This window comes from Pseudomonas arabinosi (assembly GCF_047758675.1).
Taxonomy (GTDB): Bacteria; Pseudomonadota; Gammaproteobacteria; order Pseudomonadales; family Pseudomonadaceae; genus Aquipseudomonas; species Aquipseudomonas arabinosi.
On sequence record NZ_CP180480.1, the window covers coordinates 5,056,676 to 5,168,109 of the forward strand.

Annotated in this window: 109 protein-coding genes, 3 tRNA genes and 1 pseudogene (1 of these 113 cut by a window edge); 57 read left to right on the forward strand and 56 right to left on the reverse strand. The window is 59.4% G+C overall.

Features of this window, described 5'->3' with window-relative positions:
• From ACMXYJ_RS23600 to ACMXYJ_RS23610, 3 genes are all read left to right on the forward strand, one after another.
• A protein-coding gene (locus ACMXYJ_RS23600; RefSeq protein WP_176471556.1) for a hypothetical protein crosses the window boundary here: on the forward strand, positions 1–123 show its 3' portion. 54 nt of this gene lie to the left of the window's left edge; only the last 123 of its 177 coding nucleotides appear in the window; its start codon lies off the left edge, out of view; the stop codon is at positions 121–123.
• Between the two features lie 78 nt (positions 124–201).
• Complete coding sequence (locus ACMXYJ_RS23605; RefSeq protein ID WP_415757142.1) at positions 202–2,355, forward strand: mechanosensitive ion channel family protein; 2,154 nt, start codon at positions 202–204, stop codon at positions 2,353–2,355.
• Between the two features lie 65 nt (positions 2,356–2,420).
• Positions 2,421–3,758 (forward strand): amidohydrolase, encoded by a 1,338-nt coding sequence (locus ACMXYJ_RS23610; protein WP_415757143.1) that lies wholly within the window; start codon positions 2,421–2,423, stop codon positions 3,756–3,758.
• 76 nt (positions 3,759–3,834) lie between these two features.
• On the opposite strand, the gene ACMXYJ_RS23615 is transcribed toward ACMXYJ_RS23610, so the two are convergent.
• Entirely contained in the window at positions 3,835–5,508 is a 1,674-nt protein-coding gene (locus tag ACMXYJ_RS23615) for a DEAD/DEAH box helicase (protein WP_415757144.1), read from the reverse strand.
• A 432-nt stretch (positions 5,509–5,940) separates the two neighbouring features.
• Between ACMXYJ_RS23615 and ACMXYJ_RS23620 the strand changes: the two genes are divergently transcribed.
• A complete protein-coding gene (locus ACMXYJ_RS23620; RefSeq protein ID WP_415757145.1) occupies positions 5,941–6,732 on the forward strand; it encodes a crotonase/enoyl-CoA hydratase family protein in 792 nt (263 codons plus the stop codon).
• 175 nt (positions 6,733–6,907) lie between these two features.
• On the opposite strand, the gene ACMXYJ_RS23625 is transcribed toward ACMXYJ_RS23620, so the two are convergent.
• Positions 6,908–7,663, reverse strand: a complete 756-nt coding sequence (locus ACMXYJ_RS23625; RefSeq protein ID WP_415757146.1) for a spermidine synthase — start codon at positions 7,661–7,663, stop codon at positions 6,908–6,910.
• Between the two features lie 149 nt (positions 7,664–7,812).
• Here ACMXYJ_RS23625 and ACMXYJ_RS23630 point away from each other — a divergent pair, with 149 nt between their 5' ends.
• On the forward strand, positions 7,813–9,159 hold the full coding sequence (locus ACMXYJ_RS23630; RefSeq protein WP_076027974.1) for a class II 3-deoxy-7-phosphoheptulonate synthase: 1,347 nt from the start codon (positions 7,813–7,815) through the stop codon (positions 9,157–9,159).
• Positions 9,160–9,277: 118 nt separating this feature from the next.
• On the opposite strand, the gene ACMXYJ_RS23635 is transcribed toward ACMXYJ_RS23630, so the two are convergent.
• The gene (locus ACMXYJ_RS23635) at positions 9,278–10,507 is read right to left on the reverse strand and encodes a winged helix-turn-helix domain-containing protein (protein ID WP_415757147.1); all 1,230 of its coding nucleotides are present in this window, start codon (positions 10,505–10,507) and stop codon (positions 9,278–9,280) included.
• A 64-nt stretch (positions 10,508–10,571) separates the two neighbouring features.
• A complete protein-coding gene (locus tag ACMXYJ_RS23640; RefSeq protein ID WP_008146193.1) occupies positions 10,572–10,787 on the reverse strand; it encodes a DUF1127 domain-containing protein in 216 nt (71 codons plus the stop codon).
• 95 nt (positions 10,788–10,882) lie between these two features.
• Between ACMXYJ_RS23640 and ACMXYJ_RS23645 the strand changes: the two genes are divergently transcribed.
• Positions 10,883–11,737: a LysR substrate-binding domain-containing protein gene (locus tag ACMXYJ_RS23645; protein WP_415757148.1), complete on the forward strand. Its 855-nt coding sequence runs from the start codon at positions 10,883–10,885 to the stop codon at positions 11,735–11,737.
• Here ACMXYJ_RS23645 and ACMXYJ_RS23650 read toward each other — a convergent pair.
• Complete coding sequence (locus ACMXYJ_RS23650) at positions 11,727–12,476, reverse strand: sulfite exporter TauE/SafE family protein (protein ID WP_415757149.1); 750 nt, start codon at positions 12,474–12,476, stop codon at positions 11,727–11,729. The genes ACMXYJ_RS23645 and ACMXYJ_RS23650 overlap by 11 nt on opposite strands.
• A gap of 112 nt (positions 12,477–12,588) precedes the next feature.
• Here ACMXYJ_RS23650 and ACMXYJ_RS23655 point away from each other — a divergent pair, with 112 nt between their 5' ends.
• The 4 genes from ACMXYJ_RS23655 to ACMXYJ_RS23670 all read left to right on the forward strand — a co-directional run bounded on the left by ACMXYJ_RS23655 (position 12,589) and on the right by ACMXYJ_RS23670 (position 15,896).
• Positions 12,589–13,545 carry a LysR family transcriptional regulator gene (locus ACMXYJ_RS23655; protein ID WP_415757150.1) on the forward strand — a complete coding sequence of 319 codons (957 nt, stop codon included), beginning with the start codon at positions 12,589–12,591 and terminating at the stop codon, positions 13,543–13,545.
• 69 nt (positions 13,546–13,614) lie between these two features.
• The gene (locus tag ACMXYJ_RS23660) at positions 13,615–14,076 is read left to right on the forward strand and encodes a MarR family winged helix-turn-helix transcriptional regulator (RefSeq protein WP_415760796.1); all 462 of its coding nucleotides are present in this window, start codon (positions 13,615–13,617) and stop codon (positions 14,074–14,076) included.
• A gap of 352 nt (positions 14,077–14,428) precedes the next feature.
• Entirely contained in the window at positions 14,429–14,848 is a 420-nt protein-coding gene (locus ACMXYJ_RS23665; protein WP_415757151.1) for an organic hydroperoxide resistance protein, read from the forward strand.
• A 34-nt stretch (positions 14,849–14,882) separates the two neighbouring features.
• Positions 14,883–15,896 carry an alpha/beta hydrolase fold domain-containing protein gene (locus tag ACMXYJ_RS23670; RefSeq protein WP_415757152.1) on the forward strand — a complete coding sequence of 338 codons (1,014 nt, stop codon included), beginning with the start codon at positions 14,883–14,885 and terminating at the stop codon, positions 15,894–15,896.
• 163 nt (positions 15,897–16,059) lie between these two features.
• On the opposite strand, the gene ACMXYJ_RS23675 is transcribed toward ACMXYJ_RS23670, so the two are convergent.
• Together ACMXYJ_RS23675 and earP are read right to left on the reverse strand one after the other, a co-directional pair.
• Positions 16,060–16,629: an elongation factor P gene (locus ACMXYJ_RS23675; RefSeq protein WP_028619992.1), complete on the reverse strand. Its 570-nt coding sequence runs from the start codon at positions 16,627–16,629 to the stop codon at positions 16,060–16,062.
• Between the two features lie 48 nt (positions 16,630–16,677).
• Positions 16,678–17,820, reverse strand: a complete 1,143-nt coding sequence (gene earP / locus ACMXYJ_RS23680) for an elongation factor P maturation arginine rhamnosyltransferase EarP (RefSeq protein ID WP_415757153.1) — start codon at positions 17,818–17,820, stop codon at positions 16,678–16,680.
• A gap of 124 nt (positions 17,821–17,944) precedes the next feature.
• Here earP and ACMXYJ_RS23685 point away from each other — a divergent pair, with 124 nt between their 5' ends.
• Both ACMXYJ_RS23685 and ACMXYJ_RS23690 read left to right on the forward strand, forming a co-directional pair.
• Positions 17,945–18,352 (forward strand): hypothetical protein, encoded by a 408-nt coding sequence (locus tag ACMXYJ_RS23685; protein ID WP_415757154.1) that lies wholly within the window; start codon positions 17,945–17,947, stop codon positions 18,350–18,352.
• Between the two features lie 14 nt (positions 18,353–18,366).
• A complete protein-coding gene (locus ACMXYJ_RS23690) occupies positions 18,367–18,849 on the forward strand; it encodes a GreA/GreB family elongation factor (RefSeq protein WP_415757155.1) in 483 nt (160 codons plus the stop codon).
• Between the two features lie 9 nt (positions 18,850–18,858).
• Here the strand turns inward: ACMXYJ_RS23690 and cysB are convergent, their stop codons facing one another.
• The 5 genes from cysB to ACMXYJ_RS23715 form a co-directional block, all read right to left on the reverse strand.
• A complete protein-coding gene (cysB, locus tag ACMXYJ_RS23695; protein ID WP_008148549.1) occupies positions 18,859–19,833 on the reverse strand; it encodes an HTH-type transcriptional regulator CysB in 975 nt (324 codons plus the stop codon).
• Between the two features lie 274 nt (positions 19,834–20,107).
• Positions 20,108–20,611, reverse strand: coding sequence for a universal stress protein (locus ACMXYJ_RS23700; RefSeq protein ID WP_415757156.1), 504 nt, complete (start codon positions 20,609–20,611; stop codon positions 20,108–20,110).
• Positions 20,612–20,705: 94 nt separating this feature from the next.
• Positions 20,706–21,611: a 5'-nucleotidase gene (locus ACMXYJ_RS23705; protein WP_415757157.1), complete on the reverse strand. Its 906-nt coding sequence runs from the start codon at positions 21,609–21,611 to the stop codon at positions 20,706–20,708.
• 25 nt (positions 21,612–21,636) lie between these two features.
• Complete coding sequence (locus ACMXYJ_RS23710; RefSeq protein WP_415757158.1) at positions 21,637–22,593, reverse strand: putative 2-dehydropantoate 2-reductase; 957 nt, start codon at positions 22,591–22,593, stop codon at positions 21,637–21,639.
• A complete protein-coding gene (locus ACMXYJ_RS23715) occupies positions 22,590–22,976 on the reverse strand; it encodes a thioredoxin family protein (protein ID WP_348123829.1) in 387 nt (128 codons plus the stop codon). Before ACMXYJ_RS23715 ends, ACMXYJ_RS23710 begins: the two co-directional genes overlap by 4 nt.
• Between ACMXYJ_RS23715 and ACMXYJ_RS23720 the strand changes: the two genes are divergently transcribed.
• Positions 22,975–23,418 carry a PilZ domain-containing protein gene (locus ACMXYJ_RS23720; RefSeq protein WP_415757159.1) on the forward strand — a complete coding sequence of 148 codons (444 nt, stop codon included), beginning with the start codon at positions 22,975–22,977 and terminating at the stop codon, positions 23,416–23,418. The two genes, ACMXYJ_RS23715 and ACMXYJ_RS23720, sit on opposite strands and share 2 nt — an antisense overlap.
• Before the next feature lie 128 nt (positions 23,419–23,546).
• Positions 23,547–24,623 (forward strand): 3-deoxy-7-phosphoheptulonate synthase, encoded by a 1,077-nt coding sequence (locus ACMXYJ_RS23725; protein WP_415757160.1) that lies wholly within the window; start codon positions 23,547–23,549, stop codon positions 24,621–24,623.
• Between the two features lie 71 nt (positions 24,624–24,694).
• Here the strand turns inward: ACMXYJ_RS23725 and ACMXYJ_RS23730 are convergent, their stop codons facing one another.
• Positions 24,695–24,982, reverse strand: a complete 288-nt coding sequence (locus ACMXYJ_RS23730; RefSeq protein WP_008057026.1) for a GNAT family N-acetyltransferase — start codon at positions 24,980–24,982, stop codon at positions 24,695–24,697.
• 640 nt (positions 24,983–25,622) lie between these two features.
• Here ACMXYJ_RS23730 and oprI point away from each other — a divergent pair.
• Positions 25,623–25,874 (forward strand): outer membrane lipoprotei OprI, encoded by a 252-nt coding sequence (oprI, locus tag ACMXYJ_RS23735; protein WP_002553018.1) that lies wholly within the window; start codon positions 25,623–25,625, stop codon positions 25,872–25,874.
• Positions 25,875–25,998: 124 nt separating this feature from the next.
• On the opposite strand, the gene ACMXYJ_RS23740 is transcribed toward oprI, so the two are convergent.
• From ACMXYJ_RS23740 to ACMXYJ_RS23750, 3 genes are all read right to left on the reverse strand, one after another.
• The gene (locus tag ACMXYJ_RS23740) at positions 25,999–26,970 is read right to left on the reverse strand and encodes a L,D-transpeptidase family protein (RefSeq protein ID WP_415757161.1); all 972 of its coding nucleotides are present in this window, start codon (positions 26,968–26,970) and stop codon (positions 25,999–26,001) included.
• Positions 26,971–27,072: 102 nt separating this feature from the next.
• The gene (locus ACMXYJ_RS23745) at positions 27,073–27,366 is read right to left on the reverse strand and encodes a hypothetical protein (RefSeq protein ID WP_003226812.1); all 294 of its coding nucleotides are present in this window, start codon (positions 27,364–27,366) and stop codon (positions 27,073–27,075) included.
• 56 nt (positions 27,367–27,422) lie between these two features.
• A complete protein-coding gene (locus ACMXYJ_RS23750) occupies positions 27,423–28,028 on the reverse strand; it encodes an arylesterase (RefSeq protein WP_415757162.1) in 606 nt (201 codons plus the stop codon).
• A gap of 10 nt (positions 28,029–28,038) precedes the next feature.
• Between ACMXYJ_RS23750 and ACMXYJ_RS23755 the strand changes: the two genes are divergently transcribed.
• The 3 genes from ACMXYJ_RS23755 to greB are packed head-to-tail and all read left to right on the forward strand — an operon-like array spanning position 28,039 to position 31,758.
• Positions 28,039–28,722: an ABC transporter ATP-binding protein gene (locus tag ACMXYJ_RS23755; RefSeq protein WP_008148510.1), complete on the forward strand. Its 684-nt coding sequence runs from the start codon at positions 28,039–28,041 to the stop codon at positions 28,720–28,722.
• Entirely contained in the window at positions 28,722–31,226 is a 2,505-nt protein-coding gene (locus tag ACMXYJ_RS23760; RefSeq protein WP_415757163.1) for an ABC transporter permease, read from the forward strand. Before ACMXYJ_RS23755 ends, ACMXYJ_RS23760 begins: the two co-directional genes overlap by 1 nt.
• Positions 31,227–31,260: 34 nt before the next feature.
• Complete coding sequence (gene greB, locus ACMXYJ_RS23765) at positions 31,261–31,758, forward strand: transcription elongation factor GreB (RefSeq protein WP_415757164.1); 498 nt, start codon at positions 31,261–31,263, stop codon at positions 31,756–31,758.
• A gap of 18 nt (positions 31,759–31,776) precedes the next feature.
• Here the strand turns inward: greB and ACMXYJ_RS23770 are convergent, their stop codons facing one another.
• The 3 genes from ACMXYJ_RS23770 to ACMXYJ_RS23780 all read right to left on the reverse strand — a co-directional run bounded on the left by ACMXYJ_RS23770 (position 31,777) and on the right by ACMXYJ_RS23780 (position 34,292).
• A complete protein-coding gene (locus ACMXYJ_RS23770) occupies positions 31,777–32,085 on the reverse strand; it encodes a hypothetical protein (RefSeq protein ID WP_008148504.1) in 309 nt (102 codons plus the stop codon).
• A 247-nt stretch (positions 32,086–32,332) separates the two neighbouring features.
• On the reverse strand, positions 32,333–32,767 hold the full coding sequence (locus ACMXYJ_RS23775) for a DoxX family protein (protein WP_033057209.1): 435 nt from the start codon (positions 32,765–32,767) through the stop codon (positions 32,333–32,335).
• A 103-nt stretch (positions 32,768–32,870) separates the two neighbouring features.
• Entirely contained in the window at positions 32,871–34,292 is a 1,422-nt protein-coding gene (locus tag ACMXYJ_RS23780) for a transglycosylase SLT domain-containing protein (RefSeq protein ID WP_415757165.1), read from the reverse strand.
• A gap of 235 nt (positions 34,293–34,527) precedes the next feature.
• Between ACMXYJ_RS23780 and ACMXYJ_RS23785 the strand changes: the two genes are divergently transcribed.
• Positions 34,528–35,334, forward strand: coding sequence for a TatD family hydrolase (locus tag ACMXYJ_RS23785; protein WP_111449043.1), 807 nt, complete (start codon positions 34,528–34,530; stop codon positions 35,332–35,334).
• A gap of 105 nt (positions 35,335–35,439) precedes the next feature.
• On the opposite strand, the gene ACMXYJ_RS23790 is transcribed toward ACMXYJ_RS23785, so the two are convergent.
• A complete protein-coding gene (locus ACMXYJ_RS23790) occupies positions 35,440–36,669 on the reverse strand; it encodes an acyl-CoA dehydrogenase (RefSeq protein WP_033057213.1) in 1,230 nt (409 codons plus the stop codon).
• A gap of 165 nt (positions 36,670–36,834) precedes the next feature.
• On the opposite strand from ACMXYJ_RS23790, the gene ACMXYJ_RS23795 reads away from it, so the two are divergent.
• The 3 genes from ACMXYJ_RS23795 to ACMXYJ_RS23805 all read left to right on the forward strand — a co-directional run bounded on the left by ACMXYJ_RS23795 (position 36,835) and on the right by ACMXYJ_RS23805 (position 39,399).
• Positions 36,835–37,764: a LysR family transcriptional regulator gene (locus tag ACMXYJ_RS23795; protein WP_046047541.1), complete on the forward strand. Its 930-nt coding sequence runs from the start codon at positions 36,835–36,837 to the stop codon at positions 37,762–37,764.
• A 187-nt stretch (positions 37,765–37,951) separates the two neighbouring features.
• Entirely contained in the window at positions 37,952–38,353 is a 402-nt protein-coding gene (locus ACMXYJ_RS23800; protein ID WP_415757166.1) for a MerR family transcriptional regulator, read from the forward strand.
• A 146-nt stretch (positions 38,354–38,499) separates the two neighbouring features.
• Positions 38,500–39,399: a hydroxymethylglutaryl-CoA lyase gene (locus ACMXYJ_RS23805; RefSeq protein WP_415757167.1), complete on the forward strand. Its 900-nt coding sequence runs from the start codon at positions 38,500–38,502 to the stop codon at positions 39,397–39,399.
• Between the two features lie 683 nt (positions 39,400–40,082).
• Here the strand turns inward: ACMXYJ_RS23805 and ACMXYJ_RS23810 are convergent.
• Complete coding sequence (locus ACMXYJ_RS23810; RefSeq protein ID WP_415757168.1) at positions 40,083–41,780, reverse strand: AMP-binding protein; 1,698 nt, start codon at positions 41,778–41,780, stop codon at positions 40,083–40,085.
• Positions 41,781–41,982: 202 nt separating this feature from the next.
• Between ACMXYJ_RS23810 and ACMXYJ_RS23815 the strand changes: the two genes are divergently transcribed.
• The 4 genes from ACMXYJ_RS23815 to ACMXYJ_RS23830 are packed head-to-tail and all read left to right on the forward strand — an operon-like array spanning position 41,983 to position 47,550.
• Positions 41,983–43,146: an isovaleryl-CoA dehydrogenase gene (locus tag ACMXYJ_RS23815; protein ID WP_415757169.1), complete on the forward strand. Its 1,164-nt coding sequence runs from the start codon at positions 41,983–41,985 to the stop codon at positions 43,144–43,146.
• 12 nt (positions 43,147–43,158) lie between these two features.
• On the forward strand, positions 43,159–44,766 hold the full coding sequence (locus ACMXYJ_RS23820; protein ID WP_415757170.1) for a carboxyl transferase domain-containing protein: 1,608 nt from the start codon (positions 43,159–43,161) through the stop codon (positions 44,764–44,766).
• Positions 44,767–44,779: 13 nt separating this feature from the next.
• Positions 44,780–45,595, forward strand: coding sequence for a gamma-carboxygeranoyl-CoA hydratase (locus ACMXYJ_RS23825; protein ID WP_056740299.1), 816 nt, complete (start codon positions 44,780–44,782; stop codon positions 45,593–45,595).
• Positions 45,595–47,550, forward strand: coding sequence for an acetyl/propionyl/methylcrotonyl-CoA carboxylase subunit alpha (locus ACMXYJ_RS23830; protein ID WP_415757171.1), 1,956 nt, complete (start codon positions 45,595–45,597; stop codon positions 47,548–47,550). The genes ACMXYJ_RS23825 and ACMXYJ_RS23830 overlap by 1 nt, the downstream gene beginning before the upstream one ends.
• A 39-nt stretch (positions 47,551–47,589) precedes the next feature.
• Here the strand turns inward: ACMXYJ_RS23830 and ACMXYJ_RS23835 are convergent, their stop codons facing one another.
• Complete coding sequence (locus tag ACMXYJ_RS23835) at positions 47,590–48,240, reverse strand: LexA family protein (RefSeq protein ID WP_111449051.1); 651 nt, start codon at positions 48,238–48,240, stop codon at positions 47,590–47,592.
• A gap of 129 nt (positions 48,241–48,369) precedes the next feature.
• On the opposite strand from ACMXYJ_RS23835, the gene ACMXYJ_RS23840 reads away from it, so the two are divergent.
• Together ACMXYJ_RS23840 and ACMXYJ_RS23845 are read left to right on the forward strand one after the other, a co-directional pair.
• Positions 48,370–48,711: a DUF6124 family protein gene (locus ACMXYJ_RS23840; RefSeq protein ID WP_415757172.1), complete on the forward strand. Its 342-nt coding sequence runs from the start codon at positions 48,370–48,372 to the stop codon at positions 48,709–48,711.
• 484 nt (positions 48,712–49,195) lie between these two features.
• Positions 49,196–50,347, forward strand: a complete 1,152-nt coding sequence (locus tag ACMXYJ_RS23845; RefSeq protein WP_415757173.1) for a M14 family metallopeptidase — start codon at positions 49,196–49,198, stop codon at positions 50,345–50,347.
• A gap of 96 nt (positions 50,348–50,443) precedes the next feature.
• On the opposite strand, the gene ACMXYJ_RS23850 is transcribed toward ACMXYJ_RS23845, so the two are convergent.
• Positions 50,444–50,989 carry a cytochrome b gene (locus ACMXYJ_RS23850; RefSeq protein ID WP_415757174.1) on the reverse strand — a complete coding sequence of 182 codons (546 nt, stop codon included), beginning with the start codon at positions 50,987–50,989 and terminating at the stop codon, positions 50,444–50,446.
• Positions 50,986–52,074, reverse strand: coding sequence for a catalase family peroxidase (locus ACMXYJ_RS23855; protein WP_415757175.1), 1,089 nt, complete (start codon positions 52,072–52,074; stop codon positions 50,986–50,988). Before ACMXYJ_RS23855 ends, ACMXYJ_RS23850 begins: the two co-directional genes overlap by 4 nt.
• 158 nt (positions 52,075–52,232) lie before the next feature.
• Here ACMXYJ_RS23855 and ACMXYJ_RS23860 point away from each other — a divergent pair, with 158 nt between their 5' ends.
• Positions 52,233–52,739, forward strand: a complete 507-nt coding sequence (locus ACMXYJ_RS23860; RefSeq protein WP_076028005.1) for an RNA polymerase sigma factor — start codon at positions 52,233–52,235, stop codon at positions 52,737–52,739.
• The gene (locus ACMXYJ_RS23865; RefSeq protein ID WP_415757176.1) at positions 52,736–53,488 is read left to right on the forward strand and encodes an anti-sigma factor family protein; all 753 of its coding nucleotides are present in this window, start codon (positions 52,736–52,738) and stop codon (positions 53,486–53,488) included. Before ACMXYJ_RS23860 ends, ACMXYJ_RS23865 begins: the two co-directional genes overlap by 4 nt.
• A 124-nt stretch (positions 53,489–53,612) precedes the next feature.
• On the opposite strand, the gene ACMXYJ_RS23870 is transcribed toward ACMXYJ_RS23865, so the two are convergent.
• On the reverse strand, positions 53,613–54,449 hold the full coding sequence (locus ACMXYJ_RS23870; protein WP_415757177.1) for an IclR family transcriptional regulator: 837 nt from the start codon (positions 54,447–54,449) through the stop codon (positions 53,613–53,615).
• Between the two features lie 244 nt (positions 54,450–54,693).
• On the opposite strand from ACMXYJ_RS23870, the gene ACMXYJ_RS23875 reads away from it, so the two are divergent.
• The 9 genes from ACMXYJ_RS23875 (at position 54,694) to ACMXYJ_RS23915 (ending at position 64,143) form a co-directional block, all read left to right on the forward strand.
• On the forward strand, positions 54,694–55,713 hold the full coding sequence (locus tag ACMXYJ_RS23875; protein WP_415757178.1) for an ABC transporter ATP-binding protein: 1,020 nt from the start codon (positions 54,694–54,696) through the stop codon (positions 55,711–55,713).
• Positions 55,710–56,579 (forward strand): ABC transporter permease, encoded by an 870-nt coding sequence (locus ACMXYJ_RS23880; RefSeq protein WP_415757179.1) that lies wholly within the window; start codon positions 55,710–55,712, stop codon positions 56,577–56,579. The genes ACMXYJ_RS23875 and ACMXYJ_RS23880 overlap by 4 nt, the downstream gene beginning before the upstream one ends.
• 6 nt (positions 56,580–56,585) lie before the next feature.
• On the forward strand, positions 56,586–57,380 hold the full coding sequence (locus tag ACMXYJ_RS23885) for an ABC transporter permease (RefSeq protein ID WP_033057243.1): 795 nt from the start codon (positions 56,586–56,588) through the stop codon (positions 57,378–57,380).
• Positions 57,381–57,387: 7 nt separating this feature from the next.
• Positions 57,388–57,678 (forward strand): (2Fe-2S)-binding protein, encoded by a 291-nt coding sequence (locus ACMXYJ_RS23890; protein WP_046047557.1) that lies wholly within the window; start codon positions 57,388–57,390, stop codon positions 57,676–57,678.
• Between the two features lie 133 nt (positions 57,679–57,811).
• The gene (locus ACMXYJ_RS23895; protein ID WP_415757180.1) at positions 57,812–59,167 is read left to right on the forward strand and encodes an NAD(P)/FAD-dependent oxidoreductase; all 1,356 of its coding nucleotides are present in this window, start codon (positions 57,812–57,814) and stop codon (positions 59,165–59,167) included.
• On the forward strand, positions 59,164–60,279 hold the full coding sequence (locus ACMXYJ_RS23900; RefSeq protein WP_415757181.1) for an NAD(P)/FAD-dependent oxidoreductase: 1,116 nt from the start codon (positions 59,164–59,166) through the stop codon (positions 60,277–60,279). Before ACMXYJ_RS23895 ends, ACMXYJ_RS23900 begins: the two co-directional genes overlap by 4 nt.
• An 18-nt stretch (positions 60,280–60,297) precedes the next feature.
• Positions 60,298–61,344, forward strand: coding sequence for an ABC transporter substrate-binding protein (locus tag ACMXYJ_RS23905; RefSeq protein ID WP_415757182.1), 1,047 nt, complete (start codon positions 60,298–60,300; stop codon positions 61,342–61,344).
• 274 nt (positions 61,345–61,618) lie between these two features.
• Positions 61,619–62,749: a cell division protein ZapE gene (zapE, locus tag ACMXYJ_RS23910; protein WP_415757183.1), complete on the forward strand. Its 1,131-nt coding sequence runs from the start codon at positions 61,619–61,621 to the stop codon at positions 62,747–62,749.
• Positions 62,750–62,829: 80 nt separating this feature from the next.
• The gene (locus tag ACMXYJ_RS23915) at positions 62,830–64,143 is read left to right on the forward strand and encodes a leucine-rich repeat-containing protein kinase family protein (RefSeq protein ID WP_415757184.1); all 1,314 of its coding nucleotides are present in this window, start codon (positions 62,830–62,832) and stop codon (positions 64,141–64,143) included.
• Positions 64,144–64,170: 27 nt separating this feature from the next.
• Here the strand turns inward: ACMXYJ_RS23915 and ACMXYJ_RS23920 are convergent, their stop codons facing one another.
• On the reverse strand, positions 64,171–64,878 hold the full coding sequence (locus tag ACMXYJ_RS23920; protein ID WP_046032546.1) for a YebC/PmpR family DNA-binding transcriptional regulator: 708 nt from the start codon (positions 64,876–64,878) through the stop codon (positions 64,171–64,173).
• Between the two features lie 232 nt (positions 64,879–65,110).
• Here ACMXYJ_RS23920 and ACMXYJ_RS23925 point away from each other — a divergent pair, with 232 nt between their 5' ends.
• Positions 65,111–66,535, forward strand: coding sequence for a type VI secretion system Vgr family protein (locus tag ACMXYJ_RS23925; protein WP_415757185.1), 1,425 nt, complete (start codon positions 65,111–65,113; stop codon positions 66,533–66,535).
• A 59-nt stretch (positions 66,536–66,594) separates the two neighbouring features.
• Here the strand turns inward: ACMXYJ_RS23925 and ACMXYJ_RS23930 are convergent, their stop codons facing one another.
• Positions 66,595–67,920 carry an MFS transporter gene (locus ACMXYJ_RS23930; RefSeq protein WP_415757186.1) on the reverse strand — a complete coding sequence of 442 codons (1,326 nt, stop codon included), beginning with the start codon at positions 67,918–67,920 and terminating at the stop codon, positions 66,595–66,597.
• Positions 67,921–68,189: 269 nt separating this feature from the next.
• Here ACMXYJ_RS23930 and ACMXYJ_RS23935 point away from each other — a divergent pair, with 269 nt between their 5' ends.
• Positions 68,190–69,062, forward strand: coding sequence for a LysR family transcriptional regulator (locus ACMXYJ_RS23935; RefSeq protein WP_415757187.1), 873 nt, complete (start codon positions 68,190–68,192; stop codon positions 69,060–69,062).
• Positions 69,063–69,180: 118 nt separating this feature from the next.
• Here ACMXYJ_RS23935 and ACMXYJ_RS23940 read toward each other — a convergent pair whose 3' ends face one another.
• Positions 69,181–70,044: a LysR substrate-binding domain-containing protein gene (locus tag ACMXYJ_RS23940; protein WP_415757188.1), complete on the reverse strand. Its 864-nt coding sequence runs from the start codon at positions 70,042–70,044 to the stop codon at positions 69,181–69,183.
• Positions 70,045–70,153: 109 nt separating this feature from the next.
• Here ACMXYJ_RS23940 and ACMXYJ_RS23945 point away from each other — a divergent pair, with 109 nt between their 5' ends.
• From ACMXYJ_RS23945 to ACMXYJ_RS23955, 3 genes are all read left to right on the forward strand, one after another.
• Positions 70,154–71,263 carry a 2-aminoethylphosphonate--pyruvate transaminase gene (locus ACMXYJ_RS23945; RefSeq protein ID WP_415757189.1) on the forward strand — a complete coding sequence of 370 codons (1,110 nt, stop codon included), beginning with the start codon at positions 70,154–70,156 and terminating at the stop codon, positions 71,261–71,263.
• 150 nt (positions 71,264–71,413) lie between these two features.
• Positions 71,414–72,241, forward strand: a complete 828-nt coding sequence (gene phnX, locus ACMXYJ_RS23950; RefSeq protein WP_415757190.1) for a phosphonoacetaldehyde hydrolase — start codon at positions 71,414–71,416, stop codon at positions 72,239–72,241.
• A gap of 186 nt (positions 72,242–72,427) precedes the next feature.
• Positions 72,428–72,976, forward strand: coding sequence for a cytochrome b (locus tag ACMXYJ_RS23955; RefSeq protein WP_415757191.1), 549 nt, complete (start codon positions 72,428–72,430; stop codon positions 72,974–72,976).
• A 10-nt stretch (positions 72,977–72,986) separates the two neighbouring features.
• Here the strand turns inward: ACMXYJ_RS23955 and ACMXYJ_RS23960 are convergent, their stop codons facing one another.
• Both ACMXYJ_RS23960 and ACMXYJ_RS23965 read right to left on the reverse strand, forming a co-directional pair.
• Positions 72,987–73,904, reverse strand: coding sequence for a 1-aminocyclopropane-1-carboxylate deaminase/D-cysteine desulfhydrase (locus ACMXYJ_RS23960; protein WP_415757192.1), 918 nt, complete (start codon positions 73,902–73,904; stop codon positions 72,987–72,989).
• A 155-nt stretch (positions 73,905–74,059) separates the two neighbouring features.
• A complete protein-coding gene (locus tag ACMXYJ_RS23965; RefSeq protein ID WP_415757193.1) occupies positions 74,060–76,099 on the reverse strand; it encodes an FAD-dependent oxidoreductase in 2,040 nt (679 codons plus the stop codon).
• A gap of 209 nt (positions 76,100–76,308) precedes the next feature.
• Here ACMXYJ_RS23965 and ACMXYJ_RS23970 point away from each other — a divergent pair, with 209 nt between their 5' ends.
• Together ACMXYJ_RS23970 and ACMXYJ_RS23975 are read left to right on the forward strand one after the other, a co-directional pair.
• On the forward strand, positions 76,309–77,439 hold the full coding sequence (locus tag ACMXYJ_RS23970; protein WP_415757194.1) for a nitrilase-related carbon-nitrogen hydrolase: 1,131 nt from the start codon (positions 76,309–76,311) through the stop codon (positions 77,437–77,439).
• Positions 77,440–77,442: 3 nt separating this feature from the next.
• Positions 77,443–78,483: an AraC family transcriptional regulator gene (locus ACMXYJ_RS23975; RefSeq protein WP_415757195.1), complete on the forward strand. Its 1,041-nt coding sequence runs from the start codon at positions 77,443–77,445 to the stop codon at positions 78,481–78,483.
• Between the two features lie 350 nt (positions 78,484–78,833).
• Here the strand turns inward: ACMXYJ_RS23975 and ACMXYJ_RS23980 are convergent, their stop codons facing one another.
• From ACMXYJ_RS23980 to ACMXYJ_RS24025, 10 genes are all read right to left on the reverse strand, one after another.
• Positions 78,834–79,661: a DUF2242 domain-containing protein gene (locus ACMXYJ_RS23980; protein WP_415757196.1), complete on the reverse strand. Its 828-nt coding sequence runs from the start codon at positions 79,659–79,661 to the stop codon at positions 78,834–78,836.
• A 229-nt stretch (positions 79,662–79,890) separates the two neighbouring features.
• On the reverse strand, positions 79,891–81,762 hold the full coding sequence (locus ACMXYJ_RS23985; RefSeq protein WP_415757197.1) for a SurA N-terminal domain-containing protein: 1,872 nt from the start codon (positions 81,760–81,762) through the stop codon (positions 79,891–79,893).
• Positions 81,763–81,995: 233 nt separating this feature from the next.
• Positions 81,996–82,268 (reverse strand): HU family DNA-binding protein, encoded by a 273-nt coding sequence (locus ACMXYJ_RS23990; RefSeq protein ID WP_002552737.1) that lies wholly within the window; start codon positions 82,266–82,268, stop codon positions 81,996–81,998.
• 147 nt (positions 82,269–82,415) lie between these two features.
• Positions 82,416–84,812: an endopeptidase La gene (gene lon / locus ACMXYJ_RS23995; protein ID WP_008148424.1), complete on the reverse strand. Its 2,397-nt coding sequence runs from the start codon at positions 84,810–84,812 to the stop codon at positions 82,416–82,418.
• A 161-nt stretch (positions 84,813–84,973) separates the two neighbouring features.
• Positions 84,974–86,257: an ATP-dependent Clp protease ATP-binding subunit ClpX gene (gene clpX, locus ACMXYJ_RS24000; protein ID WP_007946893.1), complete on the reverse strand. Its 1,284-nt coding sequence runs from the start codon at positions 86,255–86,257 to the stop codon at positions 84,974–84,976.
• A gap of 112 nt (positions 86,258–86,369) precedes the next feature.
• Positions 86,370–87,005 carry an ATP-dependent Clp endopeptidase proteolytic subunit ClpP gene (clpP, locus tag ACMXYJ_RS24005; RefSeq protein WP_033057292.1) on the reverse strand — a complete coding sequence of 212 codons (636 nt, stop codon included), beginning with the start codon at positions 87,003–87,005 and terminating at the stop codon, positions 86,370–86,372.
• Between the two features lie 93 nt (positions 87,006–87,098).
• Positions 87,099–88,409: a trigger factor gene (tig, locus tag ACMXYJ_RS24010; RefSeq protein WP_046047576.1), complete on the reverse strand. Its 1,311-nt coding sequence runs from the start codon at positions 88,407–88,409 to the stop codon at positions 87,099–87,101.
• Positions 88,410–88,831: 422 nt separating this feature from the next.
• Positions 88,832–88,916: transfer RNA gene (locus ACMXYJ_RS24015), tRNA-Leu, on the reverse strand.
• Positions 88,917–88,970: 54 nt separating this feature from the next.
• Positions 88,971–89,046, reverse strand: a tRNA-His gene (locus tag ACMXYJ_RS24020).
• Positions 89,047–89,086: 40 nt separating this feature from the next.
• A tRNA-Arg gene (locus tag ACMXYJ_RS24025) sits at positions 89,087–89,163 on the reverse strand.
• Between the two features lie 279 nt (positions 89,164–89,442).
• Between ACMXYJ_RS24025 and folD the strand changes: the two genes are divergently transcribed.
• Both folD and pbpG read left to right on the forward strand, forming a co-directional pair.
• Positions 89,443–90,297 carry a bifunctional methylenetetrahydrofolate dehydrogenase/methenyltetrahydrofolate cyclohydrolase FolD gene (gene folD / locus ACMXYJ_RS24030; RefSeq protein ID WP_415757198.1) on the forward strand — a complete coding sequence of 285 codons (855 nt, stop codon included), beginning with the start codon at positions 89,443–89,445 and terminating at the stop codon, positions 90,295–90,297.
• 238 nt (positions 90,298–90,535) lie between these two features.
• The gene (gene pbpG / locus ACMXYJ_RS24035) at positions 90,536–91,474 is read left to right on the forward strand and encodes a D-alanyl-D-alanine endopeptidase (protein WP_415757199.1); all 939 of its coding nucleotides are present in this window, start codon (positions 90,536–90,538) and stop codon (positions 91,472–91,474) included.
• Positions 91,475–91,529: 55 nt separating this feature from the next.
• Here the strand turns inward: pbpG and ACMXYJ_RS24040 are convergent, their stop codons facing one another.
• The 3 genes and pseudogenes from ACMXYJ_RS24040 to ACMXYJ_RS24050 form a co-directional block, all read right to left on the reverse strand.
• A complete protein-coding gene (locus ACMXYJ_RS24040) occupies positions 91,530–91,745 on the reverse strand; it encodes a hypothetical protein (RefSeq protein ID WP_415757200.1) in 216 nt (71 codons plus the stop codon).
• A gap of 17 nt (positions 91,746–91,762) precedes the next feature.
• On the reverse strand, positions 91,763–91,969 hold the full coding sequence (locus ACMXYJ_RS24045) for a DUF6021 family protein (RefSeq protein ID WP_008148414.1): 207 nt from the start codon (positions 91,967–91,969) through the stop codon (positions 91,763–91,765).
• A gap of 94 nt (positions 91,970–92,063) precedes the next feature.
• Positions 92,064–92,793, reverse strand: a pseudogene (locus ACMXYJ_RS24050) (peptidase C39 family protein).
• Positions 92,794–92,927: 134 nt separating this feature from the next.
• Between ACMXYJ_RS24050 and ACMXYJ_RS24055 the strand changes: the two are divergent.
• Complete coding sequence (locus ACMXYJ_RS24055; RefSeq protein WP_415757201.1) at positions 92,928–93,128, forward strand: hypothetical protein; 201 nt, start codon at positions 92,928–92,930, stop codon at positions 93,126–93,128.
• Positions 93,129–93,207: 79 nt separating this feature from the next.
• Here ACMXYJ_RS24055 and ACMXYJ_RS24060 read toward each other — a convergent pair whose 3' ends face one another.
• Positions 93,208–93,957 (reverse strand): TerC family protein, encoded by a 750-nt coding sequence (locus ACMXYJ_RS24060; protein WP_415757202.1) that lies wholly within the window; start codon positions 93,955–93,957, stop codon positions 93,208–93,210.
• Between the two features lie 28 nt (positions 93,958–93,985).
• Entirely contained in the window at positions 93,986–94,228 is a 243-nt protein-coding gene (locus ACMXYJ_RS24065; RefSeq protein WP_008148410.1) for a hypothetical protein, read from the reverse strand.
• A gap of 135 nt (positions 94,229–94,363) precedes the next feature.
• Here ACMXYJ_RS24065 and nhaR point away from each other — a divergent pair, with 135 nt between their 5' ends.
• Positions 94,364–95,263, forward strand: a complete 900-nt coding sequence (nhaR, locus tag ACMXYJ_RS24070; protein ID WP_008148408.1) for a transcriptional activator NhaR — start codon at positions 94,364–94,366, stop codon at positions 95,261–95,263.
• Positions 95,264–95,267: 4 nt separating this feature from the next.
• Here nhaR and ACMXYJ_RS24075 read toward each other — a convergent pair whose 3' ends face one another.
• Entirely contained in the window at positions 95,268–96,422 is a 1,155-nt protein-coding gene (locus tag ACMXYJ_RS24075) for an MFS transporter (protein ID WP_415757203.1), read from the reverse strand.
• 281 nt (positions 96,423–96,703) lie between these two features.
• Between ACMXYJ_RS24075 and sstT the strand changes: the two genes are divergently transcribed.
• Positions 96,704–97,936, forward strand: a complete 1,233-nt coding sequence (gene sstT / locus ACMXYJ_RS24080; RefSeq protein WP_415757204.1) for a serine/threonine transporter SstT — start codon at positions 96,704–96,706, stop codon at positions 97,934–97,936.
• Positions 97,937–98,038: 102 nt separating this feature from the next.
• On the opposite strand, the gene ACMXYJ_RS24085 is transcribed toward sstT, so the two are convergent.
• From ACMXYJ_RS24085 to ACMXYJ_RS24105, 5 genes are read right to left on the reverse strand one after another with little or no spacing between them, the layout of a single operon-like run.
• The gene (locus ACMXYJ_RS24085) at positions 98,039–98,548 is read right to left on the reverse strand and encodes a DUF1993 domain-containing protein (RefSeq protein WP_415757205.1); all 510 of its coding nucleotides are present in this window, start codon (positions 98,546–98,548) and stop codon (positions 98,039–98,041) included.
• A 39-nt stretch (positions 98,549–98,587) separates the two neighbouring features.
• Entirely contained in the window at positions 98,588–100,108 is a 1,521-nt protein-coding gene (locus tag ACMXYJ_RS24090; RefSeq protein WP_415757206.1) for an ArnT family glycosyltransferase, read from the reverse strand.
• Positions 100,109–100,111: 3 nt separating this feature from the next.
• Positions 100,112–100,390: a lipid-A-disaccharide synthase N-terminal domain-containing protein gene (locus ACMXYJ_RS24095; RefSeq protein ID WP_415757207.1), complete on the reverse strand. Its 279-nt coding sequence runs from the start codon at positions 100,388–100,390 to the stop codon at positions 100,112–100,114.
• On the reverse strand, positions 100,387–101,127 hold the full coding sequence (locus tag ACMXYJ_RS24100) for a glycosyltransferase family 2 protein (protein WP_415757208.1): 741 nt from the start codon (positions 101,125–101,127) through the stop codon (positions 100,387–100,389). Before ACMXYJ_RS24100 ends, ACMXYJ_RS24095 begins: the two co-directional genes overlap by 4 nt.
• 46 nt (positions 101,128–101,173) lie before the next feature.
• Complete coding sequence (locus tag ACMXYJ_RS24105; RefSeq protein WP_415757209.1) at positions 101,174–102,151, reverse strand: NAD-dependent epimerase; 978 nt, start codon at positions 102,149–102,151, stop codon at positions 101,174–101,176.
• A gap of 310 nt (positions 102,152–102,461) precedes the next feature.
• On the opposite strand from ACMXYJ_RS24105, the gene ACMXYJ_RS24110 reads away from it, so the two are divergent.
• The gene (locus tag ACMXYJ_RS24110) at positions 102,462–103,109 is read left to right on the forward strand and encodes a YceH family protein (RefSeq protein ID WP_074878482.1); all 648 of its coding nucleotides are present in this window, start codon (positions 102,462–102,464) and stop codon (positions 103,107–103,109) included.
• A gap of 11 nt (positions 103,110–103,120) precedes the next feature.
• Here ACMXYJ_RS24110 and ACMXYJ_RS24115 read toward each other — a convergent pair whose 3' ends face one another.
• Both ACMXYJ_RS24115 and ACMXYJ_RS24120 read right to left on the reverse strand, forming a co-directional pair.
• Entirely contained in the window at positions 103,121–103,639 is a 519-nt protein-coding gene (locus ACMXYJ_RS24115) for a cupin domain-containing protein (RefSeq protein ID WP_415757210.1), read from the reverse strand.
• A 12-nt stretch (positions 103,640–103,651) separates the two neighbouring features.
• Positions 103,652–104,503 carry a shikimate 5-dehydrogenase gene (locus ACMXYJ_RS24120; RefSeq protein ID WP_415757211.1) on the reverse strand — a complete coding sequence of 284 codons (852 nt, stop codon included), beginning with the start codon at positions 104,501–104,503 and terminating at the stop codon, positions 103,652–103,654.
• A gap of 245 nt (positions 104,504–104,748) precedes the next feature.
• On the opposite strand from ACMXYJ_RS24120, the gene ACMXYJ_RS24125 reads away from it, so the two are divergent.
• From ACMXYJ_RS24125 to ACMXYJ_RS24135, 3 genes are all read left to right on the forward strand, one after another.
• The gene (locus ACMXYJ_RS24125) at positions 104,749–105,120 is read left to right on the forward strand and encodes a hypothetical protein (RefSeq protein WP_415757213.1); all 372 of its coding nucleotides are present in this window, start codon (positions 104,749–104,751) and stop codon (positions 105,118–105,120) included.
• Between the two features lie 235 nt (positions 105,121–105,355).
• A complete protein-coding gene (locus ACMXYJ_RS24130; protein ID WP_003179723.1) occupies positions 105,356–105,550 on the forward strand; it encodes a hypothetical protein in 195 nt (64 codons plus the stop codon).
• 100 nt (positions 105,551–105,650) lie between these two features.
• The gene (locus ACMXYJ_RS24135) at positions 105,651–105,833 is read left to right on the forward strand and encodes a hypothetical protein (protein WP_056740211.1); all 183 of its coding nucleotides are present in this window, start codon (positions 105,651–105,653) and stop codon (positions 105,831–105,833) included.
• Here the strand turns inward: ACMXYJ_RS24135 and ACMXYJ_RS24140 are convergent.
• Entirely contained in the window at positions 105,830–106,891 is a 1,062-nt protein-coding gene (locus ACMXYJ_RS24140; RefSeq protein WP_415757214.1) for an AI-2E family transporter, read from the reverse strand. The genes ACMXYJ_RS24135 and ACMXYJ_RS24140 overlap by 4 nt on opposite strands.
• 163 nt (positions 106,892–107,054) lie before the next feature.
• Between ACMXYJ_RS24140 and yegQ the strand changes: the two genes are divergently transcribed.
• Complete coding sequence (yegQ, locus tag ACMXYJ_RS24145) at positions 107,055–108,377, forward strand: tRNA 5-hydroxyuridine modification protein YegQ (protein WP_415757215.1); 1,323 nt, start codon at positions 107,055–107,057, stop codon at positions 108,375–108,377.
• A gap of 137 nt (positions 108,378–108,514) precedes the next feature.
• Here yegQ and ACMXYJ_RS24150 read toward each other — a convergent pair whose 3' ends face one another.
• The gene (locus ACMXYJ_RS24150; protein ID WP_415757216.1) at positions 108,515–109,378 is read right to left on the reverse strand and encodes a LysR substrate-binding domain-containing protein; all 864 of its coding nucleotides are present in this window, start codon (positions 109,376–109,378) and stop codon (positions 108,515–108,517) included.
• A 96-nt stretch (positions 109,379–109,474) separates the two neighbouring features.
• On the opposite strand from ACMXYJ_RS24150, the gene ACMXYJ_RS24155 reads away from it, so the two are divergent.
• Positions 109,475–110,386, forward strand: a complete 912-nt coding sequence (locus ACMXYJ_RS24155; RefSeq protein WP_415757217.1) for a DMT family transporter — start codon at positions 109,475–109,477, stop codon at positions 110,384–110,386.
• A 69-nt stretch (positions 110,387–110,455) separates the two neighbouring features.
• Here the strand turns inward: ACMXYJ_RS24155 and ACMXYJ_RS24160 are convergent, their stop codons facing one another.
• A complete protein-coding gene (locus tag ACMXYJ_RS24160) occupies positions 110,456–111,169 on the reverse strand; it encodes a FadR/GntR family transcriptional regulator (RefSeq protein ID WP_046047599.1) in 714 nt (237 codons plus the stop codon).
• Between the last annotated feature and the right edge of the window lie 265 nt (positions 111,170–111,434).

Sequence of the window (111,434 nt, forward strand, 5' to 3'; positions counted from 1 at the left end):
ATCATGCTGGCAATCGGCTTCAATTTTCGCGACAAGAACATCGGCGTGTTCGCGATGTGGATCGGCATGTTGACGATCCTCGCCACCGTGATTTTCAAGATCCTCGCCAAACTCAACGAATAAATCCTCACCCCTGGCTCGCATTGATTTTGACGGGCTCGTACACTCGGTCGATCCGCTCATCCCGAGGTTGACCGCCTAGTGTTCGCTCGTCTTTTTGCCCTGCCGTGTTTATTCCTTGTCTGCCTCATGACGCTGCTGCCGATGGCGCCCGCCCAGGCGGTCGGCTTGCCTGGCCTGCTCAACAGCTCGGCAAAACAGCCAGAGGCGCAAGAGCCCCTGGGGCAATCCCTGGACGAAGTCATCAAGTCGCTGGAGAACGATCAGCAACGCACCAAATTGCTGGCGGATTTGAAGAAGCTGCGCGATGTCACCAAAAAGGCCCAGCCGGTCACCGAAGTAGGCGTCCTGGGACTGATCGGTGGCACCCTGGCCAGTTTCGAAAAACAGTTTTCAGGCGCCGACAGCCCTCTCACTCGCTGGTCCGAAGAGTTCAAACTGGCCGAAGATGAACTGACCGCACTGGTGTTGCCGGCCAATGAATGGCTGCCGATCATCTTTGCCTTTGCCATGATCCTGATGCTCTGGAGTTTGCTGGCCGCCGCGCTGATCTGGGTCAGCCACCGGGTGCGGATGCGCTTTGGCCTGACCGAAGAACTGCCGCAGCACCCCAAGGCCCTGGACATGTTGCGCTTCGCCCTGCGCAAACTCGGGCCATGGCTGATTGCCTTGGTGATGACGGTCTACATGAGCTACGCCCTGCCCTCGTCACTGGGCAAAAGCCTGGCGATGGTGCTGGCTTATGCGCTGGTGGTCGGCACCTGTTTTTCGGCGATCTGCGTGATCGCCTTTTCGGTACTCGACGGCCCACACCGCCACCGCGCCCTATACATCCTGCGGCATCAAGCCTTTCGGCCGCTGTGGCTGATCGGCAGTTTTGCCGCGTTCGGTGAAGCCCTGAGCGATCCGCGACTGGTCGAAAGCCTTGGCAGTCATCTGGCGCACACCGCCGCGACGGTCGCCAATGTACTGGCGGCGCTGTCCACCGGGCTGTTCATCCTGCGGTTCCGTCGCCCCATCGCCCACTTGATCCGCAACCAGCCGCTGTCCCGGCGACTGACCCGCCGCGCCCTCAGCGACACGATCGAAATTCTCGGCACTTTCTGGTACATGCCGGCGCTGGTGCTGGTGGGGATATCCCTGTTCGCCACGTTCGTCTCGGCCGGCGATACCAGCACCGCGCTGCGCCAGTCGCTGATCTGCACCGTGTTGTTGGTGTTGTGCATGGTCATCAACGGCCTCGTGCGCCGCCATTCACTCAAACCACAGCGCGGCGTGAAGCGTCATGCGCTGTATTCGGAGCGCCTGAAAAGCTTCTTCTACACACTCGCCCACTTGGTGGTGTGGCTGGCGTTCATCGAACTCGGCCTGCGGGTCTGGGGCATGTCACTGATCCGCTTCACCGAAGGCGAAGGCCATGAAGTCAGCGTCAAACTGTTCAGCCTCGGCGGCACGCTGATTTTTGCCTGGCTGATCTGGATTCTCAGCGACACCGCCGTGCACCACGCCCTCACCCGCTCGCGCAAAGGCCTGGCGAATGCTCGCGCACAGACGATGATGCCGCTGATCCGCAACGTGCTGTTCGTGGCGATTTTCATCATTGCGCTGATCGTCGCCCTGGCGAACATGGGCATGAACGTCACGCCATTGCTGGCCGGTGCCGGTGTGATCGGTCTGGCGATCGGTTTCGGTGCACAGTCACTGGTAGCGGACCTGATCACCGGGCTGTTCATCATCATCGAAGACTCGCTGGCCATCGACGACTACGTCGACGTCGGCGGTCACCTGGGCACCGTCGAAGGGCTGACGATTCGTACCGTGCGCCTGCGGGACATCGACGGCATCGTCCACACCATTCCGTTCAGCGAAATCAAAAGCATCAAGAACTACTCCCGGGAATTCGGCTACGCGATTTTCCGGGTGGCGATCCCCTCCGGCATGGACATCGATAACGCGATCAAACTGATGCGCGACGTCGGCCAGAAGATGCGCACCGATCCGCTGCAACGGCGCAACATCTGGTCGCCACTGGAGATTCAGGGCGTCGAGAGCTTCGAGTCGGGCAACGCGATTCTTCGTGCCCGGTTCAAGACCGCGCCGATCAAGCAGTGGGAAGTGTCCCGAGCATTCAACCTGTCACTCAAGCGACACATGGACGAAGCCGGGCTCGATCTGGCGACGCCACGCATGAGCGTGCAAGTGATTACGGCGGGTGGCGGCCAGGTGCAGGAATAGCACTTAACTGCGGCGCTCAAGTCATAGGCACTGAAGCCAAAAAACAATAGTCATGGAGAATCCCGATGCAGCTGACCCGCATTGCACAAACATGTTTGCTGACCCTGTTCGGCGCACTGGCCGGCCACGCCAGCGCCGACACACTGGAAGGCGCCCGCACGCACATCGCCGAACAGGCCAAGGCCCTGGAACCCGAGCTGCTGGAAACCCGCCGCGACATCCACGCCCATCCGGAACTGGGCAACACCGAAAAACGCACGTCGGAGCTGGTCGCCAAACAACTCCGCGCCATGGGCCTGGAAGTGAAAACCGGTGTAGCTCGCACTGGCGTTGTCGCCATCCTCAAAGGCGCGCTGCCCGGACCGACCGTAGCGTTACGCGCCGACATGGATGCGTTGCCGGTCAAGGAAGTCTCGGACTTGCCTTTCGCCTCGAAAGCCAAAGGCACCTACCTCGGTAAAGAAGTCGACGTGATGCACGCTTGCGGTCACGACGCTCATACCGCAATCCTGCTCAGCACTGCGAAAATTCTTACCGGCATGCGCGACACCTTGCCCGGCACGGTGGTGTTCTATTTCCAACCGGCAGAAGAAGGCCCTAGCGATTTTATCCCCGATGGCAAAAACACCTGGGGAGCGAAAATGATGATTGAGGAAGGCGTGATGAAATCGCCGAAACCGGACGCAGTCTTCGGCCTGCACGTCTGGGCCGGCGTCCCCGCCGGTCGGATCGCCTATCGCCCTGGCCCGACCCTGGCCAGCTCCGATGATCTGCGCATTAAAATTCTCGGCAAACAGACCCACGCCGGGCGCCCATGGGACGGTATCGACCCGATCACCGTCGGCGCGCAAACCATCGTCGGCCTGCAAACCGTGGTCAGCCGCCGGACAGACATCTCGTCTTATCCGTCGGTGGTCAGCATCGGCACGATTAACGGCGGCACGCGTTACAACATCATTCCCGAGTCCGTGGACATGAGCGGCACTATCCGCTCCTACGACTACGCCATCCGCCAGAAACTGCACGCAGATGTACGCCAGACCGTCGAGAAAATCGCCGAAAGCGGCGGTGCCAAAGCTGAGGTGACGATCATCGAGAAGTATGACCCGACGATCAACAACCCCGCGCTGACCGAGAAAATGCTGCCGACCTTGCGCTGGGCGGCCAAGGACGACGTGGTGCAGGGACCGTTGGTGGGTGGAGCGGAAGACTTTTCCTTCTATGCCAAAGAGGCGCCGGGCCTGTTTGTATTTTTGGGTGTCACACCCAAAGATCAGGACATGAGCAAGGCTGCGCCGAACCATAATCCGGGGTTCTTTGTGGATGAGGCGGCGCTGGTGGTGGGCGTGCGGACGTTGGCTTCATTGGCCACGGACTATCTCTACGCTAACGCCAAACCCTGAGTCAAAAAACGCAGACAAAAAAATCCCCGAACCAGTCGGGGATTTTTTATGTTCGATCAATCAGCCCGAGAGCGGATCAATCTTCGCGATAGCGACGCAGCTTCAACTGCTTACCGGCAACGCGAGTGTCCTTCAGCTTGGTCAGCAGACGCTCCAGACCATCTTCCGGCAGCTCAACGAGGCTGAAGCTGTCACGCACCTGGATGCGACCGATTGCTTCGCGAGCCAGACCACCCTCATTGAGGATAGCGCCCAGCAGGTTCTTGGCAGCGATACCATCACGCGCACCCAGCGCGGTACGGCAACGAGCACGACCTTCGGCCAATGGAACCGGAGCACGACGCTCACGATCACCACGGTCCGGACGATCACCGGTACGCTCTGGACGATCGCCACGCGGTGCGTTGTTCGGCACCAGTGGACGTTCTTTCTCGATGGCAGCCAGGGTCAACGCCTGAGCGTTGGTTGCCTTGCGCAGCAGAGCAGCGGCCAGTGCACGCGGGGTGCAACCGATGTCGGCAGTCAGGCGATCCAGCAGATCACCGTGAGTCGATTCGGCATCAGCCACCAGCGGCGACAGGCTGTTGGTCAGTTTCTTGATGCGGGCATCGAGAACGGCCTGAGCATCCGGCAGGCGAACTTCGGCAACTTTCTGACCGGTTACACGCTCGATCACTTGCAGCATGCGGCGCTCACGTGGAGTCACCAGCAGCAGTGCACGACCTTCGCGACCAGCACGGCCGGTACGGCCGATACGGTGAACGTAGGACTCTGGATCGTACGGCATGTCAACGTTGAACACGTGAGTGATGCGCGGAACGTCCAGACCACGAGCAGCAACGTCGGTCGCCACAACGATGTCCAGACGGCCATCCTTGAGGGATTCGATCACGCGCTCACGTTGGTTCTGAGCAATGTCACCGTTCAGCGCAGCGGCTTTGTAGCCTTTGGCTTCCAGGGCACTGGCCAGGTCCAGGGTCGCTTGCTTGGTGCGCACGAACATGATCAGGGCATCGAAGTCTTCAACTTCCAGCAGGCTCAATACAGCCGAGGTCTTCTGGTCAGCGTGAACCAACAGGTGAGCCTGTTCGATCGCGGTAACGGTCTGAGTCTTGGTCTGGATCTTCACGTGTTGCGGGTCGCGCAGATGGCGTTCGGCAATGGCACGGATCGACTGTGGCAAGGTGGCCGAGAACAATACGGTCTGACGGGTTGGTGGCAGAGCCTTGAAGATAACTTCGAGGTCGTCCATGAAACCCAGTTTGAGCATTTCGTCAGCTTCGTCGAGAACCAGGTGGTTCACGGTCGACAGAACTTTTTCGTCGCGACGCAGGTGGTCGCACAGACGGCCCGGAGTGGCGACAACAACCTGTGCGCCATTACGGATTGCTTTCAGTTGTGGACCCATAGGGGCGCCGCCGTAAACGGCCACAACGGTAACGCCCGGCATTTGCTTGGCGTAGGTTTCGAAAGCGGTTGCTACTTGCAGCGCCAACTCACGGGTTGGCGCCAGGATCAGGGCTTGCGGCTCGCGCTTAGCAGGATCGATGCGATGCAGGATCGGCAGGGCGAACGCAGCGGTTTTACCCGTACCGGTTTGCGCCTGACCAATCATGTCGTGACCGGCCATGATGATCGGGATCGATTGCTGCTGAATAGCCGAAGGCTCTTCGTAGCCAGTCGCGATGACGGCTGCAAGAATATTCGGATTAAGATTAAAAGCGGCGAAGCCGCCGGTTTCCTGGGTCATGGGTCTGCCTCTAAGTGCATCCGCAAAGACCCATGCTCCAAAGCTGCGCATGCCGTGTAAGACTCAAGAGTCGCCCTGGCTGCTTTGTCGGCGGGGATTTGCGAAAACGAATGAATGAAAAAGATTCGTCAAGGGAGAGTCCGCTGTGCGGACGTGCAGCCGAAGCTGACTTCGGGGAATTGCGCTACCTAAACGCGGCCCGGTTAAAGGCCGGCGCGCACTATACCGGAATTAGCCCAAAAAGGGAGCATTATTTGTCGGAAAACTGACGGATACACCGTTGTGTCACAGGCTTTGCGGATAATCGTGCAACGGTCTATTTTTCAAAGGCCCGGCCCTGCTGGCGATGGCGCTAAAACGGTTCATCGTTATCAGGCAGACCTGCTGTCTCACAGACCCCTACCCACCCCTTCCCACCCGAGGAAATGCTCCATGAATCAGACCTGTTCCAGCCGTGTGAGCCGTGAACGGCACGGTCATGTCCTGATGATCGGCCTGGATCGGGTGGCCAAACGCAACGCCTTCGATCTCGAGCTGCTCAACGAGCTGAGCCTGGCCTATGGCGAGTTCGAGGCCGACAGCGAGGCGCGGGTGGCGGTGGTATTCGGCCATGGCGAGCATTTCACCGCAGGGCTGGACCTGGTCAGTGCCAGCGGGGCCCTGGCCGAAGGCTGGCAGGCACCGCCCGGCGGCTGTGATCCGTGGGGCGTTTTCGCCGGCCCCAGAGTCAGCAAACCGGTGATCGTCGCCGCGCAAGGCTACTGCCTGACCATCGGTATCGAATTGATGCTGGCCGCTGATCTCAACCTGTGCGCCAGCAACACCCGTTTCGCCCAGAAAGAAGTGCAACGCGGAGTCTTCCCGTTCGGCGGCGCCACGTTGCGCCTGCATCAGGTCGCTGGCTGGGGCAATGCCATGCGCTGGCTGCTGACCGGCGATGAATTCGATGCCCATGAGGCGTTGCACCTGGGGTTGGTGCAGGAAGTCATGGCCAGCGAGGACCTGCTGCCACGGGCGATTGAGTTGGCTGAGCGGATTGCCCGGCAGGCGCCGCTGGGGGTTCAGGCGACGTTGATGTCTGCAAGGCAGGCGCGTTATGAAGGGGAAACAGCGGCGGCGCGGGGTTTGCAGCCGCTGGCGAAGAAGTTGTTGACCAGTGAGGATGCCAGGGAAGGCGTGCGATCGATGATCGAGAAGCGGCCGGGTGTGTTCAAAGGCTGCTGACGTTCAACCGGTGGTGAGGGGGGTCTGTGGCGAGGGGATTTATCCCCGTTGGGTTGCGAAGCAGCCCCAAAACCATTCAACCCGGTGCCATCAGGTAAATCGCACCGACCGACTTTTACGACTGCTCCGCAGCCCTACGGGGATAAATCCCCTCGCCACAGGTAACCTCATCGCATCAAGTCGCCGGGCGGATTGCCTTGATCAACGACTGCAACGAGTACCCCAACCGCGGCGCCAACCCTTCGGCGCGGGCGATCAAGCCGTCCAAGTCCAGTTCCTGATCCAGCTCCGAAGGCACGAGCAGAATCACATTGCCCTCCTTCACCGGCAGTTCCCAGTAATGCCGGTGATAGAGCCCGCGAAACAATGCGGCACCCAACGGTTTGCCGTCGTCGGTGGCCCACTGATTGATCACTAGCCAGCCACCCGGGTTCAGGCGTTTTTGACAGTTTTCCAGGAAATTCCACGCCAGATGCCCGACACCCGGCCCGACATCGGTATAGAGGTCGACGAAAATCAGGTCCGCCGGCTCAGCGGTATCGAGCAGTTCCAGCGCATCGCCCACCCGGATATACAGCCGCGGATCGTCATCCAGCCCAAGGTATTCAATGGCCAGGCGCGGTACGTCGGGGCGCAGTTCGATGGCTTCGACGTCTTCCAGCGGCAGAAACTTGAGGCATGCCTGGGTCAGCGTGCCAGCACCGAGACCGAGGAACAGCGCGCTTTCCGGCTGCTCGTGGCACAACGCGCCAATCAGCATCGCCCGGGTGTAATCGTATTCGAGCCAGCTCGGGTCAGCCGTGAACACGCAACTCTGCTCGATGGCATCACCGAACTCGAGAAAACGGTAATCAGCCACTTCCAGCACGCGAATCACGCCGAACTCATCCTGTACCTCGGCGAGCAGATGCTCGACGCGCTCCTCAGTCATTTCGTCTCCTGATCGTCACCGGGCCCGGTAACGCAATAAAACCGCAGGGTGGCGCGGCAAAAGCGCGATTGTCCGCGAAGCGACGGGAACAGGTCACGCACTAATTGCTGATAACATGACCGTCCGAGCGTAAAACACTAGAGACCGTGATGAGCCAACCCTGGAGCCCTGACAGCTGGCGCGCCCTGCCGATCCAGCAACAACCCCATTACCCCGACGCAGCGCATTTGCTGCACGTCGAGCAAACGCTGGCCAGTTATCCGCCGCTGGTGTTTGCCGGTGAAGCCCGGGAGTTGCGCCGTCAGTTTGCCGAAGTGACCCAGGGCCGCGCGTTTCTGCTGCAGGGCGGCGACTGCGCCGAAAGCTTCGCCGAGTTCTCCGCCGCGAAAATTCGCGACACCTTTAAAGTCCTGCTGCAAATGGCCATCGTCATGACCTTCGCTGCCGGTTGCCCGGTGGTCAAGGTCGGGCGCATGGCCGGGCAGTTCGCCAAACCGCGTTCGGCCAACGATGAAACCATCGACGGCGTGACCCTGCCGGCTTACCGTGGCGACATCGTCAACGGCATCGGTTTCGACGAAAAAAGTCGCGTGCCGGACCCGGAGCGCTTGCTCCAGTCCTACCACCAGTCCACCGCGACCCTGAACCTGTTGCGCGCCTTCGCCCAGGGCGGTTTTGCCGACCTGCATCAGGTGCACAAGTGGAACCTGGACTTCATCGCCAACTCGGCGCTGGCCGAGAAGTACAGCCACCTGGCCGATCGCATCGATGAGACCCTCGCGTTCATGCGCGCCTGCGGCATGGACAGCTCGCCGCAACTACGCGAAACCAGTTTCTTCACCGCCCACGAAGCGCTGCTGCTGAACTACGAAGAAGCCTTCGTACGTCGCGACAGCCTGACCAACGATTACTACGATTGCTCGGCGCACATGCTGTGGATCGGCGACCGCACCCGTCAGCTCGACGGTGCTCACGTCGAGTTCCTGCGTGGCGTGAACAATCCGATCGGGGTGAAAGTCGGCCCGAGCATGAACCCCGAAGACCTGATTCGCCTGATCGATGTGCTCAACCCGGACAACGATCCGGGTCGTCTGAACCTGATTGCGCGGATGGGTGCGAACAAGGTCGGCGATCACCTGCCGCAACTGATCCGTGCCGTGCAGCGCGAAGGCAAGCAAGTGCTGTGGAGTTGCGACCCGATGCACGGCAACACCATCAAGGCCAGCAGCGGCTATAAGACCCGCGACTTTGCGCAGATCCTTGGCGAAGTGAAGCAGTTTTTCCAGGTTCACGAAGCGGAAGGCACGTATGCCGGCGGTATCCACATCGAGATGACCGGGCAGAATGTCACCGAGTGCATTGGTGGCGCGCGGCCGATTACCGAAGACGGGTTGTCGGACCGGTATCACACCCATTGCGACCCGCGGATGAATGCCGATCAGTCGCTGGAGTTGGCGTTTTTGATTGCTGAAACCCTGAAGCAAGTCCGGCGTTAAATCGCGGCGCTCCCTTCGCGAGCAAGCCCGCTCCCACATTAGACCGCGTCCGTTTGGACAGCTCGGTCAACTGTGGGAGCGGGCTTGCTCCGGGCGGCGTTCCGACGAAGGCGCCAGCTCAGTCACTATCAATCTGTGCCAATGCCACCCGCAACCGCGCCGCACTCGCCCGCGGGCAATTCAATTGAACCCGCTCAAGCCCCAGCCAATCCGCCATTCGCCGCAGATTGACCGCCAACGCCAGCATCCCCTCCTCATCCAGCCCCGGCTCTTCCTCATGCACAGCGTGCACCGCCAACCTGCCCAACGCCCGCTCGGCGCGTAGATCCACTCGCGCGGCAATCCGTTCATTGTGTAAAAACGGCAACACGTAATAGCCGTAGACCCGCTTGTCCTGCGGCGTATAAATCTCCAGCCGATAGCGGAAATCGAACAGACGCTCGGTGCGACTGCGCTCCCAGATCAGTGAGTCGAAGGGTGAAAGCAAAGCGCTAGATTCAACCTTGCGCGGCACTTTCGGCTCCGGCAGACAAAAAGCCGGCTGCCGCCAGCCCTGGACTTCACAGCTCAGCAACTCACCCGCCTCCACCAGTTCCGCCAAACGCGGCCGGGCATCACCGGGACTCAGGCGAAAATAATCCCGCAGGTCCTTTTCTGTTCCGACGCCCAACGCTGTCGCGGCATGCAGCAACAACCCGCGCTGGGCCTCGGCTTCACTCAGCAGCGGCTGCGCAAGAATCGCCGAAGGAATCACCCGCTCCGGCAGATCATAAAGCCGCTCGAACCCGCGCCGCCCGGCCACGGTCACTTCACCGGCGGCGAACAACCATTCCAGCGCATGCTTTTCCGCGCTCCAGTCCCACCAGGGCCCTGCCCGTTCCTGACGGGTCGACAGGCTTCCGGCACCCAGCGCGCCCAGCTCCTCAACCGAGGCCAGCACCCGGCGAATCGTGTCCTGCCGCTCACGCCCGAAACGTGCCAGTTGCTGGTAGATATCTTCACCACGCGTCGCGCGCAGCATGCGCCAGCGCATCAACGGGTACATCGACAAGGGCAGCAACGAGGCTTCATGCCCCCAATACTTGAAGAGCGTGCGCCGCCGGCCCGAACTCCAGGCAGCCTGGTCGAGCAAGTCGGATGAGTAATTGCCGAGGCGGGAAAACAAGGGAAGGTAGTGCGAACGCACCAACGCATTGACCGAATCGATCTGCAGAATGCCCAGCCGCTCGATCAGACGATTGAGCTGAACCGGTTTGATCGCCGCTGGCGGCTGCCGCCCGTTGAACCCTTGGGCGGCCAGCGCCAGACGCCGAGCCTGTTTGATGGAAAAGGACAGTGTTGCGTGCATGAGCATCTCCTTGTCTGCTCGCAACCTACCTCACCGGGAGACGGTTTGTGTAGTTGTGTAGGACTCATTTGTGCATCGGGTCATCCCAGAATGGACGGATGGTTTCGTGCTCGACATCCGCACGACTGAGCCCGATGTCCTTCAACGCTTCATCACTCATACCCGCCAACATTTCACGTTCACGGTGCAGTTCGTACCAGCGATTGAATTTGTGCAGCAAATCAGAGATCAAGTGCACCGAGTGTTTTTCTACGTCGACATAACCTTTTTGACCTTTCATCTTGTTGCCCTCCGTTTGGATGGCTCAAGTGTCGCGCCGGGGCTAAGATCAATCCAACGAATGTTTCTTATGTAATACATCTCGGAGATTGATGAATGTCTGCCTACCCGAGTATCGACACCGAAGTGCTGCGCACCTTTGTCGCCATCGCCGACCAGGGCGGCTTTACCCGCGCTGGCGAGTTGGTCAACCGCACTCAATCCGCCGTGAGCATGCAGATGAAGCGGCTGGAAGAGGATGTGGTGCAGCGTCAATTGTTCCAGCGCGACGGGCGGCAGGTGCGGCTGACGGCCGAGGGCCAGGTGTTGCTCGGCTATGCCCGGCGCATCCTCAAGCTGCACAGTGAGGTGTTCAATACGCTGCGCGAACCGCACATGGTCGGCATGGTGCGCATTGGCACGCCCGACGATTACGTGATGCGTTTTTTGCCGGGGATTTTGCGGCGATTTGCCCAGTCGTATCCGCTGATCCAGATTGAGGTGCATTGCGAATCATCAAAACAATTGCTGCTGCGCCAGGACCTGGACTTGACCATCGTCACCCGCGAACCGGGCAACGAAATCGGCCAGTTACTGCGCAAGGAGCATTTTGTCTGGGCCGAGGCGCAATGTTTCAGCGCCCATGAGCAAACACCGCTGCCACTGGCGATGTTCAACAGTGATTGCTTCTGCAGGCTGTGGGCCTGCAATGCGCTGGACGCCATGGGTCGCGATTACCGCGTGGCGTACAACAGCGACAGCCTGTCGGCGATCATGGCGGTGGTCAGCGCCGGACTGGCCGTCACTGCGCAACTCGAAAGCCTGATCACGCCCGACATGCGCATTCTCGGTGAAGCTGAAGACCTGCCGATTCTGCCCGAGGCCAGCATCATGCTGGTGCGCAATCTGCACAACCCGTCGCCGATCACCGAGTGCCTGGCCGAACACATCGTCGAAGGCTTCAAACTTTAAGGGCGAGCATCACCGCACAGAACACCAGAAAGCCACAGAACAACCCGCGCAGCAGTCGCTCCGGCAGTGCGTGGGCGATCCGCACGCCCCAACTGATGCTCATCAGGCCGCCGACCGCCAAGGGCAGGCCGATCATCCAGTCCACCTGATGGTGCACCGCGTAAGTCACCAGCGTGACGCCAGTACTCGGCAACGCCAGCGCCAGTGACAACCCCTGCGCAACCACCTGACTGGTGCCGAACAGGCTGGTCAGCACCGGCGTTGCCACCACCGCCCCGCCCACGCCAAATAACCCGCCCATGGTGCCGGAGGCGGCGCCGAGTACGCCCAGCCATGGCCATGAGTAATTCATCTGCGCAGATGCCGGCGCGTTGGCGCAGAACATTCGCACCAGGTTGTAGACCGACAGGGCAATCAGGAACGCGACAAATCCGACGCGCATGGTTTGCGCATCAATGCCCACCGCCCAGATCGAACCGATCCAGGCGAAACAGAACCCCATCGAAGCCAATGGCAGCGCGTGGCGCAATTCAATCCGGTTGCGCTGGTGATAACGCCACAGCGCCAGCATCACGTTGGGCACCACCATCACCAGCGCCGTGCCTTGGGCGATCTGCTGATCGAGGCCGAACAACACGCCCAGCAGCGGGATCGCGATCAAACCGCCGCCAATGCCGAACAACCCACCGAGGGTTCCGAGGGCGGCGCCAAACACCAGGTACATCAAAAACTCAATCACAGGCGATTTTCCCTTCACGTCAGGCTATCCATCCTACGCAGTCGACGCTGGCGGGGAAACGCACAGCAACGCACAATGGCTGTGCCAACTTCGCACAAGCGCTGACAACACCATGAACCCCAATCAATTGACCGAACAACTGGGTCTGTTCCTCGACGTGCTGGAAACCGGCAGTTTTTCCGCCGCGTCCCGTCGCCACCCGCTGACCCCTTCGGCGGTGGCCCGGCGCATCGACAGCCTGGAAAACGCCGTCGGCAGCCAGTTGTTCATTCGCAGCACCCACGCCGTGCGCGCTACCTCGGCGGGTTTGGCGTTTGCCGAGCGCGCGCGGCGGATCGTGGCTGAACTGCGGCTGGCTCGGGCTGAGGCGGTATCCTTGAGCAGCGCACCGGAAGGCTTGATTCGGATCGATGCACCGGCAGCATTCGGGCGGCGACATCTGGCGCCGGTGATTGCCGACTTTCTAATGCTCTACCCCGGCCTCGATGTGCAACTGCACTTGATCGACAGTTTCGTCGACATGCAGGGTTTGAATTTGGGCAAGGTCGATCTGGTGCTGCGCGCCGGGCAAATGGCCGATACCCGGCTGGTGGCCACGCCGCTGGCGAGCATGGTGCGCATTGCCTGTGCCAGCCCGGAGTATTTGCAACGGCGTGGTGTGCCGACCGATCCGGCGCAGCTGATTGAACACGACGGGCTCGACTGGGATGGCCTGGCCCCGCCGTTCGCCTGGCGTTTCGAGCGGGACGGGCAGATGCACTTGCACCGCCCGGCGCGCATCCGCATGAGTGCCAACAATGCCGAGGCTTTGGTCTGTGGCGCATTGGCCGGGCTGGGTATCGCGCACTTGCCAACCTGGTTGACCAGCGAATACCTGTTACGCGGTGAACTGCTTCCGCTGTTCTGCGAACACGGCCTGCCACCACCGGAAACGACCGGCATTTATGCCTTGCGCCTTGAGCAACAACCCAATCCCCGCAGCCGCTTATTGCTGGAATACCTGAAAACCCGCTTCAGCCCGATCCCGCCGTGGGATCTGGCGCTGCAAAGTACCCTCGACCGGCACTAGGCTAGAATTGTCTGGTGCATTAAAGATTCGCCCGCTAGATTTATGACGATCACTGATCAAGGCTTCGAAATGACCACCGAGCGCAACACCCCGGATAACTACGAAGAGCTGCTGCTGGACAACCAGATCTGCTTTGCCCTGCATTCCACTTCGCTGCTGATGACCAAGGTCTACAAGCCGCTCTTGCAAGCACTGGGCCTGACCTATCCGCAATACCTGGCGATGATGGTGTTGTGGGAACAGGACGGTTTGACCGTAGGCGAAATCAGCACGCGCCTGTTGACCGATCCTGGCTCATTGACGCCGTTGCTCAAGCGCCTGGAAGTCGAAGGTTTACTTAGCCGCACCCGCAGCCGTGAAGACGAGCGGGTGGTGATTGTCGAACTCACCGAACAGGGTCGTGCATTGCGGGAGCGGGCGCGCGGTATTCCCCAGTGCATCCTCGGCGCCAGCGGGATGACGCTGGAGAGATTGCAGAAGCTGCAAGCGGAACTGCAAACGCTGCGCAGCAATCTGCAAGACAGCCTCTGATATTCAAATCAACCTAGATACCCTGTGGGAGCGAGCCTGCTCGCGATAGCGGTCTTACATTCAAACATTGATGTCGACTGATACACCGCTATCGCGAGCAGGCTCGCTCCCACATTGGTTTTGGGGTGCCCCTTCCAGCCACGTTCGCCCCTCTCCGAAAAAATTTTCAGTCCTGAAAATCCCACCTCGAACGCTCTAGTTCAGCCCTCCTCATCGTCGGCCCCAATCCTGACCAAAACTTTTTCAAAAATTTATCTTGCGCGCAAAATATTAGCGAGCTACATTCATCTCGCACTTACTTAGCGCGCAAACATTTAGCGCAAAACACCCAATTCCGAATGAGGCTCACACCATGCAAACTCTCTACACCGCTATCGCAACCTCCACTGGCGGCCGTGACGGTCGTGCGGTTTCCAGCGACAACATTCTCGACGTCAAACTCGCCACCCCAAAAGAACTCGGTGGTGCCGGCGGCGCAGCGACCAACCCTGAGCAACTGTTCGCAGCCGGCTACTCCGCCTGCTTCATCGGCGCGCTGAAATTCGTCGCCAGCCAAACCAAGCGCAAAATCCCGGACGACGCCTCGATCACCGCCCATGTCGGCATCGGCCAGATCCCTGGTGGTTTCGGCCTGGACATCGACCTGCACGTCAGCTTGCCGGGTCTTGAACACGCCGATGCGCAAAGCCTGGTCGATGCTGCACACCAGGTCTGCCCGTACTCCAACGCCACCCGTGGCAACGTCGATGTACGCCTGCACGTTACCGTCTAACCGCTGATTCCCAGGCCCGAACCAGGAAACGAACATGCGCACTTTCAGTAAAGTCTTGACCGGCACCCTTCTCGCCTTGTCCATCCACAGCGCGTTTGCAGGTGAGGGTGTTGAACACAACACTCAGGCGTTCCTCGACGTTCTGAATGCCGGCACCGGCAAACCGATGGAACAACTCACGCCTAAAGAAGCCCGCGCCGTGCTGATCGGCGCGCAGGCCGGGGTGAAACTGACGCTGCCAAAAGCCGATGTCAGCGAGAAGACCATTCAAGTCGACGGCCAACCGCTCAACCTGACCATCGTCCGGCCGGCCGGAGCCAAAGGACCGCTGCCGGTGTTCATGTTCTTCCACGGTGGCGGCTGGGTGTTAGGGGATTTCCCGACCCACGAGCGTCTGGTTCGGGACTTGGTTACCGGTTCGGGGGCGGCGGCGGTGTTCGTCAATTACACCCCGTCACCGGAAGCGCATTACCCGGTGGCGATCAACCAGGCTTACGCCGCAACCCAATGGGTGGCCGAGCACGGTAAAGAGATCAACGTCGACGGCAAACGTCTGGCCGTGGCCGGCAACAGCGTCGGCGGCAACATGGCGGCCGTGGTTGCGCTCATGGCCAAAGACAAAGGCACGCCAGCGATCAGGTTCCAGGTGCTACTGTGGCCGGTGACTGACGCCAGCTTCGAGACGGCGTCCTACAACCAGTTTGCCGAGGGGCACTTCCTCACCAAAAACATGATGAAGTGGTTCTGGGACAACTACACCACCGACGCCAAACAGCGTAACGAGATCTACGCCTCGCCGCTGCGGGCGACCACTGCGCAACTCAAGGGCCTGCCACCTGCCTTGGTGCAAACCGCCGGCGTCGACGTGTTGCGTGATGAAGGCGAAGCCTACGCCCGCAAACTCGACGAGGCTGGCGTGCCGGTCACGGCTGTGCGCTACAACGGCATGATCCACGACTACGGTTTGCTGAATGTGGTGAGCCAGGTGCCTGCGGTGCGTTCGGCGATGTTGCAAGCCTCTGAAGAACTGAAGCAACACCTGAAATAAAGCAAAAGATCGCAGCCTCGTTCCACTCGACAGCTCCTACATGGGTTTTGTATTCCCCTGTAGGAGCTGTCGAGTGGAACGAGGCTGCGATCTTTTGATCTTGATCTTCGGCCACAAAAAAGCCCGACTCAATGGTCGGGCTTTTTCATTCCTGAAGCAGTGCTTATTTAGCACGGCCTTTGTAGGAACCGCCTTCGCGGGTGTCGATCTCGATCTTGTCACCGATTTCGATGAAGTCAGCAACTTGCAGCTCAGTACCGTTGCTCAGCTTGGCAGGCTTCATCACCTTGCCGGAAGTGTCGCCGCGAGCCGAACCTTCGGTGTAGTCAACTACGCGCACGATGGTGGTCGGCAGTTCTACGGAAACCAGACGCTCTTCGAAGAAGATCGCTTCGCAAACATCGGTCATGCCTTCTTCAACGAAAGGCAGAACGGCTTCGATGTCTTCAGCGTTCAGCTCGTACATGGTGTAGTCAGTGGTGTCCATGAACGTGTAGGTGTCGCCGCTGATGAAGGACAGGGTCGCTTCTTTGCGGTCGAGGATTACGTCGTCCAGCTTGTCGTCGGCGCTGTAAACGATCTCGGTCTTGTAACCGGTCAGCAGGTTTTTCAGCTTGGTCTTCATGATTGCGCTGTTACGACCAGACTTGGTGAATTCAGCTTTCTGAACCAGCCAAGGATCGTTTTCGAGACGGATCACGGTACCGGGTTTCAGTTCTTTACCAGTTTTCATTGCGAATATCCGAATTTGGATGGGATTTACAAAAATCTAGGCCGCGTATCATATCCAATTTACATAAAACTGTACCAGCGCTGCGGCAAGATCTGCCTGCAAAGCCTGTTCCAGACACCACGCTTCGGCGTGTTTTTGCAGTTCTGGCCAGTGTTTTCGGGTCGATTGCCAGTGCCCGGTCATATTGTCACCCGCATTCCACGCGCGCCAAAGACCGCTGATCGCCTCGCGGGCAGGCTCGGACAGGCCTTTGGTGTACAGCGCGAGGAAGGCGTCGAGCTTGTCCAGATGGATGTCTTCGTCCTGCTGATAGATGTGCCAGAGCAGCGGCCGGCCCGCCCATTGGGCGCGGACAAAGGAATCTTCACCGCGCACGGCATTGAAATCGCAGCACCAGAGCAGGTGATCGTATTGATCCTGTCGGACGAACGGCAGCACTTGCACGGTCAGTTCACCGCGCACATGCAGCGCGCCGGCCACCAGGCCATCCACACTGAGCCAACGCTCAACATCCCCAAGAATCCTGCCTTCGGGCACCAGCAGATGAGTGGGCGTCGAATCGGCAGCCATTGCGTCGAGCCAACTGGCCAGCCCGTTATTTTCGTAGGCAAACAGCGAGACCAACTGCGCATCTTGCGCGCGATCAATCCCTAAACTTTGCAGGAATTCTCGCTGAGCCTCGGGGTTTTGCTGAAACTGCTGACGACGCTCCAGCAATCCGCTTTCACGCAGCAAGCCTCCGGTGCCCTTCTGAAACCCCGGGAAGAAGAAGAATTTTTGTACGCTCTTGTATTTCACCGACGGCAAGCCGTGGCAGCCGACGATCCAGTCCTCGGCACTCAGATAGTCGAGATTCATCCACAGCGGCGGTTTTTCCCGCTCGGCCATGGCCTCCATGTAAGCACTCGGCAATTGGCAGGCGAACGCGGCGATCACCACATCAGCGGCTTCAGTGGGCTGCCAGTCGGCCATCCACTGGCGCACTTCGACGCCCTGCTGCCATTGCTGTGAGGCGTTGATGTCGATTTCCGGGCACAAGCGCTCGAAGGCCCGAAGATCATCGACCCACAAACGCACCGTCACCGAATGTTCGGCCACCAGTTGTCGGGCCAGACGCCAGGTCACGCCGATGTCGCCAAAGTTGTCGACCACCGCGCAGAAAATATCCCAGCGGGCTTTCATATCAGGCATTCCAGGCTCCCGTTGGCAAAGGCGCCGATTGTCCTCATAAATTACCCCGTGCAGAAGAGCCGACGGCGATTAATCTTCATGCGACAATCGCCACTCGCCCGCGACCACCCGCCAGGAGGCAGCCATGCCCTATCGTCCCAACCCGCGCCGCCCGTTGCCGATCCAGCTCAACGCCTTGCAACTGACCGGCAGCATTGCCCTGGGTGTGTGGCTGGGGTTTATCGCGATCGCGCTGACGTGCTGGCTTGCCTCCCGACTGTTCAGCGAGCAGCTGGCGCCCGTGGCAGAGGCCGTGCAGCAACTGGCCAAACCACCGGTGGTGGTGCAACCGGTGCCGGATATTCCGCCGCAAAGCCCGTTGTTCGAACAGTACGAAGAGAACCTGCGTAAAAACGAGCAGCAGCAACGAATGGATCAGGCCCGCAGCACCGGCCGCAATCTGTCCAACCCGAAATGCCAGTTCTGGCTGCAACAGGACCAGACTGCGCCGAACGAAAAAAGCCGCGCCAACGTCCTGCAATTCTGCGATTGATCAAGAAGCTCTCTATGCACAAGCCGACCGTCCACCAACTGATTCTCGACAAGCTGCGGATCGACCTCGACATCGCCGAGCGTGCCGCACAAACCGCTTACGAAACCGCGACCCACGAAGAAAACATCGCCGAGAACAAGTACGACACGCTGGGGTTGGAGGCGTCTTATCTGGCAGCCGGGCAAGCCAGACGGGTGGAGGAAATCAGGCAGTCACTGATGCTTTGCCAGAACCTGACACTGCGGCCTTACGACGATCAGCGCGGTATTGAAGTCGGTGCCCTGCTCGGTCTGGAAGACGAAAAGGGTCGTGAGCAATGGTTGTTCCTGGCCCCCGACGCGGCGGGTTTGAAGGTCGACCTGGTGGGGCAATGGATTACCGTCATCACCCCTCGCTCACCGCTGGGCAAGAGTCTGCTGGGCAAGTTCGAAGGGGACGAGGTGGAGATTCTGGTGGCGGGTGCTCGGCAACAGTTTTCTGTTACCGAGGTGGTATAGAAAGGGAGATTAATGCACCGGCAGTTCGACGCCGTCGAACAGCTCTTCCAGTTCCTGCTTGTTGTGGCACTGGATGGCCTTGGCCATGACTTCGCGGGTCAGGTGCGGGGCGAACTTCTCGATGAAGTCGCACATGAAGCCACGCAGGAACGTGCCGCGACGGAAACCGATTTTAGTAATGCTGGATTCGAACAAGTCGCTGGCATCGAGCATGACCAGGTCGCTATCGAGTTTGGCATCGACCGCCATTTTCGCCACGATGCCTACGCCCAGGCCCAGGCGAACGTACGTCTTGATCACGTCGGCGTCGGCGGCGGTGAACACCACTTTCGGTGTCAGGCCGCGATGGCTGAACGCTTCGTCGAGTTTCGAACGGCCGGTGAAACCGAACACGTACGTCACGATCGGGTATTCGGCCAGGGCTTCGAGGGTCAACTTCGACAGCTTGGTCAGCGGGTGGCCCTGAGGCACGACCACGCAGCGGTTCCAGCGATAGCACGGCATCATCACCAGATCACCGAACAGTTCCAGCGCTTCGGTGGCGATAGCGAAATCCACGGTGCCGTCAGCGGCCATTTCAGCGATCTGCATCGGCGAACCCTGGTGCATGTGCAGGGCCACGTCCGGGTATTGCTTGATGAAATTGCTGATCACCGGTGGCAACGCATAACGCGCCTGGGTGTGCGTGGTGGCGATCGACAGGGTGCCTTTCTTCTCGTTGGAGAATTCCTGGGCGATCTGCTTGATGCTTTCAACTTTGCGCAGGATCTCGCCGGCGGTGGTGATAATTCGCTCGCCGGCCGGAGTGACACGGGTCAGGTGCTTGCCGCTGCGAGCGAAAACCTCAACCCCCAATTCGTCTTCCAGCAGACGGATCTGCTTACTGATGCCCGGTTGCGACGTGTAAAGGCTTTGGGCTGTAGCGGAAACGTTGAGGTCGTGGTGCGCCACTTCCCAGATGTAGCGCAATTGTTGAAGCTTCATATGAATCCCTCAAAGCAGGTAGACGCCACGGGCATCAGCGACGGTATATAACTATATTAATGGTTTGAAGAATAAATCTAGAACTTTTTTGTCAAACTGACACTATTCGTGTTCTGGTGTCCTGCCTCGTGAATACGTTCCTCTTTTGACGAGTGGCTGTTGCTGCCAGGCAAGGCGCCGCGACGAGTCATAGCCCGCTATGGCGAGGAGCGGCAACGCAGCATGGCAGAAACAGACGCCGTCAAAAGAGGAACCGTATTTGCGAGGCAGGACACTATCGATCCCCTTGGCGACGACGCTCCACCAAGGGCACCAGATAGACCGGCACCCGAGACAGTTGCAGCACCCGCGCCGCAGTCCGGCCCAAAGGCGTTTCCGCGCCAGCACCATGGCTATGACTACCTACGATCAACAAATCCACGGAGAGTTTCTGCGCCTGGTCGAGAATCACCTGCGACGGATCGCCCTGAAGCACCCGTACTGCTTTGATCCGCTCCAGGTCCTGCGACCCGTCATCCCCCAATTCTTCACGAAAGCTGTCGAGTACCCGCTGCTCGATATTGGCAATCACCGTGTTCAAGCCTTGGCTGTGAAACTCATTCAACGCCTGCTCATCGAGATAACTCTGAAGCACCGACTCGGCAAACAGCCCCATCGGTTCAACGGCGTGCACCACGTAGAGATCGGCATTGAATGTTCGCGCCAGCGCCAAGGCATGCTGCATCACCAAAGGTGCGTACAGGCCGAGGTCAGTGGCATACAGCATCGAATGAATCATATGACCTCCTTGAGTGCCAACATGGCGGAGATTGATTCAGCTTAGCAGTGCCTTGGCGAGTGCGACGTTTCGCGTAACGCGTTGAACCGTGGGCTTAAACCTTTTGCTCGTTGCTTATGCCGTGCGGCACGTGGCCGGTGGCGACCACCTCGCGGGCCAACTCGCAATGACCGGCCTGATCGTCGAAAAACACGTCGGCGGCAAAGGCTTCAAGAAACGCCGACTTGGTCAGGCCGCCGAGAAACAGCGACTCGTCCAGACGAATGTCCCATTCGCGCAAGGTACGGATCACTCGCTCATGGGCGGGCGCGGATCGCGCGGTCACCAGCGCGGTGCGGATCGGACAGGCGTCTTCCGGGAACTCGCGCTGCAACAGATTGAGGGCGGCGAGGAAGCCTTTGAACGGCCCACCGCGCAATGGCTCGCGGGCGGCTTCACGCTCGCTGGCCTGAAACGCTTCCAGACCACCGGACTGATAGACGCGCTCCGATTCGTCGGAAAACAGCACCGCGTCACCATCGAAGGCAATGCGCAATTCATCACTGGCCGCACGGCTGGCGCCACCCGACAGAATGGTCGCTGCGGCGAATCCGGCATCCAGTGCACTGCGCACGTCTTCAGCATGCGTCGAGAGAAACAGGTCGCAGCCAAACGCCTTCAGGTACGGATAAGGACTGCGTCCGCCAACAAACGCCGCGCGGGAAATCGCCAGGCCATAGTGGTGGATCGAATTGAATACCCGCAGACCGGTGTCGGCACTGTTGCGCGACACCAGGATCACCTCGACCCTGGCGCGGCCAAGGCTGGAATTGAGGTTGAGGAGTTTCTGCACCAACGGGAATGCATCACCGGGCTCGAGGATTTCGTCTTCGTGTTCGATCTGATATTGCCGATAGGCTTCGACGCCGCTCGACTCATAAACCTTATGGCTTTCGCTCAGGTCGAACAGCGCACGCGAAGAAATCGCCAGCACCAGTTTGTCGTCGATAGTCTTTGCCATGCCCTTCCCCCTCAGGATGATCGACTCAGGTGTTACGTCGATCGATAAAACTCAAACTGCGATACAAGGCTTCGATTCGCGGCAACTCGCACCCTGCGGCCTTGGCTGCCGCCAGTGGCCGGGCGTAAATCGCATCCAGCTCAAGTGGTCGTTTGTGCAGAAAATCGTGGTACATGCTCGGCCAATAGTCCGGCATTTTCTCGGTCACCATGAACAGGTGATCGGCATAACCGGCCGGTACGTCGTGACCGCAGGCGATTGCTCCCTGAACCACTTCAGCCATCAGAGCCTTGACCAGCTCCCGACTGTCGGCATCAGCCATCAACGGCGTGGTGCTTGCCCCGAGCAGCACCGACAGACCGTTGTAGGGGATATTCCAGACCAGTTTTTGCCAGCGCGCCTGATGCAGGTTCGCCATGGCCTGGGAGTCGATGCCGGCGGCGCGGAACAGCCCGGCGCCCTCCTCGACAATCGCCATGCGCGCCTGCTCATCGGTCGCCGGGCCACTGTGATAGCCAACATTCACCGCGCCGAGCGCCTGATGGGTGATGACGCAGGGGCCGTCACGATGAACGCAGATATAGCAGAGCCCACCGAGCACGTGCAGCGAATCGGGGAGCAACGCTCGCAGACTGACTTCAACGTCCAGGCCATTTTGTAGCAACAACACTTTGGCATTCGGTGCCGCGGCTTGAATGATCGTCGGTGCCAGCTGCGCGTTACTGGTGGTTTTCGCGCCCACCAACAACCAGTCACAGGGCGGCATGTCTTCGGCATTCGAATAGGCCTGAACCGGATTCAACGTCAGCGCGCCATGCGTCGCACTGTCGAGCTGCAACCCGCGCTCGGCCACCGCAGAGAATTCACTGCGCAACAGAAAATGCACATCGAAGCCGGCACGCGCCAGCATCAACCCGTAGAAACCGCCGATCGCACCGGTTCCGATAATACCGATTGTCGGTTTGGTCACTGCCCCCATCATGGCAACTCCTCTGCAATTCGACTCAACGCCTGACCCACGGCTGCATTGAGCTCGGTGCGGGTCAGACGCGATTTTAGTGCCCCGAAGAATTCACCGTCGCGCACCACAAACAGCGCCGGCAAATAAAAAACCTGATAACGCTCGACCACCCCGCCATTGTTCCCGGCATCGATCCAGCACAGCCGATCGACGTCCAGATCGAGTCGTGGCAATTGCTCACGGGCAAAACGGCAACTGGCGCAGCCGACGCTGGTGAAAATAACCAGCGATACACCGCTCATCGCCAGCAGCCGTTGGTCGGCGTCGAAATCAGTCAGTTCCAATTCGACCACTATACTGGGTGGAACAATGTCAGATGGCCGACACATGGAGTCCGTGTTCATGGGACGTTTTATTCCTCACCCTGACGATGTGCCCGTCGAATTAACGTTGCTCAAACCTGAGTGTATTTCACGGCAACAGCTGCACACTATCAGCCTCGGGGGCATGGCTTGCAATTATCACCGGGCGTGGCGCCACGGTACGGCGCTGGAAGTGCGCATGCCGACCTTGAGCCCCGACATGCGTTTTCTGGGCTATGTAGCCTGGTGCCTGCGACGCAAGCGCGGCTATCTGGTAGGCATTGCCTTTGTTGACGAACAGATGATGTTCAGTGCCCGGATGGGCGAGCAGGTGTGTCAGATCGAACATTATTGCCGCCTGCATGACGCACATGACGGTCTACAGGAAACTCAGGCACTGGCCCTCGAATGGGTCCAGGAGCATGCCGACGAGTTCTCTCACGAGACGGTTCGCAAGGCATTTGCACAGGTTGTACTGGATTAAACCGGTGTCTGCCCATTGTCGAGCCACGGTGTAACGCGCTAAGGTTCTGCTCCCCGACGCGCTTAATTTGCTGTGCTCCGCCGCGCGGGTTCGCTGGCGGCCGGCACCCGTGACCTGACGAGTAAACGATGGCTGATTTACCGATCAACGACCTAAACGTCGCTTCCAACGAGACGCTGATCACTCCCGATCAGCTCAAGCGTGATCTCCCTCTGAGCGACGCTGCCCTGCGCACCGTCACCAAGGGCCGCGAAGTCATTCGCAACATTCTTGATGGCACCGACCACCGCCTGTTTGTTGTCATCGGGCCTTGCTCGATCCACGACATCAAGGCTGCCCACGAATACGCCGAGCGCCTGAAGGCGCTTGCGGCCGAAGTGTCCGATACCCTGTATCTGGTCATGCGCGTGTATTTCGAGAAGCCACGCACCACCGTCGGCTGGAAAGGTTTGATCAACGATCCGTACCTGGACGACTCCTTCAAGATTCAGGACGGTCTGCACATCGGTCGTAAATTGCTGCTGGACCTGGCCGAGATGGGCCTGCCGACCGCAACTGAAGCCCTCGACCCGATCTCCCCGCAGTACTTGCAGGACCTGATCAGCTGGTCGGCCATCGGTGCGCGCACCACCGAATCCCAGACTCACCGTGAAATGGCCTCCGGCCTGTCCTCGGCAGTCGGTTTCAAGAACGGCACCGATGGTGGCCTGACGGTCGCTATCAACGCCCTGCAGTCGGTTTCCAGCCCTCACCGCTTCCTGGGTATCAACCAGGAAGGTGGCGTGTCGATCGTCACCACCAAGGGCAATGCCTACGGTCACGTGGTACTGCGCGGTGGCAACGGCAAGCCGAACTACGATTCGGTCAGCGTCGCGCTCTGCGAGCAGGCGCTGAACAAAGCGAAGATCAAGCCGAACATCATGGTCGATTGCAGCCACGCCAACTCCAACAAGGACCCGGCCCTGCAACCGCTGGTGATGGAGAACGTCGCCAACCAGATCCTCGAAGGCAACCAGTCGATCATCGGCCTGATGGTCGAAAGTCACCTGAACTGGGGTTGCCAGGCGATCCCGAAAGACCTCGCCGACCTGCAATACGGCGTGTCGATCACCGATGCCTGCATCGACTGGACCGCCACCGAAAACACCTTGCGCAGCATGCATGCCAAGCTCAAGGACGTGCTGCCGAAACGCGATCGCAGCTGATCACTTTTCGCCGCACAAAAAAACGCCGGGCTTGACCCGGCGTTTTTTTATGCGTTCGATTCTTTGAAAGGTTACTGGCTCAGCTTGGCTGCATGCCGCTGGTGGCGTTCCATGTAGCGTTCCACGTAGGAACACGACGGAATGACGGTGTAACCCATTTCTTCAGCGTACTCCAACGCCTTCTCGGTCAAGGCTGCCGCAATACCGCGACCACGCAGCGCGTTGGGCACAAAGGTGCGATAGATATCCAGGGTCTGTTTCCCCAGATCCATATAGGTCAGGTAGGCACGATGACCGTCCACATTGGTCTCGAACTGATGACCAGCCTGGTCATGGTGGATGGACAACGCCTCGCTCATCACTACTCCTCGCGGGTCTGGAATTTCTGACCCCTACCTTACCGATGTTTTTCCGGCGAAGGAACATCTACGCCACCCCGTGCCTGAATGGACACCGAGAAGAACTGCACCCATCTCGCGCAACCGAGCACGTATCAAATAGTAGGCACCATTGGCAGAAATGCTCAAGGTACGCTCGTCATCACGCTGGGGGCGGGGGTGCTGCTCCGGGTTACGCAGAGACGGCTCGACCAAGATATCTGAAGGTCGACAGCCTGAACATTGCCGGATGTTGAGACTTAAGACGAGCGCCCTTTGTTAAAGTCACCTGAACATGGAGAAAGATATGAGAGGCGCCACGCAAAATCCGAACAAAAGTGTGGACGAATCCATCTAGACAGACTTTAGCCAAGACTCGGAAAAGAGCTGTGAGCGCGCGGAACTTTTCTTCGGCGGCTCGCTCAGCTCGGGCCTCCCAGCTGGATATTTTTTAAACAATGCAGTTAAAAGTTGCTCGAAAAAGAATCAACGCCTACAATTTTTTTGGCTTCTTGCTTTACGTCAGTTTACTTACGACAAGTAATGGGTAGTATGTACGCCGGCTATTTCCTCAATCTGAGGAGACAGCTAACTTAATAGAAAGTCCTTGAAGGGGAACACGATGAACAACGTTCTGAAATTCTCTGCTCTGGCTCTGGCCGCAGTTCTGGCTACCGGTTGCAGCAGCGTATCGAAAGAAACCGAAGCACGTCTGACCGCTACTGAAGACGCAGCTGCTCGCTCCCAGGCTCGTGCAGACGAAGCTTACCGTAAAGCTGATGAAGCTCTGGCTGCTGCTCAAAAAGCACAACAGACTGCTGACGAAGCTAACGAGCGTGCTCTGCGCATGCTGGACAAAGCTAGCCGCAAGTAATAATCCCTCGGGATTGTTATCAAGCCGACCCATTTTTTGGGTCGGCTTTTTTATTGCCCGCTATTTCGTACAGGCAATAAAAAACCCGCCGCTGCGGTCAGCATCGGCGGGTTCCTTTCAAGCATTACTGCAACGGGTCGATCGGCGCACTCGTCACCATCGCCGCCGAGGAATTCGGCACTCCGATTTCCACCGGCAGACCATCTTCGGCGGCAACCACGTCGCGGACCACATCCCAGTTCATGCGCAGGTTGTTGGTGATGTCCTCACGCTTGAGCATCGCGTTGATCACCGCGGTGTGTTTGTCGACCACAGAAGGGTTGCCCTTGTCGTCCAGCGGCGTGTGCGCTTCCAGATACACCTTGCCGCCACTGACACCGAACTTGTACGGGTCGCTGATAATGCGCACCGACGTGCCTACCGGCACCATGCCGGCCATTTCCAGCACGTTGTTGTTGAACATGCGGAAGCAACCGTGGCTGGTGCGCATGCCGATGCCGAACTTCTTGTTCGAACCGTGGATCAGGTAGCCCGGCGTGCCCAGCGTGAACTTGAAAGGCCCCAGCGGGTTGTCTGGGCCGGCTGGCACCACGTTCGGCAGTGGATCGCCATCGGCGGCGTGCTCGGCCTTGATCGACGCAGGAGGGGTCCAGGTCGGGTTCGGTGTCTTGGCGATGATGCTGGTATGGGCAATCGGCGAGCCCCAGCCTTCACGGCCGATACCCAGCGGGAAGGTGTACACCACGTTCCGGCCTTTGGGGAAGTAATAGAGGCGGTACTCGGCCAGGTTGATGACGATGCCTTCACGCGGGCCTGGCGGCAGGATGAAACGCGTCGGCAGCACCACTTCGGTGCCAGCGCCCGGCAGCCATGGATCGACGCCAGGATTGGCCGCGACCATTTCCGAATAGCCCAGGTCGTAGGTGGTGCCAAGGTCGGCGAAGGTATCTTCGTACTTGGCCTTGATCACCTGGACCTGACCGATGATGTCTTCACCGGGCGGTGGCAGGGGCAGCTCCAATGCTGCTACGGGACCCGCCACACAGAGGGCGGCGAGAGACAGGTAGCGGGTGACGGCAGGAAAGCGCGGCAACATCCGGAAAATCCTTCGCATGATCGACAAGGGTATAAAAACGGGATTGTACACCGGCATCTGGAAAATCGGGGAGTTGACCGATAGCAAGCAATCTATCGGCTTCTAAAGCTCGAAACGCAGTTCCGGCCAGATCGGCGATGTGCCGCGCTTTTGCGACTCAAGAATGGCCCGGCACAGCGAACACAGGCGCTGATCCTGGAACACACGGCGATCGACGCTCGACCAGCGCGGTTGTGCTGGCAACAGGCTGCCGCACAAGGTCCGGTCCGCCGAGCCGCCCAACTCGAGTTGACGGGTCACCAGATGTACCCGCACTTCCTGGCAGGCGAACAGATCCAGCTGTTCGTCAGGCTCGATCAGTTGGTAGGCAAAAAGTGACCAGGCGGGACGCGGCATCGGGGGCTCCAAATCGGGGGCGCCACCTTAGCCGAAACACCGCCGCTAGAAAAGCGTCAAAGCAGCGGTTTCAGCGTAGGCCAGACATTTTCCAGCAACTTGTCCTGAGCCCCGGCAGTCGGGTGCAGGCCGTCGGCTTGCATCAACTCTGGATGACCGCCTACGCCGTCGAGAAAAAACGGCACCAGGGGGATCTTTTTCTCGTCGGCCAGGGTGCTGTAGACCTTCGCGAAGGCCTCGGTATAACGAACACCGTAGTTGGGTGGCAATTGCATGCCGAGCAGCAGCACCTTGGCGCCACTGGCGCGGGAGCTGTCGATCATGGCTGCAAGGTTTTGTTGCAATTGCGTTGGCAGCAATCCGCGCAGGCCATCGTTACCGCCCAACTCGAGGATTACCAGCTCAGGCTTATGCTCTGCAAGCAGCGCGGGCAGGCGCGCCCGGCCTCCGGCACTGGTGTCGCCGCCAATGGACGCATTGACTACCTTATCGTCGAAACCTTCGCGCTTGAGCCGGTCCTCAAGCAGAGAGACCCATCCCAACCGGGTATCCAGCCCGAAACCCGCGCTGATACTATCGCCAACGATCAGGACTGTACCCGCCGCTGCGTTCTGGGCCATGCACATCAAGGCCAGGCCAGCACTCAAAAACCACACACGCATCGGATTCTCCATGGGCGCAAGTATTCTCACCGCGAAGAACCTCAGCAAAGTGGTTCCCAGCGCGGAAGGTGAACTGACCATCCTGCACGAACTGAGCCTGAAACTGAACAAGGGCGACAGTCTGGCCATCGTCGGGGCCTCCGGTTCCGGCAAATCCACCCTTCTGGGCCTCCTCGCCGGTCTCGATCTGCCGAGCAGCGGTGAAGTCACGCTCGCCGGTCAAGCCCTGAGCAATCTCGATGAAGACCAACGGGCGCGCATCCGCGCCGAGCATGTGGGTTTTGTCTTTCAATCATTCCAGCTACTGGACAGCCTCAACGCCCTGGAAAACGTCATGCTTCCGCTGGAACTCGATGGGCGCAAGGACGCCCGTGAGCGCGCCACCGAACTGCTGCAACGCGTCGGGCTGGGTCAACGCCTGACCCATTCGCCCCGCCAGCTCTCCGGCGGAGAACAGCAGCGCGTGGCGATTGCCCGAGCCTTTGCCGCCGAGCCCGATGTGCTGTTTGCCGACGAACCCACCGGCAACCTCGACAGCCATACCGGCGAGCGCATCAGCGATCTGCTGTTCGAACTCAATCAGGAACGCGGCACGACCCTGGTGCTGGTAACCCACGATGAACGCCTGGCACATCGCTGCCGACGCCTGATCCGCCTCGACGCCGGCCTGCTCGTCCCGCCTCTGGAGGTTTAATGGCACGCCTGCCGCTGTTGCGCCTGTTCAGTCTTGCCTTCCGCCAACTAATGCGCGACGCCCGCGCCGGTGAGTTGCGCGTGTTGTTCTTTGCCTTGCTGGTGGCCGTGGCGGCGAGTACCGCCATCGGCTACTTCGGCGCCCGCCTGAACGGCGCCATGATGCTGCGCGCCACCGAGTTTCTAGGTGCCGACCTGTTGCTCGAAGGCAGCTCTCCCGCGCGACCCGAACAGATTAAAAGCGGCATGGAACTGGGCCTCGAACACGCTCAAGTGGTGGAGTTTTCCAGCGTCATCGCCACTGACAATGGCATTCAGCTGTCCAGCATAAAGGCTGCCGATGACGTCTACCCACTGCGCGGCGAACTGAAAAGTGCTCCGGCGCCCTACGCCCCGGAAGAGACGGGTGGCGGACCGAAACCCGGTGAAGCCTGGGTCGAAGCGCGACTGTTGACTGCGCTGGACCTGAAGATCGGCGACAGCATCGACGTCGGCATGCGAACCCTGAAACTGGCGCGAGTACTGACCTACGAACCGGACCGCGCCGGCAATTTCTACAGCCTGACACCGAGGGTGCTGATCAACCTCAGCGACCTCGCCGCGACCGGCGTGGTGCAACCCGGCAGTCGGGTCAGTTACCGCGAACTCTGGCGCGGTAAAGCCGAGGCGCTGGAAACCTATCGTCAATTGATCAAACCCGGCCTGGCCCCCAACCAGCGCTTGCAGGATGCCCGTGATGGCAACCGACAGATTGGCGGCGCCTTGGGCAAGGCCGAGCGTTACTTGAACATGGCCAGTCTGGTGGCGGTTCTGCTGTCCGGTGTGGCAGTGGCGCTGTCGGCCACGCGATTCGCCACCCGCCGATTCGATGCCAGTGCATTGCTGCGTTGCCTGGGGCTGTCCCGACGGGAAACCATGGTGCTGTTCAGTTTGCAGCTGACGGTGCTCGGACTGCTCGCCAGCATCAGCGGCGCGCTGATCGGCTGGTTCGCGCAGCTGGGTCTGTTCGCGCTGCTGCATGATTTGTTACCGACCGACGTTCCACCGGGCGGCCTGTTTCCTGCCATCGCCGGGATCGGCACCGGGCTGGTGGCGCTGGCCGGTTTTGCCTTGCCACCACTGGCGGCACTGGGCCGGGTTCCGCCATTGCGGGTATTGCGTCGGGACATGCTGCCAATTCCCTCTAGCACCTGGATGGTTTACGGCGCGGCATTGGGCGCCCTCGGGCTGATCATGTGGCGCCTGAGCCTGGACCTGGTGTTGACCTTCGCCCTGCTCGGTGGCGGTGTGATCGCAGCGTTGGTGCTTGGCGGCTTGCTGTTGCTGCTTCTGAAGAGCCTGCGTCGAATGCTGGCGCGTGCCTCTTTGCCATGGCGCCTCGGGCTGGGCCAATTGCTGCGTCATCCGCTGGCGGCCGCGGGGCAATCCCTGGCCTTCGGTTTGATTCTGCTGTCCATGGCGCTGATCGCATTGCTGCGCGGCGAGTTGCTGGACACCTGGCAGAACCAGCTACCGAAAAATGCGCCCAACTATTTCGCGCTGAACATTCTGCCGGCGGACAAACAGGCCTTCACCGATCGCTTGATCGAGCTGTCGGCGCAATCCGCGCCGCTGTACCCGGTGGTGCCTGGACGGCTGATCAGCATCAACGGCGAGCCGGTGCGGGAAATCGTCAGTAAGGATTCGGCTGGTGATCGAGCGATCCAGCGCGACCTGAGCCTGACCTGGGCGGCGGATTTGCCGACGGGCAACAAACTCACGGCGGGCAACTGGTGGGCTGAACAGGCGCCGGACGAGATTCCCGGCGTATCGGTAGAAGGCAAAGTCGCCGAAAGCCTGAAACTCAAGCTCGGCGATCACATGGTGTTTACGGTGGGCGGAGTCAATCGCGAAGCGAAAGTCACCAGCCTGCGGGAGATCAACTGGGACAACTTCCAGCCTAACTTCTTCATGATCTTCCAGCCCGGCACACTGAAGGATCTGCCAGCGACCTACCTGACCAGTTTTTATCTGGCGGCCGGTCATGATCAGCAGATCGTGGATCTGTCACGAGCCTTCCCGGCAGTGACCATCTTGCAAGTCGAAGCCTTGCTCGAGCAGCTGCGCAGCATTCTCGCCCAGGTCACCCTGGCGGTGGAATACGTGCTGTTGTTCGTGTTGGCGGCGGGGATGGCGGTGTTGTTTTCAGGCTTGCAGGCGACGCTCGATGAACGCATTCGTCAAGGCGCCTTGTTGCGAGCGCTGGGGGCCGAGCGGCAATTGTTGGTCAAGGCCCGACGGATCGAGTTCGGTTTGCTTGGGGCGGTCAGCGGATTGTTGGCAGCGCTGGGTTCGGAACTGGTGAGTCTGGTGCTCTACCGCTACGCCTTCGACCTGCCGTGGCACCCGCATCCGTGGTTGCTGGTGTTGCCACTGATCGGCGCGGTGCTGATCGGCGGTGCCGGCGTGTTCGGCACACGTCGCGCGCTGAACGCCAGCCCCCTGACAGTCTTGCGCGAGGGTTGATAGACTCAAGTTCTCTCTACCACAAGAAGTTGCCATGAGCCGTTATCGCCCTCCCCGCACCGCAGGCACCGCGCTGATCACCCCCGAAGGTGAAGCGCGGATGCGGGCCGAGTTTCATGAGCTCTGGCATGTTCGGCGGCCGCAGGTGACACAGTCAGTCAGCGAGGCTGCGGCACAGGGCGATCGCTCGGAAAACGCCGAATACACTTACGGCAAAAAGATGCTGCGCGAGATCGACAGTCGTGTGCGCTTTCTCACCAAGCGGCTGGAAGCGCTCAAAATCGTCAGCGAAAAACCGAGCGATCCGAACAAGGTCTATTTTGGCGCCTGGGTCACGATTGAAGACGAGGATGGCAAAGAGTCGCGCTATCGCATCGTCGGGCCGGATGAACTGGATTTGAAACTGGGCCTGATCAGCATCGATTCGCCGTTGGCCCGTGCCCTGATCGGCAAGGCGCTGGACGCCGAGGTTCGGGTCCAGACACCAACCGGTGAGCAGTGCGTGTATATCGTGGCGATCGATTATCTTTGAACTGCAGCGTTCAAAGCCTCAACGGCGGGTAATCAGCCCCTGTCGGGCAACGCGAATCAATTGCTTGATCACTTCGGGGGCGTCCTCGAGGCTGGGCGATTGAATCACCGCCAGATCGAAACTGTCGCTGGCAAATCGAGCCAGCGATTCACCCTCTTCGACAAACTGGATCAGGAAGGCCGCAGGCCCACCGGTGCGACGTGGCCAGCCATCGAGATAACGCAAAAGTGTCGGCTGATGTTTGCCGCCAAGCAGGATTTTTGGATTGCGCTGGGTGAGATGTGCCGTGATCGGCGCGGGGCGTATAACGGGGCTTAGTGCATTCATTGTGTCGTGTCTCTGCCTCAAAAGTCTGCATGGCAGGTGAGAGGCAACACCGAACCAGCGCTTTAGCGGTATTTCGAAGCCTGTTTCAAGCTTCTATCGGCAACTGAATGAGTCACCTGGCGCCCCGCAAGTAGCTGTTTAAATCGGCGCATGGAGAGCATCCTAGAGAAGCTGACCGGACAGTGTCAAGAATGACGAGAACAAAAAAGGCCCGCGCAATGCGGGCCTTTTCATTGAACCAGAGCGGTCAGCCGGCGATAGCGCGGTCAGCCGAGAGTTTGCCGGCGCCTTCGATCAGCACCGCGATGCTGCCACCGAGCAGCGCCAGGGCGAACTCATAACCGTTGTTGGCCATGAACAGACCGTTAGGAAGGTGCACCGAGAAGATTGCCACCAGCGAGAGGAAGGCCAGGCCGAGGGCTGCCGGGCGAACCAGCAGGCCAATGATCAATGCCAGACCGGCGAAGAACTCAGTACCGCCCGCCAGCGTCGCCATCAGATAGCCCGGCGCCAGGCCGATGCTTTCCATGTACTGCGCCGTGCCCGCCAGGCCGTAACCACCGAACGCCCCAAAGAGTTTCTGCGAGCCGTGGGCAGCGAAGATGATGCCGACGAAAATCCGCAAGACAGTCAAGCCGTAGCCAGCGCGGGTAAACAGTACCTTGTTGATCAGTGTGCTCATGCTGTGTCATCCGTTGTCAGTGTGTGTTGGTTGGCCGCTATATTAATCAGTAAATCTCATGTTAAAAGAGCAATTAATGCACCATTACAATCAGTTTATTCGATTATTTGCGTGAGGCAACTTTCTGCCCCTGGGGCTCCAACGACTCCCGCTCCCGATCGAACGCCAGGTAATACTTGTTCACGCTATTAACATAGCTGACGGCGCCCATTCCCACCTGCTCCATGGCGATGCGTTCGACCTGGAAGAACCACTGATTGGGATTCAAACCGCGCCGACGAGCCTCGGCACGCATGCCCTGAACCCGCTCCGGCCCCATGTTGTAGGCCGCCAGCACGAACGCCATGCGCTCGCGCTCATTGAGTTTGGGGCTGGCAAAGAACTTGCGACGAATCATCGCCAGGTACTTGGCCCCGGCCTGCACATTGGCGTCGAGATTCTGAATGTTGTTGACCCCCACCCGCTGGGCGGCGGACGGGGTGATCTGCATCAGGCCGGTAGGACCGCTGCCACTGCGGGCATTGGGTTGCAGGGCTGATTCCTTGAACGCCAGGGCCGCCAGGTTCAGCCAGTCCATACCTTGGGCTTCGGCGTGCTTCTGCAGCACTGGCCGAAGTTTCTCGAGGCGCTGCCGATCAGCCTTGGCCAATGGATAGTGCACTTGATACAGACGTCGATAGATCCGCAGGAACGCGGCATCCTGATCCGATGGCTTTTTGTAACCGGTCAGGAAGCGATCAATGCTCGCGCGCAACATTGAAGCGTCGCGGCGCACGAACCAGAATTCTTCGCCCGGTTCACTGATGAGCACCTGCCGATCGAAACGCAATTTGGGCAGGATCTTGCCCCAGCGCTCGGCAATGGGTTGCTCGACGATCGTCAGGTGAAAGATTCCGCCCTGGACCATTTCCAGCACATCCTCGACCGCCAGACTGGGATCGACCCACTCGATGATCACCGGTGGCAGTTTAAGCAGCGCAAGCTTTTGATTGATCTGACTGACCGCGTCCCCGGCGGCACTGCCGGTGGGCAACGCCAGGGTTTTGCCGGAGAGCTGTTCGAGACGGGTGTAACGTCGCTCGCCTTTGATCCCGACCAATATCAACGGGATGTTGCTGGCAATCGGTTCACTGGTGCTGATTGCGTGCCCCGCTTGCAGGTCCAGCAGTTCCCCCGGCGCGACCAGATCACCCTCGCCGCGCTGCAAAGCGCCGATCAGTTGATCCTTGCCCTTGGGAATGATCTTGAGGGTGATTTCCTGACCGTCACGGGCGTGACCGTTGAGGTATTGCTCGAAGGCACGCAAGCGGTGGTATTCAACACCGATGGCCTGGCCCTGAACTTCGCCGGAGCTGTTGCGGCTCTGGTTGACCAACACGCGCAGTACGCGACTGCTGCGGATTTCCGCCAGGTCGCGCACTTTGGTCGAAGGCACGGCTTGCAGCGGCCCGGCCAGACGCGCAACCGCCGGCATCGGCAGCAGCAGCGAGCAACACAGCAGTAGCAAAACCGAGGGACGTATCATCCACTCTCCGGAAAGAATACTGGGCCGATCTCAAGAATTTTCATGAAATCGAACGACAGAAACAGAGCGCCTTGAGCGCTGGCAAAGTGCGAAAGACTGGCACAGTGATGGCACCTTAGCCACCCTGACCTGTCTCGCGGCATCAAGAGACAGCTTTAACTCGTTGTAGTTCTTGGCTTTTCTTATAAATCTACAGCTCTGATATGCTTTCCGGCCTTTGGTCCGAGGTAGCACCATGCAACTCATCGATATCGGCGTCAACCTGACCAACCCCAGTTTTGCCGACAAACACCAGGCTGTACTCGACCGCGCCTACGCTGCCGGGGTCTGCCAATTGGTGCTCACCGGCACCAGTGTCGAGGGCAGCGAGCAGGCGCTGGAACTGTGCCGGCAACTGGACGAAACGGCTCAACGGCTGTTCGCCACCGCCGGCATTCATCCCCACTGCGCCAGCGACTGGAACGCCGACAGCGCCCAGCGTCTGCGCAGTTTGCTCAAGGAGCCGAACGTCGTGGCGGTGGGTGAATGCGGGCTGGATTTCAACCGTGATTTCTCGCCGCGCCCGCAGCAGGAAAAAGTCCTGGAAAAGCACTTGGAGTTGGCAGTCGAGCTGCAATTGCCGGTGTTCCTCCACGAGCGCGATGCCAGTCAGCGCTTGCTGGAAATCCTTCGCGATTACCGTGATCAATTGCCGGCCGCTGTCGTGCATTGCTTCACGGGCGAAAAGAAGGCGCTGTTCAGTTACCTCGATCTGGATTTGCACATCGGCATCACCGGCTGGATCTGCGACGAGCGCCGGGGCACGCACCTGCATCCGCTGGTGAAAGAGATCAAGCGGGGACGGCTGATGCTGGAAAGCGATGCGCCGTATCTGTTGCCGCGCAGTCTGCGACCCAAGCCGAAGAATGGCCGCAACGAACCGGCGTATCTGACCGAAGTGTTGCGGGAAGTGGCGTTGCATCGCGGGGAGAGCGAGGAAGATCTGGCCGCTCACAGCACGGCGTGTGCGCGAGCGTTCTACGGGTTGCCAATGGTCGACTGACGAACCGAACCTGTGGGAGCGGGCTTGCTCGCGATGGCGGTAGCACATTCAACATGGATGTCGACTGACCTGACGCTATCGCGAGCAAGCCCGCTCCCACATTAATCAGTGGCTGCTACGCATCATTTCTTTGGGCACGTACTTGCCGATCTCGAACTTGCCGATCGCCGCGCGGTGCACTTCGTCCGGGCCGTCGGCCAGGCGCAGGGTGCGTTGCATCGCATACATATAGGCCAGCGGGAAATCGTTGGACACCCCTGCCCCACCATGGATCTGGATCGCCCGGTCGATCACCCGCAAGGCCACATTCGGTGCGACAACCTTGATCTGAGCGATTTCGCTTTTCGCAATCTTGTTGCCGACGGTGTCCATCATGTACGCCGCTTTCAATGTCAGCAGGCGTGCCATGTCGATTTCCATCCGCGAATCGGCGATTTTATCGATGTTGCCGCCTAGACGTGCCAAAGGTTTACCGAACGCAGTACGGGTTACCGCCCGTTTGCACATCAGTTCCAATGCACGCTCGGCCATGCCGATTGAACGCATGCAGTGGTGAATCCGGCCCGGACCAAGGCGACCCTGAGCAATTTCAAAGCCGCGTCCTTCGCCCAACAGGACGTTTTCGTACGGCACGCGGACGTTTTCGAACAGCACTTCGGCGTGGCCGTGGGGTGCGTCGTCGTAACCGAACACGGGCAGCGGACGAACGATCTTCACGCCCGGGGCATCCACCGGCACCAGAATCATAGAGTGCTGCGCATGACGCGGCGCGTCGGGATCGCTCAGGCCCATGAAGATCAGAATCTTGCAGCGTGGATCGCAAGCGCCTGAGGTCCACCATTTTTTGCCGTTGATCACCCACTCGTCGCCATCACGCACGGCGCGGGCGGCCATGTTGGTGGCGTCAGACGAGGCCACGTCCGGTTCAGTCATGGCGAACGCCGAGCGGATTTCGCCGCGCAGCAGCGGTTCGAGCCAGCGTTGCTTCTGCTCTTCGTTGGCGTAACGCACCAGCACTTCCATGTTCCCGGTGTCTGGCGCGGAGCAGTTGAACGGCTCGGGGCCCAGCAGCGAGCGGCCCATGATTTCGGCCAACGGCGCGTACTCGAGGTTGGTCAGGCCGGCACCGAGTTCGGACTCAGGCAGAAACAAATTCCACAACCCTTCAGCCTTGGCCTTGAGTTTGAGCTCCTCCATGATTGCGGTCGGCTGCCAGCGATCGCCCTCGGCGACCTGGCGCTCGAACACCGCTTCGGCGGGATAAACGTAGGTGTCCATGAACGCGGTCACGCGCTCACGCAGTTCTTGCACCTTGGGCGAATAAGCGAAATCCATGGGCAGCTCTACCTTTTAATGGAGGGTTTTGATGAGTTGTTCAGGTCATGCAATCGATGCTAGAACAGCTACGAAAATTTACCTAGCCTATTCTCGGCGTGTATTAACATTCATCACCGATATATGATCGGCTGATCGAGAGCCCAACAATAAGAGTGCAGCGCAATGAATCTGAGCAAGGTCGACCTCAACCTTTTCATCGTCTTCGACGCGATCTACACCGAAGCCAACCTGACCCGCGCCGGGCAGATTGTCGGCATTACTCAACCGGCGGTCTCGAACGCTCTGGCCCGTCTGCGCGAGACCTTCAATGACCCGTTGTTCGTGCGTACCGCTCAGGGCATGGTCCCGACACCCATGGCGCAGAACATTATCGGGCCGGTGCGCAACGCCCTCTCCCTGCTGCGGGTGTCGGTGCAGGAAAGCCGTATTTTCAACCCGTTGCAGGCGGTCAAAACGTATCGCATCAGCATGACCGACCTCACCGAAGCGGTGATCCTGCCGGCACTGTTCCAGCGCCTTCGGCGCCTGGCGCCGACGGTGATCATCGAAAGCTTCCTGTCCAAGCGCCGGGAAACCACCAAGGAACTGGCGGCCGGGCGCCTCGATTTCGCTGTCGACGCGCCGCTCAACACTGACCCGCAAGTGCGCCACGTCAAGTTGATGGAAGACCGTTACGTGTGCGCCATGCGTAAAGGCCATCCGCTGGCGGGCAAAGAGAAGTTCACCCTCGATGATTACCTGTCGCTGACCCACATTCATATTTCCAGTCGCCGTAGCGGCCTGGGCCATGTCGACCTGGCCTTGGGCAAAATGGGCATCCAGCGCAAGATCGCCCTGCGATCCCAGCATTACTTGATGGCATCCCAGGTGTTGCAGCAGACCGACATGGTCATGACCGTGCCGGAACGCTTTGCCCGTCGTCATGACCTGTACTCGGTGAACCTGCCGGTCAACGATGTACCGCCGGTGGAAACCCACCTCTATTGGCACGAAAGCACTGATCAGGACCCGGCCAACCGCTGGATGCGCGAGCAGATGATCGAGTTGTGCCAGCAGGTGACGGCACATGAGAAGAAGCTCGATAAGGTCTAGGACTTTGCACCGCGGCGCCCCCATCGCGAGCAAGCTCGCTCCCACATTGGATTTGAGTTCACCTCGGTCCAGTGTGGGAGCGAGCTTGCTCGCGATGAGGCCCGCAAGAACACTGAAGATCCATGCCCCTTGACGTATACGTCAACCTGCCATTAGCTTAGCGCCATGACCTTTTTCGAGCGCTTCCATGAGCAGCCAGACCTATAGCATTTCCGACCTCGCCCGCGAGCTCGACATCACCACCCGGGCCATTCGTTTTTATGAAGAGCAAGGCCTGCTCAGCCCCGAGCGACGCGGTCAGGAACGCATCTACTCGCCCCGTGACAAGGTCAGCCTGAAGCTGATCCTGCGGGGCAAGCGCATTGGTTTCTCCCTGGCCGAATGCCGCGAGCTGATCGAACTCTACGACCCCACCGGCGGTAATCAGAAACAGCTGCAAACCATGCTGACCAAAATCGCCGAACGTCGCGAACAGCTGGAGCAGCAGATGCTCGACATCGAACAGATGAAGCTGGAACTGGACACCGCTCAGGAGCGTTGCACCCAGGCGCTGGAAAAAACAATCAAAAGCCAGCAAGTGGTTCAGTAGGTACACGCAGTCCCCTGTGGGAGCGAGCTTGCTCGCGATGGCGGACCGTCAGCCAACATCAATTTGAATGTCACGCCCTCATCGCGAGCAAGCTCGCTCCCACAGGGTTTTCTGAACATTCAGACAGTCAGCACAGGTCAACTCCCATGTCCCTACCCACTCACGTACGCCTGGTCGAAGTCGGCCCACGCGACGGTCTGCAAAACGAAGCCCAACCCATCAGCGTTGCGGACAAGGTGCAACTGGTCGACGCGCTGACCGCCGCCGGTCTCGGCTATATAGAAGTCGGCAGTTTCGTGTCGCCCAAATGGGTACCGCAAATGGCCGGTTCCGCCGACGTCTTCGCGCAGATCCAGCGCAAGCCGGGCGTGACTTATGGTGCGCTCGCCCCCAACCTGCGCGGGTTTGAAGACGCTATTGCGGCCGGGGTCAAGGAAGTCGCAGTGTTCGCCGCCGCGTCGGAATCGTTTTCTCAACGCAACATCAATTGCTCGATCAGCGAAAGCCTGGAGCGCTTCGTGCCGATCATGGAGGCGGCCAGGCAACACGGTGTCAGCGTGCGCGGTTACGTGTCCTGTGTGCTGGGCTGCCCTTACGAAGGTAACGTCGCGCCCGAGCAAGTCGCTCGAGTCGCTCGCGAGCTCTACGCGATGGGCTGCTATGAAGTTTCTCTGGGCGACACCATCGGCACGGGCACCGCTGGCGCGACCCGCAAGATGTTCGAGGTGGTCTCGGCCGACGTACCCCGTGAAAAACTGGCCGGGCACTTCCACGACACCTATGGCCAGGCCATGGCCAACATCTACGCCAGTCTGCTGGAAGGTATCTCGGTGTTCGACAGCTCCATCGCCGGTCTCGGTGGCTGCCCGTACGCCAAGGGCGCCAGCGGTAACGTCGCCACCGAAGACGTGGTTTACCTGCTCAATGGCCTGGGTATCGAGACCGGTATTGATCTGGACGCCTTGATTCTGGCCGGTCAGCAGATTTGCACGGTGCTGGGGCGCCCGACTGGTTCGCGCGTGGCCAAGGCTCGTAGCGCACAGTGAGTGCGCGGATGTGTCCGGGTGTTACCGCTGCGTCGGAAACGTGGGGCACAAGCGAGTAACACGGAAACAAATTGTCGGGTTTTGATTGAACGAAAAATCCGACAAAAACTTAAGTATTTGATTTTAAAGACTTTTTAAAAGTTGGCACGGCTTCTGCTATCTCTACTGCATAACAAGAACAAAAAAAGCGGCAAACCTAATAAAAATAAGACGTAACGACTCTGACATAACAAAAACAACACGGCAGAGACGCAGCTAACAGATTTTTTTGGAGAGGATGTGCTTTTCAGGGTGCTTTTCGGAGTAACCCGCAACCGGGCAGAGAACAATAAAACTACCTTCAGGTAGCTCCCGAACTGGTTGGATCGCTTAGCGAAAAAGTAGATCAGCGCTCAAAAAAATACGTTTGCTCTTGATCCCGGATGGGGATCGACAAAAACAGCGGTAAAGGGTCACGGTTTCTAAAAACAACAACAGACCGCCCCTCAATAATAAAAAAAGAGCACGCGCAACGACAAAATTAAAGGGGAGCTTCGGCTCCCCTTTGTGCTTTCTGGCATTCAGGTTTTCCTCGATCAAATTGTGGGAGCGGGCTTGCTCGCGAAGGCGGCGTGTCAGTCACTGCATGTGTCGACTGATCCACCGCCTTCGCGAGCAAGCCCGCTCCCACAAGGGGATTGTTGTCAGTCTTGGTTACCGCGCAACTCCTCGATACTGATCTCACGCATCCGAAACTTCTGGATCTTCCCGGTCACGGTCATCGGAAATTCATCGACGAACTTAAAGTAACGCGGTGTCTTGAAGTGCGCGATGCGCTCCTTGCACCACGCTTGCAGCTCCTGCTCGGTAGCGCTGTGGCCCGGATGGAATTTGATCCAGGCGACAATCTCTTCGCCATAACGCGAGCACGGAATCCCGATCACTTGCACATCGGCGACGGCCGGGTGGGTGAAGAAGAACTCTTCCAGCTCCCGTGGGTAAACATTCTCACCGCCGCGGATGATCATGTCCTTGTTACGTCCGGCAATGCATACGTAGCCTTCGTCGTTCATGCTCGCCAGATCACCGGTGTGTATCCAGCCTGCCTGATCGATGGCTTCCGCGGTGCCTTGCGGGTTTTTCCAATAACCAAGCATCACGCTATAGCCGCGGGTGCACAGCTCGCCGATAGTGCCGCGCGGCACCAGGTTGCCCGCCTCGTCGATGATTTTGCTTTCCAGTTGCGGCTGGGTGCGGCCGACGGTGGTGACGCGCAATTCCAGTTCGTCTGACGGACCGGTCTGCAACGACACCGGACTTGTTTCCGTCATGCCGTAGGCAATCTGCACTTCGCTCATGTGCATTTCACTGATGACCCGACGCATCACTTCGATCGGACAGGTCGCCCCGGCCATGATCCCGGTACGCAGACTCGACAGATCGAATTCAGCGCGCTTGGGCTGATCGAGCATGGCGATGAACATGGTCGGTACACCGTAAAGCGCGGTGGCCTTTTCTTCGGCAACAGTGGTCAGAGTCAGCAGTGGATCGAACGCATCGTTGGGGTAAATCATGGTGCTGCCGTGGGTCATGCAACCGAGGTTGCCCATGACCATGCCGAAGCAGTGATACAGCGGCACCGGGATGACCAGACGATCACTCGCGGTCAGGCCGAGGCTTTCGCCGACCATGTAACCGTTGTTGAGAATGTTGTAGTGGCTGAGGGTCGCGCCCTTCGGAAAACCGGTGGTGCCGGAGGTGTACTGGATGTTCACCGCCTGGTCGAAATGCAGGCTGTGCTGACGTTCGCTCAATTGCTCTGCCGACACGCTCCCGGCGATATCGGTCAATTGCGACCACGGCAGGAAACCCGATGGCGGCTGAGCATCAAGGCTGATCACACCGCGCAGCTCCGGCAGTCGTTCGCTCTGCAACTTTCCGATGGAGTGCTCAGCCAGCTCGGGAACGAGGCCCTGCAGCATCCCGTGATAGTCGGAGGACTTGAAGGCGCCTGCGCAGACCAGCCATTGGCAACCGGATTGCTTCAACACATATTCGAGTTCGGAGCTGCGATAGGCCGGGTTGATGTTGACCAGAATCACACCAATTTTCGCGCTGGCGAACTGGCTGATACACCATTGGGCGCAGTTCGGTGCCCAGATGCCGAGACGGTCACCGGCCTGCAAACCCAACGCCAACAGCGCTTTGGCATGCAGATCCACGGCTTCGGCCAGTTGCTGCCAGGTGTAGCGCAACTGTTGATGGCGCACGACCAGCGCCTCCCCGGTCGGGTACTTCGCGACGGTGTTATCGAACGCCTGGCCGATGGTCATCGCCAGCAAGGCTTTGTCCTGGGAACCGCGGGTATAGCTGCGCTGCGGGCTTGCACTGGGTTGATCCATGACGACCCCTATTGTCTTTATTAGTGGGTTGTTGGAACGAGGCATGGCTAGCCCCGATCATTCAGAACTGGCTCTACTCTCGCTCAAGTTGACGTTAACGTAAAGGGTGATTGACAGCCATTCGTCTCAGGCTTACGTTAACGTAAAGGTGAGAGCCGCATCACTGCCCTCCCTGCCCTACAAAAAAGCCAAAAGGTGACCCATGAGCTACCCATCCCTGAACTTTGCCCTCGGTGAAACCATCGACATGCTGCGCGATCAGGTTCAGTCCTTCGTCGCCAAAGAGATCGCACCACGCGCCGCTCAGATCGACATCGACAACCTGTTCCCCGCCGACCTGTGGCGTAAATTCGGCGACATGGGGCTGCTGGGCGTGACCGTCCCGGAAGAATACGGCGGCGCTGGCCTGGGTTACCTGGCCCACGTAGTGATCATGGAAGAAATCAGCCGCGGTTCGGCCTCGGTCGCTCTGTCCTACGGCGCGCACTCCAACCTCTGCGTCAACCAGATCAACCGCAACGGCAATCACGAACAGAAAACCAAATACCTGCCGAAGCTGATCAGCGGCGAGCACATCGGCGCCCTGGCCATGAGCGAACCGAATGCCGGTTCCGACGTGGTGTCGATGAAACTGCGTGCCGACAAACGCGGCGATCACTACGTCCTCAACGGCAGCAAAACCTGGATCACCAACGGTCCGGACGCCAACACCTATGTGATCTACGCCAAGACCGACCTGGAAAAAGGCCCCCACGGCATCACCGCGTTCATCGTTGAACGTGATTCCAAAGGCTTCAGCCGCAGCAACAAATTCGACAAGCTCGGCATGCGCGGTTCCAACACCTGCGAGCTGTTCTTCGATGACGTCGAAGTGCCGGAAGAAAATATCCTCGGCGTGCTCAACGGTGGCGTGAAGGTGCTGATGAGCGGCCTCGATTACGAACGCGTTGTCCTGTCCGGCGGCCCGACCGGAATCATGCAGGCCTGCATGGACTTGATCGTGCCGTACATCCACGACCGCAAGCAGTTCGGCCAAAGCATCGGCGAATTCCAGCTGATCCAGGGCAAGGTCGCCGACATGTACACCCAACTCAATGCCAGCCGTGCCTACCTCTATACGGTGGCCCAGGCGTGCGAGCGTGGCGAAACCGCCCGCAAGGACGCCGCTGGAGTCATCCTCTACAGCGCCGAATGCGCGACCCGAATGGCCCTCGACGCGATTCAGATTCTCGGTGGCAATGGCTACATCAACGAATTCCCGGCCGGTCGTCTGCTGCGTGATGCCAAGCTGTACGAAATCGGCGCCGGCACCAGTGAGATCCGTCGCATGCTGATCGGTCGCGAACTGTTCAACGAAACCCGCTAAACGGAGCTGTCCATGGCTATCCTGCATACCCAGCTCAACCCTCGTTCGGCGGAGTTCGCGGCCAACAGCGCGGCGATGCTCAAACAGGTCGACGCCCTGCACACCCTGCTCGCCAAAGTGCAGCAAGGTGGCGGCCCGAAGGCGCAAGAGCGCCACACCTCGCGGGGCAAACTGCTGCCTCGTGAACGGATCAATCGCCTGCTCGATCCGGGTTCGCCGTTTCTCGAGATCAGCCAACTGGCGGCCTACGAGGTATATGGCGAAGACGTTCCGGCCGCTGGCGTGATTGCCGGGATCGGCCGAGTGGAAGGCGTCGAATGCATGATCGTCGCCAACGACGCCACCGTAAAAGGTGGCTCGTATTACCCGCTGACCGTGAAAAAACACCTGCGCGCCCAAACCATCGCCCAGCAGAATCGCTTGCCATGCATTTACCTGGTGGACTCTGGCGGCGCCAACCTGCCACGCCAGGATGAAGTGTTCCCGGACCGTGAGCACTTCGGACGGATCTTCTTCAACCAGGCCAACATGAGCGCCATGGGCATCCCGCAAATTGCGGTAGTCATGGGCTCCTGCACCGCCGGTGGTGCGTACGTGCCGGCCATGGCCGACGAAGCGATCATGGTGCGCGAGCAAGCGACGATTTTCCTCGCCGGCCCGCCGCTAGTGAAAGCCGCGACCGGTGAAGTGGTCAGCGCCGAAGACCTCGGCGGGGCCGATGTGCACTGCAAGATTTCCGGGGTGGCCGACCACTACGCCGAGAGCGACGAACACGCCTTGGCCATTGCTCGGCGCAGCATCGCCAACCTCAACTGGCGCAAACTCGGCGAAGTGCAACAGCGCACGCCCATCGCCCCGCTCTACAACAGCGACGAGCTCTACGGCGTGGTGTCGGCGGATGCCAAGCAACCATTCGATGTGCGTGAAGTGATTGCGCGGTTGGTCGACGGTTCGGTGTTCGACGAATTCAAAGCACTGTTCGGGACGACCCTGGTGTGCGGCTTTGCCCACTTGCACGGTTACCCGATCGCGATCCTCGCCAACAACGGCATTCTGTTCGCCGAAGCGGCGCAGAAAGGCGCGCACTTCATCGAACTGGCATGTCAGCGCGGTATTCCGCTGCTGTTCCTGCAAAACATCACCGGTTTCATGGTCGGCCAGAAATACGAGGCCGGCGGCATCGCCAAGCATGGCGCCAAACTGGTGACCGCCGTGGCGTGCGCCAAGGTGCCGAAGTTCACCGTGATCATCGGCGGCAGTTTTGGTGCCGGTAACTACGGCATGTGCGGCCGGGCTTACGATCCACGCTTCCTGTGGATGTGGCCGAACGCACGCATCGGCGTGATGGGCGCCGAGCAGGCTGCAGGTGTGTTGGTGCAGGTGAAACGCGAGCAGGCCGAGCGCAGTGGCCAAAGTTTCAGTGCCGAGCAGGAAGCCGAAATCAAGCAACCGATCCTCGACCAGTATGAAGAACAGGGTCATCCCTACTACTCCAGCGCCCGGTTGTGGGACGACGGTGTCATCGACCCGGCGCAAACCCGCGATGTATTGGCCCTGGCCTTGTCGGCGTCGCTGAATGCGCCTGTCGAACAGAGCCGCTTCGGCGTGTTCCGGATGTGATCGGGAGAAAATCATGAGCGACTTCAACACCCTCGAACTGCTGACCGACCCGCGTGGCTTTGCCACCCTGTGGCTCAGCCGTGAAGAAAAGAACAACGCGTTCAACGCCGAAATGATCCGCGAACTGATCCTCGCGCTGGACAAGGTGTCGAGCGATGCCAGTCTGCGTTTCCTGTTAGTGCGTGGACGCGGCAAGCATTTCAGCGCCGGCGCGGATCTGGCCTGGATGCAGCAATCGGCCGAACTCGATTACCACACCAACCTCGACGACGCCCGGGAACTGGCGGAGTTGATGTACAACCTCGCCAAGCTGAAAGTCCCGACACTGGCGGTGGTGCAAGGCGCTGCATTCGGTGGTGCGTTGGGCCTGATCAGTTGCTGCGACATGGCGATTGGCGCCGATGACGCGCAGTTCTGCCTGTCGGAAGTGCGCATCGGCCTGGCCCCGGCGGTGATCAGTCCGTTCGTGGTGCAAGCCATCGGCGAACGCGCGGCACGGCGCTATGCGCTGACCGCCGAGCGTTTCGGCGGACAACGAGCGCGGGAAATCGGCTTGTTGTCGGAGAGTTATCCGATCGCTGAGCTGGAACAGAAAGTCGAGCAGTGGATCGACAACCTGTTGCTCAACAGCCCGGCCGCCATGCGCTCCAGCAAGGACTTGTTGCGCGAAGTCGGCCACGGCGCGCTGACCCCGGCACTACGCCGCTACACCGAAAATGCCATCGCCCGAATTCGCGTCAGCCCCGAAGGTCAGGAAGGCCTGCGGGCCTTTCTGCAGAAACGTCCGCCGAGCTGGCAAGCCGAAACCACCACCAAGGAGCCGCGTTGATGAGCGCACCTGTTCTCACCACCTTGATGGTGGCCAACCGCGGCGAAATCGCTTGCCGGGTGATGCGCACCGCCAAAGCCCTGGGCCTGACCACCGTGGCCGTTCATAGCGCCACTGACCGTGAAGCCCGACACAGCCGCGAAGCGGATATCCGCGTCGACCTCGGCGGCAGCAAAGCCGCTGACAGTTACCTGCAAATCGACAAACTGATCGCCGCCGCCAAGGCCAGCGGCGCTCAGGCGATTCATCCGGGCTATGGCTTTCTTTCCGAGAACGCCGGATTCGCCCGCGCGATTGAAGAAGCTGGCCTGATTTTCCTCGGCCCGCCCGCCTCGGCCATTGATGCGATGGGCAGCAAATCCGCGGCCAAAGCCTTGATGGAAACCGCTGGCGTGCCGCTGGTGCCTGGCTATCACGGTGAAGCTCAGGACCTCGACACTTTCCGCGACGCCTGCGAACGCATTGGTTATCCAGTGCTGCTCAAGGCCACCGCGGGCGGTGGTGGCAAAGGCATGAAAGTGGTCGAGGATGTCAGCCAGTTGGCCGAAGCCCTGGCCTCGGCCCAGCGTGAAGCGAAATCCTCGTTCGGCGATTCACGGATGCTGGTGGAGAAGTACCTGCTCAAACCGCGTCACGTGGAAATCCAGGTCTTTGCCGATCAGCATGGCAACTGCCTGTACCTCAACGAACGTGACTGCTCGATTCAGCGTCGGCACCAAAAAGTCGTCGAAGAAGCACCCGCTCCAGGCTTGAGCCCGGAACTGCGTCGCGCCATGGGCGAAGCCGCTGTGCGTTCGGCGCAGGCCATCGGTTACGTCGGCGCCGGCACCGTGGAGTTTCTGTTGGATTCGCGGGGTGAGTTCTTCTTCATGGAGATGAACACACGCCTGCAAGTCGAACACCCGGTCACCGAAGCCATCACCGGCCTCGATCTGGTGGCCTGGCAGATTCGTGTGGCCCGCGGCGAAGCGCTGCCGATGACTCAAGCCGAGGTTCCGCTGATCGGTCATGCCATCGAAGTGCGGTTGTATGCCGAAGACCCGGGCAATGATTTCCTGCCGGCGACCGGGCGACTGGAGCTGTATCGCGAATCGGCCGAAGGTCCGGGACGTCGTGTGGACAGTGGCGTCGAAGAAGGCGATGAAATTTCACCGTTCTACGACCCGATGCTCGGCAAACTGATTGCCTGGGGCGAGGATCGTGAACAGGCGCGACTGCGGCTGCTGAGCATGCTCGATGAGTTTGCCATTGGCGGGCTCAAGACCAACATCAACTTCCTGCGCCGGATCGTCGGCCATCCGGCATTTGCTGCGGCTGAATTGGATACCGGGTTCATTCCGCGTTATCAGGAAGAACTGCTGCCAAGTGCCTCGGACCTCAGTGACGAATTCTGGCAAGCCGCCGCCCGGGCATTTGCCCAAAGCCAGCCGAATTCTCCACGTGCCGATGACCCGGTTTCGCCTTGGGCCAACAGCAATGGTTTCCGTGCCGGACTGCCGACAGAAATCACCCTGCACTTGAGTTGTGAAGGCCAGGATCGCGCGCTGACGTTGGGCGACGCTGATGCCCACACTGCTCAACTCAAGGGCGAGCAACTGCTGACCGAGCACAACGGCCTGCGCCGCCAGCATCGGGCAATCCGCCGTGGCGACGTTCTGTATCTGCAATGGGAAGGTGAATTGCGCCGCATCGAGTCCTACGACCCGATCAGTGCCGTCGAAGCCAGCCACAGCCATCATGGCGGGCTGACCGCGCCCATGAATGGCAGCATCGTGCGGGTACTGGTGGAAGCCGGGCAAACGGTAGAAGCCGGGGCGCAACTGGTGGTGCTGGAGGCGATGAAGATGGAGCACAGCATTCGTGCGCCACACGCCGGGGTGATCAAGGCGCTGTATTGCCAGGAAGGCGAGATGGTCAGTGAAGGCAGTGCGTTGGTCGAGTTTGAAGAAGCATGAAATGAAGATCGGTCCTACGTCTTGCGAGGACCGATCTGATTAGAATTTGGCGGTTGCCTGAACCACTACGCCGATAATTCGGCACTCGTCGGTGAAGATAGCCTTCGGATAGGTCGGATTGAGCGGGACCAGGTAACGCTGCCCGCCCTCTTCGATCAGCTTGCGAAAGGTCGCCTCGGCGCTGTCCGGCCACTGGGCGATCACCAGTTTTCCGGGTTCCGGCACGATGGCCGGGTCCACCAGGATCATCATGCCCTCGGCGATGCTGATACCGGTGGGCGCAGTCATCGCATCGCCGACCACACTCAGCCAGAATGCCGGGCCCTGGGCGTGGTAGTCGGTCAGCTCGAAGCGTTCCTCCTTGCGATACACCGTCAGCTCACCATCGCGCAGCTGCGCCGGCTCCTTCCAGTCACTGACCGGGTAGCGGAAGTACGGGTTGTACTTCAGCGCCAGAGGCATCTCCTCCTCTTCCAGAATGAGAGGTTCGCGGATCACCAGCACCACTTCGAGAAAGTCCATGCCCAGCGCCTTCAACACACGGTTCATGTTGACGACGCCGGGGTCGCGGCGTTTGTTCAGCCAGTGGCCGACGCCGCCCTGGGACATCCCGAGGCGATCTGCGAGTTCTTCTTGAGTGACTTTGAGCTCACTCATCTTGGCCTTGACCAATTCAATCCATTTATCCATGTGCGGCACGATACGTGGGCGCCTCCGGCCGTCAAAACACAAATTGTAGTATTTAATCTCTCGTCATAAATACAGTACGTACTAGGATTGATTCACGGATCTGAATCTATCACGGAGTTTGCCATCGCCATGTCCATCCCCAGCAACGACCTGCCAGACATGCAAATCGACACCACCCTCACCTCGCCAAAAGGCTCTGCCGCTGCGCAACGAGCACTGGACTATTACTTGAAACCAGCTGTTTCAGAGGAAGTGGTCGAAGAACGTTTCTTTGACGTAAACCGCAACATCAGCTGCGAAGAGGCGCTGGTCCATGCCACGGATTTGCTACGTTGTGCCGCCGCCATCGCGTACGAGTCCGCCAGCAATTTGCAGGGTGCAAGTCGGGACCTGGCGTTTTCGGCGGTGCACATGATCGACATGGCCAGGGCGATGGTGGATCGATCTCTGGAGGGCGATCAGAACGGGTGACACACGGGTGCTTGCGAGGAGGACGGGAAAGATTTTTCCAATCGCGCAGATAAAAGCATTTGACTTGCAAACGAGAATGATTATTATTGCATGCAGCTGGTCGCGAGATCAGTCGATTGTCCAAGTGACCTTAGGTCGGTCTCCTGGACTATCTCCTCATCAGGCTAATCACGGTTTTTGACCCGGCTTTTTGCCGGGTCTTTTTTTTGCCAGTTATTCTGGCTTTACCTTCAGGCTAATGAAGTCTTTAGGTGCTGCAAATTCGAATGGCGCGGATGATATCAAAAGAATATCCGTTGGCAAGAGAAGCCCGGCATCATTGGCCCAAACTAATCAAAAATAGCGCTTGAGAATCAATCGCACAGCCTCTAAGCTTCGTCGGCGTCAAGGAGGACGCCCCCCGCTTCACCCCAGAATTTCCCCCGGTTTTTCCCTTCCCAGCGTGTAAAGTAGCAGCCATAAAAATCATATTCAGGAATCGACTATGACCGTGGCTAAATCCTCTTTCGACATCAGTGCCAACTTCGACAGTGGCAACATTGAAGTGCTGGACATCAGCAATCCGTTGCAAGCCCTGCTGGCCATCAAGCCAGACACCCGCAGCCAGCACTTTCAGTGGTTCCACTTCAAGGCCAGCGGTCTGCACGTCGGTCAGGAGCACTGGTTTCGTCTGAACAATGCCAGCAAGTCCTCCTACAACAAAGCCTGGGATGGTTATCAGGCGGTGGCGTCCTACGACCACGTCAACTGGTTCCGGGTGCCGACCATTTTCGAAGGTGACTGCCTGCGCTTCAGCCTTGAAGCCACCGCCACCCACGCCTGGTTTGCTTACTTCGAACCCTACAGCCGCGGTCGCCATGACTGGTTGATCGAGCAAGCGCTGACCAAGGCCGGCACCGAACTGCTGGCCACCGGTAAGAGCGTCGAAGGTCGAGACATCCAGCTGCTGCGTAAAGGCACGGGCGCCGAAGGTCAGCGCAAGGTCTGGATCATTGCCCAGCAACACCCCGGCGAACACATGGCTGAGTGGTTCATGGAAGGCGTGATCGAACGTCTCGAAAAACACGACGATCCGGTATTGAACAAACTGCTGACCAGCGCCGATTTGTACTTGGTGCCGAACATGAACCCGGACGGCGCTTTCCACGGTCACCTGCGCACCAACGCCATGGGCCAGGACCTGAACCGCGCCTGGCAGAGCGCCAGCCAGGAAATCAGCCCGGAAGTGCTGTTCGTTCAGCAGCAGATGGAAAAGTACGGCGTGGACCTGTTCCTCGACATCCATGGCGATGAAGAAATCCCCTACGTGTTCACCGCCGGGTGCGAAGGCAATCCGGGGTACACGCCACGAATCGAAAAACTCGAAGAGCATTTCCGCAGTCATCTGAAGCACCTGACCAAGGACTTCCAGACCAAGCACGGCTACACCCGCGACGAACCGGGCAAAGCCAACATGACCCTGGCGTGCAACAGCGTCGGCGAGAAATTCGACTGCCTGTCACTGACCCTGGAAATGCCCTTCAAGGACAACAACGATGCGCCGAATGCGCAGACCGGCTGGTCCGGCAAGCGTTCGAAGCAGTTGGGTAAGGATGTGCTGACCACCGTTGCGGATATGGTCAACACTTTGCGCTGAACACGCGCAATCAAAAGATCGCAGGCTTCGCCAGCTCCTACGCCGACCGTGTGAACCGCACGAATCTTTGTAGGAGCTGCCGCAGGCTGCGATCTTTTAGCCGCGATCCTTGCCCCGCAACATGCTGTCCAGCACGTCGTCGCGGCGCACCCAGCCGTGAAACAACGCCGCCGCCAAATGCAGCAGCACCGTCAGGAACAGCAAATACGCTAGATACCCGTGAGCCTTGCGCAGGATCGCAAATACCTGCGCATTGGCCGGTACGATCGATGGCAACTGCAACGAGCTGCTGAGCATCACCGGATCCCCCGCCGCCGAAATCATCGCCCAACCCAGCAGCGGCAGAATCAGCATCAAGGCGTACAGCAACACATGCGAAGCCTTGGCCGCCAGCGCTTGCCAACCCGGCAGATCCGCCGGCAGCGGTGGCTGCTGAGTGGAAAATCGCACGGCCAGGCGCACGATCACCAGCAGCAGAATCGCGACGCCCAAGGGTTTGTGCAGATGAATCAACCACTGATGACGCTCGGACACCGAAGCGGCCATGCCCGCGCCGATAAACAACATGGCAATGATCATCAGCGCCATCAGCCAGTGCAGCAGTCGCGCTAAAGGCGCGAAATGGTTCGGTTGAGCGCTCATTGACGAGACTCCTGTTTATTAGCGGCGGGCAACTGGCTGACTTCGCTGGTACGACGCAAGTAAGAAGTGGCGTACCCCGCTGAACGAGCGGCGAGCAATGGGTCGTCGGAACCTTCTATGCCGGCGGGCAGTACCAGCGGGTCGTAGTTGATGTCACGGCATTCGCCACTGAGTTGCGGCTGAGTGCTTTCGAGCACCAGGGTGCCGGCGTTCAACACTTTGCGCCCCTCGGGCCAGGCCTTGCTGGCGTCGTTGACCGGATCACCAGGGTTGGCCAGCGTGATGTTCAACTGCCAACGCAGCGGCCCTGCGGAAATACGCTGAACCAGATCTTTCTCCAGGAACTCACCCCCCTCAGGCGCCGTAGCACCCGCTGCATCCTGAGCGACGGGCACCATGCTCCAGCGCACCGCCTGCCGTTGTCCGGCCGCGTTCACCAGGTAAAACGCATTGACGCTGTTGTAGGTTTCCGTCACGTAGCTGGCCGACGGCTTGGCGGTTTTGATCCAGGCCAGGAACGGTGCAGCTTCTGGATGTGAACCGAAGAACGCTGGCACGGCAGCCGGGTTCGGCTTGCCGGTGGCCGGGTCAGGCGACTGGGCTTGTTGCAATTGATAGAACGCCTCGGGCGTACCCACCGGGAACACCGGCATGCTGTTCATCCCGGTGCGCCACTGCTGGCCGTTAGCCTGGGTGAATCGCAAGGCCAGGCTGCGGATCGGCACACTGTTGTCCGGCGCATAAGGATTACCGGCCGGCAAGGCGAAACGCCCGACCACCGGGGTCCGCGCTGCATTGAACACCTGAGCGTTGGAATAGCTGCGCGCCTCACCGCTGCTTTCGAAATGTCCGATCACGCACACGCCTTTGGAGTGGTTACGCCGGAACCCCGGGTGCACGCCGTTGTTGGTCTCCAGCACATTGATCAGCTTTTTCGGCGTCAGGCGCTGTGGGTCGAAGGTGCCGTTGACGTAGGCAAAAGCCCCGGCCACTGCGGCAACCACCACAGCAATACCGGCCAGACGTAACGTCAGGCTCGCGGCACTCAAGGGTGGCCGGGGTGGCGGTGATGAGCGATCTACCATGAAAGACTCCAGGGCCATCGGCCACAAGTGAGAAGGATCAAGCAGACGAACCCCACAGCGGTTTATTCCATCGCGCCGTATTTATTTTTTCAGGCGTGGAATAACCTCGACTGCCGGGCGTCTTCCTAGTCCACAGCGTAGTGACTAGCCAGAACTTCATGAACGATATCGACGAACAGCTGAGAGAAATCATTCCCAGATTGCGCCGGTTTGCCGTGTCGTTGACGCGCAATCCCAGCAGCGCCGACGACCTGGTGCAGTCTTGCCTTGAGCGCGCGCTGTCGAGTTGGGGCGACAAACGCCCCGAGGGCGACTTGCGCGCCTGGCTGTTTTCGATTCTGTATCGACAGTTTCTCGATGCTCACCGGCGCTCCCGGCGTTATGCGCGGATGCTCGAATTCTTTACCGGGCGTGACGACTCACAGCCGTCGGTGGAGCGCACCGTGATCGCCCAATCAACCCTGAAAGCCTTCGATCAGCTCACCACCGAACAACGCGCCCTGCTGCTCTGGGTCTCGGTCGAAGGCTTGAGTTACAAAGAGGTCGCCGAGATTCTCGACGTCCCCACCGGCACCGTGATGTCCCGCCTGTCCCGCGCCCGCCAGGCCTTGCGCCAGCTCAGCGACGGCGAAATCACCCGCCCTTCTTTGCGGAGACTCAAATGATCAGCCTGCCCCCAAGCGAGCGTGACCTGCACGCCTATGTCGACCAACAACTCAGCGAGGCCGACCGACGTCTGGTGGAGACTTTTCTGGCCAGCAACGCGGAGGTGGCTGCACAAGTGCGTGCCTGGCAGCAGGACGCCCAGCAATTGCGCGCGGCATTGAGCGGTGCCCTGCAGCAACCGGCCAATCCGGACCTCGACCCGGCGCGGATTCGCCAACGCCTCAAACGACAATCTCGCCGTCACCTGGCCAGTGCCGCCGTGTTGCTGATCGCGGTCAGCGTCGGCGGGTTCAGCGGTTGGCAAGCCCGGGAGATGACGTTCATCAGTGCCCAACTGCCGATGACCGATGCCCTGCAGGCCTACCGACTGATTGCCCAGCAAGGCATCCTGCCGGCCGATTACACAGTCAGCGACGACGGTGATATGCAGGGTTGGCTCGACCGCTATTTCACTCAGTCCAATCGCTTGCCTGACCTCTCGGGCACCGGTTTCAAACCGGTCAGCGGACGCTTGCTCAGCACCGAGCAAGGGCCAGCGGCGATGGTGGTTTACGAGGATCAAAGCGGCCATAAAGTCAGTTTCTACGTCCGCCCACCAGGACCGAAAAACTACCTGTTGCCGAGGGGCAGTCGCAGCGATGGCGAGTTGCAGGCCGAGTACTGGTCAGGGGGCGGGTACAACTATGCGATGGTCAGCCCGACGGATACGCCGGCGGCGCAGATGCTCAAGAAAACCGTCCAGTTCTGACCACACCACCAATCAAATGTGGGAGCGGGCTTGCTCGCGAATGCGGTGTGTCAGATAAATCAATGTCGCCTGACACTCCGCTTTCGCGAGCAAGCCCGCTCCCACAGGGGGAGTTGTGGCGATTTCAGCCCTGCCCGAACACTTGCGAAGGCCTACGCAGCAACGGGTCGAACGGATTGATCCGCGGTCCGATCAGCGCCGCTTCGCGCTTGAGCATTTCGACCACCGTCGGCAAGCGATCCGGCCCCAGCCGATCACTCACGGTCGCCACACTCAGTGCCGCCACGGCCCGCCCTTCACGATCCAGAATCGGCACCGCCACCCCGGCCATGCCCTGCAACACGCCGGTGTTGCGCCCGGCATAACCGAGCTTGCGCACATTCTCGACTTCCGAGCGCAGGAACACCTCGTCGTACAGGTGGAAATCCTTGAGCCTCGGCAAGTTGTAGTGAATCACCGTGTCGCGCTCTTCTTCCGGCAGGAACGCCAGAATCGCCAGGCTGCCCTGCCCCACGCCCAGTGCTACGCGCCCGCCGATGTCACCGGTAAAGGTGCGGATCGGAAACGGCCCTTCGCTGCGATCCAGACAGATCGCGTCAAAACCACTGCGCGCCAGCAAGAACAACGAATCCCCCAACGACGCCGACAGCCGCAGCAACGCCGGACGCACCAGCTCGCGCAGGTTTCCAGTGTTCCCGGCGCGGGCCGCCAGCGCAAAAAACTCCAGACTCAAGCGATAGCGTTTGCTGCGCGCATCCTGCTCGACCATGCCCTCGTCCATCAGGCTGCGTAGCAATCGGTGCGTGGTCGGTTGCGACAAACCGATGCGCTGAGCCAGTTGCGTCACCCGCTCCCCGCCCTCGACGGTGTCACCCAGACTGCGCAGCACGGCAAACAGTCTGGAGACTGCGCCAACACCGACATCACTTTTGCTTTCATTCCGATCAATGGAATCTGTCATGGGTTTTCTCGAGTATTAATTTACTCACCGAATGAAACTGAAAATAGTCATCGCTTCAGTGAAATAGGGCATTGAGCCCATCCTATTCTTCGTCCTACTCTGCGTCCAGACAGGGGCGATTCGAACAACAGCGGCAGCCGACTGAAGTCGAGCGCCAACGCACCCAGCAAGACCTTTTCGTATCTGCCCATACAAAAAAGCGCGCCTTCGGGCGACGCATAACAATCTCAGGTGGAGCGCAGTTATGGCTTTTGTGCAACTTGAAGGACTCGGCAAACGTTACGGTGAGATCGACGCCGTCGTTGCCACCAACCTCTCGGTCGAGAAAGGCGAGTTCGTCTCGCTGCTCGGCCCCTCCGGCTGCGGCAAAACCACCACCCTGCAAATGATCGCCGGCTTCGTCGAAGTCACGAGCGGACGCATTGTGCTGGACGGTCGCGACATCACCCACGCCAAACCCGCCAGCCGTGGTCTGGGCGTGGTGTTCCAGAGTTACGCGTTGTTCCCGCACATGACCGTGAAGGACAACGTCGCCTTCGGCCTGCGCATGCGCAAAGTGCCCGGTGCCGAGTTGCAGCAGCGAGTGGACCGGGTGCTGAAACTGGTGCGCCTCAACCAGCACGCCGAGCGCTACCCGCGAGAGCTCTCCGGTGGCCAGCGACAACGCGTTGCGTTGGCTCGGGCCCTGGTGATCGAGCCGCCGGTGCTGTTGCTTGATGAGCCGCTGTCCAACCTCGACGCCAACCTGCGCGAAGAGATGCAATTCGAGATCCGCCGCATCCAGCGCGAAGTCGGGATCACCACGTTGATGGTCACCCATGACCAGTCCGAAGCGCTGTCCATCAGCGACCGGGTGGTGGTGATGCAGGCCGGGCGCATCACCCAGATCGACGCGCCCTACACCCTTTACGAACACCCGCGCACCGAGTTCATTTCCGGCTTCGTCGGCAAGGCCAATCTGCTGCCCGGCGATCGGGACAGTACCGGCATCGTCCAAGTGAGCAGTGGCGGCGAACTGATCCTGAGCCTGCGCCCGGAAAAAATCGACTTGCGGGACAAAGGTCAGGGTCGCCTGCAAGGCAACATCGTCAGCCGCTTCTTTCTTGGTAGCCAATGGCTGTACGGCGTATCGACGACCCTGGGCGAACTCAGCGTGGTTCGCCGCAATGACGGTTCGGCACCGCTGACCGAAGGCACGGCGGTCGGGCTCGATTGGGACGCAACGTTGCTGCGGGTGCTGAGTGTCGACGAGGTGCCGGCATGAGTACGCTTGTCGCCATTCGCCAGGGACGCCAGGGTTACTGGCTGTCGGCACCGGCCCTGGCCTTATACCTCAGCCTGCTGGTTATCCCGCTGCTGCTGACCTTGGTGCTGTCATTCAACGTCTTCGACTACAGCTCGGGGATCAACGGCGATGCCTACACCCTCGATCACTACAGCAGCCTGCTGGGCGATCCGTACTTCTACGAAATCTTTTTGCGCACGATGTGGATCAGCGCCCTGACCACCCTGCTCTGCGTGGTGATTGGCGTTCCCGAGGCCTACATCCTCAGCCGCATGGGTGCGCCATGGCGCTCGATTTTCCTGATTCTGATTCTTACGCCGTTGCTGATTTCGGTGGTGGTGCGCGCCTTCGGCTGGAGCCTGTTGCTGGGTGCCGACGGCCTGGTCAACCAGACCCTGCAAGCCTTCGGCGGCTCGCCGATGAAGCTGCTGTACACGCCGTTCGCAGTGGTGATTGCGCTGGTCCACGTGATGCTGCCGTTCATGATCATTCCGGTCTGGACCTCGCTGCAAAAACTCGACCCGGCCGCCGAGCAGGCCGCGATGTCCCTCGGTGCCAGCCACTTCACCGTGATGCGCCAAGTGGTGCTGCCGCAGATCATGCCCGGCGTGCTCTCCGGCACCTTGATTGTGTTCGGCCTGGCCGCCAGTTCGTTTGCCATCCCCGGCCTGCTCGGCGGACGCCGGATAAAAATGGTCGCCACGCTGATCTACGACCAGTACCTGTCGGAGCTCAACTGGCCGATGGGCGCGGCCATCGCCGTGGCCCTGCTGTTGCTCAACCTGCTGATCATGCTGTCGTGGAACCGGATGATCGAAGGCCGCTACAAGAAGTCATTGGGATAACTCGTCATGTCCAAGAACGGTCCTTTCGCCCTGCTGTTCCATACCCTGGTGGTGCTGTTCATGCTGGCGCCGCTGGTGGTGGTCTGCCTCGTGGCCTTCACCCCGGAAAACACCCTGAGCCTGCCAACCACGGAGTTTTCCCTGCGCTGGTTCCGCGCGGTGTTCGAGCGTGCCGACTTTGTCGATGCGTTCTACAACAGCCTGATCCTCGCGTTCTGCGCCGCCAGCCTGGCGACGCTGATTGCGGTGCCGGCGGCGCTGGCGATCACGCGCTTCGAGTTCCCCGGCCGGGATTTTTTCAATGGTCTGTTCCTGTCGCCGATCATCATTCCGCACCTGGTGCTGGGTGTGGCATTGCTGCGCTTGTTTGCGCTGATGGGCGTGAACGGCAGCTTCGCCTGGCTGATCTTCGCCCATGTGCTGGTGATCACACCGTACGTGCTGCGGCTGGTGCTGGCGTCGGCCATCGGCCTGGATCGCAGCGCCGAACACGCCGCGCAATCGCTCGGTGCCGGGCGCTTCACGCTGTTCCGGGAAATCACCTTGCCGATGATTCTGCCGGGGGTGGCCGGTGGCTGGCTGCTGGCGTTCATCAACAGCTTTGACGAGGTCACGCTGTCGATTTTCGTCACCTCGCCGGCCACGCAAACCTTGCCGGTGCGGATGTACGTGTACGCCACCGAATCCATCGATCCAATGATGGCGGCGGTGTCGGCACTGGTGATTGGGCTGACCGCGCTGACGATGATTTTGCTCGACCGGGTCTACGGCCTCGATCGGGTTCTGGTGGGCAAACAATGAGGGCGCCATGGCTCTGCTGAAACGACTGGCCGAAGGCGACCGCCCGGCCCTGGACTTTACCCTCGACGGCACACCGGCCACCGGCCTGCTCGGCGACACCTTGCTGACGGCGGTGCTGACCTGCAGCGAACACTTGCGTGGCAGCGACTTCAGCGCCGAACCCCGCGCAGGGTTTTGCATGATGGGTGCGTGTCAGGACTGCTGGGTACGACTGGGCGATGGCCGGCGCGTGCGTGCCTGCTCGACGTTGCTCGAAGCCGGGCAGCAAATCAGCCGCGAACCGGGACGCACGATATGAACACCCAATCTACCTGCACAAACCGGATTCCCTGTGGGAGCGAGCTTGCTCGCGAAAGCGGTCTGTCGGCCAACACACCTGTTGAATGTTCCGCCGTCATCGCGAGCAAGCTTGCTCCCTCAGGGGGATGGGGATGAAGCCTGTAGTCATCATCGGTGCGGGGCCCGCCGGGATTCGTGCGGCGCAGACGCTGGTCGCCCACGGCGTTCGCCCGGTGCTGCTGGACGAAGCAGCACGTGGTGGCGGGCAGATTTATCGCCGCCAACCGGCCAACTTCAAGCGTTCGCCGGTCAAGCTGTATGGCTTCGAAGCCGGCAAGGCCAACGCGTTGCATCAGACGATTGACGCGCTGCGCGAGCAACTCGACTACCGTCCCGAAACCCTGGTATGGAACGCCGAGGACGGTGCGCTCGACACCTTGCATGAAGGCCGCGCCGCGCGGCTGGCGTTCTCCCGGGTGATCGTCGCCACGGGCGCCACCGACCGGATTCTGCCGGTACCGGGCTGGACCCTTCCGGGGGTCTACAGCCTCGGCGCAGCGCAGATCGCCCTCAAATTTCAAGGCTGCGCCATCGGTGAACGCGTGGTGTTCGCGGGCAGTGGTCCGTTGCTGTACCTCGTGGCGTATCAATACGCCAAGGCCGGTGCAAAGGTGGTCGCTGTGCTCGACAGCTCGCCTTTCAGCGCTCAGGCCCGCGCCCTGCCCGGCCTGCTCTCGCAACCGGCCACCCTGGCCAAAGGCATCTATTACCGCAGCTGGCTGACCGCCAACGGCATCCCGGTGCATCAGGGCGCCAGCCTGAAACGCATCAATGGCGAACAACGTGTGCAATCGGTGAACTGGTCCAACTCAAAGGGTGAACAGCCACTCGATTGCGACGCCGTCGCCTTCGCCCATGGCCTGCGCAGTGAAACCCAACTCGCCGATTTGCTCGGCTGTGAATTCGCCTGGAACCCGCTCAACCGCGCTTGGCTGCCGCAACGTGACAGCGCCGGTCGCAGCAGTGTCGCCGAGGTTTACCTGGCCGGTGACGGCGCCGGCATCATGGGCGCCGACGCGGCGGAAATGGCCGGCGAACGCGCGGCCCTGGCGTTGCTCGAAGACATCGGTTACCTGATCCCACCGCAACGTGGGGCGCAATTGGAGCAGGCGCTGGGGCGGATCGATACCTTCCGCCAAGGTCTGGAACGGGCCTTCGTCTTTCCCGAGAATTGGGCCGCCGATGCCCCGAATGACGTGATGATCTGCCGCTGCGAAGAAGTGCGGGCCGGCGACATCCGCCAAGTGGTGCGCGAGGGCCATTGGGAGATCAACCGGGTCAAGGCGCATTGCCGGGTCGGCATGGGGCGCTGTCAGGGCCGAATGTGTGGCGCCGCCGCCGCGGAAATCATTGCCTGCGAAAGCCAGCGCTGCGTGTCCGACATCGGCAGGCTTCGGGCTCAGGCGCCGATAAAACCCCTGCCGTTTGGTCTGGAGGTCGAGTCATGATCGAAGTCGACGCGGTCATCATTGGCGGCGGTATTGTCGGCGCCTCCGCCGCGCTTTTTCTGAGCAAGGCCGGGCGTCGCGTGGCGCTGCTGGAGCGGGACTTCTGTGGCTCGCATTCCAGCGGCGTGAACTACGGCGGCGTGCGGCGTCAGGGGCGACCGCTGTCGCAACTGCCACTGTCGCAGCGGGCTCACGACATCTGGGCGCAACTGCCGCAACTGATTGGCATCGACGGTGAGTATCAGCGCAGCGGCCACCTGAAACTGGCCCGCAGCCTCAGCGATCTGCACGCCTTGCAAGACTATGCCGCCAGCAGTCGGGGCTTTGGTCTTGATTTACAGGTACTCGAACGCAGTGAATTACGCGCACGTTTTCCGTGGGTCGGCGAGGTGGCGGTTGGTGCCTCGTTTTGTCCCGATGACGGTCACGCCAACCCGCGACTGGTCTCCCCGGCGTTTGCCCGGGCGGCGCGGCGGCATGGCGCGCAGGTCCATGAACAATGCCCGGTGACGGCGGTGGAACACGACGGCCAACGCTTTCGCGTCAGCACTCAAACCGACCTGGAATTGCAGGCGCCCTGGCTGCTGAATTGTGCCGGAGCCTGGGCTGGCAGCCTGGCAGAACAGTTCGGTGAGGCGGTGCCGATGCATGCCGGGCACCCCGCGATGCTGGTCACCGAACCCTTACCGCTGGTGATGAATGCCAGCACCGGGGTCGAGGGCGGCGGTATCTATGCCCGTCAGGTCGCGCGCGGCAATTGCGTGTTGGGTGGCGGTCAGGGTTTTGCCCTCGACGGCGCCCGCGCACGGCCCGGTCAACACGCGGTGATCGAGATCCTGCGTCAAGCCGTCGAACTTTATCCATTTCTTGAAGGCGCCCAGGCGATTCGCACCTGGAGCGGCACCGAAGGTTACCTGCCCGATCGCCAACCGGTGATCGGCCACAGTGGCACTCAACCCGGTCTGTTGCACGCGTTCGGCTTTGCCGGCGCAGGTTTTCAGATCGGGCCTGCGGTGGGCCAGGCGCTCACTGAAATCATCTGCAGCGGCGCTTCAAAAACGTCGCTGGATGCGTTTTCCATCACCCGGTTTCACTCCATCTCCGTTGCTTGATAGAGGAAGGTCGCGCCAATGAATAACGTCAAACGCACTGCACTGCTCGGTATCTCCTGCATGAGCGCCTTGCTCACGGTCAGCCAGGCCCAGGCCGAACCGACGCTTTACCTGGGCATGAACGGCGGGACCATGGAGCGGCTCTACGCCGATAAGGTGCTGCCGGTTTTCGAGAAGGCCAACAACGTCAAAGTGGTGATTGTGCCCGGCACCTCCGCCGATATTCTGGCCAAGGTCCAGGCCAGCAAAGGCAACCCGCAGATGCACGTGATGTTCCTCGACGACGGCATCATGTACCGCGCCATCGCCATGGGGCTGTGCGACAAACTCGAAGACAGCGCACCGCTGGCGCAGATTCCGGCCAAGGGCCGCATCAAGGATCAAGCGGTGGCGGTCAGCCTTGGCGTGACCGGGCTGGCGTACAACACGCGGTTGTTCAAGGAGAAAGGCTGGACCGCGCCGACCTCGTGGATGGACATGGCCGACCCGCGCTTCAAGGACAAACTGGTGTTCCAGTCGATGGCGTCCTCGACCTTCGGCCTGCACGGCTTCCTGATGTTCAACCGGATTCAGGGCGGCAGCGAAACCGACGTCGAGCCAGGTTTCAAGGCGTGGCCAAACACCGTCGGGCGCAACGTGCTGGAGTACATCCCGAGTTCGGCTAAGATTTCCGAAATGCTTCAGACCGACGAAGCCGCGCTGTTCCCGCTGACACCGACCCAGGTCACCGCCCTGAAACTCAAGGGCATGCCGGTTGAGTATGCGCAACCGAAGGAAGGCGCCGTAGTGCTCAACGTGGCCGAATGTGCCATCGCCAACAACACTCAGCCGGAACTGGCACAGAAACTCGCGGCCTTCTTGCTGACACCAGAAGCGCAGGCCGCGGCGCTTGAAGACGGCGACCAGATCCCGTCCAATCCGAATACCCCGACCACCGACAAGACTCGCGGGCAGGTCGAGGCGATGAAACAGTACCTGACCACGGCCATTGCGATTGATTGGGATCAGGTCAACGAACAGCGCCCGGCATGGAATGCGCGGTGGAATCGCAGTATCGAGCGGTAACTTCCGGCATAGCACTATCTATGTAGCAGCTGTCGAGCCCGCGAGGCTGCGTTCGACTGCGAAGCAGTCGCCAATCCATTCCCTGCGGTTTACCTGAATGACCGCGGTGTTTGGTTTTACGACTGCTACGTCCGAACGCGGCCCGAACCGAACGCAGCCTCGCGGGCTCGGCAGCTGCTACAGGTCGACACTACTGGAATGAAAATTCCCCATTTGGTTACACTACGGCGCGGCAGCTCGGGGAGCGGCCTGACGATTACGGGGTGAAATCACAGTGGCCGTTCGACCGCCAAACCGTTCGCGACTCACACCACGCTGGCCTGCGCTACGCCGCTTGTTCGGCAAGTCATCGGCTGCATCCGCCGGTAACACCGCGACCGGTCGAGTCATCCACGACTACTTCCACCGCAAGGCCCACTCCCAGGGCTACACCCTCAGCCATAGCCAACTGCGTGTCATCGACTGCATGGCGCAACACGCCGCTGCGCTGCCGTGCACCTTGGCAAAAACGCTTCCCGGCCTTTACCTGCACGGCGCCGTGGGGCGCGGCAAGAGCTGGCTGCTCGACGGGTTTTTCCAGGCCCTTCCCATCGCGGAAAAACAACGCCTGCATTTTCATGAGTTTTTTGCGCACCTTCATCAAGGGATGTTCAGTCATCGCGATCAGCCCGATGCCCTGGAAACCACCCTCGACGAACAGCTGCGCGATTGCCGGGTGCTGTGTTTCGACGAGTTTCACGTCCATGACATCGGCGATGCGATGCTCATCACCCGGCTGTTCAAGGCATTGTTCCGCCGACGCATCCTGCTGCTCGTCACTTCCAATTACCCACCGGAAGGACTGCTGCCCAACCCGCTGTACCACGCGCGCTTCAAACCGGTGATCGACCTGATCAATGCACGCATGCAGGTCATGGAGGTCGGCGGTCCCCATGACTACAGAAGTCAGGCGAGAACCCACGCCCAGCAGCTGTTTACCCAGGGACAGTACGTCTGGCCGGCCACGCTGGCGCAGCGTCAGTCGTTGAACCTGCCCGAACGCGACGCGCCGGCCATTCAACTGCCCGTCGGGACACGCAACCTTCAAGCCCGACACTGCAAAGGGCGAACCATCGGATTCACCTTCGGCGATCTGTGCGACCAACCGACTGCGGTGATGGATTACCTGGAACTGTGCCGTCGTTTCGATCACTGGTTCATCGATGAGCTGCCCAACCTCGCCGATTGTTCCATCGCCGCCCAACAGCGCTTCATCAATCTGGTCGACGTCCTGTACGACCAGGACAAGCACCTGATTCTGCTCGGGCAGCAGTCTTTGCGCGAAAGCCTGGGCGGCGATGCCATCGATCTGGCGCGCACGCGCAGCCGGTTGGGGCAGTTGGTCGAAGTCAGGGATCCGGTCTGACACGTCCCCGGCCTTTGCCGGTATCATGTCGCCCGTTTCCAGGCCCCCGTGCCCTCCTCCCGATCAAAGTGAATCTGTTCATGGCTACCCTTGCCCAACTGCGCGCCGGCCAACTGTCGGGCGTTACCCGCCTGGACCTCACCGGCGGCCTGACGGAGTTTCCGCGAGAAATCTTCGACCTGGCGGACTCGCTGGAAGTCCTCGACCTCAGCGCCAATGCCTTGAGCAGTCTGCCGGATGACTTGCACCGCCTGACCCGTTTGCGCGTGTTGTTCTGCTCGGACAATCTGTTCACCGAACTGCCCGAGTGCCTGGGCCAATGCGCCGCGCTGACAATGGCCAGCTTCAAGGCCAACCGTATCGAACGCGTGTCAGGCGCCGCGCTGCCACCGTTGCTGCGCTGGTTAGTCCTGACCGATAACTGCATCACTGAGTTGCCCGCCGAGCTGGGTGAACGCCCGCACCTGCAAAAACTCATGCTTGCCGGCAACCGCTTGCAACGTTTGCCGGAAAGCTTGCGTCATTGCCATCGACTCGAACTGATCCGCATCGCCGCCAATCAGTTAAGCGAGTTACCCGAGTGGCTGCTGTCCCTGCCGAGCCTGGCCTGGCTGGCGTACGCCGGTAATCCGCTGGAGACCGAAGCCGATGCGGCCGCCCTCGAAGCCACGCCCTGTATTCCCTGGTCCGAACTGCGTCTGGAGCAGCAACTGGGCGAAGGCGCGTCGGGGGTGATTCATCGGGCTATTTGGGATCGACAGGACCAACCGGCCACACAGGTCGCGGTCAAACTCTACAAAGGCGAAATGACCAGCGATGGCTCGCCGTTGCACGAAATGAACGCCTGCATCACCGCCGGTAGTCACCCCAACCTGATCGGGGTTGAAGGGCGCATCGTCGGACATCCAGAAGACCAGGTCGGGCTGGTGATGCAACTGATCGATCCGAGCTATCGCAATCTGGCCGGGCTGCCGAGCCTGGCGTCATGCACCCGCGACGTTTACGCCAATGACACCCGGTTCAGCGCTGGCGTGGCATTGCGCATCGCCTGTGGCATCGCCTCGGCAGCCGAACATTTGCACCAGCATGGCATCACCCACGGCGACCTCTATGGCCACAACATTCTGTGGAACGAGCACGGTGATTGCCTGCTGGGGGATTTCGGCGCGGCGTCGTTCCATGCCACCTCGGACAGCCTTGAAAGCCGTGCGCTGCAACGGATCGAAGTGCGAGCGTTTGGTATTTTGCTGGGGGAATTGTTGGAGCGGATCGACTCGGGGTTGAGCGATGCGGGTCGGGGCCAGTTGGAGGCATTGCAGCAGCGCTGTTGTCAGCCGCAGGTGCTGGCGCGGCCGGGGTTCGGCGAGATTGTGCGAGCCTTGGAAAATTGGTGACCGCTTTGCGGTCACCAAAGTAACGGTTTAACCCGCCAACCCGACAAACATGTCCTGCACGTCATCGTGGTTATCGAGGCCTTCGAGGAAGGCTTCGACTTCAGCCATCTGCTCATCGCTCAGACCGCTGACCGGATTTTTCGGCTGATAACCCAACTTGGCCGACAACACGGTGAAACCTTGCTCCGGCAGGGCTTTCTGCACGGCGTCCAGGTCCGCAGGCTCGGTCAGGAACAGGGTCGTGCCCTCTTCTTCGCCCGGCTCGAAATCCTGGGCGCCGGCTTCGATAGCAGCCATTTCCGGATCGGCGTCAGGGCTGTCCGGGGACGCCTCGATCATGCCGACATGGTTGAAGTCCCATGCTACCGAACCGGAAGCGCCCAATTGGCCTTTGCGGAACGCGACGCGGATTTCAGCGACGGTACGGTTGATGTTGTCGGTCACGCATTCGACGATCAGCGGCACCTGATGCGGGGCGAAGCCTTCATAGGTCACGCGATGGTATTGCACGGTTTCGCCCAACAGGCCCGCGCCTTTCTTGATCGCGCGATCCAGGGTTTCCTTGGGCATCGAGGCTTTCTTGGCCTGCTCGACCACCAGACGCAAGTGTGCGTTGGTGGCAGTATCGGCACCGTTGCGGGCAGCAATGGTGATTTCTTTCACCAGTTTGCCGAAGATTTTGCCCTTGGCGTTAGATGCCGCTTCTTTGTGTTTAACCTTCCACTGTGCGCCCATTACTCACTCTCTTGATCTGTGGCGCCGAGACATCTATTGGCCGACGCATGGCGCAAGTTTATACGCCCTAAAGTTGGCAATCGACCAAAAATTCCATCCTGTTTACCCGCATGACCAATCGACATCTTCACCGACAGTTGTAGGGCGATTCTGAAACTTCGATTTGCGGTGACCATAAAGGGCTGTGGTTTCGTACCCTCTGCGCCCGTATTCCATGGCAGAAGCGCGTTCGATGCACAACGACAAGGAAAGTCCCTTCACCCTGACACTTCTCGACGGCGATTTGAGTTTTCAGGTGTTGCAGTTCAGTGGCCGAGAAGCCCTCAACCAGCCCTATCGATTCGACATCGAAGTGATCGGCCTGGCGCCGGCCATGAGCCTCGACCGATTGCTGCAACAACCGGTGTTCCTCAGCCTGATGGAGGGTCAGGGTATTCACGGCGTCCTTCACAGTGCCAGTCGAGAGCATCGCGGCCCCCACCGGATCGGCTACAAACTGGTGCTGGTGCCCTACCTTCAATGGCTCGATCGGCAGCGTTCACGCAGGGTCTTTCATCACCTCAGCGTACCGATGATCCTGCGCCAACTGCTGGAAGAACATGATGTGCCCGAGGGGAGCTATCGCTTCGAATTGTCGAACGGGCACTATCCCGTCCGGCCTTTTTGCATTCAGTACGAGGAGAGTGATCTGGCATTGCTGCAACGGCTGTGTGAAGAAGAAGGCATTCACTATCACTTCGAACATCAGCGTGACGGGCATGTGCTGGTCCTGGCCGATGACAGCCTGAGTTTCCCCCAGGAACCCGCACTTACGCCGTTCCAGGGCAACGCGCCCGAAGACAGTGAGGTGCCGGTGATCAGTGAGTTGTTCCAGCGCCATGACTCGCCGCCCTTTCCCTCACGACTGGAGGCCAGGAACCGTGGTTCGCAGAACCCCGACAAGGGAGCGGCCAACCACGCTTTCAGCAAACCATTGCCGGTGATGGTCCGGCCCGCGCCCGAGCACATCCATCGCGATCAGTTGAGCCGACGACAACTGGAACGACTGCGCTGCCAGCACCTGCAGATCCACGGTCAAAGCAACCAGAGCGCACTGCGCAGCGCACGGATAGTGCAAGTGTCAGAACATCCACTGTCGAATTTCAACGATCAATGGCTGCTCACCGAAACCCGACATCAGGGGCAACAACCTTCGATTCTTGCCACCGACAAACCTGTCACTGTCCGCCATTACCGCAATCGGTTCACCGCCATTCCCTGGTCAACGGTCTTCAGGCCGGCGCTCAAACAGACCAGGCCGAGCATCCCGGGTTATCAACTCGCCCGAGTACTGGGGCCGGCCGGGCAGCCGGCTGTGCTCGATGATCGAGGTCGAATACAGGTCACGCTGTGGCCAACAGCGAAAGCGGATCCGCTTGAATCTGCCGGTCTCTGGTTACCGGTGGCCCTTGCGGCGCCGGACGGTCGGATTGACCCGTCCAGCCTGCCAAAGGCCGGCAGCGACGTCCTGATCAGTTTTCTCGACAGTGACCCGGACCGGCCGGTGCTGTGCGTCGGCATGGGTCATCACCCGCGCACTCGGCGCGTTCCCGAGCCACGCCGCGATAGCCGCTTGCTGCTCGATTGGCTGGTCAATCGCTCGGACCTCACACCCTGACACTCAGCCTTTGTCGGCCTTGTCGGCCGCTGGCGCAGCAAGCCACGAGGGAAAGGAGTTCAGCTACTCAGAGGTTTTACGGTGATCGGTTGGTTAGGCACGAAAGCGCTTTCGGCACGCAGGCCAGCCGGGCGGCTGTTCCAGTGCGGGATCAGCACCAGGGCCGAAAACAACGCGCAGCCGGCGAAGACGATGAACACGGTGACCGAGTCGAAGTAGCCCGGCAGCAATCCGCCGAGAATCGCCCCGACCGAACCGCAACCGTTGACGAAACCGGCCGCTGTGGCGCCCGCCTTGGCGGTGCCGAAATCGATCGCGGCCGCGCCGCTGATCATCGAGTCCGGTCCATACAGGGTCAGGCCCATGATGAACAGCAGCGCCACCACCAGCATCACGCTGCCGGTATGCAAGGCGCCCATGAACAAGGCCAGGGTCACGGTCAACGCCAACAGGCTGAGCACACACGCCGGCATGCGTCGGGCGCCGAACACTTTGTCCGACGCCAGGCCCAGCAGAATCGGCCCGAGCAACCCGGCCAGTTCAAACGCGGTCGGAATGATTGCAGCGCCGACTTTGCCCACCGAGGGCATCTGTTCGAAGACGATTACCGGCCCCCAGAGCAGAATCGCGTAGCGCGCCGGTTTCAGCAGAAAGTACGCGAGGCCCAGCACCAGCACGGTGCGGTTGCGCAGAATTTCTTTTAACGGTTCCAGCATGCTGATCTTGCTTTGCGCGTCGGCCTCTTGCGCCGTCAGTTGCGGCTCCGGCTCCACCGCCGGCAAGCCAACGTCTTCGGGTTTGTTGCGCTGAAAAATAAAAAACAGCACGGCGACCAGCCCAACCACCGCCGCACTGGAAAAGAACGCCGCATGCCAGGTGCCGATCAGCGTATACGCCCACCAGCCTGCAAACGGCGAAGCCACCAGCCCACCAAAGGCGTAACAGGAACTCCACAACCCCAGCACCCGCCCGCGCTGCTCGGAGGGAAAGAAACTGCCGAGGTTCTTGCACAGCCCGGACCAGCCGGTGGACTGGGCAAACCCTTGAATCAACATGCAGGTAGCGAAGATTGGTAACGTCGCGAAACTGCCCATCACCAAGGCTGCCGCTGCTGAAATCAGCAACCCGCCAAACACTACGACCCTTGGGCCAAAGCGGTCGGCCAGGATGCCCCAAGTGAATTGCCCGATGGCGTAAGCCGTGAGGTAGATGGCGTCGAGGTTGGCCATGGCCATTTTGTCGAGCATGAAGGTGGGGTCTTCAGCGATCCCCAGTTTTGCCACGGAAAAAGCTTTGCGGGTGAAGTAGAAAGCGGCGTAAGCGAGCCAGGTGATCGCGAAGATCTGCACGCGCCAACGCTTGATAGTGCCGATGTGCTTGTTCATGGTGATTCTGACCTCAGGGTGTGAGTGTGCCGGCAGAAATTGAGAAATAACGCCAATTTTTTTTATTGTTGAGCACTTCGATATCGCAGCTTCCCTGAGGCGATATCGGTCAGATGAGTCCTGCTGTTGCACGCACAGGCTCATGGCCGCCAACGCTGTTCGACTGAGCAGTCACCGGGGCTGAGGTCAATAAAAACAATTACTGATTAATAAGTGAAATCGATTTATCGTATTTCCAATATAAGCCCAGATTGTTACTGGAGGTTTCGATGTCGGTTTCCCACGCCCAGCTCAAAGCCTTCCACGCCGTGGCCGTGCACGGAAGCTTTACCAAAGCCGCCGAGCGGTTATTTCTCACACAACCGGCGATTTCCGACCAAGTGCGCAAGCTTGAAGAGCGTTTCGGTGTGCTGCTTTTCCACCGCAACAAACGTTCGGTCCGGCTGACGGATTTGGGCGAGCGTTTACTGAGCATTACCCAGCGATTGTTCGTTATCGAGGCCGAGGCGCAGGAGCTCTTGCATGACTCCAGGGCCTTGCAGACCGGTAGCCTGATTCTCGCGGTGGATGCGCCAGTGCACGTGTTGCCGCAGATTGCTCGCTTTTGTGAGCGCTACCCCGGCATCAGCGTGAAGATCGAAACCGGCAACACCGACGAATCGCTGTTTCGGCTGTTCAACTATCAGGCCGACCTGGCGTTGCTGGGCCGAGAGGTGAGTGACGAACGTCTGATCTCGCTGCCGCTGCGCAACGACCCGATGGTGGCGTTCGTTTCGCGCAATCATCCGTGGGCCGACCGCGAGTCGATTTGCCTCGCGGATCTGGATGACACGCCTTTGGTGCTGCGGGAAATCGGCTCGGTGACGCGCCAGACGCTGGAAGAAGAAATGGCTCAGGCAGGCTTTCGCATTCGGCCGGCGATTCAGGTTGAAGGTCGCGAAGCGGCGCGTGAGGCGGTGGTCGTGGGGATTGGTATCGGTGTGGTATCGGCTGCCGAGTTCGGTGCAGATTCGCGGGTGTGCGCGTTGCCGATTACCGACTGCAAACGACGGCTGACGGAAACGCTGGTGTGCCTGCGCGAGCAGAGTTCGCGGCGGGTGGTGGCGACGTTTCTGGACATGGTTCGCGAGAGTCTGGCGTAAGCAGGCCCGACCCCATCGCGAGCAAGCTCGCTCCCACAGGGATTGATGTCGGCCGCATATCTTGTATACGACGCAAAACCTGTGGGAGCGAGCTTGCTCGCGATGCAGGCGCTGCGGTTTATCTAACTGGCGCCAACCCGAAAAACGCCTGTATCAAGCGCAAATCCCGCCGCCGCTCCATGCAGCCAATCATGTGCCGATTGACCAACCCTTCACCAAGAATCGGCACCGCCACCACCCGCGGATCATGGCTGACCTCCACCGACGACACCACGCCGACCCCCAACTCTGCGGCGACGGCTTCGGTCACCGCCTCGCGACTGTCCAGCTCCAGCAACACCCGTGGACTGACCAACGCCGCCGCGCACGCCTCGTCGAAGGTGCGCCGGGTGATCGAGCTCGGCTCGCGCAACACCATGATCACCTGATCCAGCGCCTTGAGCGGCACCCCCTTGGACATCTGCGCCCAAGGATGACCGCCGGGCACCAGCGCACAAATCCGTGATTCGCTTAAATCTTGCAAATGCAGCCCCTTGCGCGGTTCGACCTCGGTCAGCACCGCCACGTCGGCATGCTCCGACAACAACGCCGCCAAGGTTTCCTGAGCATTGCCCAGCCGCAGGTTCACGGTAATGCCGGGATACCGCGCGCGCAAACTGGCGAGCATCGGCATGACCATGTGCGGCCCGTCCGCCGCAACCTCCAGACGCCCGGTCAGCAACTGCCGGTTCGCTTCCAGCATCACCTGCGCTTCTTCGGCCAGACCAAACATCGCCCGGGTGATCGCGGCCAGTTTGGTGCCTTCCTCCGTCAGCTCCACCCGTCGCGCGGTACGTCGCAGCAGGGTGATCTGGTAATGCTCCTCAAGCGCCTTGATGTGCCCGGTGACCGCCGGTTGGCTGATGAACAGACGCGCGGCGGCCCGGGTGAAACTGCCCTCACGGGCCACCGCATCGAACGCGCGGAGCTGGAACAGGTTCATGAATAACTCTCACTGATGGCTGGCATAACAACAAACAATTTGATTGATAGCACGGCAAATTGCAATTTAAGCCCCGTAGCTTCATCCCATCGATTGCGAGGACACGAGAATGAGTACTGCCGAACCCATCCTGCTCACCCCCGGCCCACTGACCACATCGGCCCGTACCCGTCAGGCGATGATGGTCGACTGGGGCTCATGGGATGACCGCTTCAATCAACTGACCGCCAGCCTGTGCGAACAACTGCTGGCGATCATCAACGGCGGCGACAGCCACCACTGCGTGCCCCTGCAAGGCAGCGGTACGTTCGCGGTCGAAGCGGCGATCGGCACCCTGGTGCCTCGCGACGGCAAAGTCCTGGTGCTGATCAACGGCGCCTACGGCAAACGCCTGGCGAAAATCTGCGAAGTCCTCGGCCGCTCCTTCAGCACCTTCGAAACCGCCGAAGACGAGCCGACCACCGCCGCCGACGTCGACCGCCTGCTGCGTGCCGACGCCAGCATCACCCACGTCGCGCTGATTCACTGCGAAACCAGCACCGGGATCCTCAATCCGCTGCCGGAAATTGCTCACGTCATCGCGCAACACGGCAAACGCCTGATCATCGACGCCATGAGCTCCTTCGGCGCACTGCCGATCGACGCGCAACAGGTGCCGTTCGACGCGCTGATCGCCGCCTCGGGCAAATGCCTGGAAGGCGTGCCGGGAATGGGCTTTGTCTTCGCTCGTAAAGAAGCGCTGGCCAATGCCGCCGGCAACTCGCACTCGCTGGCGATGGACCTTTTCGACCAGCACACCTACATGGCCAAGACCGGCCAATGGCGCTTCACCCCGCCGACCCACGTGGTCGCCGCGTTGCACGAAGCCCTGCTGCAATACAACGAAGAAGGTGGTTTGCCTGCCCGGCATCAGCGCTATGCCAACAACTGCAAAGTGCTGCTCGATGACATGGCCAAATTGGGGCTGCGCAGTTTCCTGCCCGCCGCGATTCAGGCGCCGATTATCGTCACCTTCCACGCACCGAAAGATCCGCGCTACCAGTTCAAGGAATTCTACGAACGCGTCAAGGCCAAGGGTTTCATCCTTTACCCCGGCAAATTGACCCAGGTCGAAACCTTCCGCGTCGGCTGCATCGGCCACGTCAACCAGGACGAGATGCACGCGGCCGTGGCGGCGATCGCCGAAGTGCTGCGCGAGATGGAAGTCCTCGAAATCTGACTCACCACGACCTGTAGGAGCTGTCGAGTGAAACGAGGCTGCGATCTTGTGATCCTGTTTTTACAAAGGCAACGTCAAAAGATCGCAGCCTCGTTTCACTCGACAGCTCCTACAGAGATCACCATTTCCCACCTACAGGATTTGATCACCATGAACTACAGCAACCCAACCAAGCTGCAAGCCGCCATCCTCGACTGGGCCGGCACCGTGGTCGACTTCGGCTCTTTCGCGCCAACTCAAATTTTTGTCGAAGCCTTCGCCGAGTTCGACGTCCAGGTTTCCATCGAAGAAGCCCGCGGACCGATGGGCATGGGCAAGTGGGATCACATCCGCACCCTGTGCGATCAACCAGAAGTCGCCGAACGTTATCGCACCGTGTTCGGCCGTACGCCGACCGACGATGACGTCACGGCCATCTACAAACGCTTCATGCCCCTGCAAATCGAGAAAATCGCCGAGCACTCGGCGCTGATTCCGGGCGCGTTGGACACCATCGCCAATTTGCGCCAGCAAGGGATCAAGATCGGTTCCTGCTCCGGCTACCCGAAACAGGTCATGGACAAAGTTGTCGAATTGGCCGCCACCAACGGTTACGTCGCCGACCACGTGGTCGCCACCGATGAAGTGCCCAATGGCCGCCCATGGCCGGCCCAGGCGCTGGCCAACGTTATCGCGCTGGGCATCGATGATGTCGCGGCCTGCGTGAAGATCGACGACACCGTGCCGGGCATTCTTGAAGGTCGTCGTGCCGGCATGTGGACCGTGGCGCTGATCTGCTCGGGCAACGCGCTGGGCCTGGACTACGAAGGTTATCGCGCCCTGGGCAGCGACAAACTGGACAGCGAACGCAAGCGCATCCACGGGATGTTCGAAGGCTCGCGGCCGCACTACATGATCGACACCATCACCGATTTGCCGGAAGTGATCGCCGATATCAATAAGCGACTGGCCAAGGGCGAGATGCCGCAAACCAGCTGATTGCATCAATCGCGACAAAAAAAAGCGCCAGCTCCTGAACGGAACTGGCGCTTTTTTGTGGCCAACCACTTGATCCAGAGCATTGAACGCCCAAATAGCCACAGGCAAATCCACCAAAGCGGATTACAGTTAAAGCACACCGTCTAACAAGAACGGTGGCTCGACCTGACCTGTGAGGAACACCGTATGCCCTGGAAGAACTCCGACTCACGCTACAGCACCGTATCGATCACGCTGCATTGGTTGATGCTGGTCCTGCTGGCGCTGGTTTACGCCTGCATCGAATTTCGCGGGATCTTTCCAAAAGGCAGTGGCGGGCGGACGCTGATCGTTGAATCGCACTTTATGCTCGGTCTGACAGTGTTCGTACTGGTGTGGTTGCGCTTGTTCGCGCGCAGCCTGGGCCCGGCACCGCAAATCTTCCCGGCCTCGCCTCACTGGCAGACCGTGTTGGCCAAACTGATGCACTGGGCGCTGTACATCTTCATGATCGCCATGCCGATTCTGGGCTGGCTGGTCACCAGCGCAAAAGGTCACCAAGTGATGTTCTACGGCTTCGACCTGCCGCTGCTGATCGCGGAGGACAAGGCGTTGGCCAAGCAGATCGAGGGCTGGCATGAACTCGGCGGCACCATTGGATACTGGCTGATCGGCCTGCACGCCGTGGCGGGGATTTATCACCACTATGTGGTGCGCGATAACACTTTGCTGCGGATGATGCCCAAGCGCGGGTGAATCCCGCCGCTCACTGGAAACCCCGGCGGCCCTGCAAACCGCCGGTATGGACGAAGATCAGGCGCGTGCCCTTTTCGAATTTTCCGGCTTCTACTTGCTGCTTGAGCGCCAACAGGGCCTTGCCGGTGTACAGCGGTTCGAGAGGAATGCCGCAGGCCTGTTCGGTCTGATCGATGAATTCGAGCAACAGCGGATCGACTTTGGCAAAACCGCCACGGCTGGCGTCGAACAATTCATAAGCGCGATGGTGTAAACCCGCCTCCTGCACAATCGATTCGACTTGCTGCGCAACCCCATGATCGTCGGGTACCGCCAGCGCGCCATACACCGGGTGTTCACCTGCTTCGGCCAGCACCAGGCCGGCCAGGGTCGTGCCCGTTCCGCAGGCTAGCCACCAACCGTCGTAGTCGCTCCAGCCCAGACCGTTCAGTTGCTCGCTGGCCATTGTCCTCAGCTGCAGGCAGCCCTTTGCTCCCTGCAAACCGCCGCCACCTTCCGGCACCGGATACAGATCCGGATACTGCGCCTGCCATGGCAGCCAGAAACCCGGCTCGTGCCGCGCTCGATAGCCGCCATAACCGAGCCAATGCAACTGCATGCCGAACGCCTGCAAGTCTTTCACCGTCGGCGTTTCTTGCGGATGACCGCGCAACAGGCCAACCGTGCGAAAACCGAATCGTTTGCCCGCCGCGGCCAGTGCATGCAGATGATTGGAGTGGGCACCGCCCAGACTGATGATGCCTTTGGCACCGATCTGGTCAGCGGCTTTCAGGTGCTCGATGAGTTTGAACCACTTGTTGCCACTGATCAGCGGGTCGATATGGTCGAGGCGCAGGGTCGCGACTTCGATGCTTGATCGGGCGAGCCAATCAAGATGAAGGGGTTCGAGGGGAGCCTGGGGTAGCCATTCGTTGGGCGGGAGAAACATCGATGCCGGCTCTGGGTGAAGAGCCAGCATCTTAACAGCCGCAGTGATCGTTCCCACTCTGCGTGGGAATGCCTCAACGGACGCTCCGCGTCCGCTTTAGGGGACGCGGAGCGTCCCGGGCTGCATTCCCACGCAGAGCGTGGGAACGATCCACGTCAGAGTTCAGCAGCCAACCGGGACCCTTGGTTGATCGCGCGCTTGGCATCCAATTCTGCCGCCACATCCGCGCCGCCAATCAAATGCACGTTCTGCCCAGCCGCCACCAGACCTTCCTGCAACTCACGCAGCGGATCCTGCCCGGCGCAGATCACGATGTTGTCCACCGGCAGCACTTGCGGCTCGCCGGTTTCACCGATGCGGATATGCAAACCTTCGTCGTCGATCTTCAGGTACTCGACGCTGTTGAGCATCTGCACCTGTTTGTTTTTCAGCCCGGTGCGGTGAATCCAGCCGGTGGTTTTACCCAGGCCGTCGCCGACCTTGGATTTCTTGCGTTGCAGCAGGAACACTTCACGAGCCGGTGCGTGAGGTTCAGCCTTGATGCCGGCGACACCGCCGCGCGCTTCCAGATGCGTATCGATACCCCACTCCTTCCAGAACGCCTCGCGATTCTGGCTGGTGGCCACACCTTGGTGAACCAGGAACTCCGAGACATCGAATCCGATACCACCGGCACCAATCACCGCAACGCGTTTGCCCACCGGTTTGCGCTCAAGGATCACGTCCAGGTAGCTCAGCACCTTGGCGTTCTCGACGCCTGGAATTGCTGGAGTTCTTGGAGCAATGCCGGTGGCGAGAATGATCTCGTCGTAACCGCCCTCAACCAGTTTCGCCACGTCGACGCGGGTGTTCAGGCACACCTCAACATGGGTGGTCTGCAGTTTGCGGTTGAAGTAGCGCAGGGTTTCGAAGAACTCTTCCTTGCCCGGCACACGCTTGGCGATGTTGAACTGGCCACCGATTTCGCTGGCCGAATCAAACAGCGTTACCTGATGCCCACGCTCGGCGGCCACGGTCGCCGCGGACAGACCCGCAGGACCGGCGCCGACCACCGCGATTTTCTTGATCTGCTGCACCGGCAAGTAATTGAGTTCGGTTTCATGACAGGCGCGCGGATTTACCAGGCAACTGGTCAACTTGCCGCCGAAGGTGTGGTCCAGGCAGGCCTGGTTGCAACCGATGCAGGTGTTGATTTCATCGGCACGACCTTCAGCGGCCTTGTTGACGAAGTCCGGGTCGGCGAGGAACGGCCGCGCCATGGAGACCATGTCGGCATCGCCGTCGGCCAGAATCTGCTCGGCCACTTCCGGGGTGTTGATACGGTTGGTGGTGATCAGCGGAATGTTCACCGAACCGCGCAGCTTGGCCGTGACTTTGCTGAACGCACCACGCGGCACTTTGGTGGCGATGGTCGGGATCCGCGCTTCGTGCCAGCCGATGCCGGTGTTGATGATGGTCGCGCCGGCCTGCTCGATGGCCTTGGCCAGCGTCACGATTTCTTCCCAGCTGCTACCGCCTTCCACCAGATCGAGCATCGACAGGCGGAAGATAATAATGAAATTCGGGCCTACCGCTTCGCGCACCCGGCGGACGATTTCCACCGGCAGGCGCATGCGGTTTTCATAGCTGCCGCCCCAGCGGTCGGTGCGGTGGTTGGTGTGGGCGGCGAGGAACTGGTTAATGAAATAACCTTCGGAGCCCATGATCTCGACGCCGTCGTACTCGGCCTGTTGCGCCAGGGTCGAGCAAGTGACGAAATCACTGATCTGCTTCTCGATGCCTTCCTCGTCCAGCTCTTTAGGCTTGAACGGGTTGATCGGCGCCTGAATGGCGCTCGGCGCGACCTGTTTCGGGCTGTAGGCGTAACGCCCGGCGTGAAGGATCTGCATACAGATCTTGCCGCCCGCCTCGTGCACCGCGCGGGTGACGATGCGGTGCTTGAGCGCTTCTTCCTCGGTGGTCAGTTTGGCTGCGCCGGAATACACCCCGCCCTCATCGTTTGGGCCAATACCGCCGGTGACCATCAGGCCAACGCCGCCACGGGCACGTTCGGCAAAGTACGCCGCCATGCGCTCGAAACCTCCAGGCTTTTCCTCAAGACCGGTGTGCATCGACCCCATCAGGGTACGATTGCGCAGCGTGGTAAAACCCAGGTCCAGCGGGGCCAACAGGTGCGGGTAATGAGCGGCGGCCATCGGTAACTCCACATCGAGCGATCACGGAAAAAGTGCAGGAGCTCTTCGGCCCCCGTCAGTCATGTTGGACAGACTAAGAGTCGCGCCGCTGTCACTCAATGACCGTAACTGACAACTTATTGATCCAAATGTGCAGCGCCCCTTGGCAAGTGCCGGCATGCGCCCTACCCTAGTCGCGAATCCTGCACACGGCCGTTGACTGTTTCCCCATGCGCAAACTTCTGTACCTGACTTTCTCCATGGCATTGATTGCCGCCCTTACGACCTACGCCATGTGGGCCGCGGACCGTCCGGTGGGTCATTACCTGTCGGACCTGCGCATCAACCTCGCGGTCGACCAAGGCACACCCGCCGATCGCGGCAACTTGCTGGGCATCCAGCCCGAACTGTTTCCCACTGACTATCAAAGCTCCGAGCGCCTGCACCGCAAGCTGGCGGCCTATTTGCAGAAGGCCCAGGACCAGGGCCTGCTGAACGAAAAAACCATCGTCGTCCTGCCCGAACATATCGGCACCTGGTTGATGGTCAGCGGCGAGAAAGATGAGCTGTACCAGGCCACCACGCTCAAGGAAGCCATGAACTGGCTGGCGGTCAGCAACCCACTGAAGTTCGTCCGCGCACTGATCAGCGCCAAGGGCGAAAAACGTCTGGACGACGCTCACCTGCGCATGAAGGCCAAAGGCATGGCCAAGGACTACCAGGCGCTGTTTGGTGGTCTGGCGAAAGAATTCCACGTGACGTTGGTGGCGGGCTCCATCGTGCTACCCGAGCCCAGCATCATCGACGGCACCCTGAAAATCGGCCGCGGCGCGTTGTACAACAGCAGCGTGGTGTTTGGTCGCGATGGCTTGCCGATCGGCCAACCCCAGCGCCAGATGCACCCGATTTTCGATGAACATGAAGTCATCGCCGCCAATGGCGAGCATACGCTCAACGTCGTCGACACCCCGGCCGGACGCCTGGGCGTGCTGATCGGCAGCGACAGCTGGTACCCGGACAACTACCGCAAGCTCGACAACCAAGGTGCGCAGTTCGTCGCGGTCCCCGCGTTTGTGATCGGGCGCGGCACCTGGGACAAACCGTGGCGCGGTTACAAGGGGCTGTCGACGCCTGGCTCGGTCAGTCTCAAGGCCGGGGAGCTCAGCGAAGGCCAGGCCTGGCATCGCCTGACACTCACCGCTCAACCGCCCAGCAGCCAGGCAATCGCCGGCATGAGCGTGTTCCTGCGCGGTCAGTTCTGGGATCAGGGCAGCGCCGGTCAAAGTTTTCTCAGCAGCAACGGGCAGCAGTTCGCCGACGGCAATGCCCGTGGCGCGCGCTTGCTGAACCTCTGGTTGTAACCGATGAAACCGTTGCCGATGCGCCTCGGCGATCTGTCGGTGGGCTTTGTTCATAGCTTGGCCGACGCCGTGCGCAGCCACGGTGCAGACCCTCAGCCGTTGCTCGAACAATACGGTCTCGACGCGGCGCGCCTCAGCGAAGCAGGCGCCCGGCTCTCGATCCCGCGCTACATGCGTCTGGGTCACAGCGCCATTCAACTGACCGACAACCCGGCGCTTGGCTTGCGCATGGGTCAGCTCAGTCGCCTGAGCCAGGTCGGCCTGGCCGGGGTCACGGCCGCTCAGGCGCCAACGGTGCGAGAAGCCGCGCGCTGTCTGATTCGCTTCGAAGCCTTGTATGGTTCCAATTATCGCGGTCAATCGAGTTTTCACGAAGACGCCCAAGGCGCTTGGCTGCGGTTCTATTCCATCAGCCCTTACAACGCCTACAACCGCTTCGTAGTGGATTCGATCATCGCTGGCTGGTTGCAGCAATTGTCCAGCATAAGCCCTGCCCCGTTGCGGGCCGAACGCATCGAGATCGAGTTTGATGAGCCGGATTACCGCACGGCTTATGAGGTGTTGGGCGACTGCCCGATCCAGTTTGGCCGCGAGCACAATCAACTGCGCTTGAGCCTTGCCAGCCTCGCCCAGCGCAACCCGGAACATTGCCCGAGCACCTGGCGACACTTGCTGCAACTGTGTGAACGGGAGCTGGAGCAACTGACACGCACCCGCAGCCTGCGTGAACGCATCACTCAGCTACTGGGGCCATTGCTCAATGGTGGCCGGGAACCCGACCTGGAAGAAGTGGCGGCACGCCTGAAGCTGCCAACCTGGACCTTGCGCCGCAAACTTGCCGAGGAAGGCACGCAATTTCGCGCAATCCTCAATGACACGCGCCGCGATCTGGCCATGACCTACATCCGCGATACCGAACTGGCGTTCGGAGAAATCGCCTATCTGCTGGGCTTTGCCTCGGCCGAAGCCTTTCAACGGGCCTTCAAACGCTGGAGTGGCCAGACTCCCGGCGAGTTTCGCCGCAGTCATCGCCAATCCGCTTGACGCTTACAGCTCGGTAGCGTCTTCCGCCGGTTCCAGCGGGTCCAGCTCAAACGCCTGATACTCGAGCAACTCTTCTTGATATTCGTCCATTTTGAATCCCCCACAGTTCGTTGAAAAAAACGCCTGAATAAATGACCAGCACCCCGAGCATAAAGTGCCCACGTGAAAGAAAAATGACGCAGGCACACCGCTCAGCGGCTACTTAATAAAACGTAGCAGGCCGTCAGGAATTTATCACAGGATTTTTTCGATACAGGCCGTAGGACAACGGGCTGGGTTGACGCGGGTCAAATTAAAAGCCGCTGCAGGATCGGTGTCGACTGAACCGATCCCGCGGCGTCAGAGCACGATTACTGGCCTGATACAGGAATGGCCGAAATAGGCTCGGTAGGTGGAGGCAGGCTTGATTGAGGCGGCGGAGTGACGGTTTCCGTGGTCGATGCCGGCTCGGCGCTTTCGGCCGGAGCAATCGGAGCAGCCTCAGGCGGCGGTGCAACCGGCTCAGAGGCTGCTGGAGCCGCTTCGGCAGGCGCTGGCGAAGGTTCTGCGGCAGGTGCCGGGGTCGGCGCCAACGGAGCCGGTGCGGCCTTGGCTTCAGGCACGCCGAGATCGGGCTTCGGCTTATCCTTGATGTGCGCGGCCTTTTTCGCTTCCGGCGGCAGGAACAACTCGACCAGGGTGAAGAAACGCTCGTAGAACTTGGGCGACGATACGGTTTCGCTGGCGACCTTGACCATCGAGTCGTCGGACGAGCCGATCGGCATCGACACAGAACCCAGCACGCCTACGCCAACGCTGGCGGAGTTGTTGGTCTTCTTCAGCGCATAACGATCCTGCAGGGCGTTAGCGAACATGGTCGCGTGGAGCCCCTCACTGCCGTCATCGGCACAGACCACACTGAAGCTGATCTCCATGTGGGTCTCGCCGGTCTGCTGGAAGCTTTTGTGTCCGCTGACCAGTTTGGGGTCGGCGCTGGTGATGATGTAGCCCTGGCTCAGCAATGCCCGACGAGCGGCTTCGCACGTCTGCGCATCCGTCACCGGGTAGCTACGCGAAAACGTTCCGGAGTCATCGAAGTTCTCATGCTCGTAGATTGGGGCTTTCTTCGACGAGCAGCCGGCCGCGGCGGCCAGCACCAACGCCAGCCCTGCAACACGCATGGGAAATGATTTAAACATTGAACATCCTGAGGAAAACGGTCCGGGGCGTATTGTGCAACAGATCGATGCTTAGCGGAGTATCGATTAGTGTCTTAAAACAGTTACAAGTCTACTGACTGTCATTTACAGGAAAAAGTCGCACGGTAAACACTCAGGCGACGGGTAACCCGCGCTGCTTTCGTTTCGCCCATAAAAAACCCCAGCCTTTCGGCCGGGGTTTTTGTGTAGCGCAAAACTCAGTCAGGCATCAGAAGCGTTTGATCTCAGCCTGGCTTTCCAGCAGTTTGCGGTAGGCCGCAAAGTCTTGCTGGCCAATGCGCGAAGCGAGGAAGCGACGGTATTGAGCCTTCTCTTCTTCGGTCGGCGCAGCCGCTTCGTTCACGCCGTTCAGACGCACAATCACCAGGCTACCATCGGCCAGGGTCACGCTGCTGAAGGTCGGCTTGTCCTTGGCGACAGGCTTGGGCATGCGGAACAGCGCCTGCAGCACGGTTGGGTCAACCCCTTCCTGGCCACGAGTGGCTGCCTGGATCACTTTCCAGCTCTGACCGTCGATCGCCTTGTCCAGCGCAGTCTTGCCATCGCGCAGGCTGACAATCAGCTCTTCAGCCTTGGTCTTGGCGGCAGCACTGGCGTGCTCCTTGGCCAATTGCACGCGAATACTTGGCGCTACGCTTTCCAGCGGCAGTTGCGCAGGCTTCAGGTGCTCCTTGGCGCGCAGCACGATCACGGTTTCCGGATCGAGCTCGATGGCGGTGCTGTTGGCACCCTCATCCAGCACTTCAGGGCTGAACGCAGCAGTGATCACGGCACGGTTGGCCGTAACACCTTCGCCACCTTCACGGCCGAACGGTTTGGACGTATGAACAGTGAGCTTCAGGTCCTGCGCCGGCTGAGCCAGATCAGAGGCTTCGAACGACGAGTCTTCCAGTTGCTTGGTCGCCTCGACGAAACGTTGCTCGACCTGCTGGGTTTTCAGCTCACGGGTCAGCTTGTCTTTCAGGCTGGCGAGCGTCGGCACTTCAGGCGCTTCGACACCCAACAGCTTGATCAGGTGTAAACCGAAGTCAGTGCGGACCGGTGCCGAGACCTGATCCTTGGCCAACGCATACAGCGCGGTTTCGAAGGCTGGATCGTAGACACCAGGACCGGCATAACCAAGGTCACCGCCGTTGTTCGCCGAACCAGGATCCTGAGAGAACTCCTTAGCCAGAGCTTCGAACTTCTCGCCTTTTGCCAGACGTGCCTGGATCTCTTCGATCTTGGCCTTGGCTTGCGCTTCGGTCACCTTGTCGTTCACTTCGATCAGAATGTGCGCGGCCCGGCGTTGTTCCGACAGGTTCGCGGTTTCTTTCTGATACGCCGCTTGCAGGTCTTCGTCCTTGACGCTGACCTGATCAAAGAAGGAAGCCTTCTTCAACTCCAGGTAATCAATGACCACCTGATCCGGCGTCATGAATTCCTTGGCGTGTTCGTCGTAGTAGGCTTTGACTTCATCGTCGGTCAGCTTCACAGCCGCCGGGTCAGCCTTGACGTTCAGCGAAGCGAAATCGCGGGTCTGTTTTTCCAGACGGGCGAATGCCAGAACCTGTGCGTCGGTGACAAAACCGCTACCTGCCAGACCCGCGCGCAACTGACCGATCAGCATTTCCTGAGCCAGCATCTGGCGGAATTGCATGCGGCTGTAGCCGAGTTGGCGAATAACCTGGTCGAAACGCTCAGGGCTGAACTTGCCATCAACCTGGAATTCAGGCGTCTGCAGGATCACCTGGTCCAAAGCAGCTTCGGAAAAAGCGAACTTCGAGTTTTCTGCGCCTTGCAGCAGCAGCTTGCGATCGATCAAGCCTTTGAGGGCCGATTCGCGCAGCATTTTTTCGTCGAGCAAGGAAGCATCGAAATCCTTGCCAAGTTGTTGCATGAGCTGACGGCGTTGCATATCGACCGCCTGGCTCAGCTCGTTTTGACTGATTTCTTCACCATTGACCTTGGCCGCATCCTGGCTGTTGGTCGTCGCCTGGAAAATGGCCTCGATACCGGTGAAAGCCATCAGTACAACGATGATCCCGATAATGGTCTTGGCAATCCAGCCTTGTGAATTGTCCCTGATATTCTGCAGCATGCGTCCCCCAGAAACGGTTGAACTTCAAAATTAGGCAACCGTGGAGCGTGGGTAGAATCCGGATAGAAGAAAGGCGCATCCGAGGATGCGCCTTCTCGTAACTGGCGGAGCGGACCGATGACTCGAACTTGCGAGCCTCGGTGTCTCGGATCGGCGACTCGCCGACTGGACTACCGCTCCGCTGCCAGGTCAGGCATGACCCCGACCCGGATAGGCAAAAACCTGAATCGAACTTAGTTGACAGCTTCTTTCAGTGCTTTACCGGCTTTGAAACCTGGTTTTTTAGCGGCTGCGATTTCCAGCGTCTTACCGGTCTGTGGGTTACGACCAATGCGAGCTGGACGATCAGTTACGGAGAAAGTACCGAAACCAACCAGAACAACAGAGTCGCCAGCCTTGAGAGCGCCAGTGACGGATTCGATTACAGCGTCCAGCGCACGGCCAGCAGCAGCTTTCGGGATATCAGCGGATGCAGCGATAGCATCAATCAGTTCCGACTTGTTCACTCTAAGTCCCCTTATATCTATTTGAGTATGATTCTAAGTTTTTTGGTGAAAGCAAAAACGAGTGCTGAATGGCCTACAGACACTTAAGAGCCGCTTTATAACAAGGGCTCTAAAAAGCTGTCAACAAGCCACCCAGGCAAATGCGTACTAATGCGTGCTAATTCTTTCCTTAGAGTCAGACTCGCGTTTTTCATCCTTTGCAACTATCTCTGGAGCTACATCTGGCAAGGGCTCCGGCGCGTATTGCAGCGCAATTTGCAGGACCTCGTCAATCCATTTAACCGGTTTAATCTGCAGATCTTGCTTGATATTGTCAGGAATTTCCTTCAGATCGCGTACGTTCTCTTCAGGAATGATCACGGTCTTGATTCCGCCACGGTGAGCAGCGAGCAGTTTTTCTTTCAAACCACCAATCGCCAGCACCTGACCACGCAGCGTAATTTCGCCAGTCATGGCGACGTCCGCGCGCACAGGGATCCCGGTCAATGCCGACACCAGAGCCGTGCACATACCCACACCGGCGCTAGGGCCGTCTTTCGGGGTCGCCCCTTCCGGCATATGGATGTGCGTGTCGCGCTTCTCATGGAAGTCCAGGGGAATCCCCAGGCTCTTCGCGCGACTGCGAACAACCGTCAGGGCCGCAGTGATCGATTCGACCATGACGTCACCCAAGGAACCGGTCTTGATCAACTGGCCTTTACCCGGCACGACTGCGGCTTCGATGGTCAGCAATTCGCCGCCCACTTGAGTCCACGCCAGCCCGGTCACCTGACCGATCTGATCCTGCGATTCGGCCAGACCGTAGCGGAATTTGCGCACGCCCAGGAAGTGTTCCAGCATCTCGGCAGTGACCTTAACCGAGAAGCGTTTTTCCATTGCATGCTCTTTGACCGCCTTGCGGCAAACCTTCGCAATCTGGCGCTCCAGCCCACGTACACCGGCTTCGCGGGTGTAGTAGCGGATGATGTCGCGGATCGCTTCGGCGTCGAATTCCAGCTCGCCCTTTTTCAAACCATTGGCAGTAATCTGCTTTGGCGAAAGGTATTTGACGGCGATGTTGATCTTTTCGTCTTCGGTGTAACCCGGCAGACGAATCACTTCCATCCGGTCCAGCAGGGCTGGTGGAATGTTCATGGAGTTCGAGGTGCAAAGGAACATCACATCGGACAGGTCGTAGTCGACTTCCAGATAGTGATCGTTGAAGTTGTGGTTCTGCTCAGGGTCGAGCACCTCCAGCAACGCCGACGCCGGATCGCCACGCATGTCGCTGCCCATCTTGTCGATTTCATCGAGCAGGAACAGCGGGTTACGGACGCCCACTTTTGTCATCTTTTGAATCAATCTTCCTGGCATCGAACCGATATAAGTACGGCGATGACCACGAATTTCCGCTTCATCACGCACACCGCCGAGGGCCATACGCACGAATTTGCGGTTGGTGGCGTGAGCAATCGACTCCGCCAGAGAGGTTTTACCCACCCCAGGAGGACCGACCAGGCACAACACCGGACCACGAATTTTCTTCACGCGTTTTTGCACGGCGAGGTATTCGAGGATCCGTTCTTTGACTTCTTCCAGACCATAGTGGTCTGCATCGAGAATGTCTTCAGCGCGCGCCAGATCCAGACGCACTTTGCTCTGCGCCTTCCACGGCACCTGAACCAGCCAGTCAATATACGAGCGCACCACGGTCGCTTCCGCAGACATTGGCGACATTTGTTTTAACTTGTTCAGTTCGCCCTGGGCTTTGGCCAGCGCATCTTTCGGCAGACCGGCGGCATCGATGCGCTTTTTCAGCTCTTCGATTTCATTGTGGCCTTCGTCGCTGTCGCCGAGTTCTTTCTGAATGGCCTTCATCTGCTCATTCAGGTAGTACTCGCGCTGGCTGCGCTCCATTTGTTTTTTGACGCGACCACGAATGCGTTTTTCGACTTGCAACAGGTCGATCTCGGCATCCAGCAACGCCAGAACGTGCTCGACCCGGGCCGACAAATCAATGATTTCGAGGATTTCCTGCTTCTGCTCGATCTTCAGGGCCATGTGTGCGGCCATGGTATCGACCAGCCGGCCCGGTTCGTCGATGCTATTGAGCGACGACAGGACCTCAGCGGGGACTTTTTTGCCCAGCTGTACGTATTGTTCGAACTGAGCCAGCAGGCTGCGGACGAACACTTCCGACTCGCGCTCTGGCGCGTCGACTTCGTCGATCAATGAGACTTCGGCGCGGCAGTGGCCGTCCACTTCGCTGAAACGCTCAACGGCGCCCCGCTGCTCACCTTCGACCAAAACCTTGACCGTGCCGTCAGGCAGCTTGAGCAGCTGCAGAACGGTCGCAATGGTACCTACGCGATAAAGTGCTTCTTCACCGGGATCGTCGTCAGCAGGGTTTCTCTGAGCCAGCAGAAGGATCTGCTTGTCGCCCGTCATCGCTGCCTCGAGGGCTTCGATGGATTTCTCGCGCCCCACGAACAGCGGGATAACCATGTGCGGATAAACCACAACATCACGCAATGGCAGGAGAGGCAATTCGATGGTTGTCTTCATGATTTCGCCTCTACGGCGGCCATAAGGCCGTAAACAGATGGAAGTGAGCTTGAAACCAAGATGGGGGCTACCTTCAAAAAAAACAAGCTTAAAGAAGGTGTTAAAACGCGCTAAAAGCAAAGGGGCCCGAAGGCCCCTTCTTTATTCCAGCAGCGTGACGCTTAGGCGTCTGGCGCTGCCTTGGCAGCCGGCTCACTGTTTTCGTAGATATACAGTGGCTTGGACTTGCCTTCTATAACGCTTTCGTCGATCACTACTTTACTCACCTCGGACTGCGAGGGGATTTCATACATAGTGTCGAGCAATACACCTTCGAGAATCGAACGCAGCCCACGGGCACCGGTTTTGCGTTCCAGGGCACGTTTGGCGACCGATTTCAGAGCGTCGGCCCGGAATTCCAGGTCCACACCTTCCATCTCGAACAGCTTGGCATACTGTTTGGTCAGAGCATTTTTCGGCTCGGTGAGAATCTGCATCAGCGCAGCCTCATCAAGCTCGTCCAGCGTGGCAAGTACCGGCAGACGACCGACGAATTCCGGGATCAGACCGAACTTGACCAGATCGTCAGGCTCGACTTCACGCAGGGACTCACCGACTTTCTTGCCTTCTTCCTTGCTGCGCACTTCCGCGTTGAAACCGATGCCGCCCTTGGTGGAACGGTTTTGAATAACCTTTTCCAGACCGGAGAATGCACCACCGCAGATGAACAGGATGTTACGGGTGTCGACCTGAAGGAATTCCTGCTGCGGATGCTTGCGACCACCTTGAGGCGGAACGGAAGCGACCGTGCCTTCGATCAACTTGAGCAGGGCCTGTTGCACGCCTTCACCGGAAACGTCCCGGGTGATCGACGGGTTGTCAGACTTGCGCGAGATCTTGTCGATCTCATCGATGTAGACAATGCCCATTTGGGCCTTTTCTACGTCGTAATCGCACTTCTGCAGCAGCTTCTGAATGATGTTTTCGACATCTTCACCCACGTAACCTGCCTCGGTGAGGGTGGTTGCGTCGGCGATGGTGAACGGAACGTTCAGCAAACGGGCCAGTGTTTCGGCAAGCAGGGTTTTACCCGAGCCTGTCGGGCCGATCAGCAAGATGTTGCTCTTGCCGAGTTCGACATCGTCATTCTTTTTGTCACGCTGGTTCAGGCGCTTGTAGTGGTTGTACACCGCTACGGCCAGAACCTTTTTCGCACGTTCCTGACCAATCACGTACTGATCAAGGATGCCGCTGATTTCTTTAGGCGAAGGCAATTTATGCGCGCTGCTTTCGGCCTGGGCTTCCTGCACCTCCTCACGGATGATGTCATTGCACAGGTCGACGCACTCGTCGCAGATAAAGACCGAGGGGCCGGCAATCAATTTGCGCACTTCATGCTGGCTTTTGCCACAGAAGGAGCAATAGAGCAGCTTGCCGTTGTCCTCGCCGTTGCGGGTGTCAGTCATTCGTTCGATCCAAATCCGATAGGCTTGCAACACAAGATGAAGGCTATTGCGGGCTTTTTCAAGCCCGCTAATGATCGGACGCGCCGACCAACCCTATTTTGAGCTGCTTAATTTAAGCGGGGCGCTGGCTGATCACTTCATCGATCAACCCGTATTCACGCGCTGCTTCTGCACTCATGAAATTATCGCGGTTGGTATCGCGCTCAATTTCTTCAAGAGTGTGCCCGCTATGCTTGGCCATCAGCGTGTTGAGACGCTCACGAATGAAGAGGATTTCCTTGGCATGGATTTCGATATCCGAAGCCTGGCCCTGGAAACCGCCCAGTGGCTGGTGAATCATCACACGCGAGTTCGGCAGGCAGTAACGCTTGCCAGCAGCACCGGCCGTCAATAGAAACGCACCCATGCTGCACGCTTGACCGATACAGGTAGTCGACACGTTTGGCTTGATGAACTGCATGGTGTCATAGATCGACATACCAGCCGTCACCGAACCGCCCGGGGAGTTGATATAGAGATGGATGTCCTTGTCCGGGTTTTCCGCTTCAAGGAACAGCAGTTGCGCACAGATCAGGTTGGCCATGTAGTCCTCTACCGGACCAACCAGAAAGATCACTCGCTCCTTGAGAAGGCGCGAGTAGATGTCATAGGCGCGCTCGCCACGAGCAGATTGCTCGACAACCATCGGGACCAGGCCGCCTGCGGCCTGGATATCAGAGTTCTGCTGAATATACGAATTACGGAACATGCTCTGCAGTCACTCCCAAATAGTTATGTCTTGAATACGCATAAGCCAGCACGAAGGCTGGCTTATGGTGTGTACTTCTTACCGCAAAAACGATCAGTCGGCTTGTGGAGCTTCTACCGGCTTGACTGCTTCTTCGTAAGAGACCGATTTGTCGGTCACGCTAGCTTTCTGCAGAACAGTATCCACAACTTGCTCTTCCAGCACAACCGAACGAACTTCGTTCAGTTGCTGGTCGTTCTTGTAGTACCAAGACACAACCTGCTCAGGCTCTTGGTAAGCCGAAGCCATTTCCTGAATCATTTCACGAACGCGGGCTTCGTCAGGCTTGAGGTCGAATTGCTTGACCACTTCTGCCACGATCAGACCCAGCACAACGCGGCGCTTGGCTTGCTCTTCGAACAGCTCGGCCGGCAGTTGCTCAGGCTTGATGTTGCCGCCGAACTGCTGAACAGCCTGCACGCGCAGACGGTCAACTTCGTTGGACAGCAGAGCCTTAGGCACTTCGATCGGGTTGGTGGCCAGCAGACCGTCCATTACCTGATTCTTAACCTTGGATTTGATCGCCTGACGCAGTTCACGCTCCATGTTCTTGCGAACTTCGGTGCGGAAGCCTTCCAGGCCCGTTTCCTTGATGCCGAATTGAGCGAAGAATTCTTCGGTCAGTTCTGGCAGTTTTGGTTCGGAAACAGTGTTCACGGTCACGGTGAACTCAGCGGTTTTGCCTGCCAGGTCGAGGTTCTGATAGTCCTCTGGGAAGGTCAGGTTCAGAACGCGCTCTTCGCCGGCTTTAGCGCCAACCAGGCCATCTTCAAAACCAGGAATCATGCGGCCGGAACCCAGAACCAGCTGAGTACCTTTGGCGGAACCGCCAGCGAACACTTCACCGTCGACCTTGCCAACGAAATCGATGTTCAGCTGGTCTTCGTTTTGAGCAGCGCGATCGGCCACTTCGAAACGGGTGTTCTGCTTGCGCAGCACTTCCAGCATTTTGTCCAGATCGGCATCAGCCACGTCAGCGCTCAGACGCTCAACCGCGATACCTTCGAAACCGGCAACGGTGAACTCCGGGAACACTTCGAAAATCGCGACGTATTCCAGGTCTTTGCCAGCTTCCAGCGATTTCGGCTCGATCGAAGGAGCGCCAGCCGGGTTCAGCTTCTGCTCAACGACAGCTTCGTAGAAAGAAGACTGGATCACGTCGCCAACAGCTTCCTGACGTGCATCAGCACCGAAACGGCGCTTGATTTCACTCATCGGCACTTTGCCTGGACGGAAGCCAGCAATCTTGGCCTTTTGGGCAGTCTGCTGCAGACGCTTGTTGACCTGAGTCTCGATGCGCTCAGCCGGCACGGTGATGCTCATGCGGCGCTCAAGAGCAGAAGTATTTTCAACAGAAACTTGCATGGATATTCCTCGTTGCACAGACGTTAGCCGGCCGTTTCCGACCCCAGAATCAAGGGCATGCATTCTAGTGGGTCAAACTCAAGAAGTCACCCTACTGAAAACGGGTAAAAAAGCAGCAGGCAATTTATAGGCGGGGACAAACGGTTGTGCCTCGCCCTGTTAGCAAATACAGCCAATCATGCCAGGGCTCTGCACCAATCCTTCTATATATAGAAGGCATCGGCAATCCATCCCTGACAGTCGACCCCACGAGGGGACCAACGGGCGAATCAGCATCATCGAGAAACATAAATCCGACGATTCGAGCCGCCCTCTCGACCCAGAACCTGCGGCCGCTTTGAAAATTCAGACTTCTAAAACAAAAACGGCGCAGCCCTTTTCAGGTGCTGCGCCGTTTTCTGCTATTAAATAGCTACTTGTAATGGTGCGGACGGAGAGACTCGAACTCTCACACCTTGCGGCGCTGGAACCTAAATCCAGTGTGTCTACCAATTCCACCACATCCGCATCAAGCTTTTAAAGCAAAGGCGCCAGACTGTTAATCTGGCGCCTTTCTAAATATGGGGTGGACGAAGGGGATCGAACCCTCGACAACGGGAGTCACAATCCCGTGCTCTACCAACTGAGCTACGCCCACCATATTGCCATGTTGCGTTACTTGTGCCAAAGCTGCCTAATGGCGCACCCGGCAGGACTCGAACCTGCGACCATCCGCTTAGAAGGCGGATGCTCTATCCAGCTGAGCTACGGGCGCCTTGTTAATCTGTATTCTTGGACGATTACAAACTAAGTGCTTTCAGTCTCACCGAATTAAACATCAACTCTGCTCGACCTTCTTAACCAGTGCTAGGCTGTGCCCGACAAGTGCGACGAATGTTATAGGTGACCCTGAAGGTCGTCAACTCTTTTTTAAAAAAAATTCATTTAATTAAAGGGGTTAGGGGAATTTGCAGACCAAGCGCCTTTGCCCTCACCTCACGACATGCGAGAATGCGTTCTCTTTTTTTCCCCTCTCGATGGTTAATCACGCGCAATGACTGCACAACTAATCGACGGCAAATCGATCGCCGCCAGCCTGCGCCAGCAGATCGCCAAACGCGTCAACGAGCGTCGCCTGCAAGGTCTGCGCACGCCCGGCCTCGCGGTGATCCTGGTCGGCAGCGATCCCGCCTCTCAGGTTTATGTCTCGCACAAGCGTAAAGACTGTGAAGAGGTCGGCTTCATTTCCCAAGCCTACGACCTGCCTTCCGAAACCACTCAAGAAGCGCTGACCGATCTGATCGATCGCCTGAACGACGACCCGGCGATTGACGGCGTTCTGCTCCAGCTTCCTTTACCTGAACACCTGGACGCCTCCAAATTGCTGGAGCGCATTCGTCCAGACAAGGATGTCGACGGTTTCCACCCTTATAACGTCGGCCGTCTGGCCCAGCGTATTCCGCTGCTGCGTCCGTGCACGCCTAAAGGCATCATGACGTTGCTGGAAAGCACCGGTGTCGATCTCTACGGGATGGACGCAGTGGTTGTCGGGGCCTCCAACATTGTTGGTCGCCCGATGGCAATGGAGCTGCTGCTGGCCGGCTGCACCGTGACCGTCACCCATCGCTTCACCAAGGATCTGGCAGGCCACGTCGGTCGCGCCGATCTGGTGGTGGTCGCTGCCGGCAAGCCGGGGCTGGTAAAGGGTGAGTGGATCAAGGAAGGCGCAATCGTGATTGACGTCGGCATCAACCGCCAGGAAGACGGCAAACTGGTCGGTGACGTGATCTACGACACCGCCCTGCCCCGCGCCGGCTGGATCACTCCAGTCCCGGGTGGCGTTGGCCCGATGACCCGCGCTTGCCTGCTGGAAAACACGCTGTACGCAGCCGAAACACTGCACAGCTGAGTTCGCATTTTCATGTCTGCGACGAACAAAGGAGCCCCGCCATTGGCGGGGTTCTTTTTGCCTGGATTAAAAACGTTACCGCTCGCCGGAAACCTACTGTTTGTAGGGGTTTTCAAGAGCTTTGACCTGTTCATTGAACAACCATCGACAGTTCTTCAGCCATACTCCTAAAATGCGTCGTTTTTAAAGAAACAACCCGTTACAGAACGGCTTATCCACACCTAACGAGTCTGCCAGCGTGAAAATCCGTCTTTCCATCCTGAGCCTATTTTTTGCAGTTACAGGGACTTTCACCACGCCAATGGTCAACGCTGCCGACACCACTTCGGCGCCGCGAGATACGTCAACACTGAAGATCGCTTCCGGCAGTGCATTGCTGATGGATCTGCAGACCAACAAAGTCATCTATGCCAGCAATCCTGACGTGGTTGTGCCGATCGCGTCCGTCAGCAAACTGATGACTGGGCTGATCGTGGTTGAAGCCAGGCAGAACATGGACGAATACCTGTCCATCAACATCAGCGACACGCCGGAAATGAAAGGTGTGTTCTCCCGCGTGAAACTCAAAAGCGAATTGCCACGCAAGGAAATGCTGCTGATTGCCCTGATGTCCTCGGAAAACCGCGCTGCCGCGAGCCTGGCCCATCATTATCCGGGCGGCTACGTCGCGTTCATTGCCGCCATGAATGCCAAAGCGAAAGCGCTGGGCATGACCAGCACGCACTTCGTCGAACCCACCGGCCTCTCCCCTCGCAACGTGTCTACGGCCCGCGACCTGAGCAAACTGCTGATCGCTGCACACAAGTACCCACTGCTGACTGAGCTGAGTACGACCAAGGAAAAAACCGTCTCGTTCCGTAAACCCAACTACAGCCTGGGTTTCCGTAATACCGACCATTTGGTCAACAAGCCGAACTGGGACATCCAGCTGACGAAAACCGGCTTCACCAACGAGGCAGGTCACTGCCTGGTGCTGGTCACCAGCATGGGCAATCGCCCTGTTGCGCTGGTCATCCTCGACGCTTTTGGCAAGTACACTCACTTTGCCGATGCCAGTCGCATTCGCAGCTGGGTGGAAACCGGCAGGGGCACGAACGTGCCGTCTGTAGCCTTGCAGTACAAATCCGACAAGAACCTCAAGCATCGTCAGAGCGGCGTGGTTGAAGCGTCGAAATAACTAAACGGCAGATAAAAGAAAGCCCCGAATATTCGGGGCTTTTTTTCGTCCGGCGTCAGTCATTGGGCAACGGCATCTGGTCGTCATCCGGAATGCCGTCCCCGGCACTCGGGTCTTTCCAGCCCTGTGGATGCTCCGTCGGCACAACCACAGGCCTGGCCAAAGGATCCCTTAACGGGCTGTCCGGATCCATCACTGGGTCGATGTCCTTTTCGGGGTTGGTTGGAACGCTGTCCGGAAGTTTGTCGTCGAAACTAGAATCGGTAGACATACGCACCTCACTCAGGCTCAGGGTTTCAGATTGGCGAGTGGATCGTAAGGCTTCGCGGGAGCCTTGGTATTGTCGCCCGGCTTCACATCCCTGGGCGCCTTGGCAGGTCCAATGGGGTCGACCTGAGGATCGGCGAGGTCCGGCGAATCGGGATCGAAGCCCAACTCATCACCCGAAGAATGCTCAGACGAGTGCGGGCCGACGGGGGTGGTGGAATGTGCCATGGGCGCCTCCTTTGAGTCTGGCCCGGAGAAATCCGGGCCCTACTTCGTTAGAGGTCGGCAAAGTGCAGGGGTGCCCGACAGATGACGAACGGACTTATTGCGCGTTCAGCGCTTTTTTCGCCCTGGCGGCCGCCTTCTCCTGACCTGCCTGGGCAAGGTCGCTCGCGGCCTTGAGCCATCGTTGTTGATCGACATTGGCCGGCAGTTGATTCGGCTTCTGAATCAGCACAGCCCAGCCACCGGCATCCTTGAGCGCCGATTCAAACGAACCGAACCCCATCAACTCCCGACGATTCATGCCCGAGCGCAGCAGCACTGTCTGCTTCTGACGGTTGTACCCGGCAAGAATGGCGTAACGCGGTTCAGCCCAGAACGCCGAGCCTTCGGTGAAACGCACCATTACCGGGTAACCGGCCGCCACCTGGGTCAACAGCGCAGGCAAATTGCTGTCGAGGGGATAGACGACCATGCCGTACTCGCGAGCGAGGTTCTGCATGTTCTGCTGCAACTGGGCTTCGGCACCCGGCAAATGCAACGGTTTTTCGAGCAAACCCGGGGTAATCACAATGCCTTGCTGGGACAACATGCTGGCCAGCACTTGCGGCCCACTCTGATTCGCCACGCCACGGTAGAACGTGCCACTGAGCTCGACTCGCTCCGGCAGGCGCTTGATTTCAGGCGCCACACTCCCCGCGCAGCCAGCCAGACCTGCAACGCAGCCCACGACCAGCACTAACGATCGAATTCGAGAAAATACCCGCACCATCATCACTCTCTTGATTTAGACGCCAGGCATTCGCGCTCCCGGCTTGGCCGTCGATCATAGGACGCCGCGCGGCGGCGGTATAGCCTTAACCGGCAGATGATGGCATTCGATAGAGCGAACTGATTGGTGACAGCCGACCTTTGGTCAATAACCTGAAACACAGCAGCGACTAGACTGTCATGTGCAAAGAGTATGTGCCCGCAGCAGGGCGAAGAGGAGGCACTGATGAGCCTGACAATGACCATTGTGATGTTGATTTCTGGCTGGCTGGCCGTTGCCGCCGCCATGTTATGGGGAGTTCTGCGCGTTACCCGCCGGCACCATCATCCGGTTCAGTCGATGCCGGTGGCGAAACCCGACGAAACTGCTGAACAGCACGCTACCGCGCACTGACCGACACCCTTTTGTATCCAGACAAAAAAACGGCCGCCTGGCTCTTTCGAGCACAGGCGGCCGTTTCGTTTAACGCAGGTTAAGCTTCAGTGGCTACACGCTTCTGCTTTGCCCGTCGCGACATCATGTTCAAACCCTCGATCGTCGCCGAGAACGCCATGGCCGCATACACATAGCCTTTCGGTACATGGGCGCCGAAGCCTTCGGCGATCAGCGTCATGCCGATCATGATCAGGAAGCCCAGCGCCAGCATCACCACCGTCGGGTTGTCGTTGATGAACTTGGCCAGAGGATCAGCCGCCAGCAACATCACCAGTACCGACACCACCACCGCGATGATCATGATCGGCAAATGCTCAGTCATGCCGACAGCGGTAATGATGCTGTCGATGGAGAACACCATGTCCAGCAGCAGGATCTGACCGATCGCGGCAGCGAAGCCCAACGTCACGGCCGAGGTGGCCGACTTCGGATCATCCGGCGCCGGGTCCATGCTGTGATGGATCTCGGTGGTCGCCTTCCACAACAGGAACAGGCCGCCAGCGATCAGGATCATGTCCTTCCAGGAGAACGTCTGGCCGAAGATATCGATCACAGGCTCAGTCAACTGGACGATGAACGCGATAGTGCTCAACAGCGCCAGTCGCAGGATCAGCGCCATGCCGATACCAATGCGCCGCGCCTTCTGCCGGTGCTGCTCGGGCAGTTTATTGGTCAGGATCGAAATGAAGATCAGGTTATCGATGCCGAGCACGATTTCCATGACGATCAACGTGGCCAGGGCAACCCAGGCGGTGGGGCTTGCAGCAAGTTCTAAAAGGTATTCCATGGGTCAGTCCTGACTCTTTTAAGACGGTTTAGATTTCCTGGGACGAAGATTCGGTTTTGTCCGTTTCTTTGGCCGGTTGTTCTTTCTTGCTGATCAGCCCGCCAGTGGCGTCACTGATTGCCTGCTCTGCGGCTTTGTGGGTGTCGTCGATCGCTTGTTTGGCGGTTTCGGCAGCCTTGCCCATCAGTTGCTGAGCGCTTTTTTCGGCCTGGTCACAACCGGCTAACACCAGTAAAGACGTGATCAGCAGTGCCGTGGTTTTAAGCTTCATGATGCTTTCCTCGATAGAACAAACCGGGCCTAAACGATGGCCCGTTGATAGCGAGGCATTCTAGGGAGGCAAACACTTCAGGAAAATTCGTATTTTTAGCGGCTATACTTCGGTTTTAACGAACTGTAGGTCGCCATGCTCAACTATCGACAGCTGCATTACTTCTGGGTGGTCGCCAAGACCGGCAGCATCGTGCGCGCCTGCGAGCAGCTGAACCTGACGCCGCAGACCATCAGCGGGCAGATATCACTGCTCGAACAAACCTATGGCATCGAGCTGTTTCGCCGGGTCGGCCGGCAGCTGGAACTCACCGAAGCCGGCCGCCAGACCCTGCCCTACGCCGAGCAAATGTTCCAGTTGGGCGGCGAACTGGAGCTGATGCTGCGTGCACAGCCCAACGAACAGCAGATTCTGTTTCGGGTTGGCGTGGCCGACGTGGTACCCAAATCCATCGTCTATCGACTGATTGCGCCGACCATGGAATTGAGCGAGCCGCTGCGCATCACCTGTCGCGAAGACAAACTGGAACGCCTGCTCGCCGACCTGGCCATCCAGCGTCTCGACCTGGTGATCTCCGACAGCCCGATGCCTTCGCACCTGGACATCAAGGGCTACAGCCAGAAACTCGGGGAATGCGGGATCAGTTTCTTCGCCACTGCTGAACTGGCGGCGCAATACGGTCAGGATTTCCCCCGTAGCCTGCACGGCGCACCGCTGCTGATTCCAGGGCCGGAGACCGTGGTGCGCAGTCGCTTGCAGCGCTGGTTTGCCGAGCAGCAAATCCAGCCGCGCATCGTCGGCGAGTTCGATGACAGCGCCTTGATGCAGGCGTTCGGCCAATCCGGCAGCGGGATTTTCATCGGCCCGAGCGTGATTGCCGATGAAGTGATACGCCAATACGGCGTGGAGTTGATTGGCCAGACCGACGCGGTGACCGAGTCGTTCTACGCCATTTCGGTGGAACGCAAGGTCAAGCACCCCGGCATTGTCGCCATTACCGAAGGTGCCCGACGCGAGCTGTTCACCGAGATGTGAGGTGTCAGGCGCAGACTTCGCGTGGCTTGAAGGTCATCAACGCGATGGCCAAAAGGATCGAGGCGAGGATAAAAGCGGCCGCCGCGAAACCAAGGCCTTGCAGGCCTACACCGTCGATGACCCTGCCGCCGATCATGGCGCCCAGGCCGATCCCGAGGTTAGCCCCGGCAATGTTCAGCGATGCCGCGAACGCGGGCGCTTCGGGTGCAGCCTTCATCAATCGCACATGGCTGACCAGAAACAACGCCGCCTGAGTCACGCCCCAGATCCCCATCGCCGCGGCCAGACCCAGCGGCGAATGAATGTTCGGCACCAACGCCACCAGGCCGGCGATCATGAACGCGCAGAACATCATCGAGGCGATCAACGGATGACGATCCACCGCGCGGCCGCCCAATGAGTTGCCGATCAACCCGACCGCGCCGAAGCCCATCAGGCACCAGCCGACCACCGTGCCGTTGAAACCGGCCAGTCGCTCAAGAATGTCAGCCAGGTAGGTATAAGCGGTGAACATGCCGCTGAACACCAGGATCGACAGCAGCACATGCCCCACCATCAGCGGGCTGCGCAGGATTCTGAACTGCGAGCGAAAGCTCACCTGATGCTGATGCAGATTGGTTTTCGGCAGGTAGATAAACAGCAGCAACGCCTTGGCAAACGCGATCACCGCCAGAATGCCGAAGGCACTGCGCCAGCCGAACGCATCGGAGATCAGTGTGCCCACCGGAATGCCGAACACCGTGGCGCAGACAATGCCGAAACCGATCTTGGCAATGGCGCGACCGGCGTAGTCCGGGCCGACGATGTCCACCGCTGTTTCACTGGCCAGCGCCCAGAACACTGGCAAGCCCAGCGCTGGAATCAACCGGGCAATGGCCATCACCTCGATGTTCGGGGCAAACGCCGCAAGGGTGTTGGCCAGGCCGAACATGATCAGCACCGAGATGAACAACTTGCGGCGCTCGAACCGGGCGAAATAGGCGGTCAGGAATGGCCCGAATGCGGCGACCGTGAAGGCGAACAAGGTCACCAGCAAACCCGCCTGGGGGATGCTGACGTCAAGGTCTCGAGCGATCGCCGGCAACAGGCCGACGATGATGAATTCCGTGGTCAGCACCGTGAAACCGGCGGCAGACAACAGAAGGATGGGCAACAGCATGCAGAACTCCAGAAAACGACGACACCAGCGATAGCCCGAAGGCCCACTGGCATGACTTGAAAATGAGGATGGCGAATCTTAACAGAGTGTTTCCGATCAGGGTTGCACGAACCTGCCGATCTCGTTGACCCCGCGGGCGGCAGATCGTCACAGGTCTGAAGGATAAAGACCACGCTGTGATAAAGTCCGCGCCCTGCGATACGTACACCCTGTTCATCGGCCATTGATTGGCATTGATGTCGCGATACCCCCGCACCTAATAAAATCAGAGATGCCGTTTTATGACCGCTTCATCCCCTTCGCTATGGTTACGCCTGAAACGCTTAAGCCTGGTCACACAAATCATCATCGGCCTGATCGCCGGGATTGCCTTGGCCCTGTTCGCGCCGGAGGTGGCGAAGTCCACCGCGTTTATCGGCAAAGTCTTCGTTTCGGCGCTTAAAGCTGTCGCGCCGATTCTGGTGTTCGTGCTGGTCATGGCCTCGATTGCCAACCATAAGCACGGCCAGGAAACCCACATCCGGCCGATTCTGTTTCTGTATCTGCTGGGAACGTTTGCGGCGGCGGTGGTGGCCGTTGTCGCCAGTACGTTGTTCCCGTCGAGCCTGGTATTGGCCACTCACGACGTTGCGATCACCGCGCCGGGCGGGATCAGTGAAGTGCTGCAAAGTCTGCTGTTGAGCGTGGTCGACAACCCGGTCAGCGCGCTGATGAATGCCAACTTCATCGGCATTCTGGCGTGGGCGATTGGTATGGGCGTTGCCATTCGCCATGCCGGTGACACCACTCGCGAAGTGCTCGGCGACTTGTCGAACGGCGTGACCCTGATCGTGCGACTGGTGATCCGTTTTGCACCGCTGGGCATTTTCGGTCTGGTGGCTTCGACCCTCGCCACCTCCGGTTTCGGTGCCTTGATCGGTTATGTGCATCTACTGGCGGTTTTGCTGGGCTGCATGCTGTTTGTGGCGCTGGTGATGAACCCGGTCATCGTGTTCTGGAAGCTGCGTCGTAACCCGTATCCGTTGGTGCTGATGTGCCTGCGGGAAAGCGGCATCACTGCATTCTTCACCCGCAGCTCGGCAGCGAACATTCCGGTCAACCTGGAATTAAGCAAGCGCCTGGGCCTGCACGAAGACACCTACTCGGTCTCGATCCCGCTGGGCGCGACCATCAACATGGCCGGCGCGGCGATCACTATTACCGTGCTGACCCTGGCCGCCGTGCACACGCTGGGCATCGCTGTAGACATTCCGACCGCCATCCTGCTGAGCATCGTCGCGGCGATCTGTGCCTGTGGCGCTTCGGGCGTGGCAGGCGGCTCGTTGCTGTTGATTCCACTGGCCTGCAGCCTGTTTGGCATTCCAAGCGAAATCGCCATGCAGGTAGTGGCCGTCGGGTTCATCATCGGTGTGCTGCAGGACTCGGCGGAAACCGCGCTGAACTCCTCCACCGACGTACTGTTCACTGCCGCCGCGTGCCTCGGTGAAGAAGCAAAAGCAGAACGCCTGGCCTGACACAGCTCGCTCCCACAGGATCTGCGGTGCAGATGAACAATGCTTACATATGAAAAAGCCCCCGCAACCTAAGGCTGCGGGGGCTTTTTTACGCCGGGAGGTTTAGAACGCGCCCATGTAATCGCGCTTGCCCACTTCCACACCGTTGTGACGCAGCAGTGCGTAGGTGGTGGTGATGTGGAAGAAGAATTGCGGCAGACCGTAGCTCAGCAGGTAAGCCTGGCCAGTGAAGCGCTTCTCTTTCGGCGTGCCCTGACGGGTGATGATTTCGATGCCTTCCTTGCCGTCGATCTGTTCCGGTTTGATCTCACCGATGAAGGCCAGCACTTTGGCGATCAGCGCTTGCAGTTCAGCGAAGGTGGTTTCGGTGTCGTCGTATTTCGGCAGTTCAACTTCGGCCAGGCGCGCGGAAACGCCCTTGGCGAAATCAACGGCGATTTGCACCTGACGGACCAGCGGGAACATGTCCGGGTACAGACGGGCTTGCAGGAAAGCATTTGGATCGATGTTCTTGGCGGTGGCGTGGGCTTCAGCCTTGTTCAAAACGTCGCTCAGGGCGTTGAGCATTTGCTTGAAAACAGGAACGGAAGCGGCGTACAGGGAAATAGTCATGGCAGTCTCGTGTTGTGACAGGAGGGAAACGTGGGGCGATTATAGCGATGCGCGGTCCCAGGTGAAGCGATAGATATTGGCTGGCTGTCCGGGATGACAACGGCCGTTATCGGCATCGGCACCAACGATCGACCACTGCGCGCGCGAGGTTTCGCCCAGTTCACGGGCGGCCTGAGGGTTAAAACACCGGCTCAGCAGTTCATCCGGCACCAAGGCGTACGCTTGACGATGTTCGCGCAGCCATTGAGCGGCCTGCTCGACCGTGGAGCCGATCATCCCGAAATGCACGATCGGCTGTCGGGCGAACAACCAATGGCCCTCGCGCCAGTTGACCAGTACCAGGTCTGCGCCCTGGGTCATCGCCGCTGCTTGCGCCATCAGCGCCTCGTGGGGATTGGGCCCGTCCTTGACCGGGTCGACGAAACCGCGAGCGAACCACAGCGTGAACCACGTGACGGCCAACACCTGGAATACCCGCCGACCGCGCGGACGCTTGCCGAACCAGCGCTTGAGCAGCCACGGAATCAGCGGCGCTGCAACCAGCACCAGCCCCGGTAACGCCGGATAGATGTACAACTTGCGTTTGCCGCTGCTCAGGCAGAAAAACAAAACCACCAGTACGACCCAACCCAGCAGCACCAGCACTCGACCGTCGCGCTTGCGCAACTGCCTGCGCCAGGCGGGCACCAGCCACGGCAAGGCCAGTACCAACGGCAACCAGTATTGCGGGATGACGTTGACGAAGAAGTACCAGAACGGTTCTCGGTGATCCCACGCGGCGGCATAGCGCCCCGCTGTCTGGCGCAGCAGAATTTCCCGTGCGTAAGCGATTTCGTCAGCGGCGCCATTGAATGCGATGGACACCGCCAAGGGCAGCAGCCAGATCGCGACGGCGCCAAGCACCACCAAAATACCCAGGCACCACTTGCGCGCCTCGCCCGGCATGGCCACCACCCCAGGCCAGCCTTTGCGCACCGCGTAGGCATACGGAATCAGCATCAACGCCGGAACGAAGCCGACCCCTTTGGTGATCACGCCAATGCCCATGGCCGCGCAACCCGCGTAGAACCAACGCCAGGCGGGCCCGAGCAACAGATGACGGGCCAGGCCGTACATACCCAGAGAAGTGAACAGAATCAGAAAACTGTCGATCTGACCGGTCCGCAGAATGCTGTACGTCTGATAGGTGGCCAGGTACAACAGCGCTGCTGTTCGTCCGGCCCGCTGATTCCACAACCGGCGACCCAGGTCGTAGAGCATGGCCGTGACCGATGTGGCCGATAAAAGCCCCGGAATATATAGGGCAAGGGCGGGCATCCCGGTGATCCAGGTGAAAAACGCCACCGTCCACATGAAAATCGGTGGTTTATCACCGTAGATCTCCGCGGCCCGGTGCGGAATCAGCCATGACCCGTTGTGCAGCATCTCCAGCGCAACACCGAGGAATCGCTCCTCGTCGACATTCTGCGGCTGACGCAACCCGAACCCGGCGCCAACCAATAAAAGAGCAAGCAACATCAGGCCCAGGCATTCGACGCTGGGTGACAGGGTTCGGCGCACGGTTCAGTCCTTCAAGGTTTTGCTGCGGGCAATCAATTGCAGGTTGCGCAAATAGACGATGGAACCGAACGCCTGACCGGCGATGAAAACCGGGTCCTGTCGGTAGATGGCGTAAGCGAACAGCAGCGCACTGCCGACGATGCTCAGGTACCAGAAACTCACCGGAATCACGCTGCGTTTTTGGTATTCGCTGTACAGCCACTGCAGGACGAAGCGACCGGTGAAGGCGATCTGGCCACTGAAACCGACCACCAGCCACAGGGTTTCGCGGGACAGATTCATCCTTCGATCTCCTGCGCATGAGCCTGCAAACGCGTGCGCCTGATCAGCCACCAGACGCCGATCAGATCGAGAATGCCCACCAGGGCGCGGTCGATGTTTCCGTATTTGGAGACCCCGGCCGTGCGAGGCCGATGGTTGACCGGATGGGTAATCATCCGGCCGTTATGACGCTGGATCAGCGCAGGAATGAACCGGTGCATGTGGTCGAAGTACGGCAAGCGCAGAAACGCCGCCCGCTCGATCAATTTCAGCCCGCAGCCAGTGTCCGGCGTCTGGTCCTTGAGCATGCGGCTGCGCAACCCGTTGGCAAAACGCGAGGCCCAACGCTTGCTCGCAGTATCGCGACGGTTGACCCGGTGCCCAGCCACCAACTGAAGGTCGACGCTCCCCTGCTCACTGCGCACTAATGCCAGCATGCCGGGGATATCCGCCGGATCGTTCTGACCGTCGCCATCGAGCGTGGCCAGCCATTGGCCCCGGGCGGCGAGCGCCGCATGGTAGAGCGAAGTGCTCTGCCCCAGCGAACGCTCATGGCGCAGGATACGCAACGTGCTCAGGCCGCTGTGCCGGGTCTGTCGCAGTTCCTGCAAGGAAGCGTCAGTACTGCCATCGTCCACGACGATGATTTCATAGGCTTCATCGGCCAGTGCGATACGGATTTCTTCGAGCAGCGATGTGAGATTGCTCGCCTCGTTCTTTGCCGGAATCAGCACGGATACAAAAATGTCTTGGCTCATAGAGGCCCCTATTACCCTGGATTTTTTATTATCGAGGGCCAACGTTTCATCTCTGATAAAAGTGGCGGTACCACTTCACAAATTCCGCGACGCCGGCTTCAACCGTCACTTGAGGACGGAAATCGACCCACTGCGCCAATGCCGACACATCCGCCCAGGTCTTGACCACATCGCCAGCCTGCAGCGGCAGGAAATTGCGCCGGGCCTCCCTGTCCAATGCCGACTCCAGGCACTCGACGAAATCCAGCAGCGCCACCGGCGTGCCGCGCCCGATGTTGAAGATCCGGTTGGCGCCCTCGCCAGGTCCATCCGATAACGGCGGCCTTGGGCGCAATCGGGCAATGCTTTCGACGATGTCATCGATGTAGGTGAAGTCGCGTGACATCTGGCCTTGGTTGTAGAGGTCAATCGGCCTGTCGTTGAGGATCGCTTCGGTAAATTTGAACAGCGCCATGTCGGGGCGCCCCCAAGGTCCGTAAACGGTAAAAAACCGCAGGCCGCTGGCCTTCAGTCCATACAGATGGCAATAGCTGTGGGCCATCAGCTCGTTGGCACGCTTACTGGCGGCATACAAAGAAATCGGATGATCGACGGCGTCTTCGACGCTGAACGGCATTTTGCTGTTGGTGCCGTACACCGAGCTGCTCGATGCATAAATCAGATGCTCGGGGCGATGGTGCCGGCAGGCTTCCAGCACATTCAGAAAACCCGTCAGGTTCGTTTGCGCATACACGTCCGGGTTGTCCAGCGAGTAGCGAACGCCCGCCTGGGCTGCCAGGTGGATAACGTCTGAGAAGCCGTGATCCTTGAACAATGCCATCAAGGCCGGTTTGTCGACGATATCCAGCGTCTGGAAATGAAACCCCGACAAGGGCTTCAGCGCCTCAAGCCGTGCATGTTTGAGTTCCACGCTGTAGTAGTCGTTGAGGTTATCGATACCGACCACCTCAAGACCTTCCTGACACAAGCGCTTGACCGTGTGATACCCGATGAAACCGGCGGCGCCGGTGACCAGTACGGTCATAGCGGGCGCGCGCCGATCAGCGCATTATTGCGGGTCGATACCCACGTCAGCTTCATGCCTTGCTCCACTGCACAATTAATAAGGCCGGTGACGTCGTCGATAGGAATTTTCGTCGTACCCGTCATAAGCCGCAGTCATCTGCAGCCCTGCATACGGTGCACGTCTGATTGTTAAGATGGCGTAACAGGTTGATTTAAGTTTTGTGACCATTGCCAAGGCACGGCGACGAATTCAGTTGCCATTGGCACACGTCAATCTAAAGTGCATGCCAGCAGGAGAAAATCATGAACCCGGGAAGGAATGCAGAATCATGAGCACTGAGCAAGAAACGACCTTCGACGAGCCGCGACTCAACAGCACCGAAATCCGCATTCTGGGGTCGTTGATCGAAAAACAGGCCACCAGCCCGGAAACTTATCCGCTGACCCTCAATGCGCTGGTGATTGCCTGCAACCAGAAAACCAGCCGCGAGCCGGTGATGAACCTTACCCAGGGTCAGGTCGGCCAAAGCCTGCGCGCCCTCGAAGGACGCGGCTTCACCAAACTGGTGATGGGCAGCCGTGCGGATCGCTGGGAACACAAGGTCGACAAGGCATTGGAACTGGTGCCGGCGCAGGTGATTCTTGCGGGGCTGCTGTTCCTGCGCGGTCCGCAAACGGTTAACGAACTGTTGACCCGTAGCGGCCGCATGCATGACTTTGAAGATGCCGAACAGGTCGTGCATCAACTGGAACGCTTGATCGCTCGCGGTCTGGCGCTGTTGATTCCGCGCCAGGCCGGTCAGCGTGAAGACCGCTACATGCACGCCTTGGGCGACCCGGCGGACATCGAAGTGATCCTGGCGGCACGGCAGAACCCGACCGAGCGTGGCGCGGGTGGTGGCGTATCGGTTGAGCGGATCGAAGAGCTGGAGGCGCGAATTGCGGCGCTGGAAGAACGACTGGCCCGCCTCGAGTAAACAACGCGTGATTATTCGCCGTCCCAATAATCCACGCCGTCCGCCGGCCTGGCGACGGCGACGAAGCCCGAGGCATTGCCCTCGGCGTCGACCTTGAAGTCGTCCATCACCGCATACTTGCCAGAATCCGGGTACTCGCAAATCTCGGGCGATTGTTGGGTGCTGACCGCCAGGTAGCGCAGCTCAGCATTGCTGGTATTGATGATCTGGTGCGCGGCTTCAGGGCCGCCCGGCGGGCAGGCAATGACATCGCCGGCGCGAACGGGAAAGCGCTCGGCGCCCAAGCGAATCTCCCCTTCCCCGGCCACGATGTAAAACATCTCCTCGTTGACCCGATGACTGTGAAACGGGCTGCCACGCATCCCCGGTTCCAGTGCGTACAGGCGATATCCCAGCTTCTGCGCGCCCAGTTGCTGGCCGATGCGCGCCTGCCGTTGCTGATAGCGGTCGGCGGTGTCTCCCGTCGGGGCAAACGCTTCGGGCAGCGGCTCAAGCTCGGCCTGATCCAGATTAAGAATGGCAGGATGCATGAGTCACCTCAGTCACGGTTTCGCTTGCTGGGCAGCGGGATAGCCAAGGCCACTGCGGGCAAATTCCACGGCTTTGTGAAACTGCTCATCGGTCGGCCGTACGCCGGTGTACAGCACGAACTGCTCCAGCGCCTGGATCGCGATCACTTCCAGCCCGGTGATCACTCGCTTGCCTTCAGCACGAGCGCGCACAATCAACGGTGTTTCCGAGGGGACTGCCACGACATCGAAGACAGTCTCGGCAGCAGCAATGGTTTCAACATCGAACGCCAGCAGATCGGCTTCGGGGCCGGACATGCCGATCGGTGTGACGTTGATCAGCATCTGCGGCCGCTCCGAGCCCAGCTCCGCTTGCCATCGATAGCCCAGCGCGTCGGCCAACGCCCGTCCGGAACGCTCGTTACGAGCAACGATCAGGCCATTTTTGTAGCCACCATCGCGCAAGGCACTGGCCACAGCCTTGGCCATGCCACCGCTGCCGCGCAGGGCAAAGGTCAATTCCTTCGGCACCTGGTGGGTGTCAAGCAACTGGGCGATCGCGATGTAGTCGGTGTTGTAAGCCTTGAGATGGCCGTCAGTGTTAACGATGGTGTTGATCGATTGAATGGCCGCAGCGGAGGGATCCAGTTCATCGACCAGCGCAATGCACGCCTCCTTGAACGGCATCGACACACCGCAACCACGAATCCCCAGAGCACGAATGCCGCCAACGGCGCCAGGCAGATCCTGACTGCTGAAGGCCTTGTAGTAAAAATTCAGGTCCAGTTGCTCATACAGATGATTGTGGAACCGCAGGCCGAAGTTCCCGGGGCGTGCGGAAAGCGACATGCACAGCTGGGTGTCTCTGTTGGGGTTCATCTGCATGAAACATCTCCTTGAATAGCACTTTCAGATGGACGGGATTAGCCATTCCATCGGGTCTGATCGATCATAACGGTGTGTCTGCACGCGGCCTCACTGAACCGTAAAGAAGCCAGTACAGACCTTACACAAAATTTACCCAACGGCTGTGCTGATTTTGAAAAAAACGCTGTCTTAGAAGTATCCCCGCGACAATCCTTGGGTCTATTGCAGACACAAGCGTCGGGGCGAAGAACCGAGGAACTATCATGATCCGTAAAATCCCCACAGTAGCCTTGCTGATCGGTGCTCTTGCTATCGCAGGGCAGGCAGAGGCTGGCGGCGGTCACGGCGGTCACGGTTGGGAAGGTCCGGCGGTATTTGGCGCAATCGTTGGCACAGCCATCGTCGGTTCGGCACTCATCAACAGCAACCGCCCGGTCTATGTACAGCAACCGGTTTACGCTCAGCCACAACCGGTTTACTACGGCCCGCCCCCGGTTTATTACCAGCCGGCACCGGTCTACGTGCAACAACCGGTCTATTACGGCCCACCGCCGGTTTACTACGGCCCGCCACGTGGTTATTACGGTCCACCGCGCGGTTACTACGGCCCTCCCCGCGGTTATGGCCGCTGGTAACGCAATCATCAGGCCCCGCCTTAACAGCGGGGCCTTTTTTGTGACCGTCCGTCGGCAGAGGTCTGGATAAATCTCGTTAAGGTCGCTGTCGGGACAGTCTTTGCGGTGCAAGTTGGCAAGATTGACTCGCCACTCTTCCCCCGCTTTGGGAAAAACGGTCATATTTATGTCATGTCGGGTCCGCAATCTTGGATCTGTCCGTTAACAACAGGTTGATAAAAACAAGGACGACCTCATGCCCACGCAAAACCCGCACCGCATTGTCGGCTTGTGCACTTCCAGCAAGGTGTACAACGCACTGACCGAGCTCAAGCACCTGGAAGGCCATCGCAGCGCCAAGTTTCTTTCGCTACTGGCAGAAAACCTGGTACGAAAAGGCCTGCTCAACGAGCAGGAAGTGGTTCATATGCTGGATCTGGTGGTCGACTGAAGCGAAGCCTCATTGGCATCAATGACGACTATCGAAAGCGTTGATTGTCCGTTCAAGCGTCCGGTCCGTAAGGTAGCTCCACAGATTGATGGAGGTACTTATGTCCCAGGTTCAGATCATGTCCGTTATCGGCAGCGCCGTTCCCGCACCGCTTAGAGAGCTAGGATTGCTCGCCTGTTGGTACCTGGTGCAGGACGGCGAACCGATCAGCGGTCCGCTCACCTCGCTGCCGGCCGCCCAGGCCCTGTCGCAACGTATTGGCCAAGGCCATCTCAGCGCTTAAGGCAGCTGCACCCGCGGCTTGGTTTCAATGAAAATGGCCCAGCTCGACATGAACAGCGCAGCGATCAACGGCCCGATCACAAAGCCATTGAGGCCGAAGATCGCCAGACCGCCAAGGGTCGAGATCAGGATCAGATAGTCCGGCATCTTGGTATCCTTGCCCACCAGGATCGGTCGCAGCACGTTATCCACCAGGCCGATCACAAAAACCCCGAACAACCCCAGCACCACGCCCTGCCAGATCGCCCCGGCGAACAGGAAAAATGCCGCCACCGGTGCCCAGACAATCCCCGCCCCCACCGCTGGCAACAGCGACAGAAACGCCATCAGCACCGCCCAGAGCAGCGCGCTCGGGATATCCAGAAACCAGAAAATCAAACCGCCCAATGCGCCCTGTGTGATCGCCACCAGCAGGTTGCCCTTCACTGTCGCCCGCACTACACGATTGAACTTGAGTTGCAAACGACGTTTCTGGTGCTCTTGCAGCGGCACGGCAGCGCGTACTTTACGGGCCAGTTCGGCGCCGTCCCGCAGAAAGAAGAACAGCAGGTAGAGCATGATGAAAAAACTCACCACAAAATCGAACGTACCCTGACCGACACTGAAGACTTGCGTGGCGATAAACTCATTGCCTGTCACCGCACTCTTGATGATTTTCTCCCGCAGCCCTTCCAGCTCGCCAACCCCGGCCCGATCGAGCAAGTGCTGAAAGTACGGCGGCAGGCTGTGTTTGAAATGCGTCACATACCCGGCGATGTCCAGTTCGCCGCTTTCGATGCTCTTGTACACCGCAGCCCCTTCCTGGACCAGCAAGATACTGAGGACGATCACCGGCAGAATCGCGATCACCAGGCAGATGCTCAGGGTGAGCAGCGATATCAGGTTGCGTTCCCAGCCGAACTTCAGTTGCAGTCGTCGCTGCAAGGGCGCGAAGAGGATGCCGAGGATCACCGCCCAGAACACCGCGCCGTAAAACGGCAGCAAAATCCAGATGAACGCGGCGGTAACCAGCCCCAGCAAGATCACCAGTGATTTGTTTTGTACTGTCTCTTCGTTCATGTCCGATCCATGTCAGTCCGCAGGGGCACAATGTCGTGTCCTGATGCTTAGTCCGCCACGGTTCGCGCGAGTGCCATCCGTTTGTTCATCAAGCATAGATCCAGATCAATGAACCCCGCGGGCAAGCCGCTTACACTCGGCGGCTTTTGTGACCGACTCTGCCATGACTCTCCTGCCTCCAGAACTGCTGGCCCCCGCCGGCACCCTGAAAAACATGCGATACGCCTTCGCCTACGGCGCCGATGCGGTGTACGCCGGTCAGCCGCGCTACAGCTTGCGGGTGCGCAATAACGAATTCGATCACGCCAATCTGGCCCTCGGCATCCACGAGGCCCAGGCTCAGGGCAAGCGCTTCTATGTGGTGGTGAACATCGCCCCGCACAACGCCAAACTGAAAACCTTCCTCAAAGACCTGGCGCCGGTAATTGCCATGGCACCGGACGCGCTGATCATGTCCGATCCAGGCCTGATCATGCTGGTTCGCCGGCATTACCCGCAGATGCCGATTCACCTTTCCGTACAAGCCAACACGGTGAACTGGGCCAGTGTCGAGTTCTGGCAGCAACAAGGCTTGAGCCGGATCATCCTGTCCCGGGAACTGTCCCTGGAAGAAATCGCCGAAATCCGCCAGCAGGTCCCGGCGATGGAGCTGGAAGTGTTCGTCCACGGTGCCTTGTGCATGGCCTATTCCGGTCGCTGCCTGCTGTCCGGATACATGAACAAACGCGACGCCAATCAGGGCAGCTGCACCAACGCCTGTCGCTGGAAATATTCAGCGCAAGAGGCCACGGAAAATCAGCTCGGCGAGATCGTGCAGACCTTCCAGCCGGAACCGACCCTGGGCATCGGCGCCCCGACCGATCAGGTGTTCCTGTTGCAGGAAGCCAATCGGCCCGACGAACTGATGCCGGCCTTCGAAGACGAGCACGGCACTTACATCATGAACGCCAAGGACCTGCGCGCGGTGCAGCATGTCGAGCGCCTGACACAGATGGGCGTGCACTCATTGAAAATCGAGGGCCGGACCAAATCCCACTTTTATTGCGCGCGGACCACTCAGGTTTATCGCCGGGCGATCGACGATGCGGTGGCCGGTCGCGCGTTCGACCGCAGTCTGATGACGGATCTGGAATCCCTCGCCCAGCGCGGCTACACCGAAGGTTTTCTGCGGCGGCACGTGCATGACGAATACCAGAACTACCAGCACGGCAGTTCGGTGTCGGAACGGCAGCAGTTTGTCGGCGAGCTGACCGGCGAGCGGCGTGACCGGATGGCGGAAATCAAGGTGAAAAATCGATTTGGTCTGGGCGACCACATGGAACTGATGACGCCCAAGGGCAACTTCCAGTTCGATTTGCATGAGCTGCAAAACGTCAGGGGTGAGCCGATCGAAGTGGCGCCGGGGGATGGGCACACGGTGTATTTGCCGATTCCGGATGCGGTGGATTTGCAGTTTGGGTTGTTGATGCGGGATGTCGCGAGCTGAATATCATCAGACGATACAAAACCTTGTGGGAGCGAGCTTGCTCCGGGCGGCGTTCCGACGATGACGGACTTTCAGCCAACATCATTGTTGAATATTGAACCGCTATCGCGAGCAAGCTCGCTCCCACAGGTAACGAGTCAGGCGAACTCTTCGCGCAACATCCCCACAAATGCCTCCCGCGCCGGGTGAACCCCGGCGTTTTCATGCCAGTAAAACAGGTTGTCGATGGCCGTCAGCTCAGGAAACTCATACCCCGCGCAACCCGCCCCTTTGGCGTACTGATCAAACACGCCTTTTGGCACCAGCGCGACACCCGCCCCGGCACTGACGCAGCCGACAATCGCCCCGTAACTGGCCAGGCTGACAATCGGCAACGCCTGCCCCTGCCGCAGCAACCAATGCTCCAGCGCCGCCCGGTAGGGACAGCCCTGAGGCCACATGAACACGGTCTTGTCCTGCAAATCCGCGATGTCCCGTACCGGCCCCAGGGACGTCGAGGCAATCAGCAGCAGCTCCTCGCGGTACATCGGTGTGCGCTTGAGGTGTGAGCGCTCGACGTCCACCGCGACGATCGCGCCGTCGAGCCGGTGATTGAGCGTGTCGTCGAGCAATTGGCTCCAGGTGCCGGTGGTCAGTTCCAGCGCCACCGCCGGGAAACGCTTGTGGAATTTCGCCAGCAAACGCGGCAGTCGCCCGGTCGCCGACGACTCGATGGCGCCAATGCGCAACGGCCCGGACGGCTCGGCCGAAGGGTCCACCGCGCGCTTGGCTTCCGCCGTCAGGGCGAGAATTTTCGAGGCATAAGCCAGAAAGGTCTGCCCCGCTGGGCTGATTCGCAGCCCTCGGCCCTCGCGCAGAAACAGCGCCACACCCAGCTCCGCGTCCAGGGACTTGATCCGTGCCGTGATGTTCGACGGCACGCAATGCAACAACTCGGCCGCCCGGGCGATGCTGCCGACCTCGGCGACGGTCTTGAACATGCGTATCTGTGCCAGCTCCATACATCACCAAAAGTGAAGAGTTGACGCACTATAAGTCAGTTGTGGCGAACAGTCAGGCTTCTGATACTGGGTGCATCCGCCTACAGGTGCCCGATCATGAAGCCTCTCACGCCCTCCCCCGGTTCTCCCGTCAAACTCACCCTGGCCATGGCATTTGTGGTCGGCTGCTGGGGTTACTCACCGACCGGCATTCACATCGGTTTGCAGGCCTATGATCCCGGTCATCTGGCCTTGCTGCGGTTTCTGCTGGCGTCGGCATTCATGGCGGTGGTCGCGGTGTTCCGGGGCATCAGCCTGCCGAAAATTCATGACCTGCCGCTGCTGTTCGCGCTCGGTTTTTTTGCCGTGAGCCTGCACCATGTCGCGCTGAACTTCGGCCAGCAAAGTGTCAGCGCCGGCGCCTCCAGTGTATTGGCGCAATCGACGCCGTTGTTCAGTACGTTGCTGGCGCGCTTCGTGTTCAAGGACCGGGTGAGCGTGTGGCGCTGGGGCTGCGTTTTCCTGGGGTTGATCGGCGTGGTGATAGTGGTGGCCGGGGATCACGGGCTGGGGAGCATCGACACCCATGGTTTGTTGATCCTGCTGGCGGCGGTGTCTTGGAGTGTCTACTTTGCCTTGCACAAGCATCACTCGCGGCGCTACGACGGGCTGACATTGGTGTGTTACACGGTTTGGTTCGGGACGCTGCTGCTGTTGGTTTATCTCCCGGGGCTTGTGAGCCAGGTCATCACCGCTCCGGTTGAAGTGCAGCTTGCGGTCATCGGGCTGGGCATTTTCCCAAGTGCCCTCGCGTATCTCGCCTGGGCCTATGTGCTCACTCACGTGGATTTGAGCCGTGCGACGATGACGCTGTATCTGATTCCACCGACCGCCATGGCGATTGCCTCTTTTGCGCTGGGCGAGCGGCCGACGTTGATGATCGTTGGGGGAGCATTGGTGGTGCTGGTCAGCGTACTGGCATTGAATCTGGAGCGCAGGCCGGTGGTTGCTCGAGTCACCAGCGCCTGATCCAGACTGGCGCCAATGCGACTGACGCCTTCGCGAGCAGGCTCGCTCCCACATGGATCTCGGCGGTGGTCAGCGATCGGCCGAAAACCGGTCGCGGCTGTTGGTGAGGTGCAGCCACATCGCCGCCCGCGCCGCATCCGGATCCTGGCGTTTGATGGCGTTGAGAATCGCCTCGTGCTCAAGGTTGGCCAGTTGCCCGAGCTTGCTCAAGTCCACCGCGCCGCGCTCAGCGGCATTGACGCGGGTGCGCGGGATCATGGCGCTGCCCAGGTGCTGCATGATTTCGGTGAAGCACACGTTGCCGGTGGCTTCGGCGATCAGCAGGTGGAAGCGCTTGTCGGCTTCGACGCAGCTGTCGTTGTTGGCCAGCAAGCTTTGATAGTCGTCCAGCGCTTCGCGCATCTGTGCCAACTGATGGTCCGTACGACGGGTTGCCGCCAGTGCAGCAGCCTGGGTTTCCAGGCCCATGCGCAACTCCAGAATGCTGCGCACCCCCAGCGCGGTATCGACATTCAGCCGCAGCCCCTGCTCCGGTGCTCGCTCGATCACGAAGGTGCCGATGCCGTGACGGGTTTCCACTAGACCTGACGCCTGCAACTTCGAGATCGCCTCGCGCACCACCGTGCGACTGACCCCGTGCTCCTGAACAATCGTGTTCTCGGACGGCAGCTTGTCCCCGGGCAGCATCTGGCCGAGCAGGATGCTCTGGGTCAGTTTGGCGACCAGGTCATGGGCCAGGTTGTGGGTGCGTTTGCGGGCAGGCGCGTCGAGGTCTTCTTGCATGGCGATCATCCGGAAGCAGGGCTGCCGGAATCGTAGCACTGCACTCGGTGGGAATCTCAGGAAAACGCCAATCAACTTGTATGACAACACTCAACAAACAGGGTATTAGAGACCATCAGAAAGGTCATGCATCTGCACAAAAGAATAATAAATGCTCCAAAAAGCGCCATTTTGTTGGACGACCACTCTTGTGGGATGAAAAAACGTAGTTGTATGATGTCTATCAACATCGCAACACCCAGTCACACCCCGCATAAAAATAATC

Bases quoted from the DNA above. Each gene is read 5' to 3' on its own strand.
- ACMXYJ_RS23610 (WP_415757143.1), top strand. From the start codon at position 2,421: ATGCAGCTGACCCGCATTGCACAAACATGTTTGCTGACCCTGTTCGGC.
- ACMXYJ_RS23615 (WP_415757144.1), bottom strand. From the start codon at position 5,508: ATGACCCAGGAAACCGGCGGCTTCGCCGCTTTTAATCTTAATCCGAAT.
- ACMXYJ_RS23620 (WP_415757145.1), top strand. From the start codon at position 5,941: ATGAATCAGACCTGTTCCAGCCGTGTGAGCCGTGAACGGCACGGTCAT.
- ACMXYJ_RS23625 (WP_415757146.1), bottom strand. From the start codon at position 7,663: ATGACTGAGGAGCGCGTCGAGCATCTGCTCGCCGAGGTACAGGATGAG.
- ACMXYJ_RS23630 (WP_076027974.1), top strand. From the start codon at position 7,813: ATGAGCCAACCCTGGAGCCCTGACAGCTGGCGCGCCCTGCCGATCCAG.
- ACMXYJ_RS23635 (WP_415757147.1), bottom strand. From the start codon at position 10,507: ATGCACGCAACACTGTCCTTTTCCATCAAACAGGCTCGGCGTCTGGCG.
- ACMXYJ_RS23640 (WP_008146193.1), bottom strand. From the start codon at position 10,787: ATGAAAGGTCAAAAAGGTTATGTCGACGTAGAAAAACACTCGGTGCAC.
- ACMXYJ_RS23645 (WP_415757148.1), top strand. From the start codon at position 10,883: ATGTCTGCCTACCCGAGTATCGACACCGAAGTGCTGCGCACCTTTGTC.
- ACMXYJ_RS23655 (WP_415757150.1), top strand. From the start codon at position 12,589: ATGAACCCCAATCAATTGACCGAACAACTGGGTCTGTTCCTCGACGTG.
- ACMXYJ_RS23660 (WP_415760796.1), top strand. From the start codon at position 13,615: ATGACCACCGAGCGCAACACCCCGGATAACTACGAAGAGCTGCTGCTG.
- ACMXYJ_RS23665 (WP_415757151.1), top strand. From the start codon at position 14,429: ATGCAAACTCTCTACACCGCTATCGCAACCTCCACTGGCGGCCGTGAC.
- ACMXYJ_RS23670 (WP_415757152.1), top strand. From the start codon at position 14,883: ATGCGCACTTTCAGTAAAGTCTTGACCGGCACCCTTCTCGCCTTGTCC.
- ACMXYJ_RS23675 (WP_028619992.1), bottom strand. From the start codon at position 16,629: ATGAAAACTGGTAAAGAACTGAAACCCGGTACCGTGATCCGTCTCGAA.
- earP (WP_415757153.1), bottom strand. From the start codon at position 17,820: ATGCCTGATATGAAAGCCCGCTGGGATATTTTCTGCGCGGTGGTCGAC.
- ACMXYJ_RS23685 (WP_415757154.1), top strand. From the start codon at position 17,945: ATGCCCTATCGTCCCAACCCGCGCCGCCCGTTGCCGATCCAGCTCAAC.
- ACMXYJ_RS23690 (WP_415757155.1), top strand. From the start codon at position 18,367: ATGCACAAGCCGACCGTCCACCAACTGATTCTCGACAAGCTGCGGATC.
- cysB (WP_008148549.1), bottom strand. From the start codon at position 19,833: ATGAAGCTTCAACAATTGCGCTACATCTGGGAAGTGGCGCACCACGAC.
- ACMXYJ_RS23700 (WP_415757156.1), bottom strand. From the start codon at position 20,611: ATGATTCATTCGATGCTGTATGCCACTGACCTCGGCCTGTACGCACCT.
- ACMXYJ_RS23705 (WP_415757157.1), bottom strand. From the start codon at position 21,611: ATGGCAAAGACTATCGACGACAAACTGGTGCTGGCGATTTCTTCGCGT.
- ACMXYJ_RS23710 (WP_415757158.1), bottom strand. From the start codon at position 22,593: ATGATGGGGGCAGTGACCAAACCGACAATCGGTATTATCGGAACCGGT.
- ACMXYJ_RS23720 (WP_415757159.1), top strand. From the start codon at position 22,975: ATGGGACGTTTTATTCCTCACCCTGACGATGTGCCCGTCGAATTAACG.
- ACMXYJ_RS23715 (WP_348123829.1), bottom strand. From the start codon at position 22,976: ATGAACACGGACTCCATGTGTCGGCCATCTGACATTGTTCCACCCAGT.
- ACMXYJ_RS23725 (WP_415757160.1), top strand. From the start codon at position 23,547: ATGGCTGATTTACCGATCAACGACCTAAACGTCGCTTCCAACGAGACG.
- ACMXYJ_RS23730 (WP_008057026.1), bottom strand. From the start codon at position 24,982: ATGAGCGAGGCGTTGTCCATCCACCATGACCAGGCTGGTCATCAGTTC.
- oprI (WP_002553018.1), top strand. From the start codon at position 25,623: ATGAACAACGTTCTGAAATTCTCTGCTCTGGCTCTGGCCGCAGTTCTG.
- ACMXYJ_RS23740 (WP_415757161.1), bottom strand. From the start codon at position 26,970: ATGTTGCCGCGCTTTCCTGCCGTCACCCGCTACCTGTCTCTCGCCGCC.
- ACMXYJ_RS23745 (WP_003226812.1), bottom strand. From the start codon at position 27,366: ATGCCGCGTCCCGCCTGGTCACTTTTTGCCTACCAACTGATCGAGCCT.
- ACMXYJ_RS23750 (WP_415757162.1), bottom strand. From the start codon at position 28,028: ATGCGTGTGTGGTTTTTGAGTGCTGGCCTGGCCTTGATGTGCATGGCC.
- ACMXYJ_RS23755 (WP_008148510.1), top strand. From the start codon at position 28,039: ATGGGCGCAAGTATTCTCACCGCGAAGAACCTCAGCAAAGTGGTTCCC.
- ACMXYJ_RS23760 (WP_415757163.1), top strand. From the start codon at position 28,722: ATGGCACGCCTGCCGCTGTTGCGCCTGTTCAGTCTTGCCTTCCGCCAA.
- greB (WP_415757164.1), top strand. From the start codon at position 31,261: ATGAGCCGTTATCGCCCTCCCCGCACCGCAGGCACCGCGCTGATCACC.
- ACMXYJ_RS23770 (WP_008148504.1), bottom strand. From the start codon at position 32,085: ATGAATGCACTAAGCCCCGTTATACGCCCCGCGCCGATCACGGCACAT.
- ACMXYJ_RS23775 (WP_033057209.1), bottom strand. From the start codon at position 32,767: ATGAGCACACTGATCAACAAGGTACTGTTTACCCGCGCTGGCTACGGC.
- ACMXYJ_RS23780 (WP_415757165.1), bottom strand. From the start codon at position 34,292: ATGATACGTCCCTCGGTTTTGCTACTGCTGTGTTGCTCGCTGCTGCTG.
- ACMXYJ_RS23785 (WP_111449043.1), top strand. From the start codon at position 34,528: ATGCAACTCATCGATATCGGCGTCAACCTGACCAACCCCAGTTTTGCC.
- ACMXYJ_RS23790 (WP_033057213.1), bottom strand. From the start codon at position 36,669: ATGGATTTCGCTTATTCGCCCAAGGTGCAAGAACTGCGTGAGCGCGTG.
- ACMXYJ_RS23795 (WP_046047541.1), top strand. From the start codon at position 36,835: ATGAATCTGAGCAAGGTCGACCTCAACCTTTTCATCGTCTTCGACGCG.
- ACMXYJ_RS23800 (WP_415757166.1), top strand. From the start codon at position 37,952: ATGAGCAGCCAGACCTATAGCATTTCCGACCTCGCCCGCGAGCTCGAC.
- ACMXYJ_RS23805 (WP_415757167.1), top strand. From the start codon at position 38,500: ATGTCCCTACCCACTCACGTACGCCTGGTCGAAGTCGGCCCACGCGAC.
- ACMXYJ_RS23810 (WP_415757168.1), bottom strand. From the start codon at position 41,780: ATGGATCAACCCAGTGCAAGCCCGCAGCGCAGCTATACCCGCGGTTCC.
- ACMXYJ_RS23815 (WP_415757169.1), top strand. From the start codon at position 41,983: ATGAGCTACCCATCCCTGAACTTTGCCCTCGGTGAAACCATCGACATG.
- ACMXYJ_RS23820 (WP_415757170.1), top strand. From the start codon at position 43,159: ATGGCTATCCTGCATACCCAGCTCAACCCTCGTTCGGCGGAGTTCGCG.
- ACMXYJ_RS23825 (WP_056740299.1), top strand. From the start codon at position 44,780: ATGAGCGACTTCAACACCCTCGAACTGCTGACCGACCCGCGTGGCTTT.
- ACMXYJ_RS23830 (WP_415757171.1), top strand. From the start codon at position 45,595: ATGAGCGCACCTGTTCTCACCACCTTGATGGTGGCCAACCGCGGCGAA.
- ACMXYJ_RS23835 (WP_111449051.1), bottom strand. From the start codon at position 48,240: ATGGATAAATGGATTGAATTGGTCAAGGCCAAGATGAGTGAGCTCAAA.
- ACMXYJ_RS23840 (WP_415757172.1), top strand. From the start codon at position 48,370: ATGTCCATCCCCAGCAACGACCTGCCAGACATGCAAATCGACACCACC.
- ACMXYJ_RS23845 (WP_415757173.1), top strand. From the start codon at position 49,196: ATGACCGTGGCTAAATCCTCTTTCGACATCAGTGCCAACTTCGACAGT.
- ACMXYJ_RS23850 (WP_415757174.1), bottom strand. From the start codon at position 50,989: ATGAGCGCTCAACCGAACCATTTCGCGCCTTTAGCGCGACTGCTGCAC.
- ACMXYJ_RS23855 (WP_415757175.1), bottom strand. From the start codon at position 52,074: ATGGTAGATCGCTCATCACCGCCACCCCGGCCACCCTTGAGTGCCGCG.
- ACMXYJ_RS23860 (WP_076028005.1), top strand. From the start codon at position 52,233: ATGAACGATATCGACGAACAGCTGAGAGAAATCATTCCCAGATTGCGC.
- ACMXYJ_RS23865 (WP_415757176.1), top strand. From the start codon at position 52,736: ATGATCAGCCTGCCCCCAAGCGAGCGTGACCTGCACGCCTATGTCGAC.
- ACMXYJ_RS23870 (WP_415757177.1), bottom strand. From the start codon at position 54,449: ATGACAGATTCCATTGATCGGAATGAAAGCAAAAGTGATGTCGGTGTT.
- ACMXYJ_RS23875 (WP_415757178.1), top strand. From the start codon at position 54,694: ATGGCTTTTGTGCAACTTGAAGGACTCGGCAAACGTTACGGTGAGATC.
- ACMXYJ_RS23880 (WP_415757179.1), top strand. From the start codon at position 55,710: ATGAGTACGCTTGTCGCCATTCGCCAGGGACGCCAGGGTTACTGGCTG.
- ACMXYJ_RS23885 (WP_033057243.1), top strand. From the start codon at position 56,586: ATGTCCAAGAACGGTCCTTTCGCCCTGCTGTTCCATACCCTGGTGGTG.
- ACMXYJ_RS23890 (WP_046047557.1), top strand. From the start codon at position 57,388: ATGGCTCTGCTGAAACGACTGGCCGAAGGCGACCGCCCGGCCCTGGAC.
- ACMXYJ_RS23895 (WP_415757180.1), top strand. From the start codon at position 57,812: ATGAAGCCTGTAGTCATCATCGGTGCGGGGCCCGCCGGGATTCGTGCG.
- ACMXYJ_RS23900 (WP_415757181.1), top strand. From the start codon at position 59,164: ATGATCGAAGTCGACGCGGTCATCATTGGCGGCGGTATTGTCGGCGCC.
- ACMXYJ_RS23905 (WP_415757182.1), top strand. From the start codon at position 60,298: ATGAATAACGTCAAACGCACTGCACTGCTCGGTATCTCCTGCATGAGC.
- ACMXYJ_RS23915 (WP_415757184.1), top strand. From the start codon at position 62,830: ATGGCTACCCTTGCCCAACTGCGCGCCGGCCAACTGTCGGGCGTTACC.
- ACMXYJ_RS23920 (WP_046032546.1), bottom strand. From the start codon at position 64,878: ATGGGCGCACAGTGGAAGGTTAAACACAAAGAAGCGGCATCTAACGCC.
- ACMXYJ_RS23925 (WP_415757185.1), top strand. From the start codon at position 65,111: ATGCACAACGACAAGGAAAGTCCCTTCACCCTGACACTTCTCGACGGC.
- ACMXYJ_RS23930 (WP_415757186.1), bottom strand. From the start codon at position 67,920: ATGAACAAGCACATCGGCACTATCAAGCGTTGGCGCGTGCAGATCTTC.
- ACMXYJ_RS23935 (WP_415757187.1), top strand. From the start codon at position 68,190: ATGTCGGTTTCCCACGCCCAGCTCAAAGCCTTCCACGCCGTGGCCGTG.
- ACMXYJ_RS23940 (WP_415757188.1), bottom strand. From the start codon at position 70,044: ATGAACCTGTTCCAGCTCCGCGCGTTCGATGCGGTGGCCCGTGAGGGC.
- ACMXYJ_RS23945 (WP_415757189.1), top strand. From the start codon at position 70,154: ATGAGTACTGCCGAACCCATCCTGCTCACCCCCGGCCCACTGACCACA.
- phnX (WP_415757190.1), top strand. From the start codon at position 71,414: ATGAACTACAGCAACCCAACCAAGCTGCAAGCCGCCATCCTCGACTGG.
- ACMXYJ_RS23955 (WP_415757191.1), top strand. From the start codon at position 72,428: ATGCCCTGGAAGAACTCCGACTCACGCTACAGCACCGTATCGATCACG.
- ACMXYJ_RS23960 (WP_415757192.1), bottom strand. From the start codon at position 73,904: ATGTTTCTCCCGCCCAACGAATGGCTACCCCAGGCTCCCCTCGAACCC.
- ACMXYJ_RS23965 (WP_415757193.1), bottom strand. From the start codon at position 76,099: ATGGCCGCCGCTCATTACCCGCACCTGTTGGCCCCGCTGGACCTGGGT.
- ACMXYJ_RS23970 (WP_415757194.1), top strand. From the start codon at position 76,309: ATGCGCAAACTTCTGTACCTGACTTTCTCCATGGCATTGATTGCCGCC.
- ACMXYJ_RS23975 (WP_415757195.1), top strand. From the start codon at position 77,443: ATGAAACCGTTGCCGATGCGCCTCGGCGATCTGTCGGTGGGCTTTGTT.
- ACMXYJ_RS23980 (WP_415757196.1), bottom strand. From the start codon at position 79,661: ATGTTTAAATCATTTCCCATGCGTGTTGCAGGGCTGGCGTTGGTGCTG.
- ACMXYJ_RS23985 (WP_415757197.1), bottom strand. From the start codon at position 81,762: ATGCTGCAGAATATCAGGGACAATTCACAAGGCTGGATTGCCAAGACC.
- lon (WP_008148424.1), bottom strand. From the start codon at position 84,812: ATGAAGACAACCATCGAATTGCCTCTCCTGCCATTGCGTGATGTTGTG.
- clpX (WP_007946893.1), bottom strand. From the start codon at position 86,257: ATGACTGACACCCGCAACGGCGAGGACAACGGCAAGCTGCTCTATTGC.
- clpP (WP_033057292.1), bottom strand. From the start codon at position 87,005: ATGTTCCGTAATTCGTATATTCAGCAGAACTCTGATATCCAGGCCGCA.
- tig (WP_046047576.1), bottom strand. From the start codon at position 88,409: ATGCAAGTTTCTGTTGAAAATACTTCTGCTCTTGAGCGCCGCATGAGC.
- folD (WP_415757198.1), top strand. From the start codon at position 89,443: ATGACTGCACAACTAATCGACGGCAAATCGATCGCCGCCAGCCTGCGC.
- ACMXYJ_RS24040 (WP_415757200.1), bottom strand. From the start codon at position 91,745: ATGTCTACCGATTCTAGTTTCGACGACAAACTTCCGGACAGCGTTCCA.
- ACMXYJ_RS24045 (WP_008148414.1), bottom strand. From the start codon at position 91,969: ATGGCACATTCCACCACCCCCGTCGGCCCGCACTCGTCTGAGCATTCT.
- ACMXYJ_RS24055 (WP_415757201.1), top strand. From the start codon at position 92,928: ATGTGCCCGCAGCAGGGCGAAGAGGAGGCACTGATGAGCCTGACAATG.
- ACMXYJ_RS24060 (WP_415757202.1), bottom strand. From the start codon at position 93,957: ATGGAATACCTTTTAGAACTTGCTGCAAGCCCCACCGCCTGGGTTGCC.
- ACMXYJ_RS24065 (WP_008148410.1), bottom strand. From the start codon at position 94,228: ATGAAGCTTAAAACCACGGCACTGCTGATCACGTCTTTACTGGTGTTA.
- nhaR (WP_008148408.1), top strand. From the start codon at position 94,364: ATGCTCAACTATCGACAGCTGCATTACTTCTGGGTGGTCGCCAAGACC.
- ACMXYJ_RS24075 (WP_415757203.1), bottom strand. From the start codon at position 96,422: ATGCTGTTGCCCATCCTTCTGTTGTCTGCCGCCGGTTTCACGGTGCTG.
- sstT (WP_415757204.1), top strand. From the start codon at position 96,704: ATGACCGCTTCATCCCCTTCGCTATGGTTACGCCTGAAACGCTTAAGC.
- ACMXYJ_RS24085 (WP_415757205.1), bottom strand. From the start codon at position 98,548: ATGACTATTTCCCTGTACGCCGCTTCCGTTCCTGTTTTCAAGCAAATG.
- ACMXYJ_RS24095 (WP_415757207.1), bottom strand. From the start codon at position 100,390: ATGAATCTGTCCCGCGAAACCCTGTGGCTGGTGGTCGGTTTCAGTGGC.
- ACMXYJ_RS24100 (WP_415757208.1), bottom strand. From the start codon at position 101,127: ATGAGCCAAGACATTTTTGTATCCGTGCTGATTCCGGCAAAGAACGAG.
- ACMXYJ_RS24105 (WP_415757209.1), bottom strand. From the start codon at position 102,151: ATGACCGTACTGGTCACCGGCGCCGCCGGTTTCATCGGGTATCACACG.
- ACMXYJ_RS24110 (WP_074878482.1), top strand. From the start codon at position 102,462: ATGAGCACTGAGCAAGAAACGACCTTCGACGAGCCGCGACTCAACAGC.
- ACMXYJ_RS24115 (WP_415757210.1), bottom strand. From the start codon at position 103,639: ATGCATCCTGCCATTCTTAATCTGGATCAGGCCGAGCTTGAGCCGCTG.
- ACMXYJ_RS24120 (WP_415757211.1), bottom strand. From the start codon at position 104,503: ATGCAGATGAACCCCAACAGAGACACCCAGCTGTGCATGTCGCTTTCC.
- ACMXYJ_RS24125 (WP_415757213.1), top strand. From the start codon at position 104,749: ATGATCCGTAAAATCCCCACAGTAGCCTTGCTGATCGGTGCTCTTGCT.
- ACMXYJ_RS24130 (WP_003179723.1), top strand. From the start codon at position 105,356: ATGCCCACGCAAAACCCGCACCGCATTGTCGGCTTGTGCACTTCCAGC.
- ACMXYJ_RS24135 (WP_056740211.1), top strand. From the start codon at position 105,651: ATGTCCCAGGTTCAGATCATGTCCGTTATCGGCAGCGCCGTTCCCGCA.
- ACMXYJ_RS24140 (WP_415757214.1), bottom strand. From the start codon at position 106,891: ATGAACGAAGAGACAGTACAAAACAAATCACTGGTGATCTTGCTGGGG.
- yegQ (WP_415757215.1), top strand. From the start codon at position 107,055: ATGACTCTCCTGCCTCCAGAACTGCTGGCCCCCGCCGGCACCCTGAAA.
- ACMXYJ_RS24150 (WP_415757216.1), bottom strand. From the start codon at position 109,378: ATGGAGCTGGCACAGATACGCATGTTCAAGACCGTCGCCGAGGTCGGC.
- ACMXYJ_RS24155 (WP_415757217.1), top strand. From the start codon at position 109,475: ATGAAGCCTCTCACGCCCTCCCCCGGTTCTCCCGTCAAACTCACCCTG.
- ACMXYJ_RS24160 (WP_046047599.1), bottom strand. From the start codon at position 111,169: ATGCAAGAAGACCTCGACGCGCCTGCCCGCAAACGCACCCACAACCTG.